Source organism: Mammaliicoccus sp. A-M4, assembly GCF_022386955.1.
GTDB classification, from domain to species: Bacteria; Bacillota; Bacilli; order Staphylococcales; family Staphylococcaceae; genus Mammaliicoccus; species Mammaliicoccus lentus.
Genome location: NZ_JAJNHH010000002.1, coordinates 173,015 through 288,357, shown reverse-complemented (window position 1 = coordinate 288,357; position 115,343 = coordinate 173,015). Strand labels below are relative to the sequence as shown.

Annotated in this window: 107 protein-coding genes, 5 pseudogenes and 2 riboswitches (2 of these 114 running past the window's edge); of the genes and pseudogenes, 46 read left to right on the top strand and 66 right to left on the bottom strand. The window is 31.6% G+C overall.

Going from position 1 to position 115,343, the window contains the following annotated elements; translation table 11 throughout:
• The 4 genes from LQ682_RS03310 to LQ682_RS03295 form a co-directional block, all read right to left on the bottom strand.
• Window positions 1-114, bottom strand: partial view of a PTS sugar transporter subunit IIB gene (locus tag LQ682_RS03310; RefSeq protein ID WP_182094095.1) — the 5' end (the start) only. Its footprint begins 192 nt before the window's first position; only the first 114 of its 306 coding nucleotides appear in the window; the start codon lies at window positions 112-114; its stop codon lies off the left edge, out of view.
• Window positions 111-2,195: a BglG family transcription antiterminator gene (locus tag LQ682_RS03305; RefSeq protein ID WP_239723853.1), complete on the bottom strand. Its 2,085-nt coding sequence runs from the start codon at window positions 2,193-2,195 to the stop codon at window positions 111-113. Before LQ682_RS03305 ends, LQ682_RS03310 begins: the two co-directional genes overlap by 4 nt.
• A 238-nt stretch (window positions 2,196-2,433) precedes the next feature.
• On the bottom strand, window positions 2,434-3,693 hold the full coding sequence (locus LQ682_RS03300) for an oligosaccharide MFS transporter (protein ID WP_103269288.1): 1,260 nt from the start codon (window positions 3,691-3,693) through the stop codon (window positions 2,434-2,436).
• Window positions 3,686-4,681, bottom strand: coding sequence for a glycoside hydrolase family 43 protein (locus LQ682_RS03295; RefSeq protein WP_182094098.1), 996 nt, complete (start codon window positions 4,679-4,681; stop codon window positions 3,686-3,688). Before LQ682_RS03295 ends, LQ682_RS03300 begins: the two co-directional genes overlap by 8 nt.
• Before the next feature lie 289 nt (window positions 4,682-4,970).
• Here LQ682_RS03295 and LQ682_RS03290 point away from each other — a divergent pair, with 289 nt between their 5' ends.
• The 3 genes and pseudogenes from LQ682_RS03290 (at window position 4,971) to LQ682_RS03280 (ending at window position 7,833) form a co-directional block, all read left to right on the top strand.
• Window positions 4,971-5,474 carry a GNAT family N-acetyltransferase gene (locus tag LQ682_RS03290; RefSeq protein ID WP_239723852.1) on the top strand — a complete coding sequence of 168 codons (504 nt, stop codon included), beginning with the start codon at window positions 4,971-4,973 and terminating at the stop codon, window positions 5,472-5,474.
• Between the two features lie 31 nt (window positions 5,475-5,505).
• Window positions 5,506-6,501, top strand: coding sequence for an LLM class flavin-dependent oxidoreductase (locus LQ682_RS03285; RefSeq protein ID WP_103269291.1), 996 nt, complete (start codon window positions 5,506-5,508; stop codon window positions 6,499-6,501).
• Between the two features lie 118 nt (window positions 6,502-6,619).
• Window positions 6,620-7,833, top strand: a pseudogene (locus tag LQ682_RS03280) (pyridoxal-phosphate-dependent aminotransferase family protein).
• Between the two features lie 422 nt (window positions 7,834-8,255).
• On the opposite strand, the gene LQ682_RS03275 reads toward LQ682_RS03280, so the two are convergent.
• From LQ682_RS03275 to fdrA, 5 genes and pseudogenes are all read right to left on the bottom strand, one after another.
• Window positions 8,256-9,470 (bottom strand): CynX/NimT family MFS transporter, encoded by a 1,215-nt coding sequence (locus LQ682_RS03275; RefSeq protein ID WP_239705424.1) that lies wholly within the window; start codon window positions 9,468-9,470, stop codon window positions 8,256-8,258.
• 82 nt (window positions 9,471-9,552) lie between these two features.
• A complete protein-coding gene (gene arcC, locus LQ682_RS03270) occupies window positions 9,553-10,488 on the bottom strand; it encodes a carbamate kinase (RefSeq protein ID WP_016999009.1) in 936 nt (311 codons plus the stop codon).
• Window positions 10,488-11,264, bottom strand: coding sequence for an oxamate carbamoyltransferase subunit AllH family protein (locus LQ682_RS03265; RefSeq protein ID WP_103269292.1), 777 nt, complete (start codon window positions 11,262-11,264; stop codon window positions 10,488-10,490). The genes arcC and LQ682_RS03265 overlap by 1 nt, the downstream gene beginning before the upstream one ends.
• A gap of 1 nt (window position 11,265) precedes the next feature.
• Complete coding sequence (locus tag LQ682_RS03260; RefSeq protein ID WP_016999007.1) at window positions 11,266-12,525, bottom strand: YlbE family protein; 1,260 nt, start codon at window positions 12,523-12,525, stop codon at window positions 11,266-11,268.
• Window positions 12,525-13,733: pseudogene (fdrA, locus tag LQ682_RS03255) on the bottom strand (acyl-CoA synthetase FdrA); the annotation flags it as partial. The pseudogene fdrA and the gene LQ682_RS03260, both read right to left, overlap by 1 nt.
• Here fdrA and LQ682_RS03250 point away from each other — a divergent pair.
• A complete protein-coding gene (locus LQ682_RS03250; protein ID WP_103269293.1) occupies window positions 13,727-15,229 on the top strand; it encodes a PucR family transcriptional regulator in 1,503 nt (500 codons plus the stop codon). The pseudogene fdrA and the gene LQ682_RS03250 overlap by 7 nt on opposite strands.
• Window positions 15,230-15,315: 86 nt before the next feature.
• On the opposite strand, the gene pruA is transcribed toward LQ682_RS03250, so the two are convergent.
• The 4 genes and pseudogenes from pruA to LQ682_RS03230 all read right to left on the bottom strand — a co-directional run bounded on the left by pruA (window position 15,316) and on the right by LQ682_RS03230 (window position 18,873).
• Window positions 15,316-16,866: an L-glutamate gamma-semialdehyde dehydrogenase gene (pruA, locus tag LQ682_RS03245; RefSeq protein WP_103269294.1), complete on the bottom strand. Its 1,551-nt coding sequence runs from the start codon at window positions 16,864-16,866 to the stop codon at window positions 15,316-15,318.
• A gap of 241 nt (window positions 16,867-17,107) precedes the next feature.
• Complete coding sequence (locus LQ682_RS03240) at window positions 17,108-17,617, bottom strand: thioredoxin domain-containing protein (protein WP_103269295.1); 510 nt, start codon at window positions 17,615-17,617, stop codon at window positions 17,108-17,110.
• A 175-nt stretch (window positions 17,618-17,792) separates the two neighbouring features.
• Window positions 17,793-17,993: a cold-shock protein gene (locus LQ682_RS03235; RefSeq protein ID WP_016998994.1), complete on the bottom strand. Its 201-nt coding sequence runs from the start codon at window positions 17,991-17,993 to the stop codon at window positions 17,793-17,795.
• A 193-nt stretch (window positions 17,994-18,186) separates the two neighbouring features.
• Window positions 18,187-18,873, bottom strand: a pseudogene (locus LQ682_RS03230) (2,3-diphosphoglycerate-dependent phosphoglycerate mutase).
• A gap of 189 nt (window positions 18,874-19,062) precedes the next feature.
• On the opposite strand from LQ682_RS03230, the gene LQ682_RS03225 reads away from it, so the two are divergent.
• A complete protein-coding gene (locus LQ682_RS03225) occupies window positions 19,063-19,449 on the top strand; it encodes a CidA/LrgA family holin-like protein (RefSeq protein WP_182093557.1) in 387 nt (128 codons plus the stop codon).
• A complete protein-coding gene (locus LQ682_RS03220; protein WP_064205325.1) occupies window positions 19,446-20,129 on the top strand; it encodes an LrgB family protein in 684 nt (227 codons plus the stop codon). Before LQ682_RS03225 ends, LQ682_RS03220 begins: the two co-directional genes overlap by 4 nt.
• 227 nt (window positions 20,130-20,356) lie before the next feature.
• Here the strand turns inward: LQ682_RS03220 and hxlB are convergent, their stop codons facing one another.
• Entirely contained in the window at window positions 20,357-20,896 is a 540-nt protein-coding gene (gene hxlB / locus LQ682_RS03215; protein WP_239703907.1) for a 6-phospho-3-hexuloisomerase, read from the bottom strand.
• Complete coding sequence (gene hxlA, locus LQ682_RS03210) at window positions 20,883-21,530, bottom strand: 3-hexulose-6-phosphate synthase (RefSeq protein ID WP_064205327.1); 648 nt, start codon at window positions 21,528-21,530, stop codon at window positions 20,883-20,885. Before hxlA ends, hxlB begins: the two co-directional genes overlap by 14 nt.
• 112 nt (window positions 21,531-21,642) lie before the next feature.
• Between hxlA and LQ682_RS03205 the strand changes: the two genes are divergently transcribed.
• Both LQ682_RS03205 and LQ682_RS03200 read left to right on the top strand, forming a co-directional pair.
• Window positions 21,643-21,999 carry a winged helix-turn-helix transcriptional regulator gene (locus tag LQ682_RS03205; RefSeq protein ID WP_016998988.1) on the top strand — a complete coding sequence of 119 codons (357 nt, stop codon included), beginning with the start codon at window positions 21,643-21,645 and terminating at the stop codon, window positions 21,997-21,999.
• A 58-nt stretch (window positions 22,000-22,057) separates the two neighbouring features.
• Window positions 22,058-22,612 carry a DUF4256 domain-containing protein gene (locus tag LQ682_RS03200; protein WP_174700873.1) on the top strand — a complete coding sequence of 185 codons (555 nt, stop codon included), beginning with the start codon at window positions 22,058-22,060 and terminating at the stop codon, window positions 22,610-22,612.
• Window positions 22,613-22,677: 65 nt separating this feature from the next.
• Here LQ682_RS03200 and LQ682_RS03195 read toward each other — a convergent pair whose 3' ends face one another.
• From LQ682_RS03195 to LQ682_RS03175, 6 genes are all read right to left on the bottom strand, one after another.
• Window positions 22,678-23,496, bottom strand: a complete 819-nt coding sequence (locus LQ682_RS03195) for an alpha/beta hydrolase (protein WP_103269298.1) — start codon at window positions 23,494-23,496, stop codon at window positions 22,678-22,680.
• A 98-nt stretch (window positions 23,497-23,594) separates the two neighbouring features.
• Window positions 23,595-23,909, bottom strand: a complete 315-nt coding sequence (locus LQ682_RS03190) for a hypothetical protein (protein WP_064211764.1) — start codon at window positions 23,907-23,909, stop codon at window positions 23,595-23,597.
• Between the two features lie 1,152 nt (window positions 23,910-25,061).
• Window positions 25,062-25,907, bottom strand: a complete 846-nt coding sequence (locus LQ682_RS03185) for an AIPR family protein (protein ID WP_182094112.1) — start codon at window positions 25,905-25,907, stop codon at window positions 25,062-25,064.
• Window positions 25,904-26,530 (bottom strand): AIPR family protein, encoded by a 627-nt coding sequence (locus tag LQ682_RS14125; protein ID WP_275591496.1) that lies wholly within the window; start codon window positions 26,528-26,530, stop codon window positions 25,904-25,906. The genes LQ682_RS03185 and LQ682_RS14125 overlap by 4 nt, the downstream gene beginning before the upstream one ends.
• 522 nt (window positions 26,531-27,052) lie before the next feature.
• A complete protein-coding gene (locus tag LQ682_RS03180; RefSeq protein WP_103269026.1) occupies window positions 27,053-27,433 on the bottom strand; it encodes a (deoxy)nucleoside triphosphate pyrophosphohydrolase in 381 nt (126 codons plus the stop codon).
• Between the two features lie 60 nt (window positions 27,434-27,493).
• The gene (locus tag LQ682_RS03175; RefSeq protein WP_103269027.1) at window positions 27,494-28,528 is read right to left on the bottom strand and encodes an HNH endonuclease; all 1,035 of its coding nucleotides are present in this window, start codon (window positions 28,526-28,528) and stop codon (window positions 27,494-27,496) included.
• Between the two features lie 178 nt (window positions 28,529-28,706).
• On the opposite strand from LQ682_RS03175, the gene LQ682_RS03170 reads away from it, so the two are divergent.
• On the top strand, window positions 28,707-29,234 hold the full coding sequence (locus LQ682_RS03170; RefSeq protein WP_064211766.1) for an HdeD family acid-resistance protein: 528 nt from the start codon (window positions 28,707-28,709) through the stop codon (window positions 29,232-29,234).
• Window positions 29,235-29,749: 515 nt separating this feature from the next.
• Here the strand turns inward: LQ682_RS03170 and LQ682_RS03165 are convergent.
• Entirely contained in the window at window positions 29,750-30,085 is a 336-nt protein-coding gene (locus LQ682_RS03165; RefSeq protein WP_103269028.1) for an antibiotic biosynthesis monooxygenase, read from the bottom strand.
• Between the two features lie 17 nt (window positions 30,086-30,102).
• Between LQ682_RS03165 and LQ682_RS03160 the strand changes: the two are divergent.
• The 6 genes and pseudogenes from LQ682_RS03160 to LQ682_RS03135 all read left to right on the top strand — a co-directional run bounded on the left by LQ682_RS03160 (window position 30,103) and on the right by LQ682_RS03135 (window position 35,127).
• Window positions 30,103-31,245, top strand: a pseudogene (locus LQ682_RS03160) (AbgT family transporter).
• Window positions 31,246-31,308: 63 nt separating this feature from the next.
• Window positions 31,309-31,418, top strand: a riboswitch (TPP riboswitch).
• Window positions 31,419-31,479: 61 nt separating this feature from the next.
• A complete protein-coding gene (locus LQ682_RS03155) occupies window positions 31,480-32,064 on the top strand; it encodes a thiamine phosphate synthase (RefSeq protein WP_275584014.1) in 585 nt (194 codons plus the stop codon).
• Window positions 32,057-33,163, top strand: a complete 1,107-nt coding sequence (gene thiO, locus LQ682_RS03150; RefSeq protein WP_103269031.1) for a glycine oxidase ThiO — start codon at window positions 32,057-32,059, stop codon at window positions 33,161-33,163. Before LQ682_RS03155 ends, thiO begins: the two co-directional genes overlap by 8 nt.
• On the top strand, window positions 33,160-33,360 hold the full coding sequence (gene thiS, locus LQ682_RS03145; RefSeq protein ID WP_016999530.1) for a sulfur carrier protein ThiS: 201 nt from the start codon (window positions 33,160-33,162) through the stop codon (window positions 33,358-33,360). Before thiO ends, thiS begins: the two co-directional genes overlap by 4 nt.
• A 1-nt stretch (window position 33,361) precedes the next feature.
• Window positions 33,362-34,129, top strand: coding sequence for a thiazole synthase (locus LQ682_RS03140; protein ID WP_103269032.1), 768 nt, complete (start codon window positions 33,362-33,364; stop codon window positions 34,127-34,129).
• On the top strand, window positions 34,129-35,127 hold the full coding sequence (locus tag LQ682_RS03135; protein ID WP_103269033.1) for a ThiF family adenylyltransferase: 999 nt from the start codon (window positions 34,129-34,131) through the stop codon (window positions 35,125-35,127). Before LQ682_RS03140 ends, LQ682_RS03135 begins: the two co-directional genes overlap by 1 nt.
• Before the next feature lie 54 nt (window positions 35,128-35,181).
• Here the strand turns inward: LQ682_RS03135 and LQ682_RS03130 are convergent, their stop codons facing one another.
• Window positions 35,182-35,538, bottom strand: a complete 357-nt coding sequence (locus tag LQ682_RS03130; RefSeq protein ID WP_064211615.1) for a DUF488 domain-containing protein — start codon at window positions 35,536-35,538, stop codon at window positions 35,182-35,184.
• A gap of 150 nt (window positions 35,539-35,688) precedes the next feature.
• On the opposite strand from LQ682_RS03130, the gene LQ682_RS03125 reads away from it, so the two are divergent.
• Complete coding sequence (locus LQ682_RS03125; RefSeq protein WP_103269034.1) at window positions 35,689-37,644, top strand: fructose-1,6-bisphosphatase; 1,956 nt, start codon at window positions 35,689-35,691, stop codon at window positions 37,642-37,644.
• 109 nt (window positions 37,645-37,753) lie between these two features.
• Here the strand turns inward: LQ682_RS03125 and LQ682_RS03120 are convergent, their stop codons facing one another.
• The 5 genes from LQ682_RS03120 to LQ682_RS03100 form a co-directional block, all read right to left on the bottom strand.
• Window positions 37,754-39,754, bottom strand: a complete 2,001-nt coding sequence (locus LQ682_RS03120; protein WP_218729577.1) for a CocE/NonD family hydrolase — start codon at window positions 39,752-39,754, stop codon at window positions 37,754-37,756.
• 160 nt (window positions 39,755-39,914) lie between these two features.
• A complete protein-coding gene (locus tag LQ682_RS03115; protein ID WP_103269036.1) occupies window positions 39,915-41,678 on the bottom strand; it encodes an ABC transporter ATP-binding protein in 1,764 nt (587 codons plus the stop codon).
• The gene (locus LQ682_RS03110; RefSeq protein WP_239723849.1) at window positions 41,662-43,452 is read right to left on the bottom strand and encodes an ABC transporter transmembrane domain-containing protein; all 1,791 of its coding nucleotides are present in this window, start codon (window positions 43,450-43,452) and stop codon (window positions 41,662-41,664) included. The genes LQ682_RS03115 and LQ682_RS03110 overlap by 17 nt, the downstream gene beginning before the upstream one ends.
• 182 nt (window positions 43,453-43,634) lie before the next feature.
• Complete coding sequence (locus tag LQ682_RS03105; protein WP_103269038.1) at window positions 43,635-44,444, bottom strand: glutamate racemase; 810 nt, start codon at window positions 44,442-44,444, stop codon at window positions 43,635-43,637.
• Window positions 44,445-44,455: 11 nt separating this feature from the next.
• Window positions 44,456-44,851: an acyl-CoA thioesterase gene (locus LQ682_RS03100; protein WP_103269039.1), complete on the bottom strand. Its 396-nt coding sequence runs from the start codon at window positions 44,849-44,851 to the stop codon at window positions 44,456-44,458.
• Between the two features lie 183 nt (window positions 44,852-45,034).
• Here LQ682_RS03100 and pcp point away from each other — a divergent pair, with 183 nt between their 5' ends.
• The gene (pcp, locus tag LQ682_RS03095) at window positions 45,035-45,676 is read left to right on the top strand and encodes a pyroglutamyl-peptidase I (RefSeq protein WP_103269040.1); all 642 of its coding nucleotides are present in this window, start codon (window positions 45,035-45,037) and stop codon (window positions 45,674-45,676) included.
• Window positions 45,677-45,882: 206 nt separating this feature from the next.
• Here pcp and LQ682_RS03090 read toward each other — a convergent pair whose 3' ends face one another.
• Both LQ682_RS03090 and LQ682_RS03085 read right to left on the bottom strand, forming a co-directional pair.
• On the bottom strand, window positions 45,883-47,322 hold the full coding sequence (locus tag LQ682_RS03090; RefSeq protein ID WP_103269041.1) for a 6-phospho-beta-glucosidase: 1,440 nt from the start codon (window positions 47,320-47,322) through the stop codon (window positions 45,883-45,885).
• A gap of 14 nt (window positions 47,323-47,336) precedes the next feature.
• A complete protein-coding gene (locus LQ682_RS03085; RefSeq protein ID WP_103269042.1) occupies window positions 47,337-49,220 on the bottom strand; it encodes a beta-glucoside-specific PTS transporter subunit IIABC in 1,884 nt (627 codons plus the stop codon).
• 153 nt (window positions 49,221-49,373) lie between these two features.
• Between LQ682_RS03085 and LQ682_RS03080 the strand changes: the two genes are divergently transcribed.
• Complete coding sequence (locus LQ682_RS03080; protein ID WP_064204645.1) at window positions 49,374-50,075, top strand: GntR family transcriptional regulator; 702 nt, start codon at window positions 49,374-49,376, stop codon at window positions 50,073-50,075.
• 66 nt (window positions 50,076-50,141) lie between these two features.
• On the opposite strand, the gene LQ682_RS03075 is transcribed toward LQ682_RS03080, so the two are convergent.
• Window positions 50,142-50,729 carry a histidine phosphatase family protein gene (locus LQ682_RS03075; protein ID WP_064211609.1) on the bottom strand — a complete coding sequence of 196 codons (588 nt, stop codon included), beginning with the start codon at window positions 50,727-50,729 and terminating at the stop codon, window positions 50,142-50,144.
• A 272-nt stretch (window positions 50,730-51,001) separates the two neighbouring features.
• Here LQ682_RS03075 and LQ682_RS03070 point away from each other — a divergent pair, with 272 nt between their 5' ends.
• From LQ682_RS03070 to LQ682_RS03060, 3 genes are all read left to right on the top strand, one after another.
• Window positions 51,002-51,637 (top strand): FMN-dependent NADH-azoreductase, encoded by a 636-nt coding sequence (locus tag LQ682_RS03070; RefSeq protein ID WP_103269185.1) that lies wholly within the window; start codon window positions 51,002-51,004, stop codon window positions 51,635-51,637.
• 145 nt (window positions 51,638-51,782) lie between these two features.
• Window positions 51,783-53,066 (top strand): kynureninase, encoded by a 1,284-nt coding sequence (kynU, locus tag LQ682_RS03065; protein WP_103269184.1) that lies wholly within the window; start codon window positions 51,783-51,785, stop codon window positions 53,064-53,066.
• A 31-nt stretch (window positions 53,067-53,097) separates the two neighbouring features.
• Window positions 53,098-53,478, top strand: coding sequence for a GtrA family protein (locus LQ682_RS03060; RefSeq protein ID WP_016999547.1), 381 nt, complete (start codon window positions 53,098-53,100; stop codon window positions 53,476-53,478).
• A 366-nt stretch (window positions 53,479-53,844) separates the two neighbouring features.
• On the opposite strand, the gene lrgB is transcribed toward LQ682_RS03060, so the two are convergent.
• The 4 genes from lrgB to LQ682_RS03040 all read right to left on the bottom strand — a co-directional run bounded on the left by lrgB (window position 53,845) and on the right by LQ682_RS03040 (window position 57,555).
• Window positions 53,845-54,546, bottom strand: coding sequence for an antiholin-like protein LrgB (lrgB, locus tag LQ682_RS03055; protein WP_017001191.1), 702 nt, complete (start codon window positions 54,544-54,546; stop codon window positions 53,845-53,847).
• Complete coding sequence (gene lrgA / locus LQ682_RS03050; RefSeq protein WP_017001192.1) at window positions 54,543-54,959, bottom strand: antiholin-like murein hydrolase modulator LrgA; 417 nt, start codon at window positions 54,957-54,959, stop codon at window positions 54,543-54,545. The genes lrgB and lrgA overlap by 4 nt, the downstream gene beginning before the upstream one ends.
• Before the next feature lie 119 nt (window positions 54,960-55,078).
• The gene (locus LQ682_RS03045) at window positions 55,079-55,801 is read right to left on the bottom strand and encodes a response regulator transcription factor LytR (RefSeq protein WP_103269183.1); all 723 of its coding nucleotides are present in this window, start codon (window positions 55,799-55,801) and stop codon (window positions 55,079-55,081) included.
• Window positions 55,801-57,555 carry a sensor histidine kinase gene (locus LQ682_RS03040; protein ID WP_239723848.1) on the bottom strand — a complete coding sequence of 585 codons (1,755 nt, stop codon included), beginning with the start codon at window positions 57,553-57,555 and terminating at the stop codon, window positions 55,801-55,803. Before LQ682_RS03040 ends, LQ682_RS03045 begins: the two co-directional genes overlap by 1 nt.
• A gap of 139 nt (window positions 57,556-57,694) precedes the next feature.
• On the opposite strand from LQ682_RS03040, the gene LQ682_RS03035 reads away from it, so the two are divergent.
• Window positions 57,695-58,483, top strand: coding sequence for a putative hydro-lyase (locus LQ682_RS03035; RefSeq protein ID WP_103269181.1), 789 nt, complete (start codon window positions 57,695-57,697; stop codon window positions 58,481-58,483).
• A 94-nt stretch (window positions 58,484-58,577) separates the two neighbouring features.
• On the opposite strand, the gene LQ682_RS03030 is transcribed toward LQ682_RS03035, so the two are convergent.
• Entirely contained in the window at window positions 58,578-59,420 is an 843-nt protein-coding gene (locus LQ682_RS03030; RefSeq protein ID WP_064204640.1) for a tryptophan 2,3-dioxygenase, read from the bottom strand.
• A 2-nt stretch (window positions 59,421-59,422) separates the two neighbouring features.
• Window positions 59,423-60,043, bottom strand: coding sequence for a cyclase family protein (locus LQ682_RS03025; RefSeq protein ID WP_103269180.1), 621 nt, complete (start codon window positions 60,041-60,043; stop codon window positions 59,423-59,425).
• Between the two features lie 123 nt (window positions 60,044-60,166).
• Between LQ682_RS03025 and LQ682_RS03020 the strand changes: the two genes are divergently transcribed.
• Entirely contained in the window at window positions 60,167-62,422 is a 2,256-nt protein-coding gene (locus tag LQ682_RS03020; RefSeq protein WP_239723846.1) for an ATP-binding cassette domain-containing protein, read from the top strand.
• 437 nt (window positions 62,423-62,859) lie between these two features.
• On the opposite strand, the gene LQ682_RS03015 is transcribed toward LQ682_RS03020, so the two are convergent.
• Both LQ682_RS03015 and LQ682_RS03010 read right to left on the bottom strand, forming a co-directional pair.
• Entirely contained in the window at window positions 62,860-63,354 is a 495-nt protein-coding gene (locus tag LQ682_RS03015; protein ID WP_306299592.1) for a DUF2798 domain-containing protein, read from the bottom strand.
• A 138-nt stretch (window positions 63,355-63,492) separates the two neighbouring features.
• Window positions 63,493-64,893, bottom strand: a complete 1,401-nt coding sequence (locus LQ682_RS03010) for a 6-phospho-beta-glucosidase (RefSeq protein WP_103269177.1) — start codon at window positions 64,891-64,893, stop codon at window positions 63,493-63,495.
• 152 nt (window positions 64,894-65,045) lie between these two features.
• Here LQ682_RS03010 and LQ682_RS03005 point away from each other — a divergent pair, with 152 nt between their 5' ends.
• A complete protein-coding gene (locus LQ682_RS03005) occupies window positions 65,046-65,921 on the top strand; it encodes a MurR/RpiR family transcriptional regulator (RefSeq protein ID WP_239723845.1) in 876 nt (291 codons plus the stop codon).
• An 83-nt stretch (window positions 65,922-66,004) separates the two neighbouring features.
• Here LQ682_RS03005 and LQ682_RS03000 read toward each other — a convergent pair whose 3' ends face one another.
• Complete coding sequence (locus tag LQ682_RS03000; RefSeq protein ID WP_103269175.1) at window positions 66,005-67,138, bottom strand: FAD-dependent oxidoreductase; 1,134 nt, start codon at window positions 67,136-67,138, stop codon at window positions 66,005-66,007.
• Window positions 67,139-67,162: 24 nt separating this feature from the next.
• Window positions 67,163-67,738 (bottom strand): annotated as a pseudogene (locus tag LQ682_RS02995) (PadR family transcriptional regulator).
• A 216-nt stretch (window positions 67,739-67,954) separates the two neighbouring features.
• Here LQ682_RS02995 and LQ682_RS02990 point away from each other — a divergent pair.
• On the top strand, window positions 67,955-69,160 hold the full coding sequence (locus tag LQ682_RS02990) for a S41 family peptidase (RefSeq protein ID WP_103269174.1): 1,206 nt from the start codon (window positions 67,955-67,957) through the stop codon (window positions 69,158-69,160).
• Window positions 69,161-69,259: 99 nt separating this feature from the next.
• Here the strand turns inward: LQ682_RS02990 and abc-f are convergent, their stop codons facing one another.
• Entirely contained in the window at window positions 69,260-70,885 is a 1,626-nt protein-coding gene (abc-f, locus tag LQ682_RS02985) for a ribosomal protection-like ABC-F family protein (RefSeq protein WP_103269173.1), read from the bottom strand.
• An 891-nt stretch (window positions 70,886-71,776) separates the two neighbouring features.
• Here abc-f and LQ682_RS02980 point away from each other — a divergent pair.
• Window positions 71,777-72,502 (top strand): transglycosylase family protein, encoded by a 726-nt coding sequence (locus LQ682_RS02980; protein ID WP_103269172.1) that lies wholly within the window; start codon window positions 71,777-71,779, stop codon window positions 72,500-72,502.
• Window positions 72,503-72,571: 69 nt separating this feature from the next.
• Here LQ682_RS02980 and LQ682_RS02975 read toward each other — a convergent pair whose 3' ends face one another.
• Window positions 72,572-73,135 (bottom strand): RBBP9/YdeN family alpha/beta hydrolase, encoded by a 564-nt coding sequence (locus LQ682_RS02975; protein WP_103269171.1) that lies wholly within the window; start codon window positions 73,133-73,135, stop codon window positions 72,572-72,574.
• Window positions 73,136-73,382: 247 nt separating this feature from the next.
• Between LQ682_RS02975 and LQ682_RS02970 the strand changes: the two genes are divergently transcribed.
• Complete coding sequence (locus tag LQ682_RS02970) at window positions 73,383-74,303, top strand: nucleoside hydrolase (RefSeq protein ID WP_103269170.1); 921 nt, start codon at window positions 73,383-73,385, stop codon at window positions 74,301-74,303.
• A 139-nt stretch (window positions 74,304-74,442) separates the two neighbouring features.
• On the opposite strand, the gene LQ682_RS02965 is transcribed toward LQ682_RS02970, so the two are convergent.
• On the bottom strand, window positions 74,443-75,825 hold the full coding sequence (locus tag LQ682_RS02965; protein ID WP_017000208.1) for an amino acid permease: 1,383 nt from the start codon (window positions 75,823-75,825) through the stop codon (window positions 74,443-74,445).
• 235 nt (window positions 75,826-76,060) lie between these two features.
• Window positions 76,061-77,254: a CynX/NimT family MFS transporter gene (locus LQ682_RS02960; protein WP_167543682.1), complete on the bottom strand. Its 1,194-nt coding sequence runs from the start codon at window positions 77,252-77,254 to the stop codon at window positions 76,061-76,063.
• A 113-nt stretch (window positions 77,255-77,367) separates the two neighbouring features.
• Here LQ682_RS02960 and LQ682_RS02955 point away from each other — a divergent pair, with 113 nt between their 5' ends.
• On the top strand, window positions 77,368-77,925 hold the full coding sequence (locus LQ682_RS02955; protein WP_103269169.1) for a helix-turn-helix domain-containing protein: 558 nt from the start codon (window positions 77,368-77,370) through the stop codon (window positions 77,923-77,925).
• Window positions 77,926-77,979: 54 nt separating this feature from the next.
• On the opposite strand, the gene LQ682_RS02950 is transcribed toward LQ682_RS02955, so the two are convergent.
• Entirely contained in the window at window positions 77,980-78,837 is an 858-nt protein-coding gene (locus LQ682_RS02950) for a fructosamine kinase family protein (RefSeq protein ID WP_017000205.1), read from the bottom strand.
• Between the two features lie 206 nt (window positions 78,838-79,043).
• Between LQ682_RS02950 and LQ682_RS02945 the strand changes: the two genes are divergently transcribed.
• On the top strand, window positions 79,044-79,676 hold the full coding sequence (locus LQ682_RS02945) for a phosphatase PAP2 family protein (protein ID WP_103269168.1): 633 nt from the start codon (window positions 79,044-79,046) through the stop codon (window positions 79,674-79,676).
• A 299-nt stretch (window positions 79,677-79,975) separates the two neighbouring features.
• Here LQ682_RS02945 and LQ682_RS02940 read toward each other — a convergent pair whose 3' ends face one another.
• The 3 genes from LQ682_RS02940 to LQ682_RS02930 form a co-directional block, all read right to left on the bottom strand.
• Window positions 79,976-81,211: an acetylornithine deacetylase gene (locus LQ682_RS02940; RefSeq protein WP_239723844.1), complete on the bottom strand. Its 1,236-nt coding sequence runs from the start codon at window positions 81,209-81,211 to the stop codon at window positions 79,976-79,978.
• Window positions 81,212-81,231: 20 nt separating this feature from the next.
• Window positions 81,232-81,909, bottom strand: coding sequence for a thiaminase II (gene tenA / locus LQ682_RS02935; RefSeq protein WP_064204625.1), 678 nt, complete (start codon window positions 81,907-81,909; stop codon window positions 81,232-81,234).
• A gap of 70 nt (window positions 81,910-81,979) precedes the next feature.
• Window positions 81,980-82,088: riboswitch (TPP riboswitch) on the bottom strand.
• A gap of 64 nt (window positions 82,089-82,152) precedes the next feature.
• Entirely contained in the window at window positions 82,153-82,872 is a 720-nt protein-coding gene (locus LQ682_RS02930; RefSeq protein ID WP_070045182.1) for an epoxyqueuosine reductase QueH, read from the bottom strand.
• A gap of 208 nt (window positions 82,873-83,080) precedes the next feature.
• On the opposite strand from LQ682_RS02930, the gene LQ682_RS02925 reads away from it, so the two are divergent.
• The gene (locus tag LQ682_RS02925) at window positions 83,081-83,935 is read left to right on the top strand and encodes a DMT family transporter (protein WP_218729590.1); all 855 of its coding nucleotides are present in this window, start codon (window positions 83,081-83,083) and stop codon (window positions 83,933-83,935) included.
• Between the two features lie 68 nt (window positions 83,936-84,003).
• Here the strand turns inward: LQ682_RS02925 and LQ682_RS02920 are convergent, their stop codons facing one another.
• The 4 genes from LQ682_RS02920 to LQ682_RS02905 all read right to left on the bottom strand — a co-directional run bounded on the left by LQ682_RS02920 (window position 84,004) and on the right by LQ682_RS02905 (window position 87,782).
• Window positions 84,004-84,552 carry an Nramp family divalent metal transporter gene (locus LQ682_RS02920; protein WP_103269165.1) on the bottom strand — a complete coding sequence of 183 codons (549 nt, stop codon included), beginning with the start codon at window positions 84,550-84,552 and terminating at the stop codon, window positions 84,004-84,006.
• A gap of 208 nt (window positions 84,553-84,760) precedes the next feature.
• Entirely contained in the window at window positions 84,761-86,029 is a 1,269-nt protein-coding gene (locus LQ682_RS02915) for a pyruvate MFS transporter (protein WP_064211778.1), read from the bottom strand.
• 247 nt (window positions 86,030-86,276) lie between these two features.
• Window positions 86,277-86,984 carry a MerR family transcriptional regulator gene (locus tag LQ682_RS02910; protein ID WP_070045188.1) on the bottom strand — a complete coding sequence of 236 codons (708 nt, stop codon included), beginning with the start codon at window positions 86,982-86,984 and terminating at the stop codon, window positions 86,277-86,279.
• A 114-nt stretch (window positions 86,985-87,098) separates the two neighbouring features.
• The gene (locus LQ682_RS02905) at window positions 87,099-87,782 is read right to left on the bottom strand and encodes an RluA family pseudouridine synthase (RefSeq protein ID WP_017000192.1); all 684 of its coding nucleotides are present in this window, start codon (window positions 87,780-87,782) and stop codon (window positions 87,099-87,101) included.
• Window positions 87,783-88,027: 245 nt separating this feature from the next.
• Here LQ682_RS02905 and LQ682_RS02900 point away from each other — a divergent pair, with 245 nt between their 5' ends.
• The 7 genes from LQ682_RS02900 (at window position 88,028) to LQ682_RS02870 (ending at window position 94,600) form a co-directional block, all read left to right on the top strand.
• Entirely contained in the window at window positions 88,028-90,118 is a 2,091-nt protein-coding gene (locus tag LQ682_RS02900; protein ID WP_308863787.1) for a BglG family transcription antiterminator, read from the top strand.
• Window positions 90,119-90,137: 19 nt separating this feature from the next.
• The gene (locus LQ682_RS02895; RefSeq protein ID WP_103269137.1) at window positions 90,138-90,605 is read left to right on the top strand and encodes a PTS sugar transporter subunit IIA; all 468 of its coding nucleotides are present in this window, start codon (window positions 90,138-90,140) and stop codon (window positions 90,603-90,605) included.
• Window positions 90,606-90,669: 64 nt separating this feature from the next.
• On the top strand, window positions 90,670-90,948 hold the full coding sequence (locus LQ682_RS02890) for a PTS sugar transporter subunit IIB (protein WP_017000189.1): 279 nt from the start codon (window positions 90,670-90,672) through the stop codon (window positions 90,946-90,948).
• Between the two features lie 94 nt (window positions 90,949-91,042).
• Window positions 91,043-92,302 carry a PTS galactitol transporter subunit IIC gene (locus LQ682_RS02885; protein ID WP_103269136.1) on the top strand — a complete coding sequence of 420 codons (1,260 nt, stop codon included), beginning with the start codon at window positions 91,043-91,045 and terminating at the stop codon, window positions 92,300-92,302.
• A 20-nt stretch (window positions 92,303-92,322) separates the two neighbouring features.
• Window positions 92,323-93,354, top strand: coding sequence for a zinc-binding dehydrogenase (locus LQ682_RS02880; RefSeq protein ID WP_103269135.1), 1,032 nt, complete (start codon window positions 92,323-92,325; stop codon window positions 93,352-93,354).
• 23 nt (window positions 93,355-93,377) lie between these two features.
• The gene (locus LQ682_RS02875; protein ID WP_017000186.1) at window positions 93,378-93,533 is read left to right on the top strand and encodes a hypothetical protein; all 156 of its coding nucleotides are present in this window, start codon (window positions 93,378-93,380) and stop codon (window positions 93,531-93,533) included.
• A 29-nt stretch (window positions 93,534-93,562) separates the two neighbouring features.
• Complete coding sequence (locus LQ682_RS02870) at window positions 93,563-94,600, top strand: galactitol-1-phosphate 5-dehydrogenase (protein ID WP_103269134.1); 1,038 nt, start codon at window positions 93,563-93,565, stop codon at window positions 94,598-94,600.
• A 265-nt stretch (window positions 94,601-94,865) separates the two neighbouring features.
• Here the strand turns inward: LQ682_RS02870 and LQ682_RS02865 are convergent, their stop codons facing one another.
• Entirely contained in the window at window positions 94,866-95,423 is a 558-nt protein-coding gene (locus LQ682_RS02865) for a helix-turn-helix domain-containing protein (protein WP_103269133.1), read from the bottom strand.
• A 107-nt stretch (window positions 95,424-95,530) separates the two neighbouring features.
• Here LQ682_RS02865 and LQ682_RS02860 point away from each other — a divergent pair, with 107 nt between their 5' ends.
• Window positions 95,531-96,115: a LysE family transporter gene (locus tag LQ682_RS02860; protein ID WP_103269132.1), complete on the top strand. Its 585-nt coding sequence runs from the start codon at window positions 95,531-95,533 to the stop codon at window positions 96,113-96,115.
• Between the two features lie 38 nt (window positions 96,116-96,153).
• Here LQ682_RS02860 and LQ682_RS02855 read toward each other — a convergent pair whose 3' ends face one another.
• On the bottom strand, window positions 96,154-97,797 hold the full coding sequence (locus LQ682_RS02855) for an alpha-keto acid decarboxylase family protein (protein WP_103269131.1): 1,644 nt from the start codon (window positions 97,795-97,797) through the stop codon (window positions 96,154-96,156).
• Window positions 97,798-98,010: 213 nt separating this feature from the next.
• Here LQ682_RS02855 and LQ682_RS02850 point away from each other — a divergent pair, with 213 nt between their 5' ends.
• The gene (locus tag LQ682_RS02850; protein WP_103269130.1) at window positions 98,011-98,460 is read left to right on the top strand and encodes a MarR family winged helix-turn-helix transcriptional regulator; all 450 of its coding nucleotides are present in this window, start codon (window positions 98,011-98,013) and stop codon (window positions 98,458-98,460) included.
• Window positions 98,461-98,559: 99 nt separating this feature from the next.
• Here LQ682_RS02850 and LQ682_RS02845 read toward each other — a convergent pair whose 3' ends face one another.
• Together LQ682_RS02845 and LQ682_RS02840 are read right to left on the bottom strand one after the other, a co-directional pair.
• Window positions 98,560-98,790, bottom strand: coding sequence for a hypothetical protein (locus tag LQ682_RS02845; protein WP_103269129.1), 231 nt, complete (start codon window positions 98,788-98,790; stop codon window positions 98,560-98,562).
• A gap of 7 nt (window positions 98,791-98,797) precedes the next feature.
• Entirely contained in the window at window positions 98,798-99,973 is a 1,176-nt protein-coding gene (locus tag LQ682_RS02840) for a DUF418 domain-containing protein (RefSeq protein WP_103269139.1), read from the bottom strand.
• 140 nt (window positions 99,974-100,113) lie between these two features.
• Here LQ682_RS02840 and LQ682_RS02835 point away from each other — a divergent pair, with 140 nt between their 5' ends.
• The 3 genes from LQ682_RS02835 to LQ682_RS02825 are packed head-to-tail and all read left to right on the top strand — an operon-like array spanning window position 100,114 to window position 102,600.
• Complete coding sequence (locus tag LQ682_RS02835; RefSeq protein WP_103269128.1) at window positions 100,114-100,785, top strand: response regulator transcription factor; 672 nt, start codon at window positions 100,114-100,116, stop codon at window positions 100,783-100,785.
• Window positions 100,778-102,241: a sensor histidine kinase gene (locus LQ682_RS02830; RefSeq protein ID WP_103269127.1), complete on the top strand. Its 1,464-nt coding sequence runs from the start codon at window positions 100,778-100,780 to the stop codon at window positions 102,239-102,241. The genes LQ682_RS02835 and LQ682_RS02830 overlap by 8 nt, the downstream gene beginning before the upstream one ends.
• An 11-nt stretch (window positions 102,242-102,252) precedes the next feature.
• Window positions 102,253-102,600, top strand: a complete 348-nt coding sequence (locus LQ682_RS02825) for a hypothetical protein (protein ID WP_103269126.1) — start codon at window positions 102,253-102,255, stop codon at window positions 102,598-102,600.
• 59 nt (window positions 102,601-102,659) lie between these two features.
• Here LQ682_RS02825 and yidC read toward each other — a convergent pair whose 3' ends face one another.
• Complete coding sequence (yidC, locus tag LQ682_RS02820; RefSeq protein ID WP_218729593.1) at window positions 102,660-103,427, bottom strand: membrane protein insertase YidC; 768 nt, start codon at window positions 103,425-103,427, stop codon at window positions 102,660-102,662.
• Window positions 103,428-103,462: 35 nt separating this feature from the next.
• Entirely contained in the window at window positions 103,463-103,732 is a 270-nt protein-coding gene (locus tag LQ682_RS02815) for a hypothetical protein (protein WP_103269124.1), read from the bottom strand.
• A gap of 164 nt (window positions 103,733-103,896) precedes the next feature.
• Between LQ682_RS02815 and LQ682_RS02810 the strand changes: the two genes are divergently transcribed.
• Window positions 103,897-104,820 (top strand): ABC transporter substrate-binding protein, encoded by a 924-nt coding sequence (locus tag LQ682_RS02810; protein WP_103269123.1) that lies wholly within the window; start codon window positions 103,897-103,899, stop codon window positions 104,818-104,820.
• Between the two features lie 125 nt (window positions 104,821-104,945).
• Here the strand turns inward: LQ682_RS02810 and LQ682_RS02805 are convergent, their stop codons facing one another.
• The 4 genes from LQ682_RS02805 to LQ682_RS02790 form a co-directional block, all read right to left on the bottom strand.
• Window positions 104,946-105,911 (bottom strand): FecCD family ABC transporter permease, encoded by a 966-nt coding sequence (locus LQ682_RS02805; protein WP_239723842.1) that lies wholly within the window; start codon window positions 105,909-105,911, stop codon window positions 104,946-104,948.
• Window positions 105,911-106,894: a FecCD family ABC transporter permease gene (locus LQ682_RS02800; RefSeq protein ID WP_239723875.1), complete on the bottom strand. Its 984-nt coding sequence runs from the start codon at window positions 106,892-106,894 to the stop codon at window positions 105,911-105,913. The genes LQ682_RS02805 and LQ682_RS02800 overlap by 1 nt, the downstream gene beginning before the upstream one ends.
• Window positions 106,895-106,966: 72 nt before the next feature.
• Entirely contained in the window at window positions 106,967-107,923 is a 957-nt protein-coding gene (locus LQ682_RS02795) for an ABC transporter substrate-binding protein (protein WP_103269120.1), read from the bottom strand.
• A 797-nt stretch (window positions 107,924-108,720) separates the two neighbouring features.
• A complete protein-coding gene (locus tag LQ682_RS02790; RefSeq protein WP_103269118.1) occupies window positions 108,721-109,356 on the bottom strand; it encodes an NDxxF motif lipoprotein in 636 nt (211 codons plus the stop codon).
• A 262-nt stretch (window positions 109,357-109,618) separates the two neighbouring features.
• Here LQ682_RS02790 and LQ682_RS02785 point away from each other — a divergent pair, with 262 nt between their 5' ends.
• The gene (locus LQ682_RS02785; RefSeq protein ID WP_103269117.1) at window positions 109,619-110,980 is read left to right on the top strand and encodes a CitMHS family transporter; all 1,362 of its coding nucleotides are present in this window, start codon (window positions 109,619-109,621) and stop codon (window positions 110,978-110,980) included.
• A 219-nt stretch (window positions 110,981-111,199) separates the two neighbouring features.
• Here LQ682_RS02785 and LQ682_RS02780 read toward each other — a convergent pair whose 3' ends face one another.
• The 3 genes from LQ682_RS02780 to LQ682_RS02770 form a co-directional block, all read right to left on the bottom strand.
• Window positions 111,200-112,135, bottom strand: a complete 936-nt coding sequence (locus LQ682_RS02780; protein ID WP_016999842.1) for a mechanosensitive ion channel — start codon at window positions 112,133-112,135, stop codon at window positions 111,200-111,202.
• 208 nt (window positions 112,136-112,343) lie between these two features.
• Window positions 112,344-112,829: a GNAT family N-acetyltransferase gene (locus LQ682_RS02775; protein ID WP_103269116.1), complete on the bottom strand. Its 486-nt coding sequence runs from the start codon at window positions 112,827-112,829 to the stop codon at window positions 112,344-112,346.
• Between the two features lie 19 nt (window positions 112,830-112,848).
• Complete coding sequence (locus tag LQ682_RS02770) at window positions 112,849-113,562, bottom strand: GntR family transcriptional regulator (protein WP_103269115.1); 714 nt, start codon at window positions 113,560-113,562, stop codon at window positions 112,849-112,851.
• 134 nt (window positions 113,563-113,696) lie between these two features.
• Here LQ682_RS02770 and LQ682_RS02765 point away from each other — a divergent pair, with 134 nt between their 5' ends.
• Both LQ682_RS02765 and chbG read left to right on the top strand, forming a co-directional pair.
• On the top strand, window positions 113,697-115,040 hold the full coding sequence (locus LQ682_RS02765; RefSeq protein ID WP_103269114.1) for a family 4 glycosyl hydrolase: 1,344 nt from the start codon (window positions 113,697-113,699) through the stop codon (window positions 115,038-115,040).
• Window positions 115,037-115,343: the 5' end (the start) of a chitin disaccharide deacetylase gene (gene chbG, locus LQ682_RS02760; RefSeq protein ID WP_016999838.1), read on the top strand. It continues 425 nt past the right edge of the window; only the first 307 of its 732 coding nucleotides appear in the window; it begins with the start codon at window positions 115,037-115,039; its stop codon lies off the right edge, out of view. Before LQ682_RS02765 ends, chbG begins: the two co-directional genes overlap by 4 nt.

Genomic DNA, 115,343 nt, shown 5'->3' with positions numbered 1-115,343 from the left:
GTCAAGGTTTGCTTCTACACCTAGTTTATTCAACACATCTTCAGCTGCCATCTGACACGCAAAACTACTCCCTAAACCTGCACCACATACAAACAAAATATCTAATTTTCTCATGATACTTCCTCCTCTAATAAATAATTTATAAACGCATTTTTATCAGTTAAACTCAATAATTTTTCTACTCTTTCTTCATCTCTTACTAAAGAAACAATGCTTTTCATAATATTTAAATGTGAAAATGAATCTGTTGCAGAAAGACAAAATATTAATTTCACCGGGTCATTCATTTCATTACCAAATTTAATACTAGGGTTTAATGTAGCTATGCTAACTCCTAATTTATTTGCTCCTTCTTCAGGTCTAGCATGAGCTAAAGCAATATGTTTACCTATCACTATATAAGGTCCATATTCTTTAACAGAATCTATCATTGCTTCTAAATATTTAGGCGATATAACTTCATCCTCGAGCAAAGGTTTAGAAACAGTTTCTATAGCATTTTTCCAATCAGTACAACATTTATTTAATTGTACGTGATGATTTTCTAAAACTTCTTTTAACATAGGCTGCACCTCTCTATCATTAAAATTCAAATTATTATCTATAAATAATTGCTTCAATTCTTTATAGTCTTGCTCGTTTAGTCTTATAGATTTATTTTCTAGCCATAAAGATAAATCCTTAAATAACGAAGCTTCATTTCTATTTAAAGAATCACTATTTCTAGCAAGATAAGCATGTTGTTCTAAAAATTGTTCTATCTTCTTAATGTCTATTTCATTTACGATCGCATTTACATAGCAAGTTGGTTTTTCAAACTGGGCATCAATCGTAGTAAATACAATATCTACATTGTCATCATCAATAAATTTTTCTTCTTCAGAAGAAAGAATTTTCAAGATGTTTACGTTGAAATGCGATTTTAGTATTTCAGCTAATAAATTACTTGTTGCTATTCCGAAACTACAAACTATTACTGCATTAAAATAATTTTTGTTTTCTTGTATATATTTGAAATAAGCAGTTGAAAAATACACAGTTATAAAAGCAATCTCGTCTTCAGTAAATTCTAATTTGGTATAATTATTCAAATATTCTTCTGAATATTTTTTAATTGTTTTAAATATTTTAAAATGACTATTTTTGATATTTTCTTTTAAAGGGTTATAAATTTGAATCCCTTTTTCTAGCCTACTAATTAGCCCTGAGATATGTTTATTTAGCCCTTCAAATAAATGACTTTGATATCCAGTAAAATCTATAGATAGTTCATGTTCTACATATTCAATTAGTTTTAAACTAACTAATTGTGATAATGCTTCATGTCTATCATCAACTATAATTTCGTTATCACCAATCAATACTTCTAATTTATTAATAATATAATGAAATTCATTACGTGAAATTTTAAAATCATATTGATTTATTAAATCGTTTATAAATATGTGTATAATGCTAAATTTCGCAGTTTTATCAACATGATTGATTTCGTAAATATGTCCTTTCCTAACCCTTGATAACCAAATAGAAGTTAAAATTATAGCTGATAGTTTGATATCACTTTGGTGAATTGCTATTAACTTATTGTAAGTATCATTTATAAAGTTTAAGTCTTTATTATCCAAATACTTAAGAATCGGACTATAACTCTCATATAACGTACTTATATTTACATTATCTTCAGTTATTTTATTAACTAAATAATCATACAGATAAGTTCTAATTTGACTCTCTTTTCCTTCAATATGAAGGCCAATTTCCAAATTAGATTCAATTTTCAAATCATATTTTTCTAGATCTATACGTATTTGCTTCATATCTTTATCCATTGTGCTTTTTGATATTTCAAGTTCTTCGCATAATTCATAAACTTTTTTAAAACAAGTTTTATCTAAAGCATTTGTTATAATATATTCTCTTCTAAATGCTGGATTATATACTTGTTCTTCTATGTCATCAGAAATCAAAAATTTTAACTTTTCCTCCTCTTTATCCGATAATTTCAAAATATATGAACCACGATTTTTCCCCATTTCGTTAAGCTGATTAAGTAACAAAAATTCATTAATATCTTTCAAATCATTTCGTATAGTTCTTTCAGTCTTTTTGAAAATAATACTTAATTCTTTTGTTGATATACTCTCATTTCTACTAAGAAAAATATTTAAAATATTGAGCGGCCGACTTTTTAACATTTTTAACATCTCCCTTGTTTATATTGTAGTTTTATAATTAAACATTTGTTAGTATTTTTAAATTCATAAGCAATTCGGAAATAATGTAAGCGCTTAAATAAATCTAATTTATACACTACCATTCAATTTGGTTTTCATTTCGAATTGTAAAAAAGCTGTCTCTTTCAATACAAAAACACTCCATTCAAAGATTTCGCTTTGAATGGAGTGTTTTATTATTATATAATGCTGCTTTATATCACGTCTTATGAATACTTTGTTCATTCAATGATAATGTTGTTAATGGTACTTTGTCTGTTTTCATAAGCATTGCTCCTAAACAAACTAAAACACCGATTATAACTGCCATTACTAAATACGTGTATTGGAATCCTATTTCTACATATAATCTACCGATTACAATTGAGAAGAAAGCGACTCCAAGTTGCTTCGCTACGTTAAAAGCTAACATATAAACTGTTGCTGATAATCTTACATCGAAAACGCTAATTATATATTTCATAATTGAAATAAGCATCAATGGCATTTCAATTGCTGCTAATAATCTAAAGAATGATAATAGCCACACTTCATCTGTAAATGCAGTTCCCACAACTCTAATGAATAATATAACGCCGTATAAAAACAGGCCATTTTTTGCACCTATTCTATTAATAATCCATGGCATAAATACCATCACAATTGCTTCAATGAATATTTGAGTAGATGTAAGTCTACTAAACAGTGTTTCACCTGATGAAGTATCATCAAAGAATCTGATAAAGTAATTAGGAAATTGTTGATCAAATACATCGTATAAACTTGCACTACCGATTATCAATAAACAAAGACCCCAAAAACTTTTGTTTTTAAATAATTTAAAGATACTTTCTTTGTTTACAAAATCTTTTTCATCTTGTACGTTATCGTCTTTTTGATAATTTAGTTTCTTAACTTTAATGCTCCAAAGTATAACACCTAGTAAAAGTGCTGATACTGAACAAACCCAAAAAATGCTGAATGGATTTTTTATAAACATAATTCCACCTATAAACGCAAATGAACCTCCTGCAAGTGAACCGAATAGTCTAGTATGTCCATATTCAAATTTATTGGCACGGCTTGATTTTTCACAATATGCTTCAACCACGCCTACACCACTATATAAACACAAACTTAGGAATGAACCTCCAATAATACTTCCCATTAGCACGTTCATATCTAATAAAGGTATAAATAAATATTCAAAAAACGGTCCAATTAATGCTAAACAAAAAATGACAAATGCAAACAGATACTTTTTCAATCCTAATTTATCTTGAATAATTCCATAAATCGGTTCTAATATAATCGCTACTACTGACATTGTAGCGAATACAATACCCGCTTGTGATGCATCTAAATTAGCTACTCTATTTAGCCAAAGTGGCAAAAAAGTTATTATTAAAGTCCAAATAGCAAAATAAAAGAAATTAATGCCCCCAAATCTCCAGAACACACTATCCTTAAATTTATTCATGGACTTCGCCTCCTAATACTTCCGGAGTTTCTGGTGTCCAACGATTATCTGGTAACGGTACCCCAAACTGAGGGTTATTATTTTCATCCCAATTAATTACCTGAGCTCTAGCATGACGATTAGGGTCAAATAAAGGGTCTCCTTTGATGTTTTGATAATTCCTTGCGTGATAAACGATAATATCATGTTTACCATCTTCAGATTTAGTGAATGAATTATGACCTGGACCATATTGTTTATTTTCAATACTACTTTCAAACACTGGTTTTTTATTTTTAGTCCAAGACTCAGCATTCAGCAAATCACTACTAATATCGGCACTTAACATCCCTACACAATAATCGATACCTGTTGCACTTGCTGAATATGTTAAAAATATTTTTTCATCTTTTATTAAAATAGCTGGTCCTTCATTCACCCAAAAACCTTTGATTTCCCACTCGAATTCAGGAACAGTTAGTAATGTGATTTTACCTTCTAAAGTCCAAGGATTTTTCATTTTAGAAATATAAATATTTGAATGTCCTTTAATGTTTAAATCTTGTTGAGACCAAACATAATAAAGTTCATTATTTAAAGTAAATACTGTTGCATCTAAAGCAAAAGTTTCCCATCCTGTATCAATTTGCCCTTTGTCTACCCATTCACCTTCTAAAATATTATCTGATTCATTTTCTAATACGTACATTCTATGGTTAAAAGTATCATCATCAATATTAGTATTAGGCGCAGCAGCATAATATATGTACCACTTGTTATTAACTCTATGTAATTCAGGAGCCCATATTAATTCGCTCTTAGGTCCTTTGGAATCTTTCAACCATACTGTGTATTCCTTTGCATCTTTCAAACCGTTTAACGAATTCGATATTCTTAAAATAATACGATCATATAAAGGATACGAACCTGTGAAATAATATTGGCCTTCCTGTTGTAATACAAATGGATCTGCCCTTTGTAACACTATAGGATTATTTATATCTTCCATAAAAAATGCCCCCTTTTTGTAAACGCTTTCTAAAATGATAATATTACATGTACGTACATATGTCAAATGTTATTTTATTGTACGTACATGTTAAAATTTTAATTGTATGGTTGAAATAATAAGAAGCTATATTGAATGTAAGACGTGTATTACAACATTCGGGGGGCTATGTAGCAGTGGACCTCGACTTACAACTTTCATAAGGTGTATCATCACATCATAAGCAGATTTTAAAACAATATTTATTTTTAAGTTATACTTTAGTTAAGAGTAAAAGGAGCGTGGTTGAATGAATTATAGATTAGCGACAGTAGAAGATGTTGAAGGTATTATTTACGTATGTTCTGAAGGTTATAAAGCCACATACAAAAACATTCTTCCTCAAAAATATATCGCTCAAATTATTAATGAGTTTTATAATAAAGTTCGTGTAACAAATGAAGTTTTAAATATTAATCATTATTGGAATGGTTGGTTTGTAGCAGCAGATAAAGGTAAAATTATTGGAGCTGGTGGTGGAGGTTTTCGTAATGATAGTAGTTCTGAACTGTACGTCCTTTATTTAGATCCTACTCGTAAAAGAGAAGGTATTGGAACAAAATTATTACATAAAATCACAAGCGATCAAATAGAACGTGGTACAAAAGAGCAATGGGTATCAGTATTAAAAGAAAACTACATGGGGATTCCTTTTTATGAAACAAACGGTTTTCAATTCCAATTTGAAAAACCAATGAACACACTCCCTAAAGAGGAAGGCTATCTTTCATTAAAATACAAACGTAAGTTATAAATAAGATTTATTCATAAAGGAGCGTGGTTGAATGAAACTCAGTGTACTGGATCAGGCACCCATTTCTAAAGGTGACACGCCTGAGGAAACATTAAGGAAGACTATTGAATTAGCTAAATGGACAGAGTCGTTAGGTTATCACCGTTATTGGGTTGCGGAACACCATAATACGAGTGGATTAGCGAGTTCTTCACCAGAGATATTAATGACAAATATAGCCGCTTCGACAAATCAAATTCGTGTTGGTTCTGGTGGTATTTTGTTACCTCAATACAGCCCTTATAAAATTGCAGAAAATGCTAAGACATTATCAGCATTTTTTCCTAATCGTATAGACATCGGATTTGGTAATTCACCTGGTGGTTCGCCTTCTACACAAAAGGCTTTAACGGATAATCACATTAAACCTATTGATGATTTCCCTAGACAAGTTAGTGATCTACAAGGTTTCTTATATAATTCACTTCCCCGAGATCATAAATTCAGACTTGTGAAAGCTGGACCTCGTATCGATAATCCTCCTCCAATGTGGTTATTAGGATTAACTGAAAATGGTGCAAAAAATGCTGCGAATTTAGGAATTGGTTTTGTATTTGGTCATTTTATCAATCCTAAGTATGGAAAAATAGCAATGGAGCGATATTATAATGACTTTAAACCTTCTGTTAGTCAGCAATCACCTTCTAGTATTGTATGTATTTTTGTAGTATGTGCTGAAACTGATGAAAAGGCTGAAGAACTTGCTCTAAGCCAAGATAAATGGTTAATTAATGTTAGCAAAGGTCGAGGGACTAAAGTATTGTCTTCTGAAGAAATCAACGTTGAAGATTTTACAGATGAAGAACAGGATTTAATTAAGAAAAATAGAAAACGTTGTATTATCGGGTCTCCAGAAACAGTCGTAGCAAAATTAAAAGAACTTGAAACATATTATCAAACTGATGAATTCATGATCATTACTAATATTTATAATTTTAAAGACAAGAAAAAGTCTTATAAATTACTTGCGGAAGCAATAACTGAATAATCACAATTTTTAGTCATTTTTAATAAAAGTTATATGCTTTTTTGTATAATTATACAAAGAACTTGAATTAATAATTTGATACAATTAAAAAGGAAAAGTGTAAAGGAGAGAACTTAATATGAGTGAATTGAAAATAGCAAAAAGATTAATTATGACACCAGGTCCTGTAAGTGTGGACCCACGTGTTTCACAAGCAATGAGCAACTCTATACTTAGTCAATTTGATCCGGACTTACAGCTATAATGGATGAAACAATGGAACTGATTAGAAAATCATTTTTAACAGAAAATACATGGTCATTCCCTGTTGATGGTACGAGCAGAGCGGGATTAGAAGCTGTTATTTCAAGTATCGTCGAGGCAGGAGATCGTGTTTTAGTTCCAATTATAGGTAGGTTTGGACATTTATTCGCAGAGCTAGTTCAACGTGCTGGAGGTATCGTACATACTATTGAATGTCCTGTAGGAGAAGTTCTACCACAAGAAGAAATTATTAAAGCATTAGATATCGTAAAACCTAAAGTATTAGCAATTGTTCACGGTGAAACATCTACCGGACGCCAGCAACCTATTGATAAGATTGGTAAAGCTTGTAAAGAACGAGGCGTTTATTCAGTAGTGGATGCCGTTGCTACATACTTAGGTACAACTATACCAGTTGACGAATGGGATTTGGACGCTGTTATTGGCGGTGCTCAAAAATGCTTATCTATACCGTCTGGCATCACACCAATTACTTTCAATGAGCGTTTTAGTGAAGCAATTAATACTAGAAAACGTGTTGAAGAAGGTATTAGAACAAACGAAGAAACAGAGAAAGAAGTTTTCATAAGAAGTAATTACTTTGATTTAACACAACTTCAAGATTACTGGAGTCCTAAACGTTTAAACCACCATACAGAAGCAACAGCTATGGTTTATGCATTAAATGCCGGCTTAAAAATTGCTGTAGGAGAAGGCGTTGAAAATAGAGCTGAACGTCATGCTTACCATCACGAAGGTTTAAAGCTCGCACTAGAAGCACTTGGATTAAAAATTTATGGAGATGCAAACCATGAAATGAAAATGGTCATTTGCGTTGAAATCCCTGAAGGTGTAGAGCCTAACGAATTTAGAAAATCATTATTAGAAAATTACGGTGTAGAAATCGCTGGATCATTTGGCGAACTACAAAATAAAATATGGAGAATTGGCTTAATGGGCTATGTAGTAGAAAAACAAAACATACTTACATTCTTATCTATTTTTTCTTTATTTTTACAACAACAAGGCGTACAAGGATTAAATCCTGTTAAAGCATTAGATACACTTGTTAAATATTATGAATCATAATTTTGATTAAAATAGGTAGTAGGACAGAAATCTCATTTTAATAAATAGATTTCGTAGTCCCACCCCGGCAAGGATGACTATGGTTGAAAAAAGCTTGATATAAGCGCATTTTCAATCCAGTCAGCTACTGCCATTATAATAAAAGAGTCTGAGACATGTATTTATGTCCCAGACTCTTCAACTCTTATTGGATTTTCTTTTTTATTAATCCAAGTACATGCTCTCTTATTGGATTTTCTACAACAATAATCCAAATAACCATACCTTTATTGGATTTTCTACAACAATAATCCAAATAACCACACCTTTATTGGATTTTCTATATCATTAATCCAAGTACAACAAAAAACTATTACAATCCCTAATTATAAACAAATACTCCTAATCCGTTAAATCGGATTAGGAGTATTATTTTATAACTTTTATTGATCTTCTACATATACATCTTGTGCTGCTTGTATAGCAAATATAAACGTTAAAACAGATATAACAAGTAATGCGATTATACCTACGTCCCATCCGCCGAAGTAATCATGTAAATATCCAACGAAGAACGGTCCAATTGCTGCAATAAAGTATCCGATAGATTGTCCGAATCCAGACAATGACATGCTACCTGCACTTGTTCTTGCTCTTATTGAGAAGAATGTCATACATATACTGAAACATGCACCCATTCCTAGACCCGCTATAACCATACTAATTGCTAGTAAAACAATTGATTGGCTAAATAGTAAACTGAAGCCAACTAAGAATAGCACCGTTATAATTGTTACGAGTATTTTTTGATTTTTCATTTTAGAAGCAATTATTGGAAATAGAAATGTCATAGGTACTTGTGAAAATTGGTTCAACATAAGGAAATATCCAGCTGTAGTTGGTGATAGTCCTTTATCTATTAGGATGGAAGGGACCCATGCAACTACTGTATAAAACACCATAGATTGAAAGCCCATTGTTAACGCAACAACCCATGCTAACTTTGAAGTTACCATTTTAGGTTTAGGTCCTTGTGCTTTAGCTTGCATTTCTTTAGTAGCTTTAATTTCCTCAGCTTTTCCACCTTTAACTTGAGGCATCCATAATATAAGCGCTAATACTGCTAATATAATCCAAAACGCTAATGACAAACGGAATCCTAATGGTGAGATTTGGGATAAGGGATAACTTAGTCCACCACCCAGACCAGCAGTAAAGTTCATCGTCGCACTATAAATACCGGTGAATAAACCTATTTGTAATGGGAATTTCCATTTCACATAACTAGGTAGACAAACGTTTCCGAATGCGATAGCCACACCAATTAAGATTGTACCGAAAATAAATAAATTAATACCGCCAGATACACGTAAGAATAAACCAATCATTAATAAAATTAGTGCATAAACAATTGCACCTGACATCGTTAACTTAGTAACAACTCTCGATACTAACGGAGATACAATCCCGAATATAAGTAAAGGTATTGTTGTTAAAAATCCAGCCAAACTATTATTGATTTCTAATGTAGATTTAATTGAGTCAACAACCGGACCAACAGAAGTTAATGGTGCCCTTAACGTAGAAGCTACAAATATCATACCTAATAAAACAATCCAAATATCTTTAAAATGATATTTTTTCATTTGTTCTTCCAAATCCTCACCTCCATATAAAATTTTTAGAGTCTAAGACATAAATAATTGTCTCAGACTCTTTCATAATATTGACAGTAGCTGATTATTTTACAATGCGTGTGCCAGCTTTGCCTTCTAAAGCATCTACTGCTTCGCCTAATGAACAAATAATAGCTTCATTACCTGTCTTAGCAAATTCAATAGCAGCTTCAATCTTAGGTAACATACTACCTGCTGGGAATTGTCCTTCGCTCACATATTGTTCAGCTTCTTCAACTGAAATTTGTTCTAATTTCTTCTCATTCTCTTTACCATAATTAATATAAACATTTGGTACATCTGTTAACATCATGAACACGTCTGCTTCTACTTGTTCAGAAAGTTTTAAGCCTGATCTATCTTTATCGATTACAGCTTCTACACCTTCAAGATTTCCTTCTTCATTACGATATACAGGGATACCGCCACCGCCTGAAGAAATAATAATTGATTTACTTAGTAAACTTTTAATTTCTTCAACGCCATGAATAACAAGTGGTTCTGGAGAAGGTACTAATCTGCGGTAACCTCTACCTGCATCTTCTCCCATTGTAAAGCCTTTATCTTGTTCTAGGCTTTTTGCTGTATCTTCATCAAAGAATACGCCTATTGGTTTAGATGGGTTGCTGAACGCTTTGTCATCTTTATCCACTTCTACCATAGTTAATAATGTACTAACGTTTGCATTAATTTTATCTTTATTCAAATGATTTTTCAATGCCATTTCCATCATATAACCAATCATACCTTGTGATTCTGCACTACAAACGTCTATTGGTAATGCTGGAACGTTATCTTTAGCATACTCATTTTGAGCAATAATATTTCCTACTTGAGGTCCGTTACCATGTGTAACAACAATTTCATGGCCTGCTTTTCTTATTTCTATCATTTTCTCTGTAGCTGTTATGACATTGTTGTATTGATTGTCATATGTTGCTTCTTGTTTAGGTTGTAAAATAGCATTTCCGCCTAAAGCAAGCACGACTCTTTTACCCATTAATTCCACTCCTTCTGTAAAGCTAGAGAAATACCATAAAGTGTATCCATTCCTGAGGATGAATCAACTGATATTAATTCTTTTATCGCTTTTTCCGATGCTTCATGTTGAAGCTTTGTAATTTTCGAACTAAACAACCCGTCTAAAGCACAATTTAAAAAGGCTTCACTAACGACTGTTGTAAGATGTTCATTCAATAATTGTTTTAATTTTAATAAATTTGATGTCTCTATAAATGGTGTTAATTTATTTGGAAAAAGTATTCCAGTTATAATATCATCACCTGTTGGCGTCAGACCTTGTCCTCTACCAATGTAATATCTTAAATAAGGTTCAATATCTACTTCTTTCGAGCTCAGTGCTACTAAAAATTCATCTATTTTTGAACTTGTAAATTCTGATTCTTCATAATCTGCAAAAGAAAATTTATCCAATTGTTCTTTTAATAACGGTACATTACATTGATCAAAATCTTGTTCTAAATCGAGCACATCAACTTTCCAGTTTAACTTTAAATGATTAATGTTTAAGGTATGATGTTGAACTTTCAGTTGTGCCCCAATCTCAATTTCAGAAATGAGCTGATCTCTCGTAAATGAATCGACAAGTATACCGAAAGGGAACCGACCATTTTCGTCAGTACCTATGAATATTAAATCTTGTTGATCCGTTATGATATTAAAGCCTTTTTTAAATATACTGTGCACATAAAAAGCATCATGCTTTCTTAATAAATCAAGTGCGACACTACCTGTCGCACTTGCATTTAAAATCATCTTAGAATCCTAATTTCTCAGCATAAGCTGTAATTGCTTTTTCGAAACATTCGATTGGAGGATGTACAGTACCCGCTCCAATTTGTCCAAAGCCTGCTACTTTATGTGCAATACCAGTATTAATAACTGGAGTAATGCCTGTTTCTACTACTTTTCTAGCATCAATTCCTAATACAGCTCCTTTGAAATTCCAAGTTGGAATAGCAAAGTTAGGATTTTCACCAATAGTGATTTCTGTCATTTCATTACTTGTTTGTAATGCATCATCAAAGCCACCTGTGCCTACAAAGCGTGTCACTGCAGGAGCAGCAATCATTGCCATGCCTCCTACACCTATTGTTTCTGTAATTGCAGAGTCTCCCATATCTGGGTTTGCATCGTCTGCTGAGTAACCAGTGAAATACAGTCCTTGTGGTGTGTTTACTGGCCCAGTGAACCATTCGTCTCCCATACCAGCGATACGGATACCGAATTGATTACCGTTACGTGTCATAGCTGTAACTACTGTACCAGATTGAATAGTTCTTGCTGCATCCATCATTGCTTTACCAGTTGCCATAGCAACGTTCAAGAAGAATTGGTCTGTATCAGATAAGAACTGTATTACTTCTGTACGTTTTTCGTTATCAATGTGGTCTAATGAAGATATAACTGGTGCTATATCACGTAAGAATGCGTATGAAGAAGCAATATTACGTTGGTGGAATTCGTCACCCATAGCGATAGCTTTTGCGATAAGCACGTTAACGTTCATACCATCTTCTAGTGAACGAATTGCTTCACCTAATACAGGACCAAGTACATCTTTCATCCAATGTAGACGATTAATAACTTGTTCATTGTATGCACCGAAACGCATAACCGCACCGATACCTTCGTTCATTTGGCAATATGCTTCGTTACCATTTTCTCTGTTTTCTACAACAAGTACTGGCATGTTCATTGAAGTAATACCGCCCATTGGACCCACCGCGTTTACGTGGTGACATGGTATCAATGTAATTTCATCATTTTCTAACATTTTTCTAGCAGTTGCTTCGTCATCAGCCCATTCTTCAAAAAGAATCGCACCGACACATGCACCTTGCATTGGATCTGTCATATCGTCATATGTCATTGGAGGCCCTGCATGTAAAAGAACATTCTCTTTTAATTCTGGAATTTTAGTTTTTGCTGGGACTACATCTACTAAGAACGGTGCAGCAGCAACCATTTTATCTATAACGGCTTGATTGGCTTCATCAATTGTTTTAAATCCCATTATACTGACTCTCCTTCATAATTATTTAAAAATTGTAAGACTTTCATTAATTTTTCATTTCCACCTGCTATTGGACGCCAGTTAAATTGAACAACTTCTGATCCACTGTTTTCAACCGCTTCAGCGAAACTTTTCAGTCCTATGTTAATAACACTTGGTTTCATATTGATAAGGTTCATAATTTTTTCATCAACTGTTAAATCAACTTTAGTTGCTTCAAATGTTTGAACTTGTAATTCAGGTTGTTCTACTTTTCCACCTACTAATTCAATAGCTGTACGAACCATTTGATCGTTTGTATCACAAATAATTGCACCAGCTTCACGTAATGTTTCTTGTTGTTGTTCATAACCTTGATGATCATGTTCAGTACCAACTACAGTAGCTAAGATTGCAATATCTCTACCTTCTGATTGATCTTTAGATTTAATACTTGAGATTGTTGGTGCTAATTCATTTGCCATATCATCATGGCTACCATATCCAATTACGTTATCAAGCATAATGACAGCAGTTGTTTCTTGATCAGCAGATTTTTCTAACATTTCGATACGTTTTCCAGGATCAATCATTGGGTGTGGTCTACCTTGAGTATACATATCATCACCTAAGTCTATTACTTCGTGATTATTTGCTTTCAAAGTAAATCCTTCAGCTTCTTCACTTTCAACGTTTAAAGCATCTTTAACTAACATTGCTGCTTCAGAAGCTAAAGTACCGCCTGAATAATAACCTTTAATACCAGTTTGATTATCTTTTAGTTCAACATTAATATCTTTAAGTGTAGAAGCTGCAAAGTTCGGTTCTTCGCCGTTAGATAACTGTACAGAAACACGAGCTGTTTCTTCTAATGTGTATGCATGATGAATATTTTTCTCAGTAAATTCTGGTTTATGACCTGAGAATAGTGTTACGACTGGTTTTTCAATATTACGTAAAAGATTTAATACTTTTTCTTCTACTTCTTTAGCTGGGGGCTTAGAAATTACAGTTATCACTTTTACTTTAGGATCTTGGTTTAAAGCTTTGATTGAATCTAACATTGTAACCGCACCAACTTCTGTTGATAAATCACGGCCACCTGTACCGATTGCGTTTGTAACACCTTTGCCTTCACGGTCAATAATTGTTGTAACTTCTTGGATACCAGTACCAGATGCTCCTACAACACCAATGTCGCCTTCGTTCACGATGTTTGTAAATGCTACAAGATATTAAACACTTCACTTCACCATATATGTTAATACTGACAACTGCTATGAATTATCAAGAAGACCAAGATGGATTAATACAACTCATCAGTGATTTAAATGAAATTCAAACAGCTGGTCTTGGAATTAAAGTGTCACGTTTCTTAAAATCTATAGATCAAAAAGTTATAGATTATGCAAATTCCATAGAATTCCCTCTGATTGAGATTCCAGAAGCGTGGAATTTAGGAGATATTACACATCATATTTCATCATATATTTCAGATGATGAATCGGAAAAAATGAACTATGCTTTAAATATACAACAAGAATTAAATCATATGTTAATAAAAGGGTACGATGCTAACTTAATGGTCGAAAGATTCAGCAAGTTACTAAAGGTACCAATCATGTTAATTAATCCTTTTGATGATGTTGAAGCGGTTAGTCATCACTATACTCATAACAGACAATTACTAAATGAAAACTTAAAGTATTTTAAGCTTTATATGTCGACTCAAGACATCAAACAAAATACTAAATCTTCTTTTAATGAAAAGCATGTCATATTTGAGGTACCAGCTTTTAATTACTTTCCATATTATTTAATGGTTTCAAACGTTGATACTTTAAGCTATCCATTTAGTTTATTAACAATAGAACAAGCTGTTACAACGATAAGCTTTGCTATATATAAAAACAGTCGTATTAAAGCTACCGAACAACAAGATGTAAATAGATTTTTTGAATCGCTTATGACTGAAAATACATTATCTATTAAACAGCATCCAGATTTGTTCAAACGTTATAACATCCATTTATCTGATTTCTATCAAATTTTAATTTGTGCAATTGATAGTGAAGATGGCGTAGAAAATAGTGTTTATCTTAATGAACGATATCAAATGACATCTGAATGGTTATCAAATATGTTGCATGATATCGACAACACTATTTCTGTATTTACATTACCAAGTAACTATAGATTTGCAGTATTACTACAAACAAAACATCAATATTACTTGGATTATTGTAAATTCATACAAAATGAATACACAAAGTATTTCCGCGGAAATATCTCTATAGGTGTAGGTAACGCAGTATCAGAGTTTTCACAACTGCCTTCTTCATTTTTCGAAGCTAATGAGGCATACGAAGATGAAGCTGAAAAAGGTGAAAAAGCTTTCTTAAAAGTTTATAAATCAAAAAGTGTCCAAGAACTATTACAACTTATTCCTGAAAGTAAATTAAAACCTTTCATTACTTATACTTTAGGTCCGTTGGCATATCCTAAAAAGACAAAAGATAAAGAATTAAAATATACATTAAAAGTTTATATGGATAATCAATGCGATATCACTAAAACAGCAGATGAAATTTTTATTCATAGAAACACTGTGAAATATAGAATTAAAAAATGTGAAGAAATCATTGGTTACCCGGTTGAAGATCCCGTAAGATCTTTAGATATACGAATCGCTTTATATGCATCAGAACGTATCAGTTTTCATTAATAAAAACCCCCGCTCGTTAAATTATTCATAACGAGCGGGGGTTTTAAAGTTACATTGGATATTTATAATCCACTTACTTTATTATATTAAAATTGTTCTGAAAGAATTTTTTGCTCTAAGAAGTTTAACATGTAGTCTGGGCTACCTGTCTTGGCATCAGTTCCTGACATTTTGAATCCACCGAATGGGTGGTATCCTACTACTGCTGCAGTACAACCTCTATTCAAGTATAAGTTACCTACATCAAAGTCTTCACAAGCTTGTCTCCAATGTTCACGATTATTTGTAATAACTGCGCCTGTTAGACCATAATCTGTATCATTAGCTACTTCTATCATTTCATCAAAGTTTTCACATTTAGTAAAGCCTACGACTGGACCAAAGATTTCTTCTTGCATAATTTGATCGCTAGATTTTAAGCCTGAGAAGATTGTAGGGTTTACGAAGTAACCTTTACTGTCATCAGTTTTACCACCTACTTCAAGCTTACCTTCTTTGCTACCAATTTCGATATAATTTTTAATTTTATCGAATTGTTTTTGGTTGATAACTGGTCCCATATAAACATCTGAACCTTTATCAGTATTACCTATTGATAATTCTTTAGTAAGGTTAACAGCTTTTTCTAGAACTTCATCATAAACTTCTTTATGCACAATTGCACGAGAACATGCTGAACATTTTTGTCCAGAAAAGCCGAACGCTGAGTCTACTATAGATTGTGCAGCTAAATCTGTATCTACATTATTATCTACAAGAATAGCATCTTTACCGCCCATTTCAGCGATAACACGTTTTAAGAAGTTTTGCCCTTCTTGTATTTTAGCAGCTCTTTCGAAGATTCTCGTACCAGTCGCTCTTGAGCCTGTGAACGTTACGAAATGAGTGTCTTTATGATCCACTAAATGGTCTCCGATTTCTTTCGGGTCACCAGGTACAAAGTTAACTACACCTTTAGGTAAGCCTGCTTCTTCTAACACTTCAATTAATTTATAAGCAATTAATGGTGTGTCCTCAGCTGGTTTAAGCAACACTGTATTACCTGCAATTATAGGTGCAACAGTTGTACCTGTCATTATAGCGAATGGGAAGTTCCAAGGTGGTATTGTAACGCCTGGCCCCATAGGTTTATAGATATACTGGTTATGTTCACCTTCTCTATCAAATACCGGTTTACCGTGAGCAAGTTCCATCATTGAACGTGCATAGTATTCAGTAAAATCAATGCCTTCATTTGTATCACCATCTGCTTCATTCCATGGTTTACCCGCTTCGTAAACCATCAGTGCAGAAAATTCATGTTTTCTTCTACGAATAATGGCAGAGACACGAAGCAATAATTCCGCTCTTTCATGAGGCGTCCATTTTCTCCAAGTCTTATATGCTTCTTTAGCCGCTTCCATCGCTTGATCAACTTGCTCTTTAGAAGCTTTTGAAACACGACCTAACACTTGTTGATGATCAGCTGGATTTACAGAATCGTACTTATCATCAGTGAAAATTTTCTCTCCGTTTATTACGAGAGGAATTTCTGTTCCAAATTCAGCTTGAACTTGAATTAATGCATCTTTAAATGCCTGTTGATTCTTTTGATTTGTAAAATCAGTTGCAGGTTCGTTACGAAATTCTACTACCATCCTTCATACCTCCTAAATATAATCAACCCTTTATAAGGTAATAAATACCTCTTATTACTATTGTACTTTCGCAAAGTTTTTATATTCATGTAAAGGGCTTACATTATTGATTCTACCCTATTTAGCACGATTTAAAAACCAATATACATCATTAAAATAAATTATCTTTTTCACCTTGTTAATAAGTGTAATAATACAAAAAATTCAATCGTAAATTAAGATATAAAGTTATAGAATTTGTTTAATTTAATAAGGATTTTTCTAATTTTTCTTGAATTGTTTCTTGATTATCTTCTACAGGATCAAAATCAAATCTTTCTCCATTAATGAATACTGTCGGTATACCCGTTATATCTTTTTCAAACGTTTCTCTATTAATGGCTAATGATCTATCATCTGCATGTTTTTGTGGCGCTAACCTTAATTCATCTTCCATTTTTCTTTCAATCGTTTCAAAGCTTACTGTCCATTCTTCTTGTGTTTCATATAAATCACGTATATATTTTATCGCTTCATCAGGGTCATCATAATCTAAATGGATGTTCGCTACCGTTCCTTTTAAAAGATGTTGCTTCGTCTTATCAAAATGTTTAACGATATATTTTACGTCTCCATTTTCTATATAAGGTGTTAACACTTCATCTGCAGCAAAAAAGTAATGTTTACAATATGGACACGCAAAATTAATAAAAGCTTCTACTGTAATATTTGCATCTTCTTTACCAAAAGTTAAATGTTGTAATTCTGTCATGATATAACCCCCTTTATGTCGTTAACTTTATTAAATCATTAAATATGTAATATTACCATTATAAAGGGTGATTAACTTTCTTATAAAAACAAAAAAGCATGAAACCATCATAATTGATGATTTCATGCTTTATATTTAGAACGATAACGTCCCAAACAGATCATTAACAGAAATATTAGTTTTTGTTAACGTTAACTGCTTGAGGTCCACGTTGACCTTCTTCGATATCGAAAGTAACTGATGCACCTTCGTCTAATGATTTGTATCCTTCAGTTTGGATTGAAGAGAAATGTACGAAAACGTCGCTTCCGTTTTCTCCTTCGATAAATCCGTAACCTTTTTCTGCGTTAAACCATTTTACTGTACCTTTATTCATATAAAAGTCCTCCTAGTGCTTATGCACAATATATTTGCAATAATCAATCTTCAAACTTAAATGGACTTTCATTAACAATGAATAAAACTACCAATTAATTTAATCTCGAAATATCACTTGTCTATTACTATACGCTACATATTATGAAAAGTAAAGCTTTTTGTTAAATTAAACTTTTATTTCCCTTTTATCTCTATAAATAGTATTTATCAATGACTTTCAATTCATCATCTAATTCATAGATAAGTGGCGCGCCAGTTTTAATTTCTAACTCTGATATTTCATCATCAGGTATATCTTCTAAATATTTAATCAATGCACGCAGTGAATTACCATGGGCTGAAACAAGTGTCGTTTGACCATTAACGAGACTCGTTGAAACGTGGTCAATCCAGAACGGAATCACTCTATCTAAAGTGTCTTTTAAACTCTCTGATAGTGGCATTACTCTACGATCTAACATTGCATACCTTCTATCGTTTAAATATTCTTCTTGCAACGCTTTATCAGCTTCAGGTGGTTTTGTATCATAAGAACGTCTCCATATATGTACTTGTTCTTCATCAAATTCTTCTCTTGCTTCGTCTTTATTTTTACCTTGCAAGCCACCATAGTGACGTTCATTTAAACGCCAAGTTTTATAAACGGGAATCCATAATTAATGAGAGTGTTTCAACAATAAATAAGTTGTTTCAATCGCTCTTGTTAACAATGAAGTATAGACAACATCTATTTCTATTTCTTGTTTTAATAATTTTTCCCCTGACAATTTCGCTTCGTTAAATCCTTGCTCAGATAATCCTACGTCAGCCCAACCAGTAAACAAGTTTTTCTTATTCCAATCACTTTGTCCATGTCGACATAATATTAATTTTGGCATTTCTCTCACTCCAATTTTTTCTATTAGTTTATTCTATTGAAACACTATTTCTTATTTTTTTAAAATAATAAGATAGACTTAATTTATAAAAATACCATTTTAAAAATAACCAATGCATTCTATAATTGAATGATATATGACAAACACAAAGTACTATATTAAATACTTTTTATAAGGATATGAATAAACATGATTTTAAAGTCCATTAAAGTAATACTTCAATTATGCTTAATATATTTGATTACCTTATGTGGAAATTGGATTCAAGAAACATTACACATACCAGTTGCAGGAAGCATTATAGGCCTAGCTCTCTTTTTCTTATTATTACAATTTAAAATCATCAAGACAGAGTGGATATCTAGTGGTGCCAATTTATTATTAGGTACGATGATTTTCTTTTTCATACCTTCTATAGTTGGTGCTATGGATTTAGCTGAACAATTCAATTCGAAATACATAGCATTAATCATATTAATTATTGCGAGTACATGTATTGTCGCTCTCACTTCAGGTTATGTGGCAGAAAAAATGTTAAAATCCGCTCATAAAAAGGACGGTGACAACATTCAATGATGATTAAAACAATATCAATGATTGTCTTAACTTTACTCATGTACTTACTGGCAATATTTATACAGAAAAAGTTGAAAATAGCGATATTACACCCAGCGCTAGTATCATCAATTGCTATTATTTGCGTACTGCTCATTCTTGGCTATGACTATGATGATTATATGGTTGGTGGACATTGGATTTATGACTTCTTAAACTGTACAGTCGTGTGTCTAGCCTACCCTTTATATTTATATCGAGATATGATTGTAAAACATTTCAGAGTAATATTAACGAGTGTACTTGTTGGTATATTAACTAATATTGTATTAGTTTTTACAACCCTTAAAATACTCGGTTATTCTAAAGAAATGATTGCATCATTATTGCCGAGATCAATCACAGCTGCAGTTGGTATCCAAGTTTCAGAACAAATTGGTGGCGTTGATACTTTAACAGTATTATTCATCATGTTAACTGGACTTATCGGCAGTATGCTTGGACATTACTTAGTTAGACTAGCAAATTTTCAAACTTCCATTGCAAAAGGTCTTACATTTGGAAATGCATCACACGCTATAGGGACAGCTAAAATATTAGAAACTGACATTGAATCAGCAGCATTCAGCTCTATCGGAATGATACTAACAGCGCTATTAAGTTCTGTTATATTACCATTATTCATATTGTTTATATATTAAGAAGTAATATAAGAAAAAGAACTTGGTATATAATCTACAATTTTGTTCGTGCATGCTTGCCTAAGGGCATGGTTCAAGCCTGTAGTCTCTCACTCCTACTACTCCCTCGGGCTTCAGCACTTTACAAAATCGTGGAACATACTCTCTTCTTATCTTTATAAATAATAAGCTACTCTCGCTTATATAACACAAAATCCGAGACAATTGTTATGTCTCGGATTTTTTACCTATTCTAAATTCGCATGATTATTTTGCATTGTTGTTTCGGATACGTTTATTTCTTTCATTATTTCCATAATGATACTATCTAAAAATATTTGACTGCTTTGTTCAAACAAACTTCCTAACGGTTGTTCAGAGCCTTTTTCGTCATATTTAGTACCTGCTGGTAGTGTAATAACTTCTTTTGATAATTCAGCGATTTTTGACTCGCTTTGAGTTGATATTAAGATAATGTTTGCTTTAGCTTGGTTTGCTATTTCAGATAAAAGTTGTAAATGCGCTGTTTTACCTGATCCAGAAACAATTAATAAGAGATCATCTTCTTGAATAGATGGTGTTGTTGTCTCTCCTACAACATAGCTACGTTTACCTAATTGGTTTAAACGCATTGCAAAACTATTCGCAACAAATGAAGAGCGTCCTTTTGCTGCAACAAAGATTGCATTCGCTTTTAAGATTTCGTCTAAAAACTTTATATTCTTTTGCTCATCCACTTTATTGAGTGTATGTTCAATTTCACTAAGAATCAGTTTATATTGTGACATCTTGTTTGCCATCCATAATATTTCTACACGTTTTAGCTGCTTCTACAGGATCTTCAGCATTAGCAATTCCGCCACCTACGATAACTAAATCTGGGCCTTCATCTACAACTGATTGAATCGTTTCTGGTTTTATACCACCTGCTACCGCAAGTTTAGAGTTTTTAATAACTGATTTAACAGTACGTAAACTCTCTAATGGAGATACACCTTCTGCTTGTAAATCGTAACCTGTATGAATAGCGATATAGTCAGCGCCTAATTCGTCTAGTTCTTTCGCACGTTTTTCTAGATCTTGGACAGCAATCATATCAACTAACAGTTCTTTGCCACTTTTATGAGCTTCTTCGATTGCAGCTTTAATAGAAGCATCTTCAGCAACTCCTAAAATCGTTACAATATCAGCACCATATTTGACTGCTTGGCTTACTTCATAACCAGCTGCGTCCATAATTTTTAAATCTGCTAATACTTGTGCTTTTTTAACAGATTGGCTCATTAATTCAACTGCACCTAACCCTTCATTAATAACAATTGGTGTACCGATTTCTACAACATCTACATATTCCTCGACTTGTTGAGCTAATTTAGCTGCTTCTTCTTTATTTAATAAATCTATCGCTAATTGTAATTTCATATTTTATTTATCTCCTTAATATATATTAACTTGCACTTACAATCATGATACAATGGTTAAAAATACGCAATACTGACAAATATGTCACTTAGTGAAGAAATGGGGTTATATCATGCTTTTAATTAACTATAAAGAAACAGAATATTATAATTCGAAAGACCTGGCACTATCGGTAATTGGAGGTCGTTGGAAGATACCTATCATTTGGCATTTACTTCAAGAATCACCACTTAGATTAAATCAATTAGAAAAAAGATTACCTGATATTAATCAACGAATGCTCATACGACAACTTAGAGAGCTAGAAAATGATTACATTATACATCGAGAAGTTTACCCGGTTGTACCACCTAAAGTAGAGTACAGTTTAACTTCAATAGGAAAAGACTTAGAAGCGGTTGTCAACGGTATTTGTGACTGGGGTGACGAGTATTTGGCGTTTTTAAAAGAAAATCATGAAAACGAATAACATATTACTTTAAATAACATTCGTTTCTGGTAAACTATTACAAAAAGGAGCTATGACTATGTCATCAAACAAACTATCGCAAGAAGAACAACAACAACTTATTACTACTTTAAAAGAAAGATTTGAAAAATTTACAGAAAGACACGAAGGTATTAACTGGTCAGATGTAGAAGAAAGACTACTTAATAATTCTGAGCTATTATGGTCACTTAATGAAATGGAAAGAACTGAAGGTGAACCTGATGTTATCGGAATAGAAGATGGAAAATATCTTTTTGTAGACTGTTCAAAAGAGAGCCCTAAAGGACGTAGAAGTGTTTGTTATGACAGAGAAGCATTAGAATCAAGAAAGAAGCATAAGCCCGAAACAAGCGCTATTGATTTAGTAAATGAAATGAAAGTATCTTTATTAACAGAATCACAATACCGTCATCTTCAAACGTTAGGAGAATTCGATAAGAAATCTTCTAGTTGGATTGAGACACCAGATAAAATTAGAAATTTGGGAGGCGCACTATTTTGTGACCGTCGCTATGATACAGTATTTACATATCATAATGGTGCAGAATCATACTATGGAGCAAGAGGATTCAGAAGCATGTTGAGAGTATAAATAAAGAGGTTGAGACATGTGTTTATGTCTCAACCTCTTTATTTATTGGATTCCATACATTTATTTTACTCATCTTCATCAGGTTCAAGTTCCATTATCCAACTACTTATTAAATGTGAGAAAGTGAAAAATTTTGTATTTTCATGAAATATCTCATGTTCGAACTTAGGGAAGATATGCAACGATTTATGTTCTGAGCCGATTTCTCTATATAAATCAATTGAATCTTCTGGTGATACTGCTCCATCATTTTTTCCGTGGAGTATCATGATAGGGTCAACAAAGTCTTTAGCGTGTTCTTTTAAGTATTCGACTCCTTCCAGTAAGCTGTGTACTAAGCCTCCTGAAATATGTTTTTTAATTAGTGCATCAATTTTATATTCTTCAACAACTGATGCTTTACTGCATAATCCTTCTCCCATTTCATTAGGGAAGTATTCTTCTGGTCCTAATGACTCAGCACCCTCAAATAATTTCGTATGGTACCTAGTTAGCGCACCACTTGTAATATATCCATCTACGGTCCCTGGATACTTAGTGCCATACAGTGTTACTGCAAATCCACCCATACTATGACCAATTAAATAAATTTTAGGTCCTATGTTTTCTTTCACATAGTCTACAACAGCTTTAACGTCCTCAATAATTTCTTCATAAGAACCATAGTAAGTATCTTTTCCTTCAGAATGCCCATGTCCTCTATGATCAAACCTTACAATGTTACTACCAAACATATTTAATTCATCTACAAACTCATCATAACGTTCAGCATATTCAGCTAAACCATGCACAATAATAATTGTTGAATCATGCTCCTCTGAACGATTTACCTTAGTATATAATTTTGTTCCATCCTTAGATTCTACATAAGTAATATATGACATAAAATCACTCCTTTCATTCATTGTATCTTATATATAACTTGAAGTTAATTTTTCACAAAAAAGTTTGAAACAAAAATCTATTACCCTGACAAAGATAATTAGAATTGAAAAAAATAATCTAGATATAAACAAATTTGATTCACTTTATATTCTCTAGCATTATCAGCAGTCGATGATTGTTTAAAAATAATTAATGATTCTAATTCCTTCCCTTTAAAAATCTTTATATACACATTATTAATAAACTGTTCAGGATAAAGATAGTCTTCGTAAAAACGATCATTTAAATTTGCTTTCAACACTGTTAAGTCATAACAATCAATCACATTATACATTCGTTTCCTAACAATCCCCTTTTTACCATTTGTACAAAAGCCTTCAATATCTGTAATTTCAAAAGATAATTTAACCACTATTAACATCCTCCAAATAAAAAAAGCGTGTCCTCTGTTAAAACAGAAAACACGCCCTCTTCCCATATACTACTAAGTCTCCTATCACGAAAAAATCGCGATGATATATGCTACAACATAATAAATTAATATATTTTTATTGATTAATAATAATTATCTTAATCATTTTTGTTCCATCAATTTCTAAGAACTTACCAACTTTAAATAATTTAAAATAAAAGTATCGACCATTTATACAAAAATAAAACATCACAAATTCAAAAGCGACAAAATAAAATAGTTTTAGTCAGACATGAATTTTTAAATTGTTCAGAAATCCAATAATATAGTTTTGTAACCACACAATTCTATAAAGAAGAAATGAACACGATAATCTTTAAATATTATATTTAATTAAAATTATAAGAACTATGGAAAGAAAATGAGAAGAACAAAATATGCAACCTAGTCAAAAGAGTATGGTTTAGAACTTGTATGTTTATTGCCTAAATATACAAGCTTCATAATTACTGTAAAGACTAGAATTTACAGTAGAAGCGAGAACTTAATATAACCTTTACTAATAAAGCAATTAAGAGCTGAACTTTGAACGATCATTTAAAAAATCATTAAAACTTACAGAAAAGATTTATAAGTATATTAACAACAATTAAACGATAAATTATATAATCATCATGATATCTTAGCAATCATTATATAAACAATTACAAAATTCAGTGTATAAATGTTTATTCATTCCCCTTAAATAGAGGTTCAGTGAGATTACACTTAATATTATATATAATCTTTTTTTGATGTCAATACATTTATTTAATTTTTTTATAGAATTTTTAATAAAATCTATATGCTCAAATATCGAAAAAATAACCATCTTTTTCTACAGAAATATCATACAATGAAATATATTTCAGTAAACAGAATACCAACAGCCTCCGGATAACTCTTAGATTACTGTTTACACTTATATTATATAACTCAAAATTCAATTTCAATTATTTTTTATAAAAATAACATAGAATATCTGTAAATATTTAAATTTTGATGTTACCCGTAAAAGTTTTTATTAGATAGAAAAAGACATCGTACACATTGTACGATGTCTTTTAATTTAAAACAATTTAAGTTGAGAATATAAATCTTCAGATAAAGCATCTATTTTTTATCAATATCCCGACTTGATACCCTTTTAAATAAAGGGCCATATGCTGAAATTAATTCATTATGTTTTCTACTAACTCTTTGGTCTTTAATAACTTTATCTGCTATTTTTTCAAGATATTTTTTATCTGTTTTAAAGAAGTTACTTGGGCTTGTTACATTTCCAAAGCTAAATTCACGTTCATAAGAAGTCGCTAATATCTCCACAAATTCAACAATTAAGTCTTTTAATTTATCATCTATATCATCATTTTCATAATTTGAAATAAAAGTTCCAAATTTAAAATCGTCACCATGTAAATCTTCAATACTTTTAGCACCTGGATCATTGTTAACTATTCTATAAATTACCCCCATAATCGCAATAAGTGAATATTTACCATTTACTAAAATAGTCATTTCTTCTGTTGATAAACCAACACTATTATGTTCTTTTATATTTTGAATAATATAATTAACTCTTTGATTTAAATTTATCAAATCTTTTATAAATTCAACCTTAACCTGATCATTGGAATAATTAAGTTTGAATATACTTTTGTAATGTGAATTATTAGAAAAAAGACTTTTTTTACTAGATCTAGCTGTTCCAGGTCTTTGATTTACAAATGAATAAAATAATTGAGCAAACTCTTCATTTTTTATTTTACTATTACTATGACTTCTTGGAGCAGTAATACCTCTCTTAATTTCCATGAAAATACCTTCATCATATAAAATCCTTTGTAATTGTATCATCTCTGGTGCATTAGCTTTTAAGTCTTTTGGCTGTATAGCTTTCTGTGAATTTGTTGCTTCAGCTATATTATTGAAAAAGTCTCTATCATCATTACTTTTTATGTCTTCTCTATTTTTTCAATTATTTTGCACATTAAATAAAAATCATCTTTATACGACTCTAAATTTTTTGCGATTAATGAAGTAGTCTGACCACCATTAACGATTGAAAAATCGTATACTTTCACATTATCCCCATCTAAACGAAAATGTTCACATGCTATAGTTATACCATTATTCATAAACCAGAAATCATCAGAATTTTTTCTCATACTTTCGATAATGGCATCATCAACCGTTTTCGATTTTATATATCTTTGTATATTCATATTAAATAAGCCTTCACTTTCAAATTTTTCGAAAGCGGCTTTTAAACTTTGAGCACTTATGTTAACAACAATTCCTTTATAATAATCAGATTCGTAATTTAAAGCATTCTTCGATTCATCAATTTGGAATTTATGTTCTTTAGCAGGCTTGAGTGTCTGCTGTATTTCAATTATTGCTTTTTTAATATCTCTTTCATAATGAATAATTACTTCTGTAAATTTACTTTGTTTAACGTTTTTTATCTTTTTATGAATTTGTTTTTCATCAAACTCGCTTGTAGAAGTGAATAAAATTTCTATATTCCCTTCATCTTCATCAGACAACCTATCTATTGCATTTCTATAACTTTTCTTCAATTTTTTATTGTATAAATTAGTTTGCCCCTTATCAAAATCTATAAGAGTATTATTAATTTTTGTAATTTCATTAAATACATCATTGATATCAACATTATTTGAATATTTATTTTGACCAATAATAACTTTTGAATTATCATCATCAAAAAATATAAAATCAATGCCACCATCACTTTTTCCATCAGTTATATTTTCATTCGTTAGATCAAACCAATTTTTTTGTAATTAAGAGATTTATAACAATATAGTGAACAAATAAGTATATTAAAAGCTTTTTCTGCATTGATTGGATAATTCTCTTCATTAGCTATTTTCATTATTTTATTCAGTTCTTTTTCTATCACAGATAACATCTCCTTTTATTTTCTCTAATCATATTTATTTTTACAATATATTAATTATTATATAATAATTAGAAAGTTAATAATAGTAATTATCCGAATATTTAGTATTTTTTATTGTTTATTACTTTATATAAAATCTTGTCTTTATTAAAACTCTCAATTTTTAATCTGATGCTTTCTATAACCAATTTAAAATTGGTATGTCTGCGGGAGCAAGTTTTAAATTAGTTAAGTTCTGTTTATTTAACCATTTACTGTCCTGGTGCTCTATTAAATTAAATTTCCCTTCCTCTAAATTACATAAATACACATTCAGAATGACTCTACCGAACTCGTACTCATACATTGTAGTTCCTAAGAATTTTTTTATATTGCAATTAGCATTTAATTCCTCTTTTATTTCTCTTTTTAATGCTAATTCTGCAGTTTCATTTATTTCTATTTTACCTCCTGGAAACTCCCAATAGCCGGCCAATGATTTATTTTCTGCTCTTTGACAGCATAGGTATTCCTTATGTTCATTTTGAATAACCGCTGCAACTACTTGAATTTCTTTCATGTTATATCTCCAAATCAAAAAAATTTGTAAATGAACTATTCAGCATTTTTCAATGTTGTATTAAATTTCTGTTCTATATTTTTGTGGCCTTTTGTTGACACTTTCTATTAATTTTTCTTTATCAATAGGGTCTTCTAGCATATGGATTTTTGCATGACAATTTGGGCATACCGCTACGCAATTATCTATTGTATCGCTACCGCCTTTTGCTAAATATTCTATGTGGTGAACATGCAAAAATGGCACATTATCAACATTGAAAGGTGCTTTTTCTTCACATAACGTGCATCTTCCATTTGCTAAATACTTTACGATATCTCTAATCTCTTTACTTCTATCGTAATAATTTATCCTAACTTGTCTATGAAATGGTTTTGAACTCCCTATTTTATTTGATTCTTCTTTATTTAATTCACTAGCATCTCTAGCTTTTTTTAACAAATCTTCTATATTGTTTTCTTTTTTATTTTTCCTTGACCTTTCCTCTTTATTATTCTCTATCGTTTCTAGTGGCGGTGCATAAGCTTTATTCTTTAATACAATTGGAAATTTAATAACTGACCTAGCTTCTTTATCAACGTCTCTTTCAAGTATATAAAAAGGTTCTATTTTTTCACTTAATTCAACAGGTCCAGCATATATGTAATGACCCGTTTTAAATGATTCAAATAAATATAGATTTACGTAATTAGACTTATAATTTTTCAAAACTCTATTTTGCCCTTTTTCTATATCTTGATCTCCTTCTCTACCTTCTCCTGTATAATAAAATATATCTCCTTCCCATTTATTATCATATATGTCCTCTCTCTTTATATTTCTTGAAACAATAACTAATGAGTTGGTTCTATGTGATCTATTTAATCCTTTTTGTAATGAACATTTAAATGCATCAGCAACATCTTCCCCTTTATATTCCTCTCCTATTTTCAAATTATTAATTTTATCTTGGTTTAAATTATTTCTAAATTCCACTACTTTTTCTAAATCAAATTCTTGATAATTATCATCTATAGATGGAATTCCATTATTTATCAGATAATTAAAATCCTGTGAACTCATCTCTAAAGTTTTAAGTAATTCACTTTTTTTCATTTTATATCGTCTCTCTTTGTAAGATATTTTAAGTAAATCTTATCATTTAATGTAATTATTTTCATTGTTATTATTAAATTATTTAAATAATCAAAAACTCACATTATTTCCCACTTCCTCTCCATCCTCTTTACAGTTAAAATATACTTACACTACTTTTTTCAAAGGAGGGTTCGGTTTGGCTAATCAAAATAGTAAGTTTAGATGGCCGAGTTTTGTGATTGGTGGGATTTTCTTAATCATTGGTATTGTTATTTTTAGTTATCCTGTTGAGAATTTCTACGCGATTACTTGGTTAATTGGTTTATTCTCTTTAATCAGCGGTATTTTAGAGATTGTGTTCAGACGTGCTAATAAGAAGGTTATGGGAGTTCCTAGTGGTTGGACATTCGTTTTGGGTATTATTAACATTGTTTTCGGACTTGTTGTGATGTTCAATTCTGCTGAGAGTTCTGTATTTTTAATTTATATTTTCGCGGTTTGGTTCATGATTAATAACGTGATTGCTATCTTTACAGTTACACCTGCTGAAAGATCTAATGGCATGTTCCATTTATTATCTATTATTTTAAATGTGCTTGGTATTTTAATAGCTATAGTATTGTTATTCAATCCTTTACTAGCTGCAGTGTTTATTTCATTCATGATTGGATTCATGTTTGCTCTGTTTGGTGTGTTTTACGTTATTGATGCTTTATCGTCTTAACTGTAAAAAAATTTAGATATATCTAACAAAAGAAGCGGCTTTTCGCCGCTTCTTTTAATTTATAGATTCTTTCTGTTTTCTGTCATATTTCATATACAACACTATGGCTAACAATAAAATAAACACGATATACAATGTAGTTGTATATATATTAGCCCACCCCAATGCTTTGATTAGCACATAAACTAGATTTCCTCCTATAAATAACATTACGCTTATATACAGCCCTTTACATCGCTTATAAAAAGGCACCTTTTCTCTATCTGAAAAGTAACGCACAATGAGCCCTATACTGAAAAATACCAAGGTAAAAATTCCAGTTATATCATTCTGTGATATCCATAATATTAACCCATAAATAATATTTAATCCTACAATTCCTGATATGACCCAAAAGTCTTTCATACTCATTCCTCGCTATTTTAGTTATTCTATATTATTCGGTATCTAATTTCTTTTTCACATTATCATATTTTTCAAACAAAAACAGCATGACTTTGATGTCATGCTGTTTTTTATTGTGCTACTTTATCGTTCGAATAATGGTATCCGATTTTATATGTTGTGACTGAGTTTTCTAATATAGGGCTTGTTTCGTCATCTGACTGGTGACGTACGTTTTTGTGTGCTTCTTTGAAAACATCTGATACTAGCCAGTTTTTAAAATTTTGTTCATCTTCCCATAGTGTTAAGATTTTAACTTCGTCGAATTCTTTTAAGTTATTTGTTTTTGTAACAAACATTTCTTTGAATCCTTCGATTGTTTCGATTCCTTGTCTCATATAAAATCTTTCAATTGACTCTTCTGCTGTGCCTTTGTCTAGTTTTAATTTATTTTCTGCCATAAACATAATAATTACCCCTTTATATTTGTATTTTTATATCTATTTTGGGAAATGCTGCTGGTGGTGTGGCACCAATGATTATGCCTGTCTTAACAGCAGTTATATTTATAAAGATGGGTTATCATCCTATTGCAGGTTTAGTGATTAGTTATGCTGCAGTAGAAGTTGGTTATGGAGCTAATTTATTAATCGGGTTAGATGATGCTCTAGCATTTTCATTTACTCAATCTGCATTATAATTATTCTCTGGGGAAGCTTCTATTAATATTGCAATGAACTGGTATTTCACAGCTATTTCAACATTTCTTTTAACCCCTATCATTTTCTATGTAGCTAAGAAGTTTACGATTCCTAGTTTTCAAAATAGCCAAATTGATAAATTGCATGCTGAGTCTGTAAAAACATTCAACCAACGTGCGAAAAAAGCATTAACATATGCGAATATTTCAGTCATTGTATTTTTATTATTTATTGTCGTTATACTTATACCTCAAAATAGTATTTTAAGAAATAATGATACTGGCAGTATTTTAGTTGAGTCTCCATTAATGGATGGCTTTGGAGTCATTCTTCTTCTAGTCTTTATTATTCCTGGTTTAGTATATGGATATATGAGTCGCAGTATTGTGTCTACAAAAGATATAGGCAGATTAATGACAAATAGCATGTCAGATATGGGTAGTTTTACTATAGTTATCTTCTTTGCAGCTCAATTATTAGCTTATTTTGATTGGATTAATATTGGCAAAGTGATGGCTATTAATGGGGCAGAATTGTTGAAAAACCAAAACGGCGTTATTTTGATTATTGGGTTGATTATATTAACGTCTGTTATTAATATCTTTATGGGTAGCGCTTCAGCAAAATGGGCTATATTAGCACCAATTTTTATACCAATGTTTGCTACATTAGGCTATCATCCGGCATTTACACAAATGGTTTATCGTATAGGCGATTCTATTACAAACCCTATTACGCCAATGATTCCGTATTTACCATTCTTATTAACCATTGCACAAAGGTATGATAAAAATATTAAACTCGGTACTTTAATCGCACACTTATTACCTTACAGTATTATTATCGGTGTCGTTTGGACCATAATCATGCTTATATGGTTCTTATTAGGCCTTCCAGTAGGACCTGGAGGACCAGTTAAATTATAATTTTTATTTATTCAATTTGAATAATTTCCATTTTAATTGTACAATGACATTAATAATTAAATAAATGACCACTGGAAGTGCCTTTATCAAAGGCTGAGACTGAAGTAGTGACTTTAGGATTCCCAGAACCTGATCCAGTTCGTACTGGCGTAGGAAAGTGGCGTACCTATTGAAGCTAATTTGCGCTATTTTTCTACTAAGAAAAATAGCGCTTTTTTATTTGGAGTGATTCAATTGTTTATCGCAATAACACCTTATCAAATTTTAACAAAAGAAGATTTAAATCATTACATCGAAATATCAGAACATATAGATTTACTGTTGTTAAGAACACCTATGAATCATCAAAAATTATTTGCAACCATCGACTATTTAATAACAATCGGTTTTCCAAAAAATAAAATAATGTTGCACACACATACTTCATTAGTAGCAACTTTTGATTTAAAGTATGTACATTTTAAAGAAAATGATGCAAAAGCTTTTTTATTTAAAAAACAACATCCAGACATTTCAGTAAGTATGTCTACTCACAACATTGAGACCGTGACAAAAGCCCAAAAGAACAATTTGGATTTTGTATTTTTTGGTCATGTCTTTGAATCTTCTTCAAAGCAAGGAGCAAAACCTAGGTCTTTAGAAGAGATTAAAAATGTACTTTCAATCGATATACCTATTTTCGCTATAGGCGGAATTGATGAGCATACAATACAAAAGCTGCCAAAAGGTTTTCAAGGTGTATGTGCGATTTCTTTCTTTAGAAATGCTGGAAATTCTGCCATTAAATCATTAAGAAAGGAGTGGGAATCTTATGTATGACGTTCTAATTGTAGGGTCTGGCGTCATCGGTATGTCTATTGCACGCGCTCTTTCCGACAAATCAAATAGTTCAATAGCAGTTGTTGATAGAGATGTACCAGGATTACATGCTTCTTATAAAGCTGGTGGCATGCTTGGCGCTCAAAACGAATTTGAAAATTATTCACCTTTATATGAACTCGCTATACATTCTCGACGTTACTTCAAAGATTTAGCTGAAGATTTATACGATGAGACTAATATCGATATCGAATTTGAATCACATGGATTAATTAAGATGGCTTCTAATATTAATGATATTGCTCATTTAAATAAACAGTATACTTTTTTAAGTCAGCATGATGAACATGTAAAAGCGCTCGATAAATCTTCATTGCAAAGCTTATCCAATGGTTATATAGATTTTCATAACCAAGCAATTTATATACCAGGTGATGGACAAATCAATGCTTCTAAATATACAAAGGCATTGCTTGAATCTATTACCAATAAAGGAGTTGATCGATTTTATAAAACAGAAGTTACAAACATAACTAAGAAACGTGATTATTATAATATCGAAACTTCCCATGATGTGCTTCAAGCTAAAAAAGTTGTAATAGCTGGAGGTGCTTGGAGTCATGAATTAATCCATGACTCCACTATCGCACCTCAAATAACTGGAGTTAAAGGAGAAGTTCTTCTATTAGAAAATAATCAAGTAGATTTAAAACAAACTTTATTTATGACCAATGGTTGTTACATCGTACCTAAAGCTAAAAATAGATTTCTTGTTGGTGCTACTAGTTATATGAATGACTTTTCTGTAGGCACTTCTAAAGAAGGTGAAAGCTGGTTATTTAATGAAGCAGCACAGTATGTTCCAGCATTAAAATTAAGCAATGTTATTCACAAGTGGTCTGGCGTCAGACCTTACACTGAAAATGAATGGCCAATCATGGACGAAGTTGATGACGGACTATTTCTTGTCACTGGACATTATCGGAATGGCATACTCCTCTCACCTATTATTGGTAAGTTAATGTCCGAATGGATTATCAATGATCATACACCATCTATATTAGAAAGATTTAAAGCAAAAAGGAGTGTTGAATTATGAAATGTATTATCAATGGAGATGAATTTAATTTTGAACAAGATTTACCTGTTACAGAGGTATTATCATCCCTTGAATTAGACCAAGAAAGAATCATCGTAGAATTCAATGGATCACTGATTAAAAAGGAAAATTTCAACGAAACAATTGTTAGAGAATCAGATCAACTAGAATTACTAGAATTTGTTGGAGGCGGATAAAATGTTAAAAATAGGACCATATGAATTAAACTCAAGATTATTATTAGGAACAGGGAAATTTGAAGATGAAAAAACACAATCAGAAGTGATTAAAGCGTCACAAACTGATGTATTAACGTTCGCTGTGAGAAGAATGAATTTATATGATAAATCATTGCCAAACCCATTAGCTAATGTTGATTTAAAACAGTTTGTTACATTCCCTAACACTGCCGGTGCACATACTGCAGAAGAAGCTGTGCGTATAGCTGAAATCGCACAACATGCAGGCCTTTGTAACATGATTAAAGTCGAAGTAATTGGAGATGACAAAACACTGCTACCTGACCCAATAGAAACTTATAAAGCTTGTGAAATTTTATTAGAGAAAGGTTATATCGTATGTCCATACATTTCATGTGATGTAGTACTAGCTAAACGTTTAGAAGAACTTGGCGTACACGCTATTATGCCTTTAGCTTCTCCTATCGGTACTGGTAGAGGCATAAATAATCCACTTAATTTGCGATATATTATTGAGCAATCTGAAGTGCCTGTCATTGTTGACGCTGGAATTGGTTCTCCAAAAGATGCTTGTTATGCGATGGAACTAGGTGCTGATGCAATCCTATTAAATACTGCTATTTCCAGTGCTAAAGACCCTGTAAAAATGGCTGAAGCAATGAGATTAGGCATTGATGCTGGGCGATTAAGTTATGAAGCGGGTAGAATTCCAGTAAAATATACTGCACAAGCATCTAGTCCTACTGAAGGTTTAGGTTTTCTATAATGGATCGCTATGATAGACAAACAAAGTTCCAACCATTTGGTGAAAATGGTCAGCATCAATTACAAACAGCTAAGATAATGATTATGGGTGCAGGTGCATTAGGTAGTCACGTTGCTGAACAACTTGCAAGAGCTGGTGCACATCATTTAACAGTTGTTGATATGGACATAGTAGAAATCTCTAACCTTCATAGACAAGCTTTATATGATGAATCAGATGCTTATGATATGCGACCTAAAGTTGTCGCTTTACGCGATAAAATCAATAAGATTGATCAACATGTAACGTTAAATGCTGTGAATAAAGAGCTGACACCATCTAACATTGAAGAAGTGATTAAACAATATCAACCAGACATCATAGTAGACGGCATGGATCATTTTGATATACGCTTTTTAATTAACGAAGTATGTCATAAACTACAAATCCCTTGGGTTTATGGTGCAGCTGTCGGGAGTAAAGGAACAGTATATGCAATTGATTTCGAAGGACCATGTTTAAAATGCATTTTAGAGAATGTTCCAGAAACAGGAGAAAGTTGTGCTATAAACGGTGTCTTACCACCAGTCGTTAATCAAGTAGCAAGCTTTGAAGTATCCGAAGTATTACGTTATATTGCTGGGAAAGGATTTTCTAAGAAACTTATAACATTAGATTGTTTCGAAATGAATACACGTAGTACTCAAATTGATATGCTGAAAAATCAACAATGTCCTGTTTGTGTAAATGGTCATTACAACATCTTAGATAAGCAACATATGTCATCAATAGAAGCGTTGTGCGGAGATGCATTTTTATTTAGATTTAAAGAAAAGACATTTAACTTAGCACATTATTTCCCAGGTGATGTTTTGAAAGAAAATGATTACGTCAAATTGATTTCATTCAAAGATTATAAGATGACATTTTTTGCAGATGGACGTATGAATGTACATGGCGTTTCACATTTAGAAGAAGCCGAAACGCTATATCATAACTTACGAAAATCAATACAATAAATATAACACCTCTAATGTATAGATTAATACAATACATTAGAGGGTGTTTATTGATTATTGATGATCTAGAAATTCTTTTAGAACTACTGCTTGATTATGTTTTTCATCCTTCGCACCATATAATAATACGACATTACCATTATTTTCTTTATAAATGTCTTTGAGTTGATCGAGTGCTTCTTTTTGTTCACCTGATTTAAGTTCTTCTTTATATTTTTTCTTAAATGAATCAAATTTTTCCGGGTCATGTCCGAACCATTTTCTCAGTGAATCAGATGGTGCGATTTCTTTTATCCAATGGTCTAGATTTGCCTTTTCTTTAGAGATGCCACGTGGCCATACTCTATCGACAAGCACTCTAACATTGTCTTTATCGTAATCTTCATAAATTCTATTGATATCACAACTCACCTTAATCAACCTCCATTTCATTATATTTATACCCTAAATATCGTGAGTATAAATCTTAATATCAAATTATTTAATGTGTTATACTATATCTCAAATGATGTCTATTATTTAAAGTTTTAACTCATCAATTATACGAACGGAGTGACTAGAATGACAGAGAACATCAATCAACATGTAAAAGAAAAATATTTAGACTTATTAGCAGAAAAATTTGATGCTGAAGAGAAAGTAGCAACTGAAATCATAAATTTAGAATCTATAATGGAATTACCAAAAGGTACAGAACACTTTGTTAGTGATTTACATGGTGAATACCACGCTTTCCAACATGTGCTCCGAAATGGATCTGGTAACGTAAGAGCTAAAATTAATGATATTTTTAAAAACAGACTTTCTGAAGATGAAATCAGCAGTCTGGCTGCCTTAGTTTATTATCCTGAAGAAAAACTTAAATTAATAAAAAATCAATTTTCATCTAAAGAAGCATTAAACGAATGGTACATTGAAACAATCCAACAAATGATTGAATTGATTTCTTACGCTTCAAGTAAGTATACACGTTCAAAAGTTCGTAAAGCTTTACCGAAACAGTTTGTATACATAATTGAAGAATTACTGTATAAAAGTAACGTTTATAATAATAAAACTACTTACTATGAAACAATTATTCAAAAAATCATCTCACTTGGACAATCAGATAAATTAATTATCGGTCTAGCATATACAACACAACGTTTAGTCGTGGATCACTTACATGTGGTCGGTGACATTTATGATCGTGGTCCAGACCCAGATAAAATTATGGAAACATTAATTAATTATCATTCAGTTGATATTCAATGGGGTAACCATGACGTACTTTGGATAGGCGCTTATGCAGGTTCAAAAGTATGTTTAGCAAATATTTTAAGAATTTGTGCGCGTTACGATAACTTGGACATTATAGAAGACGCATACGGTATTAATTTACGTCCATTAGTCAATTTAGCTGAAAAATATTATAAAGATAATTCTGCCTTTCATCCAAAAGAACATGCAGACAAAGCAATATCCGAAGAAGAAAAATTACAAATAACGAAGATACATCAAGCTATCGCAATTATACAATTCAAATTAGAAAGCCCTATTATTAAACGTAGACCTTCATTCGATATGGAAGAACGCCTTATATTAGAAAAAGTAGATTACGATAACAATGAAGTTACAATTTACGGCAAAACTTATCCACTTGAAAACACATGCTTTGAAACTGTAGATCGTAATAATCCTGCACAATTAAACAGAGAAGAAGAAGAAGTGATTAATAAACTTCTATTATCAGTGCAAGAGTCTGAAAAATTAAAACGTCATATGAACTTCTTAATGAAAAAAGGAAACTTATACTTAAGATATAATGGTAATTTATTAATACATGGATGCATACCAGTAGATGAAAATGGAAAAATGGAAGAAATGGAAATCGACGGTGAAATGTATAACGGTCGCGAATTACTCGATCAATTCGAACAACACATTAGAGTTTCATTCGCAAATAAAGAACAAACAGATGATTTATCAACAGACTTGATTTGGTACTTATGGACAGGTAAATATTCTTCATTATTTGGAAAGCGTGCCATGACTACTTTTGAAAGATATTTCATTAAAGATAAAGCTTCGCACAAGGAAGAAAAAAATCCTTACTATTACTTAAGAGAAGACAGTCAAATGTGTCGTAACATGTTGCAAGACTTTGGTTTAGACCCAGAACAAGGACGCATCATAAATGGTCATACACCAGTTAAAGAAATAGACGGTGAAAACCCAATCAAAGCAGATGGTAAGATGATTGTTATCGATGGTGGCTTTTCAAAAGCGTACCAATCAACGACAGGTATCGCTGGCTATACATTACTTTATAACTCATTTGGCATGCAACTAGTGGCGCATAAACACTTTGGCACAAAAGAAAACGTACTTCTGAACGGCGCAGATGAATTGTCTGTCAGACGTGTTGTAGACGAAGAACTCGAACGTAAAAAAGTACGCGACACTAACATCGGTGCCAAACTACAAGAAGAAATAAGAATGTTACAAGAACTTATGGCTTACCGATATATTAATTAATGATTAGCTGTACTCGTACAAACTGTCACTTTCGAAACCACATATAAAAAAATTCTCCTAATCCGTTAATTAAAAATCCAACGGGTTAGGAGAATTATTTTGTGTTTGTTTAAGTATAATTTCGTTTAATTTTATTTTCCCATGTCTTCGTAAAGCATTGTTCACCATCGTTATATGCAATTACCTCATTTCTCAAGTAATAGTATTCAGCGTCACATGACATGGTGCTGTATGTTTCAACTTCTGTATCAATGTCATCATCTTTCAATATTACTTTCCAGTCGCATTGTACTTTTGCTGAAAGTGGATCATCTTCTTTTATTGTATACACGTTCATATTTTCTGTACCGTAAGTGATATTACTATCTTTCAGTGTTCTCAAGCCTTCATCTGAATAGTCTGATAGTATCCATTCATTCGTTGTTAACCTTTTCGTTATATCTCTAGTTCTTGAACCATCTCTATGAATAATCTTTTCTAAAGGTTTGGCTGTTTCTGAAAATTCATGTTCTAGTTTAACTTCTGTGAACTCACGCACTAATGGTATATTTAGTTTAGAGTGTTCTAAATCAACATCTAATTTAACGATTTCTTTGCTCGGCCAAATTTGTGGCCAATATGTTGGTGCGATAGAAACTTCAATCATGTGACCTTCTGGTATTTGATAACCAATAACATCTAAAGGTACTTCTACATCTATATACTCGTCTACTGGTAAATCTTCAGGGAATTCATTACTCTTGTAATGGTTTAAATTGAATTGTCCCATAGTAACAAGTGTTTTTGAACCATCTGGATGCACATCTGTTAAGCGAATATGTATATTTGCTTCTTTACAATCTGACTTAACGCGTAATTTTGCTACTGGTTGACCCATAATATTTAAAGTATCGCCATACATGTCCAACATTAATGAATTAGCTAAAGCATTATCAATTGTTTGGTCGTCTGGTAAGTCACCGTCTTGACCGAATGGGCAAAATACTCCTGAATATAACCCATGTTGTTGTTTATTCTTTAGTTGAATTTCTCTCGTCGTACCAGCGAATAAATTTTTCGTTGTAATTTCTTCATTTAGTAAATTTAACCACTTACCTTCTCGATAATCATAAGTTGTTTTAGGTTCAACACTATCTTGTAAATATACTAAAAATTCATCACGATGATTTTCAGTTTGTTTATCACCCATCCACTTATCTAACCAAGAAACGACTTCTTGTAAATAGCCAAATTGAGGTCCTGGAATGGCTACGTCTGGGAACTCATGTGCCCAAGGTCCGATAACCGCCTTTTTAGGAACATCTAAATGTTTCATCAAACGGAATACAGCATTCGTATAACCATCAGCCCAACCACTCATTGTTAAGACTGGAATTTGAATTTGTGTATAATCTTCATTAATAGAACCATGTTTCCAATATTCATCTCTTGTTTGATGTTTGACCCACTCATCTACAAAAGGTGGTGTTTGTTCTAATCTTTCTATCCAATTGTCATACCAGTTCTCTCCAAAATATTTAGGGAAAGCTGGTCTTGCATTGTAAGCAAACATAGTTGATGCCCACCAAAGCATATCTGATGCCATCATTGTACCGCCTTTATAATGAACATCATCAGCATATCGATCATCTGTTGAACATAAAGATATGATTGTCTTTAAAGCTTCCGGTTGTCTAGCGGCTACTTGTAAACCATTGAAGCCACCCCAAGACTTACCGATCATTGCGACTGAACCGTTAGACCAGTCTTGAGATTCAATCCATTTAATAATATCAATTGCATCATCTTGTTCTTGTTTAGGATATTCATCTTCAATAATACCTTCAGAGTCACCTGTTCCTCTTATATCCACTCTGATTGCCGTATATCCGAATCCAGCAAAATATTTATGTCTTATTTCATCTCGTAAAGCAGTGAACTCATCTTTTCTATAAGGTAAGTACTCTAGCACAGCACCTTTAGTTGTTCCTGACTTTTTTGGTTGCCATATTTTTGCTGACAATCGAACACCATCAGTCATTTCAATCCATGTATGATGTGTAACCTCTATTTCATAAGGAAACTCTGTTCGCTCAGTTATTTTATTATAGTCTACATCAAAAGCTCCCATGTTAAATCCTCCTTAAAAATATCTAATAGTTCTTATTATACATAAATTTATAAGAAAAGGTTGTCAGAGAGAAATATCATCTTCAAACAACACCCCCAATCCGTTTAATTTTAAATTGCCGGGTTGGGGGTATGTTTATATTTGATATGTGTTTTTACTTTCAACCATTTTGAAGTAAATACATTTTATGATAAATACCATCTTGTTTAATCAGTTCATCATGTGTGCCTCGTTCTACAATTTCACCTTTATTTAACACAAGAATTTGATCTGCGTCTTGAATTGTTGATAACCTATGCGCGATTGCTAAAGTTGTTCTACCTTTACGCATTTTTGCTAGTGATTTTTGAATTTGTGCTTCTGTTTCAGAATCAATATTAGCCGTTGCTTCGTCTAATATTAATATTTTAGGCTCACTCGCCATCGTTCTCGCAAATGCTAGTAGTTGTCTTTCACCACTTGAAAAGGCACTTCCTTTTTCAATCACTTCATGCTCATAATTATCAGGTAATAAATTAATAAATTGGTCTGCGTGTACAAAGTCTGCCGCTTCTTGTACTTTTTCGAAAGTCATTGTAGGATGATAAAGTTTAATATTTGATGCGACCGTTCCAAAGAATATAAATGCATCTTGTAACACAAGACCGATATTACCTTTCAATTCAGATTTCGGCATTTCTTTTATAGATTGGTTGTCGATTAAAATTTCACCTTGATTGAATTCATAAAATCTCATAAACAAGTTTATAATCGAACTTTTACCAGATCCAGTATGACCGACTAACGCGACCGTTTCTCCTGGATTAGCTGTAAATGTAATGTCTTTTAGAACATCTGTCTTACCATCATAACTAAAAGTAACATGCTTAAATTCAACTTTACCATCCGTTATATGATAATTAGGTTTTTCATGTTGCTCTGGTTCCAGCATATCGTTATCAATAAGCTTAAATACACGACTTGCTGACACTAACGCTTGCTGTAATACGTTTAAGTTTTGGCTGACTTGGTTAATAGGTTCAAAGAAGCGTTCCATATATTGTACAAAAGCAAATACAACACCAGCTGTAACGCCTCCAGAGAAACTTAATACTCCGAAATATCCAAGTATCATTACAACGGCAAATATTGAAATCATGCTTATAGCTGGTCTCAATAATAAACCGTCAATTTTAACTGTTCGCATATTAAAATCATAATGCTTATCGTTAATCTCATTAAATTCATTTTGTAATCTTTTCTCTTGGTTAAATACTTGTATAATGCGCATACCTTCTATAGATTCTGCTAATTTTGCATTCAAATCTGACAAGAGCTGTCGTGCCTGTGAAAAATAAATAGCTGAATATTTTCTATATAATGCTAATACAAGTATGATGACTGGCAAGAATATTAAAGCCATTAATGCAAGTTTAAAATCAAGTATAAACATCATGACATAACTAGAAATGACCATAAATATTGCCATTAAGAATGATGAGAATACACCAATAAACATTTCTACTATAGCTTCAGTATCATTAGTAAGTCTTGATACAATACTTCCGCCTGGTTCCTTATCAAAGTAACGCATCCCTAATTTCCCAATTTTATTAAATGCGTCTATTCTTAATTGTTGTATTACTTTAAATGCAAGATATTGAAATAAATATACGTTCCAATAAGTTGTTATAGCGCCAACAATTTGAATGACGAAAAATATAACAATCAGTAACGTAATATCACTTTTAGGGAACACTTGTGGTGTTAAGTAATCATCAATAAATACTTTAACCATATACGGTGTTGCAATGCTCGCTATTGTCGAAATCGTCAACATGATAAATGCTAATAAAATAATACCTTTGAAAGGGAATGTATATTTGATCAAACGTTTTAAAACTTGAAATTGATCTTTAGCTGTCAAATTATGATTTTGAGCCATCTTCTTCATCCCCTTTCGCTATTTCATCTAAGCTACTCGCAAGCTCTTCATGTAATGCTTGTGCTTGATATGTTTCGTAATACCATCCTTTGTTTGCCATCAATTCTGAATGCTTACCTCTTTCGATAATCGTACCTTTATCCATAACGATAATCATGTCAGCATGGCTCACCGCACTCATTCTGTGTGCAGTAATAATATTTGTTTTACCTTGACGGACATTTTGCATATTTTCTAAAATATGTTCTTCCGTTTCAGCATCAACTGCCGACAATGAATCATCTAAAATAAGCACAGGTGGATTCATGATTAAAGCACGTGCTATCGAAATTCTTTGTTTCTGTCCTCCTGATAAAGAAACACCACGTTCTCCAACTACTGTGTCATACCCTTCCGGAAACGCTAAAATATCATTATGAATATAACTCAATCGACTCGCTTCATAGATGTATTGATTATCAATTTCAGGGTTACTGAAAGCAATATTGTTTCTAATTGAAGTAGAGAATAAGAAAAGATCTTGAGGTACATATCCAAATTGAGCTCTTAAATGACTGATGTCATAATAACGAATTGGTTTACTACCGTATTTAATTTCGATAGATTGTGCAGTATCAAACTCTCTTAATAACAAACGGATGATAGCACTTTTTCCTGAGCCAGTACGACCTACAATACCGATAGTAGAACCTTTTGAAATTGTGAATTTTATATCGCGTAGTGCTAAACTATCATCATCCGGAAAGTGAAATGTATCAATATCAAATTGAATATCTCCTTCAGGAATTGTTTCTGTTTCTACATTTGTATCAACATCATTTTTCACATTTGTTATTTCATTAATACGTTCATATGATGCGTGTCCTCTTTGTACAATATTAAAGAACAGGCCAAGAGCTAATAATGGCCAGACCATCATGCCTAAATAAGTTGTGAATGTAACAAGTTGTCCAATTGTAATATCTTCTTGAATCACCATTCTAGCTCCGAAGAAAATCGCTAAAAAGTAACTCACACCTATTACTGACATTATTGTCGGATCAAATAACGCATCAATTTTAGAAACTTTTAAGTTTTTATAAACAACATCGTCACTTAATTTTTTAAAATCTGCTTGGTCATCTTTTTCATAACCGAAAGTTTTTGTTACTTTAATCCCGGCTATACTTTCTTGTGTCTTATCATTCAGCTGACTGAAGGCTGCTTGGGCCTTCTTAAAACCTCTGTTCAGCAATTTACCATAATAACTAGTTAATACAATCATAATTGGCAAAGGTATCATAACGATAAGTGTTAATCGCCAATCAACTGTAATTGCCATTGTTATGAGCACAGACCCACCTGTTATAAGAGAATCAGCTATCGTCAACACACCAGAACCAGCTGTGTTTTGTACTGCTCTAATGTCATTTGTTGCATGCGCCATTAAATCCCCTGTACGTCTCTTTTGGAAAAATGACGGGCTCATCGAAGTATATTTATGATAAAGATTAGATCTTAATATTTTCCCCAACCTCATACTCGCCCCAAATATCATAATTCTCCAATAGTACCGGAAAATATATGTAAGGATCGCCGCAACTACTAATATGACGAGGTAAATTATAAGCGTTTTTCCCGTTAATGTTTGAAGTGTAATCCCATCAATTACTCGTCCAATTATTTGTGGTGGTAATAAATCAATTAAAGCAACTAATAAAAGAATAAATATACCTAAAATATAATTTTTTAGTTCAGCTTTAATAAACCAACCTAATTTAATAAATACTTTCAAAACTACCACCCTCCCCTTTTATATACACCTTAAAATTTTATCACAAAAAATTAATTTAAAAATAAAAATGTCTGAATTTTGTCACTTTTCCATTAAATTCATACTATCGGAGTATATATGGCTTCCGGTTAGCTACTGCCAATATAATAAAAACAGACTAGGAAGTTATTTTTCCCAGCCTGTTATATTTCAATTTCTTCTAAATTTAATTGTACATTGAAGTTTTGTAGCATCTTTTTAAATTCTTGTAGTGTATATTTTTCGTTTGTTGTGACAAGTGCTTTAATCGTTCCTGTACCTTTAGATGTATATATATTAGCTTTATTTATAATTTCATTTGCTGAATCAATAAATTGAATATGTGGATACAGTTCTTTTAAATAACTATATAACCATGACAGATGTGTTGATGACAACGTGAATACATCTATTGTTTCATCTTGTTCAATTATATTATCCATAAAACGTTTAACTGTCATTAATGTTCGATATTTATCTGATAAAAATGCACCCGATTCTACAAGTTCAACTAGAGTTGATGCATTATATGTTTGAACTGTCGCATCGCTTGTCGCTTCTTGTTCAATATATTGAAGCATTTCATCACTTTCTATTAGTGATTGAACACCTAAAACACCAATATTCTTTGATGCTGATTTTTCTATCGCTTCTTTTATAGGTGGATAAACACCTAAAATTTCAGTTTCGTATTCATCTTTAATATCATCTAGAACTGTAATAGAAGGTGCATTAGAAGCAACAACGATTAAACTGGGACTCCAATTTTCTAAGTACGTCAATGTACTTCTTATTACCTTTTTTAAATCATCTTTTGATTTATATCCGTATGGAAATTGATTACGGTCTGCTAAATATATAATATCTTGTTCAGGAAATTCTTTTTTTAGTAATGTTACTATTGAGTAACTTCCAATACCAGCATCAAAAACAGCAATCGGTTTGTTTAAATCATTTATACTCGATTTCATCATTTAGACCTCACTTAGATATTTAAAAAGATTTCTGGCGATTTCACAACTTTCTCGGTAACAACATTATAGAAACCACCTTTTTGATAACCAGTACAATGCACTTGTTCAGAAGTAGCAATTTCAAATTCTAATTCCCATTTCATTTTGCTAACTTTTACTAACCAACAACGACCTACTGGTTTATCATGAATCGTTAACGGCGCTTTGTAATCCGCTTCTGTATGCATAAGTATAGGCGAGATATCAGATTTCATCATCTCTGAAATCGTCATATATTGATCAATAAATGCATTACGTAAATCTTCAAACCATTTTATATATACTATATTGCTCACAATACCCATAGCGTCGACATCATAGACGTTTACATCGATTGATTTTTCAGCGACTAATTTTCTTTCTGTCATATTAAGTACTCCTTTATTTAAAACATTATTCTAAAATAACATTTAACTTCTATAGCTTAATTATGAATTAACACTGTTTAATAATTCAACCTTTTGAGCATATTAAAATGAATGTCGTTTTGAAATTAACATGAGTCCATCTATAATGAAATAAAATATCGATTTATAAAGAGGCGAATAATCATGAAAATTTTAATCACAGCATTTGATCCATTTGGTGGCGAAAATATTAATCCAGCATTAGAAGCCGTCAATTTATTACCTACAAAAATTAATGGCAATGAAATTATAAAACTAGAAATACCAACAGTATTCCATAAATCAAAATCAATAATATTAGAGCAATTAAAACAAGATCATTTTGATGCTGTATTAGCAGTTGGACAAGCAGGCGGAAGATTTGAATTAACACCAGAACGAGTTGGTATCAATTTAGACGATGCTAGAATTCCAGATAACGAAGGCAATCAACCTATCGATGAACCTATACAAACAGACGGACAAACTGCTTACTTTTCAACACTACCCGTAAAACGAATGACCATCGCTATTAAAAATAGTGGTATTCCTTCAAGGTTGTCTAATACAGCAGGTACATTTGTATGTAACCATATTTTGTACCAATTAGGCTATATAGCAGATAAATACTACAATGATTTAAAATTCGGATTTATCCATGTACCATACACACCAGAACAAGTCGTCAACAAACCAGAACAACCATCAATGTCCATCGAAAATATTGCGAAAGGATTAGAAGCCGCTATCAGTGCTATTAATGAAAATGACGAAGATATCAAAATAGCATTAGGTGAAACACATTAATTGGATTTATGCCCTGCTTAATCCAACAAAAGGGCCCTTATTGGATTTTCGTCCTAATTAATCCAACAAAACGGATCTTATTGGATTTTCGGCTTAATTAATCCAATAACAGAATTAACACTCGCTTTTTAATGTTCCATACCAAAGAAGAGCTAGGAGATACCCTTAGCTCTTCTTTAACTTCATATTTAATTTACACGTTTTAATTATAGTTCTTCACCGTTTGTCTTAATCACATTATTAAACCAGTAGAATGAATTTTTCTTAGTACGTTTTAATGTACCGTTACCTTCGTTATCACGATCAACATGAATTAGACCGTAACGTTTTTTCATTTCTCCAGTTGTGAATGATACGATATCGATAATACCCCAAGGTGTATAACCCATTAAGTCTACGCCATCTTCATCTACTGCTTGTATAGAAGCTTTGATATGCTCTCTTAAGTAGTCGATACGTTCTTGATCATCAATCGTTCCATCTTCTTTAAATTCATCAGTTGTTCCAAAGCCATTTTCAACAATAAATAATGGTAATTGATAGCGGTTATATAACACGTTTAATGTGTATCTTAAACCAACTGGGTCGATAGCCCAACCCCATTGGCTTTCTTTAATATATGGGTTTTTCACTGAATTTGGTAGTCCGCCATTAACCACATTATCTTCAACACTTGTTACTTCATCGTGTTTTACAACTGTAGACATATAGTAACTAAATGCGATGTATTCTACAGTACCATTTTTCAAGATTTCGTCGTCGCCTTCTTGCCACTTAATGTCGTAACCATTTTTCTCGAACATTTTCAAAGCATAACCTGGGTAATAACCTCTTACTTGCACATCTGGGAAGAAGAATCTTAAACGATTTGCGATTTCAGCTTCCATAATATCGTTCGGGTTACATGAATATGGATAAATTGGAACGTGTGAAATCATGTTACCAATTATAAAGTCTGGGTTGATTTCTTTACCTTTTGATACTGCTAAAGCACTTGCTATTAATTCATTATGTGCAACTTGGTATAATACTTCTTCTGGATCTTCATCTTCTGCTAATGTTACACCAGAGTTCGTCCATAAGAATATTGGATTACTAGTATCCATTTGGTTATTAATCTCGTTGAATGTCATCCAATATTTCACTTTATCTTTGTAACGGTTAAACACTGTTTCAGCAAAACGTACAAAGTAATCTACAACTTTACGGTTTCTGAAACCTCCGTATTCACGTGCTAAATGTAAAGGCATTTCAAAGTGTGATAATGTTAATACTGGTTCAATATTGTATTTTAACAACTCATCGATGATATTATCATAGAACTGCAAGCCTTCTTCATTTGGTTCTGCTTCATCACCATTTGGAAAAATTCTCGTCCATGCTATTGATGTACGTAAACATTTTAATCCCATTTCACCGAATAAAGCGATATCTTCTTTATATCTATTGTAAAAATCTATACCATCATGGTTTGGATAAAATTTATCATCTTCAATTGTTTCAGTAATTTCTCTTGCTTTACCGTGTTCACCCGCTGTCATGACATCATGCACACTCAAACCTTTACCGCCTTGATCATATCCACCTTCAAATTGGTTTGCAGCTAATGCGCCACCCCATAAAAAGTTTTTATCTAATTTAGCCATAATGAATTTCTCCTTTATTTTTTAATAATATTTAAAATTGTTTGCCCTTCTTCTACATCTGTAGCATCGACAGGCATAATTTCACTAAATTCTGCACTATTCGTTACAATCACAGGTGTAATTGTGTTATAGCCTTTCTCTACTATTGCTTCTTTATCAAATTTTACTAGTGGTGTTCCTATTTTTATTGAATCTCCTTCTGAGACTTGTACTTCAAAGCCTTCACCTTTCAATTCAACTGTTTCTAAACCGATATGAATTAATATCTCTGCACCGTCTAAAGTATCAATACCAATCGCATGTTTTGTAGGTGCAATCATAGTGACTTTACCTTCTACAGGACTATTAATTGTAGAATGTGATGGTTCTATTGCGACACCATATCCCATCATACCACCTGAAAATACTGGATCTGGCACATCTACTAATTTAACAAGCTTTCCTGAAACTGGCGCAGACAGTGAAACCTCTAACTGTTCATTATTAGCTACTTTATTTGAATTATTAACATCAGCATCTTCAACTTGCTCAGTTGTATCTTCTCCATATCCAAATACTTGTATCAAGATAATTGGTAATATAACTGCTATAGCTGAACCAATTAAGATACCCCAAATGGAACCAGCATTATCCGCGTTGTAACCATTCACAATAGTTATCGGTCCTGGTAACCCTGCATAAGCATAATATTTAGGATTAAAGAAACTAGCTACAAATGCACCTACTGCACCACTAATACAAGCGATAATAAATGGTTTCTTAAATCTTAAGTTCACTCCGTAAATAGATGGTTCTGTAATACCGAATATACCTGTAATACCAGCCGAAGAGGATATTCGTTTAATTTCTTGGCTCTTCGCTTTAATAAGGACGCCAACTACAGCACCTACTTGAGCAATTACAGCTATAGTTTGATACGCTTGGAATGAATCACTACCGTATTGTTCAAAGTTAGCAAGAACAACCGGTGTAATACCCCAATGCACACCGAAAATTACAAAGACTTGCCATACACCACCGATAATAGCTCCAGCTAACCAAGGAGCCACTTCAACAAGTGAGTTATAACCGTTTGCGATTCCATGTGCGACAACTGTTGAAATCGGTCCAATTACTAATAATGTTAAAGGTACCATGATGATAATAGCTAAAAATGGTACAAATAATGGTTTTATAACATCATTTATCACTTTATTTAAGTATTTTTCTAAATAAGATAAAATCCATACTAATAGTAATGGTGGTAATACAGATGACGTATATGATGTTTCAGTCAAAGGCATTCCGAAAAATCTAACTGTTTCTCCGTCACCAATTCTATCAATAATACCTGTTAATTCTGGTGTAACTAATGCTGCTGAACAAGCAACAGCAATATATGTATTTACGTTAAAATGTTTAGACGCCGTAATGGCAATAAATATAGGCAAGAACGTAAATGGTGCCCATGAGATAAAGTTAAATACTTCGTACGTTCCAGTCTTTTCAAATGCTGGAATAATTAAATTAATTAAAATAAGTAAACCTTGAAGAATACCTGCTGCTGCGAGTATATAAATAAACGGTGCAAACACGGCCGACATCGTTGCAATAACTCTGTTTAAAACACTACCCTTATTTTCTGTTTCTTTTTCTTCGTTACTTGATTTCCCTGTTAAAGCTTCAAAATATTTATAAACTTCTCCGACATTATTCCCGATTACTATTTGAAACTGTCCATTATTTTCAACAACAGTAACAACACCGTCTATTTTTTTAACTTTTTCTTTAGCCGACGGATCAGAACGTTGTAATACTATTCTTAAGCGTGTGGCACAGTGCGTGCTCTTTACAATATTACCTTCGCCACCTATAGCATCTAAGATTTCTTGAGCGATTTTTTCATTTTTATTAGCCATGATTGACACCTCGATTATTTTTTAATCAACTCTGTATACACTTACATTATAATTATACCGGTACAATTTGTAAAGTACCATACAAATTTAGTTGGTGTATTTACTTATACAAATGCTATAATTATAGGTAATATAATAAAAGTGGGGATTAATATGCTTAAATACGAACAGATTGCTTCTCGCATCTCATCGCTTATTGAAGATGGACATTACGAAGCTGGGGATAAATTACCGAGCGTCGAAATATTAAAAACAGAATATGATGTAAGTAAAAGTACAATCATTAATGCACTGAAAAATCTAGAAAAAGAAGGCATGATTTATCAAGCTAGAGGAAGCGGCATTTATGTAAGAAATCCAAAGAGAGACGGGTATTTAAACCTGTTTACAGCTGACGGCTTTTCTGATGATTTAAAAGAACATGATGTTACAAGTAAAATCTTAAAAGTCACTGAAGTAAAGCCAGAATCTTATATACAAAATCAGCTAAAAATACCCGAAAATGAAACGGTATATTACGTAGAACGTATAAGATACGTGGATGGAAAAGTATTCTGTATAGAAACTTCATATTTCAATAAAAATGTAGTGCTATATATGAATGAGGAAATTGCAACTGGGTCTATTTTTCATTACATCGAAAATAATCTTAAAGTAAAAGTAGGATTTACAGATATTTATTTTAAAGTAGACAAACTCTCTAAAGACCAAGCAGAAAAATTAGAATTAAGCGAAGGAGAACCATCATTAGAATACACTCAAATATTCTACACAAGCACAGGTGTACCATTCGACTATTCTGACATCACATTCCACTACGAAAACTCAAGATTCTATATACCATCAATAAAATAAAAGTATATTTGCATGAAAAAAGGCTGTGACATAAATAAATGTCTCAGCCTTTTCTCTGATCTTGAATTATTTTTCTGTTGGATTAATGACATCTAGAAATTTGAATTGTCCATCTTCATATTCAAACTCTAATATGCAACAATTACTAAATTTTATTCTTTGTACTGATTTTATTGGCAACCAGTCTTGTATGAACATAAACATCGCACCACCATGACTTACTGCTAGGATTGTTTCTGCGTCATCAGTGTTCATAACGTTTAATAATGTTTTGCTCATTCTTTTTTGTACATCTACACTTGATTCTCCACCGTATGCTACGAAAAAGTCTCCATATGATGTTTCTCCTTCTTTATGTGGTGGGTTTAACATTTCATTTTCCGCTTCGAATAAGCCGAAGTTCCATTCTTTAAGACCTTTCAATCTCGTGTATGGTCTATTTGGACAAATAATTTCTAGTGTATCTGAAGCTCTTTCTTGAGTAGATGAATATAACGATTGAAATTGAATGTTCTCTTTATCAAAATACTCTTTCGCCATCGTTGCTTGTTCTATTCCTAATTCAGTTAATGGCGAATCACTAGCACCTTGAATTTTATGTTTTTCGTTAAAAAGCGTTTGTCCATGTCGCATTATGTATAATTTTTTTCTCATTTACTACCATCCCTTTGTTTTGTGTTATTTATACCATATGTTAATTAAATTATAACTAAAGTCAAAAGTTTTACATAATTTTATTAATATAATATCGGACGAATCATATTAACCTCCTATAAATAAGTAATTAAAATCAACTTTCATGAAATAATATTTAAATAAGTGTAATATCACTGTTTTTCATAAATTAATTCTATTGCTAAAAAAATCTTTTCGAGTATACTATTTATAGTTAGTTTAATTTTTATTACGGGAAGGAAAGATTTTATATGTCACAAGTATTATTTATAACAGCTCATCCACACGATGACACAGTGTCATTCTCAATGGCTACAGCTAAAGCTTTTATTGAGAGTTACAAAGTATCAAATCCAAATGATGAAGTTGTTCACATTGATTTATATAATGAATATATTCCTCAAATTGATGCGGATGTATTTGCTGGTTGGGGGAAACTACAATCGGGTCAAGAATTTGAAGCTTTATCAGAAGGCGAACAAGGGAAAGTTAAACGTCTAGAAGAATTAAGTAACCAGTTCGTGAATGCAGATAAATATGTATTCGTAACACCATTCTGGAACTTCTCATTCCCTCCAGTAATGAAAGCATATTTAGATTCTGTTTCAGTAGCAGGTAAAACATTTAAATATACTGCTGAAGGTCCTGTTGGTTTATTACCAGATAAAAAAGCATTACATATCCAAGCACGTGGAGGATATTATTCAGAAGGTCCTGCAGCACAGTTAGAAATGGGTGATCGTTATATCAAACAAATGATGGGCTTCTATGGTATTACTGACGTTGATAGCCTAATCGTTGAAGGACATAATGCTGAACCTAACAAAGCTGAAGAAATTAAAGCTGATGGTATCAAACGTGCTAAAGCTTTAGGTGAAACATTCTAATATAAACAAAATCTCTCTATCCGTCAGTCTTCTAACTTTCAGATTGGGAGATTTTATTTATATTGTCATTATCTTTGTACGTTTTATAATGAAAGTATACAATTGATGTAAAGTATCATGAATCATATATAAGGGGATGAATGAAATGGATACATCATTTAATACAACTAAGGAATTTGCTAAAGCATTAGACACTGCAGATGTGTTGCATTACTTACGCGATCGTTTTTACATACAACCTAACGAAATTTATATGGATGGAAACTCCTTAGGTTTAGCTTCTAAAGATGCGGAAGAAGCCTTGCTCAATGTTCTAGAAGTATGGAAAAAGGAAGGTATCAAAATTTGGAATACAGATGATAGCAAATACTATCATTATTCTAAACATATCGCTTCTTATATGGCACCTTTAATCGGTGTCGACGCTAATGAAGTTGTTATTGTTGGTAGTACAACTTCTAATATTCACCAAGCGATTAGCACTTTTTATAAACCAACTAAAGATAAATATAAAATATTAGTAGATGACTTAAATTTCCCTACTGACCGTTATGCAGTTGATAGCCAAGTGAAGTTAAAAGGACTTAATCCTGAAGACGCAGTTAAAGTTGTGGAAAGCAGTGATGGTTCTTATATCGACGAAAATGCTTTAATCGACGCTATGACTGACGATGTTGCTCTCATTTTATTACCTACTGTACTTTATCGTAGTGCTCAAGTTTTAGACATGGAAAAAATCACGATGGCAGCAAAAGAACGTAATATTATTATCGGATGGGATTTATGTCATGCAATTGGTGCAATTGATATGGATTTAACACGAGTAGATGCCGACTTTGGTGTTTGGTGTACATACAAATACTTATCAGCTGGTCCAGGCTCAACAGCAGCTTTATATATTAATAAAAAGCATTTCTCAAAAATACCTGGTCTTGCAGGTTGGTTTGGAAATAAAGATGAAACTCAATTCCAGCTTAAACATGAATTTGAACATCAACAAGATGCTTCAGGTTGGCAAATAGGTACACCAAACTTATTCTCCATGGCACCTATTGAGGGTGTTTTGAAAATATTCAATGAAGTTGGCATGCATGCTATTCGAACTAAATCGCTACATATCACTTCATATCTTATGTATTTAATAGATGAGAAGTTAACTAAATATGGATATGCAGTTGGAAATTTAAGAGAAGATTATTTACGTGGCGGTCATGTATGCCTTGTACATGATGAAGCTTATCGTATTAGTTTAGCTTTAAAAGACAAAGGCGTGATTCCTGATTTTAGAGAACCTAATGTCATTCGCCTAGCGCCTACTGCACTATATACAAGTTACGAAGAAGTATTAACAGTCGTTGATATTCTAGAAGAAATAGCACAGAAGCAATTATATGAACAATATAGTAATAAGCGCGGGTTAGTCGTATAACAATTTCTGTTAATATAAGGAGCAACTGTTTATGTACAAAAAATACGGCGAGATCGTCCGATTTATCATAGTTGGCGGCATTAATACAGTTAACTATTATTGGATTTATTTATTGTTATTAAAAATACTACAATTCAATTATTTATTGAGTCATATTACAGCATTTATATTAAGCTTTATAATTTCATTTTATTTAAATTGTTATTTCGTATATCATGTTGAGCCAACAGTTAAGAAATTTTTACAATTCCCTTTAACTCAAATAGTAAATATGGGATTACAAACTTTATTGTTATACATTTTTGTACAATGGCTACATGTAAGTGAAATATTCGCACCATTCATAGGTCTCGTCATAACTGTTCCTGTAACTTTTATCATTTCAAAATGGATACTAGTAGAAAGAACGTAAAATAATTCTTGCATGAGCAAATAAACTAAGAATCGTACTACTTATTGGATTCACTAACAATTTTGTGAAGTGCTGACGCTCATGGGAATAGTATGCGTGAGAGACTACAGGCTCGAGCCATACCCCAGGCATGCACGAATAAAATCTTTAACTTTCATAAAAATAAGGCTGGGACATAAATACATGTCTCAGCCTCATTTATGATAATGGCAGTAGCTGACTGGATTGAAAATGCGCTTATATCAAGCTTTTTCCAACCCTAGTCATCCTTGCCGGGGTGGGACTACGAAATCTATTTATTAAAATGAGATTTCTGTCCCACTCCCATTTATTTTGAGTTAGGATTTATAATCCAAACTTGTTAACTTATAGCAACAGCAGTACAAATATTGGTACAACTGCTACGACCACTACACCAACTAATACGAGAGAAATACTGGCCATTGATTCTTCTACTTCTCCTAGTTCTTTCGCAGCAGCAACACCTAATGTATGTCCACTTGTTCCTAATGCTAAACCACGTGCAATTGGATTTGTTATGTTGAATAGTTTCAGCAATTTATTACCTAATGCCATAATAATAACTGCATTTAAAATAACTGCAAGTGATGTTAATTCTTTAATGCCTGAAATACCTTCAGATACTGGTAAAGCAATCGCTGTTGTTGCAGCTTGTGGTAACATTGAAGCGATAATATCATCACCGAATTGGAAAGCTTTCGCAACAATATAGATGATAACTAATGCTGAGACTGTACCTACTGCTATACCTCCCATAATATGATGCCAATGTTTCTTTAATACTTCACGCTTTTTATATAAAGGAATCGCAAAGCAAATTGTAGCAGGTTCAAGGAAGAAGTTAATAATATCTCCCCCGATTTTATAATTTTCGTATGGTATGCCTGTAACTTTTAAAAATAGAATACCTACTACCATACTGAAGAATAAAGGTGCGAATAGGAAAAATCCATTTGTTTTTTTAAATAATAGTGTCCCTAATAAAAATACGACAACTGATAAACCTATTCCGAAATATGGTGTATTTACGCCTAAATGTTCCATCATGCGTAATCACCTGCCACTCTTTTACGTTTAATATTTTTAGTTTGTTTAGCAGTTTTTTCACTTGGTTTCATAATAAGTTGTGAAAATATTCCTGTACAAACAAGTAATAAAATCGTGGAAATGATTATTAATAAAATAATTAAAATTGGACTTGAACTTAAAACACCCAGTGAATTAATAACTGAAATACCTGCTGGTACGAATAAAAACCCTATATTATTCGTTAACGCTGTACCAACCGCTTCTACTTGTTCTAATTTCACAATTCCCGTAGTAAGTGCAACAAACATCAATACTAACCCGATTACTGATGCTGGCATTGGTATAGGCATAAAGCTTTCTATAATATGTGATATCAATAATATGATTGATATCGTTAATACTTGTTGAAAGAAGTTATTAACTTGTTTCATAACGACAACCTCCTGTATTTATCTCTTAAGGTTATCTTAATATGAAAACTATTAAATAAAGCGTTTTCATCCTGAGATGCAATATTTAATGTGTGAGTTACAATAAGTTGATGTCCAAATTACACCAACCCTATTTCCGCTTTAAACAACTTCATATATGATCGGCTTACTTGTAATTTTATACCATGTGTTAACGTCACTTGATATGTGGAATTAAACCAATGTTCTACTGACTGAATATGCTTTTTATTGATGATACTAGCACGGTGGATACGGATAAATTTGGCATGGCTCAGTTTCTTTTCATAATAACTGAGCGGTTCGTTTGTTTCATATTTTGTTTCTGTCGTGTTAATTGTTGTAACACCTTGATTGACGGATATCGCTATAATATCTTCTATATTTAAAATGTAAATACGATCATCAATTTCAATAGGTAACACTTCAGTTCCGTCATGATTGGATTGTTCAACTACTGATTGTTGTCCACTACTAGTTAATTTATTTACAGCTTGTTCAATACGTACTTTTTCAAAAGGCTTTAATATATAATCAGTTGCTTCTAATTCAAATGCCTGTACAGCAAAAGTATCATGAGCTGTTGCAAATATAATATGTGGAATATGTTTCATTTTATTAATTTTTTTAGCTAAATCTAGTCCGCTTTCTTCCATTAAATTAATATCTAAAAATATCACATCAAAATCATTTGATAATAAATGTTCTAATGTTTCTTCAACATTTTCTGCTTCTTTAATATCACTAAATGACCCAATTTGATTAAGTAAATATTTTAATTCATTACGTGCTAATGGTTCATCATCTACAATTAATGCTTGCATTACATATCCTCCTCTATATGTTTATACGGTATTTCAGTTTGGACTTCGGTGCCTAAATGACTAGTATGAATGCTAAGTTCTGCAGTTGGACCAAATAAACCGATTAGCCTTCTGTTTAAATTTTCAAGTGCACTCCCTGTTCCCGACTGTGATTCTACAATTACTTTACCAATTGTCCCCAACTTTTCTTCAGGGATACCTTGACCATTATCTTTCACTGATAATTTAATTTTATGTTGTTCACCCGTAACTTTCACCCATATTCGATTGTCATCTTTTCTATTTGTAAAAGCATGCTTAATTGCATTCTCTACAAGTATTTGAATTACGAATGGTGATACAAGTGCTGATTCATATTGCTCAGGAATATCACATTCAATAATAAAATGGTCAGGATACCTTGCTTGTTCTAACGCAATATATGCTCTAACTTGCTCAAGTTCTTTAGAAATTGTAATTGTGTTATTTCTAGCACCTTGCAAATTAGAACGGAAAAACTGACTCATTTGTAATAATAATTGGCGCGCTTTTTCATGATCAATTCTAACTAATGCAGAAATTGTATTCATAGCATTAAAGAAGAAATGTGGATTGACTTGTGCTTGTAATGATTTTATTTCAGCGTCTTGAAGTAATTGTCTTTGTGTTTCAACAGCACCAAGTTCTAATTGGCTCGAGAATATTTTCGCTAATCCTTCAGCTAAACGTTTCTCAACGAATGTTAAATCATGATAATCAGTAAAATAAAGTTTAAGTGTTCCTACGATATCTCCTTGTATATATAGAGGTATTACGATTGCCGCTTCCAGTGGACAGTTAGGATGTTGGCACCCTATCTCTTTACTAGAATACACTTCTTTTTGTTGACCGGTGTCAATTACAGCTTTAGACAAATCTGTAATGATTGTTTTATCTGGAGTGTGGTGATCACTGGCAACCCCTACATGCGCTAAAATATGTGTTTTATTTGTAATAGCTACAGCTGAAACTTTCATTAAATCTTTAATCACTTTAGCAGATTCGTTTGCTGAAGACTCTGTTAACCCCTCTTTAAAGTAAGGCAAGGTTTGATTGACGAGTTTCAATACATCTTGCGTTTGAATAGCTCTCATTTGCTCTTCTTGTTTAACAGTTGAAACAATAATGGACATAAATATTGCTGTTCCCAGTCCATTAATAATGATCATAGGTAATGCTATCAATTGAACAAGCTCTAGTGCATCTGCTTTTTGTGAGGAAAACACAAGAATACATATCATTTGAATAACTTCTGTAGATGCACCGATTAAAGCACTTTGTTTCACAGATAAATACCCTTTAGATTTCATCGCTCTTTGGCCGAAATAACCAGCCACTAAACCAATAACTATAGATGAAATTAAATAAGTATATGCATCTGCTCCGCCAATGTAAACTCTAAATATACCTGATAATACACCTACAAATAAACCGACGAATGGTCCGCCGATCATACCTGCCACACCTATCGTTAATACACGTGTATTCGCCAGTGAAACTTCTGGTCCTAGATGAAGGTAAATCATGCTTGAAACCACTTCACCATTATTAATAGCTACACCTGTAAAGTTAGATAACAAAGCAAATGAAGAAAATACTATGATAAGTCTCCATTTAACGTACCATTGTTCACGCTCTCCCATCATATTTTTAAAATATGATGTATTCATTAAGATGTAAGCGACAAGTATAATGAGCCCTACTCTTTCTAGTAATAATACAAATAAATTTAACATAATAGCACCCTATATTTTTATTTTTAATTTAGTTTCTCATCCTCAAACATTTTACCATATGTCATTCATCTCAATCATATAAAGAGAAAATGTTATAATATGATATACAAGACATTTAAGATTCAAGGGGGATTTAGTGATGGATTTACAAAATGCTTTACCGAATGAAATAAGAGGTTTAATAAGACGTGGTGAATTAGAAATGCCTACTAGCGGGATGGCTAAAGGTTATGTACAAGCAAATGTCGTCATTTTACCATCAAAGTACGCCTATGACTTTTTGAAGTTTTGTTTTAGAAATCCTAAGACATGTCCGTTATTAGATGTTTCAGAAGAAGGTTCAACTTCATTTAAAAAATATGGTAAAGATGCTGATATTAGAACTGATGTAGGGTTATATAGAATGTATAAAGATGGTGTGTTAGTTGATACATATCAAGATATTAGTAACTTATATACAGAAGATATGGTGAGTTTCTTAATAGGATGTAGCTTTACGTTCGAACACGCTTTAATAGAAGCAGGCATTCCAATGAGACACATCGAAGAAAAACATAATGTACCCATGTATATTACAAATATTCCGGCGTCAACAAGCGGTGTTTTCAAAGGTAATATAACTGTGAGTATGCGACCAATGACAATGGCAGATGCGATTAAATCAACAGAAATCACAACGCAATTTAAAGATGTTCACGGCACACCTATTCACATAGGAAACCCTAGTGAAATTGGGATACAAGATATCAACACCCCAGACTTTGGTGACCCTGTAACAATTAAAAATAATGAGGTCCCTGTATTTTGGGGATGTGGCGTTACACCTCAATCTGTCGCACTTCAAGCTAAACCAGAAATTATGATTACACATGCCCCAGGACATATGTTTATAACTGATATTAAAGACAGCGAAATGAGCAATTCATAAATTTTTTTGAAATAAGAAGGGAGCGGAACTACCAGCCTGAGACATTTATTTATGCCCCAGATTGGTAGTACCACTCCGGCAATTGTTATTGTTTTTACAATTCTGTTCTAAGTTCCCAAAGTTCTGGAAAGAAGCTATGATCTATAACACGTTTTAAATAATTTACACCAGAGCTGCCACCAGTTCCTACTTTAAATCCTATAATTCTCTGCACAGTTTTCATATGACGGAATCGCCATTGACTATATCTATCCTCAACATCCGTTAATTTCTCTAGTAATTCATATAACTCAAAATATGTTTCTGCATTTAAATATATTTCTTTAAACGCTTCTTTCACTGATTCATTAGAAACATGATTGTCTGTCACTTTCCTATTTAATACTGATTCATCAATCTTAAAACCAGCCCTGTTTATAGCTTTAATCGTTTCATCGTATATACTTGGTTTTTCAAGCTGTGTTTTTAACAAATTATATATGTTAGCATCTTTTTCATATATTTTAAGCGCATGTGTCGTTTTATACCCGAGGCTATATTCAAGCATTCTATTTTGGTAAGATTGGAATCCTGAAGAACTACCTAAATCATCTCTAAACGTTAAATAATCACTCGGTGTCATCGTAGATAATACTTCCCATACTTGAATGAGTTGTTTTTGTATATTTCCTACTCGTGCTAACTTTTTAAACGCTTGTTTAAATTGATCATTCTTAACGTCATCACATGCAGAATTAATTTCATGAATTATGAGATTCATCCATAATTCTGAAACTTGATGAACGATAATAAACAATTTTTCGTCATGACTATCTGTTAATGTATGTTGTGCTGATAAAACTTTATCTAAACCTAAATATTCACTATAAGTCATATCTTCTGTAAAATCTGTCTTTACACTTTCCCCTTTGATCGAATCATCTTGAAAATTATTCATCCCTATTCCCCTTTCTTTTCAATAACTGCTCTAATCGGCGAACCATCTGCTCCTATTAAATTAAGTGGTAAACCTATAAAATGATAATAGCCAGCTGATACTTCTTCTAATAATAAATTTTCAATATTGATAATATCGTATTTATTAAAAGCGTGATGATTATCTAATGTTTTAGAATCTATATCATCTACTGAAGGGACGTCTATACCAAACACTTTAATACCAATACTTGATAAATAAGCAATTGCATCTTCCGTTAGTACAGGTACATTTTCAGGAAAAATATTTGATTTCGCTTCATGTTTTGTTTTAATCATGATAATAGTCCCTTTAATGTCAAACTGTTCAAGTATTTCCCGAGAAATTAAATTCTCTTCAAAAACTTCTATCAATGTTGCCTCGCCTATTAATCGATTTACATCAATTTGATCTATCGTTATACCTTCATCATCAAAATGAAATGGTGCATCCATATGTGTTCCAATATGAGTACTTGTAGAAATACTCCCTATATTTACCGAGCCCGTTTCTGATTTAGTAGCAGACAACTCAAAATTAAAAGGCTCATCCCCCGGCCAGTGTGCAATTTCGTTTGATAGTTTTTGCGTAATATCAATCCACATACATATACTCCTTTACTTTGTAATCGCTAACATTATTTTATGATATAACTTCATTGTACATCAATTTAAGCAGAAGTTTTTGTTTTAAACATAAAAGGGTACAATTATATTGAGGTGAAATTTATGTCTTATATTCGTGTGCATGGTGCAAAACAAAATAATTTAAAAAACATAAATGTCGATATTCCTAAACATAAATTAACAGTGTTTACTGGTCGTTCAGGTTCAGGTAAGTCTTCTCTAGTCTTTAGCACATTAGCTGCTGAGTCTGAAAGGCTATTAAATGAAACATATTCAAGTTATATACAAAATCAATTAACACAATATGAAAAACCTGATGTTGATCAAATAGAACACTTGCCAGTAGCAATGGTCATTAATCAAAAAAGATTAGGCGGTAATTCTCGTTCAACAGTCGGTACTATATCAGATATTTATGCTTCTGTTAGATTGTTATGGTCAAGAATTGGTGAGCCATTTGTTGGCTATTCAAGTGTATTTTCATTCAATAACCCGAGTGGTATGTGTCCCACTTGCCAAGGACTAGGATATGTTGAAGATATAGATTTAAATGAACTACTGGATTATGACAAGTCATTAAATGAAGACGCTATTAAGTTCCCATCATTTCGTCCGGATAGCTGGAGAGGTAAACGTTATTTATACAGTGGTCTATTCGATAACGATAAAAAGCTAAAAGATTATACAAAAGAAGAAATGGATACATTTTTATATACAAAACCTAAAAAATTAAAAAATCCACCTGATAATTGGCCAAAAACTGCCAAATTCGAAGGTTTAATACACCGTTTTAGACGTTCATTTTTATTAAATGATAATTTTGAGAAAAAACGCTTTTTAGAAGATGTGAACAGGGTTGTTACAACACATAAATGCCCTACTTGTGATGGTAAACGTCTTAATAAAAAAGTGTTAAGCTGTAAAATTAACAACTTAGGCATTACAGACTTCACAGCATTACCGATAGATGAAGCTATTACATTCCTTGAAAATATTCAAGATAAAAAAGCTAACTACATCATTAAACCATTGTGTGAACAGTTACAAGCTTTGTCATACGTTGGACTTAATTATTTAACACTAGACCGTCAAACACCTTCTCTTTCAGGAGGAGAGTCACAAAGAATTAAATTAATCCGTCATCTAAACAGTCCTTTAACTGATTTAGTATATATTATCGACGAACCAAGTGTAGGACTTCACCCTGAAGATATTGAAAAAATTAACGACATTATGAAATCAATTAGAGATAAAGGCAATACTGTATTAGTAGTCGAGCATGATCCAGATGTCATTCGTATCGCTGATCATGTAATTGATATCGGTCCAGAAGCTGGAAAGCACGGTGGCGAAATTACATTCACCGGTACATATCAAGAACTGCTTGATACACATACTGCAACAGGTAAAGCTCTGAACCGATCTCATCATATTAAAAAGAACATTCGACAACCAGAAAACTTTCTCCATCTAAAAAACATTAATAACAATAACTTAAAAAATGTATCTATAGATATTCCTAAAAACATTTTATCTGTATTAGCAGGTGTTGCAGGTTCAGGTAAAAGTTCTTTGCTAAAAGCTGGACTTTATAATCGTAGCGATACAACTTTTATAGATCAAAAACCTGTTCATGCATCAAACCGTTCTAATTTATTAACTTACATGGATTTATTTGATGAAGTCCGTGAGTTTTATAGTAATGAAACTGGATTGAAAAAGAGCATGTTTAGCTATAATTCAGAAGGTGCATGTCCCGAATGTAATGGTAAAGGCGTCATCAAGACAGAACTAGCTTTTATGCCTGACTTTTCACAAATTTGCGAAGTATGTAAAGGTACACGATATAGACCTGAAGTGTTAGCAGCAAAAGTAAATGGATATTCAATAGCCGATGTATTAGCTTTAACAGTTGAAGAAGGTATTGATATGTTCAGTCATAATCACAAGATTTATAGTCGCTTAAACCATTTACAGGCAACAGGACTACATTATATGACTTTAGGACAATCACTCGATACACTATCAGGTGGTGAAATACAAAGAGTTAAGTTAAGTAGATACCTTGATCAATCAGCAACTGATGAAATATTCGTATTCGATGAACCAACAACAGGATTGCATGAAGACGATATACCAACACTGTTGTCATGCTTCGAACAATTGATAGAACAAGGTAATACAGTTATCATCATAGAACATAACTTAACTATGATGACCCATGCGGACTGGATTATCGATGTAGGACCAGGAGCCGGCATGAACGGAGGACATATATTATATAGTGGACCACCACAAGGTATATTAGATGTAGACAATTCATTTACAACAAAACATTTAAAACGATATATAGATTAAAGAAGGTTAAAAAGCTGAGACATTTATTGATGTCTCAGCTTTTGTTGTTTTGAGCGCGAAGAAAAAGGTACTCTATTTGGATTATTGTCTTAGTTAATCCAACTAAATGGCTTTTATTGGATTTTCGGCTTAGTTAATCCAACTAAATTGGCTCTTATTGGATTTTTGGCTTAGTTAATCCAACTAAATGGCTCTTATTGGATTTTCGGCTTAGTTAATCCAACTAAATTGGCTCTTATTGGATTTTTGGCTTAGTTAATCCAATAAAATGGCTCTTATTGGATTATTGGCTTAGTTAATCCAACTAAATGGCTCTTATTGGATTCTTGGCTTAGTTAATCCAATAAAAGTATAATCTCTAGCTTTTATATATTCTTGCCAAAAAGGAGTCGACAGAAATCTCATTTTCCTAATAAAATTTCTGTCTCTCTTCCTTCTTAATTTTCCATAGTCATTCTATTCACTTGAATATACCTAGTAAATATATAACGAACTAGTGGGCCCATAACAATAATTTGTAATGGTAATGCTACGATTAAATTTTTACCAAATATCGAAAGATAGTCTATAATCATTGAATTCGAAGTATATCCAATATGAATGTAAGTAGAAACTAAGCCGTAAATAGACATTAAAAATGCCATTCCTAATACCATACATATGGATATTGCTAAGACTGTATAGATTTTCTTGTTTGTATTTGCTGTTAATTTAAATGCTATCTTTTTAGCGTTAGGTCCTACAATAAACATATCTAATATAAAGGCAATAACAAATCCTATTGCAAAATCAGATATGCCTTCTATAAAAGTAATTTCCCCTATTGTTCCATTAATATAAAGATTATATATACTCATTACTAATACCATACCAAAACACATTATCAAGCCGAATTGTATATTTTCTTTTCTAGTTGTTGGCAATTTTATCATCCTTTTCTATTTATATCTTTATAGTATAGAGAGAATAAAATTTGCTCGTAAGTGAACTTTTTGTGAACATTTTTTAAAACTTAAACCCCCTCACTAGTTATATTAGTGAGGGGGTTAAGATTTCAATAGATTTAATTTTTATAAAGGTAACGATTGGTTATTTAATTCTAATACAACTTCATCTTTAATTGTGCATCCTTCTTCTAAAAGTTGTGTAATTTTATTGTCAAACTGTGGTAAGTACTCTTTATGTGCTATTAATAGTTCGTCTAGAACGCGCTTAGCTGTTTCTCCACTTGGTATAAGTGGATTTATAGTAAATGCTTGTAGCGCTAAGCCATAATCTCCTGTTACTGCCGCTTCTTCTACAGTTAACTCCATATTCTTCATTAACTGTAACCAACCTTTTTCTGCTGGTTTGAATGTTCCAAATGCTATAGGACGTGCACCTTCTGCTCCAATATAAGCTGAAACTTCTACCACGTCTTCTGGTGATAAATCTGGTACAGATCCTTGGTTTTTAGTAGAAACAACAATATGTGTATTTTTATTAGCATAGATAGATGCAATCGTTTCACACGCTGCTTCTGAATAATAAGCGCCACCACGTTGTTCTAACTGTTCTGGTTTGTGATCTAAGTTAACATCTTTATATAATTCGAATAATTCTTTTTCACTCTTTTTAACTTGCTGTGCTCGCGTTCCTACATTCTCATCATTGTATTCTTCTAGCATATTCTCAAGCATTTCTTCAGTTCTATAATAGTAGCGATGGTACCCACAAGGAATCATATTCATTTGTTTAAGTTGCTCTTTGAAGAATGGTATATCATGAATATTTGCTGGAATTCCTGAATCATTACTAAACATTTTATCAATAATTTCAGAAGTTACATCAACACCTTTAGTATCTTTTACGCGGTGCCAATGAAAATGATTTAAACCGGCAAACGAATAAATTAGTTCATTTATATCTTTTCCTAATAATTCAGGTTCAGCCATCATAGCACCTACTGGAACGTTACATAAGCCAATAACTTTTTCCCAGCCACCGTAACGAATAATTGAGTCAGTTACCATACCGCTTGGGTTCGCAAAATTAATTAACCATGCATTAGGACAAAGTGTTTTCATGTCCTCTACAACATCTAAAATAATTGGAATTGTACGGAATGCTTTAAAAATACCACCAGCACCATTCGTTTCTTGACCTACCATGCCGTAAGATAATGGTATTCTTTCATCTTTCACACGAGCGTCTAATCCACCCACTCTAAATTGTGTCGTTACAAAATCAGCATCTTTCAAAGCTTCTTTACGGTCGACTGTTAAATGAACTTTAACATCGTAAGGAGATGCATCCCACATTCTTTGAGCCATTTTACCTACAATTTCTAATTTTTCTTTACCTGATTCTATATCTACTAGCCAAATTTCTCTTATTGGAAGCTCTTCGTACCTTTTAATAAAACCTTCCATCAATTCTGGAGTATAACTACTTCCTCCACCTATTGTTACAATTTTTACACCTTTAACCATTGGAAAATCCCCCTTTACCTCAATAATAGATTCCTTTTAAAAATGTACAAGGCCTTAGCACGAATCAACTTTATGATTTACAATATTTTAAGAATTTTTAATTATTTTTGTAAATGTTGTTTACAAAAGCTATAATTAATTTGGTGATAAATATGCTATTAAGCGAGAAAATGAAAGAACAAAAACGTTTTTCTATTTCCGAAAGAACAGTTATTAGTTACATATTTAAAAATTGGGATGAAATACAAGATCAAACAGCAAAGCAAATTGCAGAAGAAGCCTATACTCACCCTTCCATATTAACGAGAATTGCTAAGAAACTAGGATATTCAGGTTGGGTTGATTTAAAAGAAGCTTTTGTTAAAGAAATGTATTACTTAAATAATAATTTTCACAATGTCGATGCTAACTTTCCATTTGATGAAACAGATAACTTCATGACAATTTCAAACAAGTTAGCCACTTTAAATGAAATGACAATAGAAGACACGTTGTCGTTAATCGACTATAATGCATTAAAAAAAGCAGTTGAATATTTAAATACAGCATCAGAAATTAAGATATTTTCATTAGAAAATAACCTTCAACTTTGTTATGCTTTCAAATCTCATATGATGAGAATCGGTAAAAAAGTTACGCTATGCACCTTTGACCAAGGTTACGAAGCATCAACCTGTTCGGAAGATACTTGCGTTATTATCATTTCTTACACAGGTGAAACTACAAATATTCTTAAACTGTTACCAATGATAAGAAAAAAGAAAGCAACTATCATATCGCTAACAAGTATAGGCGATAATACATTGGTCAAACAATCCGACTATCTATTCAGAATAACAACACGAGAAAAACTATATTCGAAAATTGGTAACTTCACATTAAATAACTCTATTACTTTCCTATTAGACATCTTTTACAGTTGTATCTTTTCAGAAGCATACAAAGATAATATTGAGTTCAAAGTAAATATATCTAAATATTATGATAGTAGAAAAAGTTCAAATAAAGTAATGAGAGAAGAAGAATGAATATGAGAATACGAAAAAAGTGGAACAGAAATCTTATTTTTTCTAATAAGGTTTCTGTTCCACTTCTTTCTAGTTTATAAAAATTATTTTTCCACATCTAAAAAGAATTGTGTCATTTTTTCCGCACCATTTTCCGAGAAAAATATTTCTAAGTTATCTTGTGACTCTTTCGCATGAATTTTTGTAATTTCGAACATTTGTTGTTCATAAACTTTTAATACTTCAGTAAGATTATTAAAGTTTTTAAATGTTTCTGCTAAAAGGTAAGCATCATACAAAGCCATATTTACACCTTCACCAGCGGATGGACTCATAAGATGCGCAGCATCACCAATGATTGTAATATTTGGTTGTGTTGCCCAAGTTAAACCAATAGGAAGTTTATAAATTCTACAGAATTTAATATCATCATAACTATATGCAATATAATTTTTAAGCTCTGAATCCCAGTCACTATATTCAGCTAACAATCTTTCTTTTAATGTGTCCAATGAAAGATTACGATATTCATCAAGTTTTTCATATTTGGTTTTGAAGCTGATGTATGCCATTATACGTCCGTCTCCATTACGTTGACCTAATATAGCTTGATCGCCACCTAAGCCAATTAGCTTACCATTTTTATTGAACTTAAGAAGATCTGGGTGTTCATTCTCATCAGAATTCATATCAATCATAGAAATACCAGTATACTCAGGTTTAGCATTTGTTAAATGAGAGCGTATCTGAGAAAATGCACCATCTGCACCAATTACTAAATCTGTCATAACAGTTGTACCATTTTCAAATACTAGCTCAACTTCCCCATTATCTCGCTGTATCAGCTTTTCAAACTTAAAACCATATTTAATATTTTCCGGATGAATTTGTTCCATTATAATATCACATAATTTCCCACGATCGATTTCAGGCCTATTACCCTCACCTTCTGCATCTTCATCGTATAAAATTTCTCCGTCTTTATTTACAATACGTGTATCTTCACCTTCGTAACGCGCGTGCTTACGAAAATTCTCGAAAATACCAGCCTCTTTCAAAGGTAACTGTCCACTGTCATCATGAATATCTAGTGAACCACCTCCGTCACTATGCATATTTTGATAGCCACGTTCGTAAATAGTGAAAGAGAAACCTTGCCGCTGTAATAGTAGCCCTAGCATTAATCCACCTGGACCACCACCTACAATTGCTATATGTTTTAAATCTTGTTTCTTCATTATTAGTCATTCTTCTTTCAAGTTTTATTTTTCTTCCCTGAATTGTTGAAGTTTTTCTTTAGTTTCCTTAATTAATTGTTGAAACTGTTCATATTTTTTATCATCTTACATTGAGATTTTACCTGCCAACATAAATGATTTGAAAAGTTCTTGTAATTCACTTCTAGATTCTTTCATTTTTCCCATATCCATACTTTGGAATTGTTCCATACGTTTTGTAAATTCATCATTGTTTCCGTTCTCTTCTAAAAACTGCTTTCCTTCATCAGTAATCGTATAAACTTTTTTCTTGCCATCTTTAGAAATTGACACAAACTCACGATCTTCTAACATTTGTAAAATCGGATAAACACTGCCAGGACTCGCCGAATAGAAACCTTTAAATTTCGCTTCGAGGTCCTTAATAATTTGGTAGCCATGTTTCGGTTCTTCTAATAACAGATTTAATATAATGAACTGTAAATTGCCTTTTTTGAAAAATCTTTCATTACCTCTTGCAGCAGCGAACATTTTTTCAAAACCATCAAAGCCACGAGAGAAACCTCCGTCATCATGTTGCATCATTGCAAGTCTTCTACTGTGAAATTGTCTGTTGAACATTATTATCACCTTTCCCTTTTCGATATATCGTTATATTAACCGATATATCGTAATTTGATTAAAATAATTGGATTTTTATAATTGCACTTAACAAAAACATCAATAACTAGCTGATATAGCTATAAACAGATGTAATAAGATAATATTTTGGTATAATTGAACCAACTACTTTATAAACTGTTATGAAGTTTATATCTATGAGATGAGGTTTTCTATATGTACAATCAAGAAATGACAACAATTAAAAATCAACTTTTGAATGAATATGCTGGTTATTTAGACAAAACTAAACTTATTCAAAACTTCCCTATTTTTTCTTCCTTTAAAGATAACGAAGATTTTTATTTTTCAATGACTTCTTATTTAAATGAATTTTATGATCCTCATTTGAAAATTATCGATAAAAAAGGACCGTATCCAAATATTCGTGTTCAACTATACGAAGATAAACTATATGTTATTGAATCTAAAAATAGTGATTTAAAAAAGGGTGCTATTATTGAGCGTATTGGAGACTTAAGCATAAAAGAAATTTTATTCTCTAATTCTGATCTGTTAAAGTCTGATAATCCTGAGAGGATGGAATGGACTGATGTTTTAAAAAAGTATAAATACATTAAACATAATTCTAAAGAAATTAATATTCTTTCTGAAGAACGTATTAATTTTTTTGAATCTTACTATACTATAGAAAAAAGTAGGAATTACTTATATATAAGACTCACAGATTTTATGGATACATATACAATAACGAATCTTATAAACTCACATAAACAAGTCATATTAGATTCTAATAATATCATAATAGATTTAAGAGGTAATAGAGGTGGCTCTGATTTTGCTCAATTTGCATTATTGCCATTATTAACAAATAATAACATCTCCACTCAGTATGATTATCCTTATTACCATAGATTTACTAAATCATATTGTGACAATAGATTATTTGAATTAAATAAAATGTTAGAACAACAACCATCATTAAAAGATAATGATGAATTTAATCAATTTTTAAACTTATTTACAGATTACTACGACAAAGGCTTAGTAAATATTAATATTCATAATGACAACGATTATATACATGGATTACGTGATGACTTACCTTCATTAAAAATATTATGCGACTTTGAATGTGCTAGTTCAGGTGAAGGTTTTGTATTAAGGCTTAAAGATTTTAAAAATGCTGAAATAATTGGTAGACCTACAAAAGGTATGAATGACTATAGTAATGTGATGATAGTCGATATTAATAACGACTATCAATTAATGGTTCCACATTCTAAGGATGGTGCAGTAGATGTGAATAAAGGTATGTCCAACAAAGGTGTAGAAGTAGATTATTATATTCCATGGACTCCTGAAGAACTGCACAAAGATATAATATTAGAAACAGCAATTGAAAGATTTAAATCCAGTTAATCTTTCTTTTAATTGGATTACCTTAAACCCACTAATTTTTCATACTAAAAAGACGTTAACAACCAGAACTGATTCAGTTAGGTCGTCAACGTCTTTTCTTTATATTTCATATTGCTTTATTTTTTCTTTTACGTAATCATAGTTGCCTTCGTATTTTGTTAATATTTGTTCTTTCAATAAGTACGTTATATTAAACAATTTATTCAAAAAGTACCTATCGTGAGAAACTGCTATAATCGTTCCATTATATTTTTCTAACGCATCTTCTATTGTTTCTTTAGAGTCTATATCTAAATGGTTTGTCGGTTCATCTAATATGAGCACATTAAAGTTTTGATTAACGATTTGCGCCCATCTTAATCTCATTTTTTCTCCACCACTAAGATATTTAATAGGTTTAAACACATCTTCACCATAAAATAAAAACTGTGCTAATATATGTCTTGCTTGACCTTCTGTCACATTCACAACTTCCCTAAATACTTCGATAACTGTTTCAGAATTTAAGTTTTCAAAAGTATGTTGTGATAAGTAACCAATTCTTAAATTAGGTGCAAGCTTTATTTTACCTTCATATTGTTCTTCGTTTCCTAATATTAATTTTAAGATTGTACTTTTACCTGTACCATTATCACCAATAATAGCTACGTGCTCTTTTCTTCTTATTAATAGGTTAATATTCTCAAATAAAATATCATCATACATTTTTGATATATTAACAAATTCAACAACATCGTTTGAAACACGTTGCCCTTCAGATAAATTCACATTCATTTTTTTATTTTCTAATATAGGCTTTTCAACTCTTTTTATTCTGTCCAATGCTTTTTCCATACTTTTCGCTCGTTTATACATCGCTGCATTTGGTGGCTTCGCTTGGCTCGCCCATAATCTCAATTGCTTAATAGATTCTTCCATTTTTTTAATCCGCTTTTGTTGAGTCTGATAAGCTTCAAATTCTCTAATTATACGAGCTTCTTTTTCTTTAACGAAGTAACTATAATTTCCGTTGTAGATATGAAGCGTTCCTTGATCAATTTCTATAATTTGATTGACTGTTTCATCTAAAAAGTATCTATCATGAGAGACAATTACAATTGCTCCAGAGTATTGTTTAATAAAATCTGTTAACCAATCTATTGCTGAGATATCCAAATGATTTGTAGGTTCATCTAATAGAAGCAACTTAGGTTGTTTAAGTAGAATTTGTGCCAAGCCTACTTTCGTTCTCTCACCACCAGATAATTTACTCCATGTTGACTCCAATAAGTTACTTATCTTTAGTCCATGGCTAACTCTTCGGATTTGTGCATCTTTCTCGTAGCCACCATGTTCTTCATATAATTCTTGTAATTGACCATATTGTTTTAACAATTTATTTAAATCGTCTGGATTATTTGCCATTTTTAATTCTATATCACTCATTCGCCCAGCAATATTATTCAACTCTTCAAATACTTCTGACAAACATTCGTATATATTTTTATCGTCTTGATATTTCGGTAATTGATTTAAATAACCTATTGATAAATTTTTCTGCCAGCTGATTTGCCCCTCTGTCGGCGCTTCTACACCAGCCATCAATTTTAACAGCGTACTCTTACCTTCACCATTTCTTCCAACTAATCCTACGCAATCACCATCATTTAAATCATATTTTATATCGTCAAAAATAATATCTCCCATATAAGATTGCGTAACTTTCGATATATTTATAATATTCATATTTGCTTCCTCCAAATTGTACTATAAGGAAGCTAGTGCTAGATGTTCCTTATAGCGATTTTTTTCTTCAAAAAAGACACACTCCACCAATTTTGGAGAAAAATCCGCAAATTTGTTGCGAACGATTACTATAAATCTGCAACTATTAGCTAAAAGAAACATCTAAAACACCTCCGTTCAAAAATAAGTTACTTCTATTATATATTCTATAACGTGTTTCTTCTATATATAGAGATAAATTAAAAAGTTTATTTTTATAAATACTTGCAATGCTATTGATTTCTATTTCAAACTCAATTATTCCTTCATATTTATTACAATAAGATTACAAAGATTACTGACTGATTACTGACTGATGACTAATGCTATAAGTCGATAAACCACCAGTAATAAAACTGATAATTCTGTATTTTGTAGTCAACTTCGCTTAAAACATACTCGCAGTAGTTCTCAACTTGTATGTAAATATTTCAGATTATTTATTAAAATAAAAATATAACATCATTTTAAAATTAATATTTCAGAGTAATGCTTAATTTTTTGTTCTTACTTTTTACCTTTAATTAATAAATTCAAATATCTTAATTTTTTATAATAAACTGTCACAACAGTTCTCAGAGAGTTTTTAGTCATAAAAAATACCATATATACAGTTAAATAAGAAAGAGTGAAATAAAGTGTATTATTACAAGGTGTGACATGAAGCAATTTTTATTACAGAATCAATTTGACATTGTAACCTTTTGTTATTTGACTGTAATTTACAAAGGGCTCATATATGTTATTGTTGTCTTGTCCCATTTTCACAGGGAAGAATTTTTTAACTAACAAAGAAATTATCAGCTAACATTAATAATAAAATTATAAAATATTACGGAGGGTTTTTAAATTATGAAAAAAGCAATTTTATCTTCATCATTAGCAGTAGCAATCGGTGCAACAGGAGTAGCTTCAACTAACGTAGCAGACGCTTCAGAACAAAATGTAAACAAGGAAGAACTAGCTCAGTTAGCTCAAGCTAATGCACCACAACTTAACCAAGAAGCTATCCAAGAAGGCGCTTATGACATCAACTTTACTTTAGATGGTTTCGAATATAACTTCGAATCAGATGGTCATAACTTCACTTGGGGTTACCATGCAACTAATGCAGCAGACACTGAAGCTCAAGCTCCAGAAGCTACACAAGAGCCAGTTGCTGAACAACCTGCAGCTGAACAAACTCAAGCTCCAGCTGAAGAAACACAAGCTCCAGCTGCAACAGAACAAGAATCAAACAATGTTGAGGCTCCTCAAGTAGAAGCACCTAAACAAGAAGCTCAACAAACTCAAGAAACTAAAACTACACAAACTTCTTCAGCATCTGAAGGTTCAAATGTAGAAGTTAATGATCACTTAAAAGCAATCGCTGAACGTGAATCAGGCGGAGACCTAAAAGCTGTTAACCCATCTTCAGGTGCAGCAGGTAAATACCAATTCTTACAAAGTACTTGGGATTCAGTAGCTCCTGCAGAGTATAAAGGTGTATCACCAACAGAAGCTCCTGAAAGCGTACAAGACGCAGCTGCTGTTAAATTATACAATGAAGTTGGCGCTTCACAATGGGTTACTGCATAATATATAAGCAGTTATAAACTTTATTCAACAAAATAATCCAACGCCCTCGGCAATAGCTGAGGGCGTTTTTTATGCTTTATTAAATATTTCTTCTACATAATACTTAACTTCAGGAAATGAATCGTAACCATCTTCTTCACAAAAATGACCGTCATGATGCTTTTTAAATACTTTTGCATCTAATCTTTCTGCCAATGATTTACTTAATGGATAAGACACAGTAGGATCTTTCGTTGCACCTATAACGACTCTATACGGTACTACATCTTTAATTTTCTCATAATCTACATTTGTTGATTCTATAAACCCATCTAATTCAGGAAATTTTATTATCTTTTCATCAAATCCTGCAACTAGTACAAGACCTTTTATGTTAATATCACTTGTTACATTAGATATCATATCTAATACAGTGATTACTCCTAAACTATGAGCTACTATAATATTTTCACCACTAGATAAATCTATATTTTCTTTTAAAGTTTGTGACCATTCTTCTAGCTTAGGTTCTGTAGAATTAGGAAAATCAATTAAATGGCCATCTACCTCTGGAAATTGATTTTTTAACCAATCAAACCAATTTTTTTGGCTATTGGCGTTATACCCGTGTGCTATATATAAATGTTTACTCAATTAAATCACCTTCCAATGAATAATTCTTGCATATCAAACCTAGTATCGCCATTAGCATACCACCTACAGGAAATATGAGCCACCAAAAACTCGATAAAAACTCCCAACCATTCATTACTCTCTCATTTGTAGTATTAATAGTAGCTAATGTTAAAACAATCATATTTTGGTGAAATCGCTTTATACATATAAAATTATATGGTTTGTTATAATTATTAGTATAGATATTTTACAAAGGAGTGGGATTATGACAACACCAATTATAATTGATACTGATCCCGGTATTGATGATATTATCGCAATTTCAGCAGCTTTAAATTCACCAGAACTAGATGTTCGGTTAATCACATCTATTGGAGGAAACGTTGGAATTGAACATACGACTAGAAACGCAATTGACATTGTAGATTACTTTAAGAAGGAAGTACCTGTAGCTAAAGGTGTCAATAAACCTTTATTAAACGCTTTATCTACGGCTGAATATGTACATGGACACAATGGTATTGGTAATTATGAATTTAATACTTCACAACGTTCAAATATTTTAGAAGACAACGCTGTAATTGCTATGAGAAATGTGATTATGCAGTCTGATGAACCTATTACATTAATTCCAATAGGACCATTAACAAATATTTCTCTTTTATTTTCACTTTTCCCAGAAACGATTGAAAATGTAGAAAAAATAGTGTTAATGGGTGGCGCAGCTGTCGGTGGAAATGCTACGCCCGTAGCGGAATTTAATATATTCGCTGATCCTCATGCTGCTCACATTGTATTTAATCAAGATTTACCTATTGTGATGTGTGGATTAGATGTCACAAGAGAAACGATGATTAACCAAGATGATGTTGAACGTCTTGCTCAATTAGGTGATTTTGGAAAAATGATTACGACGATGCTCGATGTATACAACGATTCAAACTCTGGGGGTGCAAACCAACACATTATTCATGATCTTAGCACAATATTCTACTTATTGTATCCAGAAATTTACGAAACTAAAAAAGCAAATATTTCTGTTATAACAGAAGGACAAGCAGAAGGTTGTACATATACTGAATTTAATGAAGATGGTTTAGTAGATGTATGTATACATGCAGATAACGAAAAATTCAGATCATATTTTGTTGATTTTGTAGAAGATATTTATAAAGAATTTGGATAAATAAAAATGGACACTACAAATCTCACATATTAAATAAATGCTCCTAATCCTCGAGTAAAATATACACTGGATTAGGAGCATTATGTTGAGTAAGGAATTTCTACCTTATTCTCTTTTTTATTTTAAATATATATGAATTTTAGTATTCTCCTCTATCGACTCTATGATGGCCTCTTAAGAAATAAATAACTGTCATCAGTGATAAGAAGACAATACCTATAATAACTGATACTCTTGTTTCTGCATTAAATAACATACCTATCAATACTAATACAAAGAAAGCTAATGTTATATAATTTGTGAAAGGAGCGCCAGGCATTTTGAATGGATGTCCATCTAATTCTTCTGGATGATTTTTTCTAAATCTAATATGACTAAGTAAAATCATAAACCATGGCACCATACCTGGTAGTATAGACGCACTATATACATAAACGAATATATTTTCTGAGCCATCAATAATTAATGGTAATACGATGTTTAAAATAACACCTACAAAAATACCAACTGAAATTGCTAATACTGCAAAGAATGGTACACCTGTTCTCATAACTTTTGTAAATATGCGAGGCATTTGTCCTTTTTGAGCAAGTGTATAAACCATACGACTTGAACTGAAAATACCTGAGTTACAACCTGACATCGCTGCAGTAATAACAACAAAGTTAATTAATCCTGCTGCTATTGTAATACCTACTTTAGCGAATGTTGCAACGAAAGGACTACCTACATTTCCTAATTGGTCCCAAGGATAAACAGTTACGATTACAAAAATTGCACCTATGTAAAAGATTAAAATACGCCAAATTACGCCGTTTACTGCACTTTTAATATTTTTCTTAGGATCTTTTGTTTCTCCTGCTGTAATCCCTATTAATTCCACACCTTGATAGGATCCGACAACCATGGATAATGCAAAGAAGAAGCCTACTATACCTTTAGGGAAAAATCCACCGTGTTCTGTTAAATTACTTAAACCAATTGCATTTCCGCCATTACCAAATCCAAAGAATATAAGCCCGAAACCTGCAACTATCATTAAGATAATTGTGACTACTTTAATCATCGCAAACCAGAATTCAAACTCTCCAAAAGCTTTAACTGACACTAAGTTTGCAGTTGCTAAAGTTAGTACAACGATAACCCCTGGTATCCATGTTGGTAAGTCTGGCCACCAATACTGCATATATTGACCTACAGCTATTACTTCACTCATACCTACTACAATCCACTGGAATATATTACTCCATGCAGTTACATATCCTGCTACTGGATGTAAATAATCACTTGCATAGTTTGCAAATGAACCTGTTGTTGGGTATAAATAAACCATTTCTCCCATAGCTCTCATGACTAAATATAAGAATAGCCCTGCTACTAAATATGCAAGTATTGCTGATGGTCCAGTCCATAAAATAGTGCTTGAAGCACCCATAAACAGACCTACACCAATTGTTCCACCAAGCGCTATCATCTGCACTTGACGAGAACTAAGACCCCTTTTTAAATGATTGTCTTCCATCTTTTCGTGTCACTCCCATACCTATTTACCAATTTTAAGTTTATTTTTTAAACTGCATGAGACAATTATACTATAAAGAGTGAGAAATAAAAGTATAACCAGAAAGCGTTTTCCGATTTATGTAAAAAATGTGGTGCAATGTTCATTAAATTGTAATATTTACCATAATTATTTTATTTATGTAAACAAAAAGATTACTCATACTATCTGTTGAGCAATCTTTTAAATTCATATTTTATTTAGTTTGTAAAGTTTGTTCTATTGTTCTATTACGTCCTGCTTGTGAACCAAAGAACATAATTAACAATGCGGTAAATAGTAAAACGCCAAATGATGTATTCCAACTGCCTGTAGCGTCATGTAATATTCCGAAGAACAATGGACCTATAGCGGCGAATAAATAACCAACAGCTTGAGACATACCTGATAGCTTAGCAGCTGTGTATCCATGTTCTGTTCTTAAACCAAAGAACGTGTTTACTAGACCAAAAGCTAAACCGCTCGCTATACCAAGTAAGACGATGCCTATAATCGCCCACTCAGGTTTAATCATTAACGATAAAATTCCTAGTACAAACAATAACCCTGTAATAAATGTGATTAAAAATTGTGATTTCATTTTTTCAGCAAATATTGGTGTTATAAATGTTAATGGTATAATTGCAAGCTGTAAAATTGATAGATATATACCAGCCGCATTTATTGAGATACCATTACTTAATAAAAACTCTGGAAGCCAGTTTATCAATGAATAAAATATTAATGATTGTCCACCCATTAATAACGTTATTTGCCATGATAATGGAGATTTCCAAACATTTATATTAGCATTGTTTTGTTGAGTAGAAATTTTTTCATGTTTTTTTAGTTGAAATGACCAAATAATAATACCGAGTAGTGTAACGACTCCTATTAAACTAATCGCAAAATTATAATTAAAACTTTTCACTAATGGAGCAGTTACATATGAAGAAACACTACCAAATATATTCATCGTAACAGTATAATAACCAGTCATTATACCTATACGTAATGGGAAATTCATTTTAATAATACCTGGTGTGAGTACATTTCCAAAAGCAATACCTACACCTATAAGTAGTGTACCTATGTATACCCAAGATACGCCTGTAATTGCTCTTAATACAATACCTAGAAAAATTAATATTAAAGCACCAAATACTGTACGCTCTAAACCAAATCTATGACTGATCTTAGCCGCAAATAGTGAAACTACTGAGAAAGATAATAACGGTAATATTGTAATAACACTTACAGTAGTATTAGATAAATCTAAACTCTCTTTAATAGAAGGTAATGCAATACCTACAGAAGTAATAGGCGCTCTTAAACTTGCTCCTATAAGCAAGATTCCTATAAACAGCATCCAATTCGTTTTTTTATTATGTTGCCTTAAATCTTCTGACATAAAACATTCTCCTATTTTATATTTTCTGTTATAATGTACAAAACGTTCGTTATAAAGAACAAATCATATTGTACAGTACGTTCATTACATTGTAAACAGGAGTTGTTTAATTAATGCAAAATAACATCCATACGATTGTTGCACATAACCTTTCACAGTATCGAAACAATCAACAACTAAGTTTAAGTACCGTTTCAAAATTAACAGGCGTTAGTAAGACGATGCTTAACCAAATAGAAAATGGTCAATCCAATCCAACGATTACAACACTATGGAAAATAGCCAATGGTCTACACATACCTATATCAGATTTAATCTCTAATAAAAACGAAAATATTCATTGTATTTCAAAGTCAGACACCATACCTATTTATAATGAACATCAAACTGTTATTATTTATCCTTACTTTCCTTTTAATGTTGATAAACAATTTGAAATGTTCAACATGGAATTAGAAGAAAATGCTGAAATGGATTCAGAAGGCCATCATGTAGGTTCAGAAGAATATATCATCATACATAATGGTACGTTAGAACTTGATATTAATGGGATGACCAATACTATAACAAAAGATGATGCTATACATTTTTATTCTGATGTACCCCATACGTATCGTAATGTTGGTAGTGAACGCATCCACTTAACAGCTAGTATTCAATATAAAAAATAAACTTTATACATAAAACCCCTTCACTACTTTATTAGCGAAGGGGTTTTAATTTACTTAATCATTTAATATATCTTTCATTGTACGGTTCACACTACCAGCATATAGGCTACCAAATTTAACAAGGTGTACCATTAATAAATATAGCTCATAAAACTTTATACGTTCATTAGCGCCTTTACTTAGAGGTAATGCTTCATTATAAGCATCATAAAAGTCTTGTGTGAAACCTCCGAATACTCGTGTTGCGCCTAAATCAAATTCTCTGTCCCCATATAAAGGAGATGGGTCGAATAAAGCTGGTTTTCCGTCCGTTAAGAACATGTAATTGCCTGCCCATAAATCCCCATGTAATAACGAAGGTTTACTAGTGTGGTGTTCTAATTCTTCTAATATCGTTTCACGTACATTTTCGTAAGTGTCTAATTCGTCTTGTGACCAAAGTCCTCTATTCATAATTTCATCGCGAAGTTGATCAAGTCTTTGATGAACAAATAGTTCTGCCCATGTATCTTTCCAACCATTTTCGAATGTTATATCACTGCCTTCATAAGGCGTATCAAATCCAAATTTACCATTAGGTTCATAGTTACTATGCAATTTCGCTACTAATTGTCCTAATTCTTTCTGACTTCCAGACCGACCTTCTTCTAAGAAGTTCAGTAGTAAATACGCATCACCATTAATTTCACCATGCGCTTCTACTATAGGTGCTCTGACACCAGCCGCTTCAAAAGCTTCTAATCCCGCTATTTCGGCTGCATAAAAATCTTCTGAACGATTTTGTTGAACAAGTAAGAAATAGTCACCCTCTTTACTTTCAATTTTATAAGCGTCGTTCACATCACCACCACTTACTGGTGTTATTTTTTGTATATTCTCTATCGGTAATTGAGATTGCCAATCTTTATTCATGAAAATGCCTCACTTTCTTAAATTTATCATCATATATTATTAACTACCCTTTTTGTTTAAGACAAATCTAGGTCGTCATGTGCAATGCTAATTAGTATCTAAAGAGACTAGATTATTAGGTCGTCCTAAAGTTGTATTGTGCTAAATGTCTATCTCATTTAAAATAGTATTAATGTACAAAATACACAGAAGGAGCTTTATGCATCTTGAAGAAGGATACAAAGTTAATCATATCTTACTCTATTATTTTCATTATATTACTTGCTAGTGTACTAACACGATACATATATCCTCTTGATTATGCTGTTCACGATTTTATTGAATCAACAGCAACGATATTTAGATTAAACACTTATCTAACTGTTATTTCTTTTTTATTTTCACCTTCTCATGTTGTTATTATGATAGCAATAATGTTGATTGGCATTTATTTTTATAAACGAACAGTATTTTCAACCTATACCATATTTGCTATAACATCACTTGTAGTTGGCACAGCCTTAAAATATATTATCCAAAGGCCAAGACCTTCAGAATTTATAGATGGCTTTAGCTTTCCTAGTTTACATACATTAACTTTATTCGTAGCTATCTTTATTGCTACATGCTTCTACGATAAAGCAATTGTAAAATGGATATTTGGTATATTAATTGTTTCTATGATGTGTTCAAGAATGTATTTAAACGCTCATTTCTTCTCAGACACATTCGCAAGTTTAATCATTGTCCATTCAATTTATATAATCATAGTTAACATGCAAAATAAAATTAAAGATAAACGTTTATTGGAAGAAAATAAGAGCAATAGTAAAATTCAAAACAACCAACAACAAAGCTAGTGTATAAACCCATAGCTCTAAAAAAGTCTACTAGTCCGTTAATTATAATTTAATGGATTAGTAGACTTTTTATGTATATACGATTTTGAAAGTGCATGTAAGCTTAAGGTGTTGCTCGACCCAGTAGTCTCTCACTCATACTATTCCTCCGATCGTCAGCACTTTGCAAAATCGTTCAAGGTGAAATATATAGAGCTAACGTGCTTGTTTATAGTCACTAGCTAGTTAGAATATGTAACGGGCTAGTCTTTTATTTCTTGCACGTTAGAGCACCCACTCTCTTCTAGTTTATTTCACTTTTATAATTTTTCAGGGTTTGAATACCATTCTTTTAAAAATTGGTATAATACGTCGCTAAAGTTTTCTAAGTCTTTTATTTTTATCTTTTCGTTTACTGAGTGTGCTTCTTTTAGCTCTCCAGGTCCATACAATATTGTTGGAATGTCAAAATAATTCAACCATCCTCCGTCTGTCACGGTCGTACTGATTCCCTGTTGTAGCTGACTTTCCATAACTTTCTCATGTGCTTTTGCTAACATTTTGAGTCCTGGGTGTTCTGTCGGTAACGTGAAACTAGGAAAAATCTCACCTTTGTCTTCGATCATGGAAGATCCGCCCCATTCAAATTGTAACGGGTTATCTCTCAACCAAATGTCCGCTTCTGCTACTTTATTTAAATATGATTCGATTTCTTCAACAACTTCTTGGTAATTTTCATTCGGTAAATAATGCACCGTAATCCATAATCGACATTGGTCTGCTATAAATGCAGGGTGACGCCCTCCTTCAATAACGGCTGGGTTAATTGTTGTTGTTCCACTTGGCATATTTGGATATTGTTTCATAACAGACCAATGTTGTTCTAATTCTTGCAATACTTGTATTATTTTGCTCATTTTTTCTATTGCACTTGCTCCAAATAATCCTCCACCAGAATGTATCATCTGTTGTCTAGCACCATCATGTATGGTTTCTTTACTTTGTACAGTTATCCATCCAGTTATTACGCCACCTTGACCTTGTGCTATTTGATTACTAGTATCTAATACTATAGCTAAATCGGCTGCTTCAATTTGTTCGCAAGCATTCTTTGTACCTGCTTCTCCTACTTCTTCACCTACTACAGATTGAATGATAATATCGCCTTTCGGTTGAATATCTTCTTTACAAAGTTTTTCAATCACATATAATAACGTTCCAAATCCACCTTTCATGTCGCTTACACCACGACCATATAAATATTCATCTGCTTTCGTTAACTGAAATGGAGGATGCAACCATTCTGAAGTATCTCCAACTTCTGCTACATCTACATGACCATTTAAAATCAATTTAGGTGCATCTTTGTCCGTTCCTCTCAACACCGCATTAATGACACTATCATTTTCATATAATGGTATGCGTTCTATTTCAAAATTAAGTTCTTTAAGTAAATCTTCAATGTCATCTTGTAATGGATCAGTGTTGCGAGCAGGAGGACTTTCAGTATTAAACTTGATGAGCATATCGATTAAATCAAAATGTCTTTGGTTCATTTCTACTACCTGCCTTTAGTTTATTTTACTGGCACTGACCACGTTTCTAAATTCTCAGCCATCTCCCAGAACATATATTCATAGTAGCTCGTCTTTACGACTATATTTTCTAATCGCGCTAATTCTTCTTCAGTCTTACCTTCAGCTACTTTATCCATTAATTCAATACAATCTTCTTTAAATAAAGTAAATTCGTCAGATGAATACATTTTCACCCATTCTCCGTAAAGTGGATGATCTGTTGCTCCTTCAATATTTGCTAGTTTCAAACCAATATAATTATAGCTCCATGTACAAGTTAAAATAGCTGCAATCACATTTTCAATTCCACCTTGTTGAGCTAAATTCAGCATATAGCTTGTATATGCTACAGTAGTTTCTGCTGGTTCTGTTTCTTGTAGCTCCTCTTCAGAAATGTCGAATTGCTTAGCATATCCGCGGTGTAAATCCATTTCGGTATGCAACGTTCCATTTGCCAAATCTGCGTACGTTGTCATCATATTTAAGTCTGTAGATTTAGATGCTCCTATTAAAAATAATCTCGTATACTCAATTAAGTAAATATAATCTTGCCTTAACCAATGTTTAAACTTTTCTTGTTCCAACGTGCCTTTACCTAACTTTTCAATAAATGGATGTTCTAAATAAGATGCCCAAATTGGTTCGACACGCTCAAATAATCTTTCTGTAAATTTCATGATATTTTCCTCCTTAAGAATATAAAAAAAACGCTATTTTCCATTAGAAAATAGCGTGTACTCACATACAGATAAAGTTACGCCACTTTCCTACGCTAGTATCATCTAGATCAGGTTCAAGGAATTTTAAAGTTAATCTTTAATCTCAGCCTAAAAATAAGGCACTTCCAGTGGTTTCTTCGTATATTTAATTAGTTCGTAACACCAACATACATTCTTTTTATATTTTTTGCAAATTTCAATTTATTCACATGACTTTAAAAATGCTTTAGCACTTTTATTCACTTCTTTAAAATCAATACCTTGTTGCATAGCCGCAAATACACAACCACAATAGCATTGTCTAAAAATATCATATTCCTTACACATCGTAATTGATCTTTCATATCCTTTATTCTTCTTAAAATCACTCGGTAAATAATGAACATTATAAATACTTTGTACTTCCATACCTAATTCATTAATCAATTGAGCGTTCTTCTTAGGTGACAGTGTTAAAGCACTCGCAAAATAGTCATAGCCTAAGTTTACAGCCGCTTCAGCAACAAGTTCTAGACGCATTTCAAAACAAGCAGTACACCTTAGACCACCTTCATTCTCATCAGCAAGTTCTTTATCCTTTACCATTTTCATAAATTTATGTGGCTCATATGGCGCCTCTATATATTTGACATTCGTATTCATTTTCTCATTAAAAGCTGTAACAAAATCTTCTTGAACCTTAGCTCTTCTTTGATACTCAGCTTTAGGATGAATATTAGGATTCGCAAAATAAATCGCAACATCAGCATATTCCGTTAACAACTCTAACGTATAAGTACTACAAGGTGCACAACAACTATGAATTAAAATACTAGGTCTTTCCTCTTGACGCTCCCAATCACTTATCATTTTTCTCATTACTCTATCGTAATTAATCTTTTGATTTTTCATCTTATCAATAATGTTATTCGCAGCAATCAACCTCAACACTCCTTATGTTAAAAATTGTAAAATATATTTTATTTTATAACAATCAGTGATGAGAGGCAATTGTGTTAAGGTTGGATTAAGTATGAAGTTCGTTAATTATATAAAAACTAAATTCACTTTGTTTAAATTCTTATATTTCTTCTGTAACATCATAATTGGAGTTTAATTTTAGTATAACTTTTAAGTAAGGAGGTTAATTATGAGAAAGTACACTTTATTATTTACTTTAAGTTTAATTTGGGGTTCTCAATTTTTATTCATTGCTCTGATTACACATGATGCTTCTGCTATTACGATTTCTTTTTATAAAGCATTACTTGCTACTTTATTTTTATTTATAATGACATTATTCATGCGCAAAACGCCCTATAAAAAACAATGGAGTCTTTACATATTAATTGCTATTTTTGAAGTTGTTATTCCATTTATATTTATTGTGCAAGGTCAGCGTTATATTTCTAGTGGTATGGCTTCTATTATTATTGCATTAACACCTGTGTTCACATTGTTTATTTTAATTTTAATTAGACAACGTAAATTTAATTTAGTTGAGATTTTCGCTTTAATATTAGGTATTTTTGGTATTGTAATACTTTCTTGGAATCCTGAAAAGTTAGGTTTAGTAGAATATGTTTCACTAGGTCTATTATTAATTGCTTCATTAAGTTTTGCTATATCTTTAGTTCTTATGCAAAATTTACAAGATGACGTTCCAATCCATCATATGAGAAACGTTTTATCGATTGCGACCATTATTTTAATACCAATTACTATATTTTCTTCTAATACATTTACTTTACACTTTGATTCTTTACAGTGGTCTTCCTTGATCATACTTGGTTTAGTCCATTCTGCTTTAGCTTATGTTATTTATAACATTCTCGTTAGACAATACGATGCTGTGTTTGCTTCGTTATCAAATTATATTGTACCTGTCGTTGGAGTATTATTAGGCGTTTTAATATTACATGAGCATTTAACGCTTAACATTATAATTGGTAGCGCAGTTGTTTTATTATCATTGATTATTTCTCAACAAGTTAAAAGCGGCTAAAATATTTAAATTTCATAATAAAAAGTCTTGTTCTTAAATCAGAACAAGACTTTTTATACGTTATAATGTTATTGTTTTTCTTTTCTATATATATTCTCTTTCTTTTTTCCTTTTGCTAGTTCATCTATAAGCTTATCTAAGTATCTAATCTCTTGCATGATTGGTTCTTCTATATCTTCAACACGAATACCACAAATGACACCTTTAATTAATCTTCTATTTGGATTTAAATTTGGTGCTTCGTTAAAGAATGTACCGATTACTTCGGCGATATCTGTTGCCATAATAGCTAATTCTGCTAACACCCATGAAAAAATACCAAGTGGTTTATTCGACATATACTTTGTAACTTGTGCTAAATCCATACCACTCGCAACGCCTAAACGAGCACTCATACTTTGTAATAACATCGCTGCTAAACTTGATAATAAAATAATAAATAATAATATATATCCAAATTGTGCCCCGCCAGCCATAGATGTAATCCAGTTACCTGGATCCATGTATCCGACTGCTACTAGTAAGCCGGGTCCTAAATACATGAGAAATTTTCTAAAAGCATTTGCCTCAGAGTCAAAGGACACTGTACTATTAATTTCTTCTAAACTTCTGCCCATATCTAACACCTCTATATGAAGAGGATAAACCTATTAACTTGTTTTATAAATATTTTTGTTAGGTGTACCTAAACTTTTATACTAGTTTGAAATTGCATATATAATTAAAAACTCCTAATCCATTAGTTAAATATACTAGGATTAGGAGCTTTATTTTGATCTTGGGGTTTACATCCCAAGATCACCTTTATAAATCATTAAACTAAACTTAAACGTTAGAATCTTTTACTAAAGGATTATCTGGTTTAATAAAGAACCACATAATGATTGCAAATACTACTGGTACCATCATTAATTGTAATGTCATTGTCCAACCAATTCTATCAGCTAGGAAACCTGCTAATAATGGACTGAGTAATGCACCGATGTTACCCCACAAGTTCATCCAACCTGAAACTGTACCTGCAAAGTTACGACCTAAATCAGTAGCTGTAGCCCAACTCATACCCATTGATAAACCTACACCACCTAAACAAAGTGATAACCAGAATATGTTCATAGCTAAACTATCTGTCGATAATGCAAAGTAAAGTGAGATACAGAATACAACAAATCCAGATATTGCGATTACGCCACGTGCCATAAATTTAGATTTACCGCTTGATAAAATTTTATCTGAAATAGTACCACCTAGCATAATCAATATAAACATTGCTAACCAAGGTGCACCTGCAATGAATCCCATTTTATTAAATTCTACATGATGTGTTTCGTGTATGTATGTAGGTAACCAAATTAAGAATAACGTGATAACAAACTGTACAACAAAGTATTGTGCTGCAATTGCGTAAAAACTGAATCTACTGAAAAATACTTTCCATGGAGCAGTAGTCTTATCAGTTTCTACTACATCACGCGTTTCCATAATATATCTTTGTTCAGCTTCGTTAACCATTTTATGTTGTTCAGGTAAGTCTTTCGCAATAATTGCCCAAAGTATAGCAATTACGATACCAACTAGACCGAATATATAAAACACTGCTTGCCAGCCAAAAGCGTTCATAATAGCAATTGTCACTATTGGTGCAATAACAGGTCCGAAATACGACCCTGCTAATAATGCAGAAGATGCTCTACCTTTTTCATTTTTATTAAACCAATAACTGTTAAATACTGCGTTAGAAGGGTACATTGGCGCTTCACCGACACCGAATAAGAAACGTACAAGATATAATAATCCGTGATTCTTAATAATACCTGTTAAAATTGTGAAAGCACTCCACCAAAGTAGTGCAATTGTTAACATTTTCTTAGGACCAAATTTCTCCGCTAAAACCCCTGAAGGTACTTGCATTAAAGCGTAACCTAATGAGAAGAATGACGCTAATAAACCAAATTGCGTCTTGTTCATATTTAAATCTTCCATCATTGGTCCTGCAATTATAGAAATATTTGAACGGTCCATATATGCGATTATACCGATAATGAAAAATGCAATTGCAAAAAACCATCTAATATTAGTTCTTTTTTCCTTCATATTTATCCAACTTTCATAATTAATTTATCCATAAATTCATGTGGTCATATGATGACTTATTTAATAAATTGAATATAGCATAATAAGGAAACGCTTACAACATAAATTTTTATAGTTTAAATTAAATATAGTTTGTGATTAATTGCACATAAATTAGATTAACTAAAAATTCCTTTTATTTTTAATACTAAAAAAGCCACCCCATTAAATTTATTATTAATGGCTCGGCTTTTTATAATCTATTATTTTATTTATATGTCTCAAGACAATAACTCTCTACACCACATTTTGGACACTTTAATTTTCTAGTTTGATACGTATGATTTGAAGTAAACCACTCTGAAAATTTTGGTTTGAAATCCCTTTGACAATTTGGGCACACATATTGAACGACCTCATAATAACGCTTTGAAGCTATTACTGCATATAATATGATAAATGGATAAACAATAATAATTGGTTTCCATTTCTTTTTTAATATAGCCATCAATATACTACTGTATTGTATAACTCCTACGCCTATTGATATTCCCATAAACTTTTTTCGAAAGTTTTGCATCTTTTGATGTTCTTCAGACTTATTTCTTAAATTTAAAATATTAGATACAGGATAATTACTTTCTTTACTAATACTCTCTTTTACAAACTTAATTTGTTTATGCTTTTGCTTATTATGCTCTATATTATCGTCAAGTTGCAGTAACTTTTCATCTAACAACATATTGAGCGTTTTAATAGATTGCGTTGAATAAAGTAATTCTTTAATTTCTTTCAATGAAAAATTCATATCTTTCAATGTTGTAACAATTCGTAATTGATTGAGTTCTTCTTCAGTATAAAATCTTCTATTATTTAAAATCACACTCGGCTTAACTAAACCTTTCTTATCATAATACTGTACAGTTCTAACTGTGATATCACATAATTCTGCTACTTCACCTGTAGTCCACTTCATATTTTGCCTCCTCATTTTTATAACGATCACTATATTAGTGTTAGTTTAATTGTATCTTGTGACCTTACGTTATAAGCAAGAAGAAAATACTTTTCCCTTAATATTATGTACAGGTTAGACTGACGTATGTGTAAATTCAGCCCATGGATATTCTTTTGGTGGTTCTGATTCAACCGTAATCATTTCATCTTTAGTCGGGTGCTTAACACTTAAGCTAGATGCCCAAAGCGCAATTTGTTGCCCATGTTTATTTACGTGCTCCCCATATTTTTGATCACCATAAAGGGGTGTACCTTGATTAGCTAATTGAACTCTAATTTGATGAGATCTACCAGTTTTTAATTCTACTTCTAACATACTCAAATTATCTTTTTTACTTAACACTTTATATTCAAGTATCGCTTTTTTACCATCTTTATTCTTAGAACTGACGACACTTACAAGATTCTTCTTACGATCTTTGTATAAGTAATCCACTAGTTCCCCTTGTTTATTAGGTAATGTTCCACGAATAATCGCTTTATATTTTCGATAAATTTGTTGTTTCCTCAATTCATTAGACAAACGAGACGCTGCTTTAGATGTACGCGCAAATACCATCACGCCTCCTACTGGTCTATCAAGTCTATGTACAAGTCCTAGGTATACATCACCAGGCTTATTATATTTTTCTTTAATATAACTTTTTAGCATGTTCAATAAATCCATATCTTTTGATGCATCTTCTTGAACTGCAATATTGACTGGCTTCTCCACTATGAGTAAATGATTATCCTCATATAGTACATTAATATGCATTAAAATCACTCCTATATAAATAATTAAAAATTCTTATCAGCTTTAAAGTTTTTGGGTTTATAAAAATTTAATAACATTCAATATAACATTGAAATATAAAAAATCAATAATAGATAAATGGAATAAAAATACATCATTTATAAAAAATAAATACGCTTATTATGTACATAATCACAATGGTGTACATAAATATAAATAACATTTGTGATTAAAGGTTGTACAACTCTTTGATGTGCTGTGATAAATTGGATATAACAACAAAGGAGGGAATCAATATACAGAAGGAAAACTTTAATATCATAACTGAAATGATCAAAAATCCAAAAATAAAAGGTAAAGATTTAGAATCGATGTTTAACATATCTCGCAGACAACTAGGATACAGAATTCAAAAGTTAAATGATTGGTTGAAAGAACAAGACTATCCACAAATAGAAAGAACTAGTCAAGGTTTCTTTATAGTTGATGATTCAATTAAAGATTTTCTTAATATTCCTAGTGAAACTCTCCATCAAGAAAGTGAGCAGGTTTATACAGCCTATCAGCGCGCGCACCTCATTTTGTTGATGTTGTTTAGAGAAGATGAAGTACTATCTTTAAATCACTTCTCAATCGATTTAGAAGTAAGTAAGAATACTGTGCTCAATGACATTAAACAATTAAAGGAATTAATAAGCTCATACAATGTATCAATTAATTATTCACGCCAACAAGGATATTACTTATCTGGTAATGAGTTTGAAATAAGACGCTTATTGATGAGATTAATTGATAAAGTATTCACTTTAAATATTTCAGAAAATGACGTAATCAATAGTTTAAATATAGAAGAAGACAAAATAATATTGATTAACAAACACATTAATAAAGTGGAACAATATTTAAATAATATGTTCATTGACGAAAGTACACTTACATTACCTTATAAACTTTACTTGATATTAAGGCGAATTAATCACGATAAGATAGTCGCACCATTTTCTATTGGTTATGATGATCTTTCAGATACTCAAGAATATCAAGCAACTGAAATTTTAACTTCAAATTATCAAGAAATACCTATGCAAGAAAAGTTATTTATAACTTTACAATTATTATCAACGAGTGTTCAATGGTCAGAATTACATGATGTTCAACATCTGCCAGAACTTCAATACGCACTTGAAGAAATGATTGAGCAATTTGAAAAACTAACATTTATTACTTTTAAAGATAAAGAATCGCTAATTCATCAGCTTATGCATCATATGAAGCCTGCATTTTATCGTATTCGTTATCAATTATCTGATGTTGATAGCTTAACAAATTCACTAAAAGAAGATTATAAAGAGCTCTTTCACTTAGTTAAATTATCTTCTAAACCTTTAGAAAAGTTTCTTAACCAAGAATTACCGGATAAAGAAACAGTTTATTTAACAATGTTAATAGGCGGAAGTTTACGGAGGCAAGATGAAGATATCGATCAGAAAGTAAAAGCCGTTGTTGTTTGTACACAAGGAACTTCTATTTCGAAATTAATGTTGCAAGAATTAAGAAGTGTATTTCCAGAATTTATTTTTCTAGATGCTTTGTCACTTCGCGAATTTAATCAATACGATTTAGATTTTGATATCGTATTTTCGCCAATGCACATTATGACGAATAAAAAATTGTACATTACAAAAACGATTTTGACTGCTCAAGAGAAACACGAGCTAAGGCAACATGTTTTTGGTCAATTAAATAACACTTTAGAAACAGATATCCAAGCCGAAAAAATGCTTTCAATTATACGTGAACATGCGACGGTTCATAACGAAGCTGAACTGTTCAATCAAATTAAAGATCAATTTGAAGATACGTATGCATATTCATCCATTAAAGCATCTACTTTGTCTATAAATAGCAATTTAGATTTACAAGATTTATTGCCTGTAAACCATATTCATTTCACAAAAAATGTTATGAATATCGAGGAAGCTATTCAATTAGCAGCTGAACCCCTTGTCAAAATCCGGTATATCGATAATCAGTATATAGACTTGATGAACAATGCTTTTGACGATACTTATATGGTAATCAATCAAAATATAGCGATACCTCATGCTGATGGCGAGGACACTGTTAACCGTACTTCAATGAGTATGTTGGTACTAGAAGAACCTCTTAAATTAAGTACAGGGTTAGACGTTTATATCTTTGTAGTCATTGCTGCAGCTGATAAATTTAAACATTTACGTCCCCTACTACAATTAAGAGATTTGTCTCAAGATACTCAAAATATTCAACGTATTTCACAAACTCAATCTAAAAGAGAAGTTTATGAAATTATTAAGCATTACTCAAAAATAGATTAAAACAAAGGGGTTGCGTTATATGCAAGATTTGAAAATCGATATCTCGAATGTCCTTATAGATTTAGAGGCATCGACAAATGAAGAAGCATTAAGTAAGTTATCTGACCAAATGTATCAAAACGGATATGTTAAAGAATCTTATAAAGATGCTGTAATAGAAAGAGAACGTTCATTTGCAACAGGTTTACCAACTGTGTATTGTTCTGTGGCAATCCCGCATACCGACATTCAGCACGTACAATCTAAAGCAATCGGTATCGCTACGCTCAAAGAAACAGTTCCATTTATCATTATGGGAGAAGAAAAAGAAACAACAGATGTGAAGTTAATTTTTATGCTAGCAATGGATAAAGAGGATGCTCAACTTTCATTACTTCAAAAATTAATGGGCATATTCCAAAATGATGAAATTTTAGAAACTATTGCAAACGCAACTGACAAAGAAACAATCGTAGAAACGATAGATAAAGAATTAAACGAAGTTTAAAAAATTAAAATATAACAGGAAAAGAATTTAAATATTAAATTCTTAAAATTAGGAGGAAATAATTATGAAACAAGTATTAGTAGCATGTGGAGCAGGTATCGCAACATCAACAGTGGTAAATAACGCAATCGAGGAAATGGCTAAAGAACACAATATTAAAGTAGATTTAAAACAAATTAAAATTTCAGAAGTTGGCGCATATGCGGATACAGCAGACCTTCTCGTTACAACAGCTATGACTCAAAAAGAATATGACTTCCCAGTAATTAATGCACGTAACTTCTTAACTGGTATTGGTGTAGAAGATACTAAACAAGAAATCTTAGACGCTTTACAAAAATAATAAGTTTTTAAAATCAAAATAACTAGCATGTGGTTGAAATTCACAACTTTGATATTTCAACCTCATTCTTCTAAAAAAGAGGATGGTGTAGGGTATGAGTGGTTTCGTAGATTTTATTCAAGCTTTTCTAGACTTAGGTGCAACGGTTATTCTACCGATTGTTATATTTTTACTAGGTTTATTCTTTAGACAAAAAGTCGGTGCAGCATTCCGTTCAGGTTTAACAATCGGTGTTGCATTCGTAGGTATATTTTTAGTTATTGATTTACTTGTAAATAACTTAGGACCAGCAGCACAAGCAATGGTTAAAAACTTAGGTGTAAGTTTAAATGTTATTGATGTAGGTTGGCCAGCAACTTCTTCAATCGCTTGGGCTTCAGTTATTGCAGCTTTTATCATTCCATTAGGTATCGTTATTAACGTCATTATGTTATTAACAAAGACTTCAAAAACAATGAACGTAGATATATGGAACTTCTGGCATTACACATTCATGGGTGCCATGGTTTATGCAATTTCAGGTAGTATTTGGCAAGCTTTAGTCGCTGCTGCACTATTCCAAATTGTTTGTCTGAAAGTAGCAGACTGGACAGCTCCAATGATGAGCGAGTTCTATGATCTACCAGGTGTTTCAATTGCAACTGGTAGTACAATTTCATATGTTCCTGGGATTTTCTTAGTAAAAGGACTTCAAAAAATTCCTGGCATTAACAAATTAAACGCTGATCCAGAAACAATTCAAAAACGTTTCGGCGCATTTGGTGAATCTATATTTGTTGGTTTAGTTCTAGGTTTGATTATCGGTATATTAGCAGGTTATAACGCTGGAGATGTTATTAATTTAGGTATGTCGATGGCAGCAGTAATGGTATTAATGCCTCGTATGGTTAAGATTTTAATGGAAGGTTTAATGCCAGTTTCTGAATCTGCACGTACTTGGTTAAATAAACGATTCGGTGATCGTGAAATTTACATTGGTCTAGACGCAGCAGTTGCACTTGGCCACCCAGCAGTTATTTCAACTGCATTAATTTTAGTACCAATTACAGTTTTATTAGCAGTTATTTTACCTGGTAACCAAGTCTTACCATTTGGTGACTTAGCAACAATACCATTTATCGTTGCATTTATAGTAGGTGCCGCACGTGGTAACATCATACATTCTGTAATTGTCGGTACAATTATGGTTGCTATTTCTTTATACATCGCAACAGATGTAGCACCTATCTTTACTAGTATGGCAGATGGAACAAACGTCAAAATGCCATCAGGCTCATCACAAATCTCAAGTCTTGACCAAGGTGGTAACATCTTAAACTATATTATCTTCAAGTTCTTTAGTTTGTTTAATTAATAATAAGGGGATGAAAGTTCATGAAAGCATTAGTAAAAACTGAACCTGGATTTGGTAATTTAGAAATATTAGAAAAGGAAATTCCCACACCTTCTGAAAATGAAGTGAAAATAAAAGTTCATTATGCTGGTATTTGCGGTACTGATGTACACACGTATGAGGGTCACTATAAAGTAAACTACCCTGTTACATTAGGTCATGAATTTTCAGGAGAAATTGTCGAAGTAGGCTCAAATGTTAATGATTTTAAAGTTGGCGATCGTGTGACTTCAGAAACAACTTATTATATATGTGGTGAATGTGAATATTGTAAAACTGGTGACTACAACCTTTGTAACCATAGAAAAGGTCTAGGAACACAGCAAAATGGTGGATTTACTAATTATTTAGTTGCTCGTGCTGCAAGCGTTCATAAATTACCTGATAACGTATCTTATAAAGCCGCTTCTATGACAGAACCATTAGCTTGTGCTTACCATGCTGTTTCTAAAACCGATATTTATCAAGACGACACTGTTGTAGTTATGGGGCCAGGTCCTATAGGATTATTAGTCGCTCAAGTTGTGAAAAGTAAAGGCGGAAAAGTCATTATTACTGGCTTAGACAACGATAAAGCACGTTTAAAAAAAGCAGAAGAACTGAACTTAGATCACGTTGTTAACATCCAACATACTGATTTGAAAGAATACGTTAATGGTTTAACAGATGGTTATGGCGCTGATGTAGTATTAGAATGTTCAGGTGCTGTACCAGCTGCAAAACAAGGTCTTGATTTATTACGTAAAAAAGGCCGATATGTTCAAGTTGGTATTTTTAAAGACCCTGAAATTCCTTTTGATTTAGAAAAAATCGTACAAAAAGAAATTAGAGTTGTTGGTAGTAGAAGTCAAAAACCTGCAGATTGGGAACCTTCATTACAACTATTAAGCACTGGAGAAGTTAACGCTGAAGCGCTCGTTACTACTGAATTAGATATAACACAATGGGACGAAGGATATAACCACATTAAAGGTGGAGAAGGTATTAAAGTATTACTCCGCCCTATCCAATAAATTATTAAAGGAGATTATTGAATATGGTAGAACCAATGTTAGATTTTATGCTTGGACCAATGAGAGGTATTACTGATTTTTACATGAATAACTTACTCGTTTGTAATAGTGCTGTTTTCTTAAGTTACTTTGGAGCAAAGTTATTCAAGAAGAAAGAAGTTTCTGCTGACCAGTCATAACAATTTATAATCAAGGGAGGGTGAAACATTTGAAATCATTAAATTTATACGGTGTTGAAGATTTGAAATTTGAAGATACATTAAATCCTACTATCCAAACACCTACTGATGTCATTATTAAAGTAAAAGCAACTGGCATATGTGGATCAGACACTTCACGCTATAAGAAACTTGGTCCTTACCGAGAAGGGATGACTTTCGGTCATGAATTCTCTGGTATAGTTGAAGAAATCGGAGATGAAGTTACACATGTTAAAGTCGGGGACTCGGTAACGGGTTGCCCTGCAATTGCATGTCACACTTGTCAGTATTGTGAAAAAGGTGAATACTCAAGATGTGAAAAACTCTATGTTATAGGTTCATATGTACCAGGTTGCTTTGCTGAATATGTCAAATTACCCTCACATAATGTATTAAAATTACCTGATAACGTCGACTTTGATACAGCAGCTATGGTTGAGCCATCTGCTGTTGTATCACACGGTTTTTATCGTACCAATATGAAACCCGGTGCTACTGTAGCAGTGATGGGATGTGGTAGTATTGGCTTACTAGCTATCCAATGGGCAAAAATATTTGGTGCTACAACAATTATTGCTATCGATATAGATAGTCATAAATTAGATATAGCTAAAGAACTCGGTGCAGACTATATCATTAACTCAAAAGATAAATCACTCGAAGACGCAATATCAGAAATCAATTGTAAAATAGATGTCGCTGTAGAATCTGCTGGATCACCTTTTACTATCGGACAAGTACTTACACTCCCTACTAAAGGTGGAGAGGTATTACTATTAGGCATACCTTATGCAGATATCGAATTAGAACGCACACATTTTGAAAAAATATTACGGAACGAATTAAACGTTTTAGGTTCATGGAATGGTCTGTCTGCCCCATTTCCTGGGAAAGAATGGACTGCAACATTACATTATATGGCTACTGGAGAAATCCAAGTTGAACCTATCATTTCAGATAAGTTACCATTAAGTGAAGGTCCAGATACATTTTATAACCTAGTTAATAAGAAGAAACATTACGACAAAGTTATATTCCATCCATAATTTCAACATTGCCGTATATCAATAATAAGCAAAGGTAGCGGGATTGGGATTGAAAAAAGTTTGATAAATAAACCCCAACTCAAAATAAATAACATCTCATTTCACTGATTTATTCAGTTAGAAATGAGATGTTATTTTTATATAATCTACTACGATTTTGTTCGTGCATGCTTGTCTTATATTTCTTGCACGTTAGAAGCTACTCACGCTGACACAACAAAAGTCCAAGACAATTGTTATACCCCGGACCCGGTTTCGTTGTTGTTTACAATGAAGCGTAATGTATTGTCATATTTATTTTAGTTGTATCATTACCTTTATTGCGGTAACTGTGCTGACAGTTTGCTTTGAATTTAATTGAATCATTCTTTTCTAGATAATAAATTTGATTATTAACTACTAGTTCTAGTTCTCCTTCATATACAGTTAAATATTCTGTTGCACCGTTTGTATGTCGTTCACTTTCTAAAAATCCACCCGGTTCAATTTCAACCATATAGATTTCAAATTGTTTATCTTGTTCAAATGAGAAATATGGATAAACTTTATATTTATCATTATCCATCGTTATTTCGTGTAACTCTGATTTTTTAATGACTTCAATATCTTCAGTTTGCTCTTCTATTAAAGAAGTAAATGACAATTTTAATCCGTTAGATATTTTCCAAATAGTTGAGATGGATGGTATTGAATCCAATCTTTCAATTTGTCCAAGCATTGTTTTGCTAACGCCTGTCATTGTTGCTACTTTATCTAAAGTTAGCCCTTCATTTTTTCGATATTTTTTAAGATTTTCTGCTATTATTTCATGAATCTCTCTCATACAATTTCACCTTCTTATTTACAATATAACGCACTAAAGTTATAATATAAAGCACAACAATTATAACGAATATAAAAACGTTATAGCATATTTAGGGAGGTTTTTAAATGCTCGTTCTGTCTATGACCATTTACGCTGTAGTTTCTAGTTTCACGCCTGGCCCTAACAATATTATGTCTCTTTTTTATTCCAAACATAACGGCATGATTGGTTCTTTAAGATTTTGTATCGGTGTCAGTTTAGGTTTCTTTTTATTATTACTTATTTCGAACTTTTTTAGTTCATTTTTATATCAAGTATTCCCTAAAGTTCAATTATTTATGAAGATTTTTGGTGCTGTGTATTTATTATATTTAGCTTATAAAATTGCTACAAGTAAAAGTACAGATGAAAATGGTTTTAGCGAAAAATATAATAACATTAAATTTGGAATGGCTCTTCAATTCATCAATCCTAAAGGTACAATTTATGCATTGAGTGTTGTCGCAGCTTTTGTTACACCTAATTTTGAAGATCCATTATTGCAATTTATACTGCTTATTTATTTAGCTTTAATTGGTTTCTTAGGAACATTTAGTTGGAGCGTTTTTGGTAGCATCTTCAAAAAATTTATAAACCAATATGAATTAATGTTTAATCTTATAATGGCATTACTACTCGTTTATACTGCTATAAGCATCCTATATGTATAAAAAGAGGCATTATTTAAAACAATGCCTCTTTTTTAATATTAACTATTTTGTTTAGAAAATGCTTTACCAATTGCGTCTAATTTTACTGGTGCGTCTGAAGCTGCCATTTTCACTTCGACAAAATGCATTTGATTTGGTTTTGAATTAATGTTTAATAATGTTTTTTCTAAGTCTTCAGATGTTTCTACATCATGTATAGCGACTTTATCTTTCCCACCGAACACTGCTGGTAGTAGTTTATAATCCCACATTTGAATGTCATTATATGGTTGGTTTTCACCATGAATTTTACGTTCAACAGTATAACCATCATTATTTATCACGAATATAACAGGTTTTAAATCTTCTCTAATCATCGTTGAAAGATCTTGTGCTGTTAATTGTAATGAACCATCACCTATTAATAAAATATTTCTTCTATATAAATCAGCAAGTTGTGTACCTAAAGTTGCTGGTAAAGTATATCCGATTGAACCCCATAAAGGTTGTCCTATAAATGTATTATCTTTGTATAAATTTAAGTCATAAGCGCCGAAGAATGATGTTCCTTGTTCAGCTAACACAACATCATCAATACCTATAAACTCTTGCATCATTTTAAAGTATGTTTCTTGCGTTAACGGTTCGTTATTCACTGTATAGTTGCCTTTTGCTGCACATTTAAGCTTTGGATATGATGCTTTATTTTCATAATTCACATCAAGTAAACCATTTATAAGATTTGGCAACGTGATATCAAATATTTTTGTTTCATTTAATTTGAAATTGTAATGATTAATCATTACGACATCATCAATATCAAAACCAAATGAATACCCTGCCGTAGCTGAGTCTGTTAATTTTGCACCGATATTTAATATTGCATCACTATTATCTACATAATTTCTAATGTTTTCTTCAGCGATACTACCATCATAAATTCCCATATATAACGGACTTTCTTCATTAAATGCACCTTTACCTAAAGATAATTGTGCTACTGGTATTTGCGTTAATTGTGCAAATTCGTTTAATTGTTCATGCAGTTTAAAACTATTTATTTCATGTCCTGCGATAATAACAGGTTGTTTAGCAGATTGAAGTTTTTCTTGAACCATCTTAACAATATTAGAAACATCTTGTTGTTCCGGTTCAGCTAATTTAAATCCTTCTGTAATTTCAATTTCAGATTGTGCTACATCAATAGGTAAATGTATGTGTACTGGTCTCTTTTCAGATAGTGCAGCATTAATCAAGCGTGGAATTTCTTGTTGCGCATTCTCTGTTGTAATATACCCTTGAGCTGTTGTAATTTCTTCATACATTTTTCTATAGTTGTCGAATTGTCCTTCTCCTAAAGAATGGTGTACATATTTTCCTGCATTTTCAACTACAGTACTAGGTGCTCCAGTAATTTGAATGACAGGTACACGTTCAGCATATGAGCCTGCAATCCCGTTTACAGCACTTAATTCACCTACTCCAAAAGTCGTTACCATTGCAGCAATTCCATTCAATCTTGCATAACCGTCAGCTGCATAGCTTGCATTCAATTCATTCGTATTACCAACCCAATCTAAATTTTCATGGCTTATAATATCATCTAAAAATGCTAAGTTAAAATCACCAGGAACACCAAAAACTTTGTTTACCCCAGCTTCACTTAAACAATCCATTAAATATTCCCCAACACGTTTTTTCATGTCCATTCCACCTTTATATATATTGAATAACTATTTAGGTCAATTGTATTGACCTATTAGTGTAAAAAAATATCTTTGGATATTTCTTATAGTTTCTTTAATCTATCTAACAATTACTATTGTATGCCTTTATACTAATTAAGTCAATTAACTTGACCTATAAATGCGTTTTATTCTTTTTTCTATTATAATGAACAAAAAGGAGACGACACTATGGATAATAAAAATAATTATGATCATATGCTTTTTTACTTCGCATACAAAACATTTATAAATACAGCAGACGACATCATTAAAGATCACGGAATGAGTAGACAACATCATAGATTTTTATTCTTTATTGATCAGCTACCTGGCATTACGATTAAAGACTTACTCGAAACATTAGAAATATCTAAACAAGCTTCGCATGCATCATTGAAAATGCTTAAAGAAAAAGGACTTATAAGAGATGCCGACTCACCAAACGATAAACGTGTAAAATGTCTATACCCAACTGAAGAAGGCAGTGCACTAGTAAACAAATTAAACCGTGCCCAAAATGAATTACTACAAGAAACATTTGGAGAAGCAGGAACAGACTGGCATGAAGCAATGGAGCAACTTGCGGACCATCGTTCAGGATTCAAAAATATAAAGTCACTTAAACCAAAAGATAAATAATCAATATAGGAATGTTGTATGTGGGCCCCATCTTGTAACATTCGGAAAAATATTAAAACAGGTTGGACAAGGAATTGTCTCAACCTGTTTTTATGTGAATTATCTATTCTTTTCTTTTTGTACATTTTCTTCTATAACACTATGAAAAACTGTACATATTATAAAAAGTACCGTTACAACTACAAAGCTATATGGGAGTTTTTCTAAATAAAACCAACTTATATGTGTATTGAATAAATTATTAGATGTATAAATAATAAATCTCGATAATAATAGTAGTAACAGTATGGAAGCTGTAGATTGTAGGACGTTGTCTATTAGTTTGATCATATTATAATCATCCTTTTGCCCTCACTTTAAATTTAAAGTAAGTAAACATTCTTAATATATATTCTAAAGGTCCGTATCTCAAATTTTTTTGATACCAAGTTGCAAGTAACATTTGGCAGATATACACAATAATAAAAATTATTATAGTAAAAATTAAGATATCCTTCCCAAATAACCCTAAACCATAACTATAAAAAATTAATGTTCCAATTACACTCTGTAATATATACATTGTCAAAGACATTTTTCCTAAATTTTTAAAACCTTGAAGTACAATATTTTCAGATTTTTTCTGATATAAATATTTAAATAAACACATCATACCAAACGCTAATGTCATACTAAATATACCGTGTAAACTTTCTGAGATATTCTCATTATCTATCCATAAATATGAACTTTTACCTAAAATAGATATAGGTATTAAATATATAAATAGTTTAGATGACCAGAAAAGCCGAGCATCTTTTTCAAACCATTTCGCTTTCGACAAATAAATTCCGAATACAAAAAATATTGCTTCCATTATAAAAGCAAATAAAAATATTAATCCTACCGCATCACCGAGCTCATCTTTCATATATGCTAACGATGGATCTTTAATTGTCGAATCACTATTATGTATTTCTGTATACGTACCGTTACTAAATACATGTTGAACTTTTTCTACATAAGTCTCTTTCTCTTTATCACTAATATTTACCTCTTCATCATCTAATAGTCCTAAAACATTCATTGAAAATAATAGCATTAAACCAATAATTGCTATCCACTTAAAAAATCTTTTCCCTAATGATATAAATGGAATAATAATTAGCATTGATAATGAATAACCAAATAAGATATCGCCTTCCCAAATATATATTGAATGCACTAAACCAATAATCAATAAAAATATAGCTCGTCTAAATAATTTTAGTCTTGGCCTTTTTAATTCTTTTAATTTCATTGATTGATATAGTTTATCTAGTGAAAAACCAAACAATATTGCAAATATCGGCATAAAACTGTTTTCAAATATTGTTTTTATAAAATCATATACACCTTGATTTACTGAATTTAAGTGATAAAATTCTATAAATGTTTGTCCAGTTAAACCAAACTGGAATATTAATAAGTTTGCTATAAATATTCCAAATAAACTAAAACCTCTTAAGGCATCTGCCACTTCTATTCTCTTCATTTCTTTCACCTCAGTTATCATCCTAACAACTAAAGCTAAATTCTATCTTATCCTTTCCTTAAAAGTAACTTAATTTTACAATAATAGGTAGATGTATCTAGCAGAGACCTTTAAAATTAAAGATATCGAGGTGTATAGAAATGGCTGCAAAGATATTAATAGTGGAAGATGATATTGATATTCAATCTTTAATCAGAATTACGCTCTCCAACAAGCAATTAGGAGACCTTTATACAGCAAATGATATAAATGAAGCAACTAACTTACTTAAAAGTCATGTATTTGATGTCATGTTATTGGATTTAAACTTAAAGTCTGAAAACGGCTATGAACTTCTAAAATACATAAAAAATCAAAACACTAAATTATTAATTGTTACTGCCAAAGATTCTGAGATAGATACATATAGAGGATTTGAACTTGGTGCAGTTGATTACATTAAAAAACCGTTTGATCCAATTGAACTTGCTTATCGCGTTGGCGTGCATATAGACAAATCAAACGTTCATACAAATAATAGACTTGAAGTAAATTTAGACACGGCAGATGTTTCTTTTAAAAATAAGATTATTAACTTAACAACTAGAGAATACGATTTATTAATATATTTTATAAAAAATCAAAACCGAATTTTAACGAAGGATCAAATTTATGATAATGTATGGGGCTATTCAATAAGCGTAGATGATAATACTTTGATGGTTCATATTAGAACGTTACGCAAGAAAATAGAAGAAAATCCTAATAAACCTGAGCTAATACAAACAGTTAGAGGCAAAGGATATATCTATAGGAGCAATAATAATGAATAAACGCTTTACTTTAAAATTTATAAAATATATCTCAATATTCTTTATAGTCACAATGATACTAACGTGTATAGGTTTATATGTATTTTTTTCAAAAGCGATTAATTTAATGTATACAGACTTAGAAAACATTGATGAAACTTATATAGATTCTGCTATTTCAAAAAGTAAAAATACCTATGAGCTGAATAAAGATTTAACTCAAAAATTAAAAGAAAATAATGCTAAGCTGTATATTATCGATGATAAGGCAAATGTTTCTTATCCTAAAAATCATGGGAATTTAAAAAAGAAACTTATCGGAAATATAAATAATACTATGACTGTCCCTTATAGGAAACATTTACATGTCGCAATTGTATTCCCATCTAACTCAAATTTAACGATTAAAAACCAAGGCGACATTAATACAAAAAAACTAATCAATAGTAACTTTATAGAAGGATATAACCGTTATAATATAGGAATTGAAAATAATAATTTAAAGTTTATCGAAAAACCATTTCATAAAAAAGTTAGTTATGTTTCAGAAATCGGGGAAGCAGATAAAAAATTACTTATAAGCTCCCTACTCGTTACCTTATTATTATTCGCAATAAACTTAATATTTGTTATACTACTTGCTTTAATAATTTCTAAACGAATATCAAATCCATTATTTTTCTACACAGAATGGATTGAAAATCTTTCAAAAGGAAAATTATTTAAACCAAGTTCTAAACATCACAACAAGAAAAATAAAAAGTTATTTAAAGAATTAAATGATTCTGTTGAAACTCTGTCTGACCAATTAATGCAAAACAAAATTTATCATAACCAAATCAATTACTACAAAGAAAAATGGCTTAGTCAAATTTCTCATGATTTAAAATCACCATTAACAACTATATATGGATACTCAAGACTCCTTTCAAACGAATCAAATGAGTCTACAAAGTATGCCATATTAATATCAGAAAAAGCAGCATATATGACAGAGTTAATTAACAGTTTAAATCAAAACTTCAAATATGAAACTGAACAAATGGGTATTAATAAAGAAGCTTTTGATGTTATTGAAACTACGAATCAACTCATCAATTCTTTCCAATATGATAAATTAACAATCATTAATAATCTTGAAAACCCGACGTTCTACGGGAACAAATTATACTTTGAAAGGATGATCATGAATTTAATCGATAACAGCATCGATCATAACAAAATTAATCCAAATATCGAGATTACAATTTCATATAAAAATGAAGTTCTCACCATTGATTATAGGGACGACGGAGTGGGAATAAGTAAGGCAATAGAAGAAAAAGCATTGCATTCAACACATACTAAGAAAGACAACGAAAAAGAACATGGTATAGGTTTTACCATTATTATGGACTCAATACACTTTCATAATGGAACATTCCAATCATTACCTATAGAAAAAGGTGTTCATTTCAGAATAAAACTGTACGAATAGGAGAACACACTATGTTAAGCAAAATCAAATATCTTATCTCATTAACACTTTTCATTATGTTTTGTGGCTGGGTAATATCAGATTCTATAGATTGGTTAGCTCTCATTTTTATAATATTCTTTATGACGATTTTCCTTTTTGTATTCCAAATACGGGATGAATCCTTTAGAACATTTAAAGTAAAAGATGCGTTAATTTATATACTTCCATTTATAATAGTATCTACAGTTATACACTTTTTAGTACCTATAGGCGCAACGAGGAATATCTTACTTGTTTCATTAGCGGTTATATTAGTAATAATACAACTGGTAATAAAAAAGCGTAAAAAGAATGCAACTTCAAAATCGACTAAATAAAAAGACCCCTTCAATCCTCTAGATTTAATCTCGGATTGGAAGGGTCTTTTTGTTTTATATTATGACGTACTTGTTTGTACTTCAATTTCTTCTTCGTGATAATTAAAGTATTTATTTGATATATACTGCTGAATAATTAAGACGATTGCACTAGCGCTCCAATATAATGGTAATGCTGCTGGCATATTCAAGCTCACAATAAATATCATAATTGGACTTATATACATAATATATTTCATTTGGTTATTAGATCCATCTGGTAAATAACGTGTTGATAAATATGCTTGTAATAAATATAATCCACCTGCAATCAGAGCCATGTATATATCTGGTGTGCCTAAATTAAACCAAGCAAAGTTATGACTTGCTAATGCATCATTATTATATATTGCAAAGTATAATGCCATTAATATTGGCATTTGTATCAACATCGGTAAACATCCCATATTTAAAGGATTTACATCATTATCTTTATATAAAGCCATCATTTCCTGACTGTATTGTGCTTTTTCAGTTTCATCTTTAGCTGATTTCATTTTCTTATTAATTTCGTCTATTTGTGGTTTAAGTTGTTTCATTTTAAATTGCATTTTCTTCTGCCCTTTAAAAGAACGTAACATGAAAGGCATTACAATCAATCGTACACATAGCGTTACAATGATGATACCTATTCCGTAACTATTACCGAAAAATGATGCAAAGAATTTAATAAGATGAACAAATGGTTCAACAAATGTTGAATGGAACATGCCACCTTCTTGTGGTGCACACCCTCCTAGTATTAATGATATTGCTAAAAATGCGATTACTGTGTATAGTTTTTTCAAAAAATTTTCCTCCAATATATTAAATAAAATATGATTTAATATATTGGCAACGCGTCTTCTTCATCGCCTGTTTTCGACAGGCATTTTATTCTCCATCTTAATATAGGTACCATCCATACAAAGATATACTGATCTTGTACTTCAGTAGATGGTTGTACATGCCATGTCTCGTTCAATTTGATACTTGCTTGCATTTCTAAGTATACAAATAGAAGCGTTAATAATATTGGAATGAAGTAATGTATACTAAACGTTAAATAATTAAATAATATATCTTCTCCTAGTAACCCTATGAGCCATTCCATTATTATCTCACTCCTTTCAAGTATCGATTCTTTTTTAATTCTACTTGTTTTTACCTAATTCTTCAAATGTTTCCTACTTTAATTTTCCAAAAATTCATTGTAATGGTTTTTCAATTTGGTATAATTGAGAAGAATTATCATTTACAAAAAATAGGAGGACGATGATGAAAAAATTATCCGTTTTTATGCTTGTTTTAGTTATGCTTTTAGCAGCTTGTGGGAATAGTAACACTGAAAAAAATAGTAAAGAATCAGAAGGCAGTAAATCTGATACCAAATCATTTACAAACGATTCTGGAGAAAAAGTTGAAGTTCCAAAAGACCCTAAACGTATCGTTGTATTACATCCAACATACGTGGGCGCATTAGTAAAATTTGGACATAAGCCAGTAGCTGTACCAGAATTTGTTAAGCAGAATAAAGTATTAAATGATGTTACAAAAGATGCTAAGAAGATTGATAACACAAACGTTGAACAAATTGCCAAAGCAAAACCGGATTTAATTATCGCAACATCTCAAGAAAAAAATTTAAAGAAACTTAAAAAAATAGCACCTACTGTTACTATCGATAACATGAAATCTACATATGAAGACAATACAAAACTGCTAGCTGAATTAGTTGGAGAACAAGACAAAGCAGATAAATGGCTTAAAGAATGGAAAGCACAACTATCTAAAGATAAAAAAGAACTGGAACCATTAATAAAAGAAAAAACAGCGACTATTTTACAGCAAACACCTAAAGGGCTCATTGCATTTAACGATAAGATGGGCAGAGGTGGAGAAATTATATTTGATGATTGGGGATTAAAGTTACCTGATGAATTAAAATCAGCAACTAAAAAGACAAGCACACTCACTATCACTCCAGAACAATTTGATAAATATTTAGGAGACTATGTTATTATAGCTGCCAATGGCGACCAAAAAGCGCAATTTGAAGAAACAAATGTATGGAAAAATACAGATGCTATGAAGAACAATCATGTGGTGAAATTTGACGTTACAGAAACACAATATAATGACCCAATCTCATTAGAAAAACAAAGAGAAATATTCTACAAAGCATTTAAAGAAATGAAATAACTTTATAAAAAGACCTTTCCATCATATTTAGATAATGGAAAGGTCTTTTTGTAACTTTCGATATATTTTTTAGACTTCCTTCTGTCTGAAGTAAGACAACCCTCACACTCACCTTCTGTACATACTCACTTCTCTTTTTTTAGTAAGAATAAAAAGTATGGTGCGCCAATTATTGCAGTAATAACCCCCGCTGGAATTTCTACAGGTGGTGCAATACCTTTACCAATAGCATCCGCTAAAAGTAAAAATATAGCCCCTATAATAGATGATACTGGTAAAAGTCTTATAGCTTTTCTTCCTACTAATAACCTTGCAATACGAGGAGATATTAGGCCGATAAAACCAATTGTACCTGTAACAGATACGACGGAACCAATACATATTGCTGACATGAATAAATAAGCACTTCTAATAATACTTACCTTTTCTCCTAAACTTATGGTCGCTTCGTCACCTAAACTTAAAATATCCAACTTATTTGCGAATATAAATACCAATGGTAATATACATACACTCGATATAAAATTCCACAAGTCATCAAAATCTCTACTCCATACACTACCCGACAGCCAAAGCAATGTAGTATTGATATTATCTGGATAGCGTATCATAAAGTACTGAATACCAGCTTGGCATATAGCACTTAAAGCTACACCAATTAAAGCTATCGTATAAGTTGTCGCTTGAAAAATCCTCCCCAAGAACATAATGATTATAATCATTACAACCGCACCAAGAAATGAAGAAATACCTAGATAATAGAATGGCAATGCTGGTAATAGTAATGACTGCGCAACGGCAAATAATCCTGCACCTTTAGTAACACCTATAATATCAGGTGAAGCCAATGGATTTCTAAGTAATATTTGTACAATAGCACCTGCTAATCCTAATAGTAAACCTGAAATTAAAGAAATGACCATTCTTGGTATTCTATATGTATATAATACAAATGCATAATCATCAGTTGTTCCAGCAACCATGTTTAATGTTTCTTTAAATGAAATGAATTGTGATCCGACTTGTACATGTAGCAAGATACTTATAATCAGAACAACTATCACAATGATAAACTTCCATTTATACTTCATTATTTAAGACCACTCCTTCCATTTTTACAAAGATATAAGAAGAATGGTCCCCCGATTAGTGCTGTTACAATTCCAACTGGAGATTCATATGGATAAGCAATGATATGTGATAACGTATCTGCATATACGAGAATAACTGCGCCTGTTAATGCGGTGAAGTATAAGTTCTTCTCATACCCTCCACCTATTAATCTTCTTGAAATATGAGGTGCAATTAGACCTATAAATGCAATTGGTCCTGCTACAGCTACAGACGAACCAGCTAATATAATCACAATAAAACTAAAAATTAAATATTTTAGTTTCTTATGAAGACCTAAGCTCGTTACAAACATATCCCCTAATGATAAAACGGTTAAGTCTTTAGCTAAAAATAAAGCAACAGATACACCTATTACAAACCAGGGTAATAAGATTTGTACACCATCCCAAACCTTACCATTTAATGAACCCGTTAACCAATACAAGACATCAGTAGAATTCTCATTAAGTATTATCAACACTTCAGTTATGGAAGATAATAGTAAATGGATTGTCATACCTGCTAATGCTAATCGTACATGATTATTCTCGTGTCCATATATAAACGTATATACTATCAACCCACCTACAATTGCACCTAAAAAAGCAATATAAGGATTAATTGTATCTGAATGGCCTGGTAAATATACAATTGAAGCAACAAGTAACAATGCTGCTCCTGCATTAATTCCAAATGTTTGAGGCGATGCCAAAGCATTTTTAGTTAAAGCTTGCATAATAGCACCACCTACAGCTAAATTTATTCCTACCATTATAGCAACGAATAATCTTGGCAAACGAATCGTATTAATAATCAGCGCATCTTTAGAGTGATCATCTGCTACAATGGCATTAAATATCGTCTTTAAACTCATAAACGTTGAACCTATGCTCAAATTCAATATCATACCTATCACTAATATGATAATCATGACCATTGTTATTATAGACTTTCTCTGCATCATTTCACCAACTAAATATTGAAATGATGGAACAATGAATGCATAAAACTACACACTCATTGTTCCATTCAATTATTTATTATTTTTCTCTACATCTTTCATGATGTATTCATTTGCTTTGAAACCTCTAAATCTAGTCCAATAATCTCTATCCACTTCTTGAATTTGACCCTTTTTATAAGCACTTAACTCTTTCCAAAGTTCTTTGTTTTTCCATTCATCAGTAATCGGTTTATCTTTATCAGAAGTAATAATTAATTTATCCGAATTTACTTTAGATAATGTTTCTAAGTTTACTTCTTCATACGCTTTATTAGATTCGATCGCATTTTTCATGCCCATTTTCTCTAATAGTTGGCCTACATAAGAATGCGAGGTATGTGCTTGGAATGCATCTTCACGCGCAACAGCAATCATAACTTTTTCATCTTTATTAGAAGCTTTTTCATTTTTTGATTTAGCTTCTTTTAATTTATCTTCTAAATCATCCAACATCTTTTTGCCTTCATCTTCTTTGCCCATTGCAGTTGCTACTTTTTCAAATGAAGCATTTACATCGTCAAAGCTTGCTTCTCTACTCTTTAAAATCATCGTTGGTGCGATTTTCTTAAGATCTTCATAAATGCCTTTATGTCTTTGAACATCTGCAATAATTAAATCTGGTTTTAATGAACTAATCGATTCTAAGTTAGGTTGTTTACGTGTACCTACAGAAGTATATTTCACTTCTTCTCCATATAACTTCTTAATAATTTCTTTTTTATTGTCATCAGCGATACCAACTGGTGTCGAACCTAAATTTTTAACAGCATCAGCAAATGAATATTCTAATACAACTATATTTTTAGGTTTATCTTTAAGTTTAACCGTACCCAATTCATCTTTAATTTCTATTGATTTTTCTTGTTTAGGTTCCTCACCTTTCGCCTCTTTATCTTTATCATTTGATTTATTACTATCACTACAAGCTGTTAAAAATAACGCACTAGCAACAAGTAACATAACTAATAATCTCTTATAATTATTCATATTTTTCCTCCTTTTATAATTGATAACCGTTATCAATTATAAAATATATGGAAATAAATGTCTATATGTTTTGATATAAAATTCTGAAAATACTATCGTTTCAATTAAATATCAATATTTTTATTCAACAACATTACAAGAAGTTTATTTTTTCTATATAAAAATAAATAAAAAATACGCCTGCGTATGTATTACAAGCGTATTTTTATACAATTTATCTCTTATGAATTTGTTTCATTATTAGTGTTTTTAATTAAATATTTCTTTTCAATATAACTGTGAACGAATCCAATGATAGTGTAAATAATAATATAAAAAATACTCAAATTACTATTAGACTTCCAAAATAGAATAAAATATGATAATGCGATACACATTATTATGATAGCTAGTCCCATTTTAAATAACATACTCAAAACCTTGTATTTTATATATTTTTTTATTGAACATTATAAATATAACTAGTGCTACAATCCCATATATGAGAACACCAATAAAACTTTCCCAATAATTACTATAGTATACAGTCACACCTAGTAATAAGAATATTATTGATTGAAATATTCTATATTTTACGGATACCAATGGTTTACGTTGATATCTGGCCATCCTAAAATCAGAGGCGATAAAAAACAATGAATATAAACAAGTCGATAACGTGATCACAATTGAATAAGCAAATTGTATATCCAACTTCGAACTTAATATAAAATAAACTAATAGAATGGCGAACCCTAATATATGTCTACAGTCATCTATAAAAATTGCTAACTTCATTTTATTCATTGGTAATTCAATCACCTTTCAAATGCTTTTGTTTTAATATCAATGCTTTTAAGAAACTTTTCTATTTTCTGTTGTTGTTTACCACTAACTTTATTGCTATCTGGTATTATATCTTTCACTTCTTTAAATGGGATTTCACCGTCATTAGCCTTTTTTTCCATTTGTTGAATACTATTGTCAAGTTTACTTAAAGTATCATTATAGGCTGTAAAGTACTCACTTATTCTATATGTATCTTTTTTGTATTCGCTTGGTAATTCATTATTTTTTAAATAATTAGAGAAGTTTTGATCATTCTCGTCTAACAATTTACGAGCTTGTTCTAATTGCTTAGTTTCTTCATTTGTTAAATTTTGTTCATCCCATACTTTTTCTTCAATTTTTGAAGTCACATTATATACTGATTCATTTGTATTAAGGTATTTTTGAATACTTTTCTTCACATCATCTTTAGTTAATGATTGATTGTTTTCATCTGATTGAAATACATCTTTAGGCAATTTTGCTTTTTCTTCTTGTTTTGATTTTACAATTTTACCTGAATCACTTTTCTCTGATGAATCCGTCTCTTTGTTGCTATCATTTGAGCATCCTATAAGCGTTAGAGTAATCATGATGCTAAATAGTGCTATTATGTATTTATTCATTTTATATACCTCCACAATATATGATTATGCAATTAAAAACTTTATATATTTCTTTAATTACTTAAATTATAACATAATATGTAAAATCTCAAACCTTGATTAAAAATTTTATAATATCAAAAACTAAAAATTCTTAAAATTCAGTACATTTTTACTTTCTATAATGATATACTAATTAAAGCTTTCTATAAGAGTTCATTTTGCATAGAAAGTTTTTGTTTAACATTATTTGTAAGCGCTTAATTAAAGAGGGGGATCATTCATGGAAGAAGCAAATACAATGTTAACAATTGTGGGGCTTATTATTATAATATCCATTGTCACAATGTTAATTTTTAAAAAGGTCAGTCCAGTAGTCGGTATGACAATAATACCTATTATTGGCGCATTAGTTCTTGGACATGGTTTCGGAGATATACGAAAATATGTAGATTCTGGTTTTGATCAAGTATTTAATGTAGCAGTAATGTTTATTTTCGCGATTATATACTTTGGAATTATTTCAGATAGCGGCTTATTTAGGCCGTTAGTTAAAGGCATGATTAAATTAACACGTGGAAATATTATTATCGTAGCAATTGTCACAACCATTATTGGTACTTTTGCACAACTTGATGGTGCTGGTGCCACTACTTTCTTATTAGCGATTCCTGCTTTATTACCTTTATATAGAACACTTAAAATGAGTCCTTATTTATTAGTGTTACTACTTGCGCTAAGTGCCGCTATTATTAACATGGTGCCTTGGGGCGGACCAATGGCTCGTACTGCTTCAGTTCTAAAAGTAGATAATATTAATCAACTTTGGTACAACATCATACCTATACAATTAATAGGCATCGTCTTAGCAATTCTATTTGCTATTTATTTAGGCTTAAGAGAAAAGAAACGTATTGCAAGAGAATTTCCTGATGAAGAAACAATTAAAGTAGACATGAATGAAATTATTAAAAATTATCAAAAAGATCAAGAAGAAAATGCTTCAATTAAAGGTGAAGCTAAAAAACATACTTATATTCTTTGGCTCAATCTTATACTTACAATTATTATAGTTGCAATGATGTTATTAGACATCGTTCCACCAGAATTAGCATTTATGATTGGTGTCGGTATTGCATTACCATTAAACTTCAGAGATGTTGACGAACAAATGGATCGCTTACGTGCACACGCACCTAATGCTTTAATGATGGCCGCGGTTATTTTAGCTGCTGGTGTATTTTTAGGTATTTTAAATGAAACAGGCATGTTAGAATCAATCGCGTTATCATTAATTGATATAATACCAACAGCAGTTGGACCTTATCTACATATTATAATTGGTATGCTAGGTGTTCCATTAGATTTATTAACTAGTACAGATGCATATTACTTTGCTGTGTTACCAATTGTAGAATCAACTGCAAGTCAATTTGGTGTACCTTCACTTTCAACAGCCTATTCATTAATGATAGGAAACATAATCGGTACATTCGTTAGTCCATTTTCACCTGCTCTTTGGTTAGCAGTCGGGCTAGCTGAAATTAATATGGGTAAATATATTAAATACGCATTCTTCTGGATTTGGGGATTTTCAATCGTTATGCTATTTATCGCAATTTTACTAGGTATCGTAACAATTTAAATATAAAACTCGTATTTAATAAATAATAACCACCTTGGGATATAAGTCCCTAAATCAAAATAATGCTCCTAACCCTTTAGTTTAATCTACTAAGGATTAGGAGCATTTATTTTGATATGTGATTTGTTTTATATTATGGATTTACTACGTTGTTAATTACATAATATAAGAGGCTGAGCAATTATTTTAGCCCAGCCTCTTTATTTGGATTCTTCAATATTATTTATCAGAGTCTGCTTTGTCTTCAACTTTTCTTAAAGTTTTTTCTGCGAATGACTTACCACCGATACCGAATGAAATAGCAAATGCTACTGCAACAGCACCTAAGATAAGTAAGAATGCTACGTTAACAATACTTTGAGCAAAGTTTAATTGATCTAGTGTCATAAATACTGAAACAACAATTACTAAATACTTAACAATTTCTGCTACAAGACCATTGCCTGTAGATTTTTTGATAAGTTTAGATAATAAGTTACCACCAACAAAACCGATTACTAAGATAATAGCTGCTGAGATAACTAATGGTAAGTAACCAATAATTGCTTCACCAATTGTATTTAACACTTGTAAGTTTACAGTGTGTAAAGCTTCAACAACAAAGAATAAACCAATTATTGTTGTAAGAATCCAGCCTGTAGCTGAAGGAATATCTATACTTTCTTTGTTTTCACCAAAATTAACATAATGGTTATAACGACTAACATTTAAATTAGTTAATAAGTTTTTAACTAATGTACCTAATACTTTAGCAATAAATAAACCAACTATTAGTATTATTACTGCTACTATAACTCTAGGTAAGAAGTTTAAAATACTATCCATCATATTTTTAATAGGTGTTGATACTGATGTCATATTTAATGCATCAAACACTGATGGCAAGAATAATAGGAAAATAATGAAGTAAGCTAGTTTGCCGAATGTTTGAATTAAACCTTCTGATTCAGATTTACCACTACCTGCTTCAGTTAATCCTTTTTTCTCTAACCATTTTTCAAATCCAATAGCTCTTAAGCCTTTTACAATAATCGTTTTAACAATTACTGCAATAATCCAAGCTACGATTAATAAAATAATCGCACTAATTAAATTTGGAATAAATCCAATAATGCTATCTAATGCATTCATAAATGAATCTGTAATTTTACTCATATATATATCCTCCTTTTTTAGTATGTTACCCTAGTATTATATTAATAATCATATTTTTATTAATAATTCTAAAAAAACTTTAAAAAAATTTAATCTCGTTGTTTATTCTTAAATTCCAAAGAATTAATATCCTAATATATTAAAGTGTATGTAATCGATATATAAAATAAAAACCATATTGCGATATTCATTTATCGCAATATGGTTTTTATAAATCTTTTATCATACGGGTTTCACGTAAAACAACACCATGTTCACTTAATTCTACTTTTCCATCTTTTTTAAACCCACACTTCTCATAAAAATTCACTGCTTGTAAATTATCTTCAATTACCCACAGACTTAATTGATCATATTCCTGTTTCATTTTCTTCTCAGCTTCTATCATTAATTGAGTACCTACACCTTGATTTTGATATGCTTCAAGTAAATAAATGACGAGTATTTCTCCACAATTTTCACTAGTATCATCATCTTTATCTTTAGCATACATTAAAAAACCTACTATTTTATTATCTATTTCAGCAACAATACAAGGTGCATTAAATTTATAATGATTTTCTATGTAAGACTCCAAAGTAATTTCATCTAAATAACTCTCAGGAATAATTCCTTTATACGTTGAAAGCCATGACTCATAATGCACTTTAGCTAATTCTTCAACATCAGATTCTTTCTTCTCTCGTAATAACATAATAATATCCCCCTTTTTGTTATCTTGATAATTCTAATTTAAATTTATATTTTTTAGGATGATACAATACCTCAGAATATTCAAATATTTCATCATTACTTAATATAGAATGTGCTCTTAATTCTAATAAAGGAGTATTAGATTTTATATTAAAAATTTCCATTGTATCTTCACTTGGTAACCTAGGTATAAACTCTTCTACCCTTTTTTTTATAACATATCCCTTTTCTTTTAAATAACCATATTTTGATTTAGTCATGGCTTCAACAGAAAGATCAGGAAATAGTTCAAACGGTATATAAGCATTTTCTATAATTAAAACTTCACCGTTCAATTTTCTAATCCTTTTTATGTTATATACTTTTTCTTCTTTGTTGAGATTGAGTATTTCTTGTATTTCATCATTTGGTTTTATAAGTCTAAATTCTATCACTTTGTTTTTAATAGAATCATGATAAGGTTGCATTTCTTCAGTAAATCCTTGTAACTTAAATAAATTATGTTCAAATTTTGGGAAAGCTACATAAGTTCCGCTCCCTTTAATACTGTATAATATTTCTTTTTCTATTAGTCTTGAAATAGCTTTTCTAATAGTTACCCTACTTACTTGATATTTTTCTGATAAAGCCTTTTCAGTAGGTATAACATCTCCATGCTCTAGCCCTTGATTTTTAATATAATCTTGAATATTTTTCATGATTTTTTGATATAAAGGCATTTTCTTATCGCTCATAAAAACCCCTCACCTTCATAGTTTATTTTAACACTTCAAACTCAAAAAGCATACACATTTAAAATATGTATTATATTTGTATTGATTTTTACAATACATATTATATAATGTTACTTGAAAGGGGTTACAAAATAATGAGAAAGAGTAAATTAACAATAGTTGGTGGCGGAAGTACATATACGCTAGGTATATTAATGAGTTTAATTGAAGAATCGAAACATTTACCACTAAGTCATATTACGCTATACGATACAGATACTTCGCGACAAGAAAAGATAGGACGTGCTGCTTCTATATTATTGAAAGAACATTACCCTTCATTAGAAAATTTTAAATACACTTCTAATAAAAAAGAAGCCTTTAAAGATACTGATATTATATTCGTCCAAATTCGTACTGGCGGTCTAACTATGAGAGAAAAAGATGAACAAATACCTATTAAACACGGATTAGTAGGACAAGAAACATGCGGCGCTGGAGGCATGGCTTATGGGTTACGATCAATACCTGATATGATTCAACTTGTCGATGATATTCGTTCATTAAATTCAGATGCTTGGATTTTGAACTATACAAATCCTGCTGCAATTGTTGGCCTAGCATTAGATAAAATCTTCCCTGACGATAAACGATTATTAAATATATGTGATATGCCTATAGCAATTATGAAAAGCTATTCAGACATATTGGAAGAAGATATATGGAATTTAGAAGCTGATTATTTTGGTTTAAACCATTTTGGATGGTTTACGAGTATACGAAATAAGCAGGGTTATGATTATACATCTCAGCTCAAACAACTTATTCTGGATAATGATTTTAAACCTACAGATAAATTAATTGCCAATGACCCTTCCTGGCAAGCTACTTTTAAACAAGCTAAACAAATGATACAAGACTTTAATGAATATCTACCTAACACGTATTTACAATATTATCTTTATCCTAATGAATTATCTAAAAAGGAACCTATGGACAATACTCGAGCTAGACAAGTTATAAATGGACGAGAAAAAGAGGTTTTCACTGACTGCGACGTTATCATTAATCAAAATAGTACTCAGAATATTGATATTTCTGGTGATATACATGGTATATACATGATTCGTATTGCCGCTTCGCTTGTTCATCACTTAAAAGAACGCTTTATTATAATGACAAGGAATGAAGGAATTATTTCTAATCTACCTTATGACGCCCTTGTAGAAGTTCCCGCTTTACTTGGTAACGAAGGTGTAGAGCCTTTTAAAATAGGTGAAATATCTACATTTTATAAAGGATTACTAGAAAATCAATACGCGTATGAAAAATTAATAATCGAAGCTTACTTTGATAATGATTATGAAAAGTTATTGCAAGCCCTTATTTTAAATAGAACTGTCATAGACACGAATAAAGCGAAAGAAGTCTTAAAAGATTTATTTGAAGCGAATAAAGACCATTGGCCCGTTTTAAATAAAAGGGAGGAAACATTATGAAGCTTATCATAAATGCAGATGATTTCGGTTATTCAAATGGGGTAAATTACGGAATTATCGATGCTTTTAAAAATGGCATACTTACTTCAACGACTTGCTTAACAAATATGCCAGGTTTTAACCATGCAATCCAACTTGCGAAAGAAAACCCGAATCTAGGCATTGGCATTCACCTAACTTTAACTTGTGGGAAACCATTAACACATAATTTATATACTTTAGTAGATAGTGATGGAAATTTTAGAGATTTATCTCATTACGAACAAAAATTTTATATAGACACAAATGAACTATACAACGAAT

Excerpts from the sequence above, each read along its gene's own strand:
- lrgA (WP_017001192.1), bottom strand. The coding sequence starts at position 54,959 with ATGAAACAAGTTAATAACTTCTTTCAACAAGTATTAACGATATCAATC.
- LQ682_RS03240 (WP_103269295.1), bottom strand. The coding sequence starts at position 17,617 with ATGACAGAATTACAACATTTAACTTTTGGTAAAGAAGATGCAAATATT.
- LQ682_RS02880 (WP_103269135.1), top strand. The coding sequence starts at position 92,323 with ATGAAAGCATTAGTAAAAACTGAACCTGGATTTGGTAATTTAGAAATA.
- LQ682_RS03105 (WP_103269038.1), bottom strand. The coding sequence starts at position 44,444 with ATGATGAAATCGAGTATAAATGATTTAAACAAACCGATTGCTGTTTTT.
- LQ682_RS02810 (WP_103269123.1), top strand. The coding sequence starts at position 103,897 with ATGAAAAAATTATCCGTTTTTATGCTTGTTTTAGTTATGCTTTTAGCA.
- LQ682_RS03075 (WP_064211609.1), bottom strand. The coding sequence starts at position 50,729 with ATGAGAAAAAAATTATACATAATGCGACATGGACAAACGCTTTTTAAC.
- LQ682_RS02905 (WP_017000192.1), bottom strand. The coding sequence starts at position 87,782 with ATGCATATTAATGTACTATATGAGGATAATCATTTACTCATAGTGGAG.
- LQ682_RS02890 (WP_017000189.1), top strand. The coding sequence starts at position 90,670 with ATGAAACAAGTATTAGTAGCATGTGGAGCAGGTATCGCAACATCAACA.
- LQ682_RS02795 (WP_103269120.1), bottom strand. The coding sequence starts at position 107,923 with ATGAATAATTATAAGAGATTATTAGTTATGTTACTTGTTGCTAGTGCG.
- LQ682_RS03120 (WP_218729577.1), bottom strand. The coding sequence starts at position 39,754 with ATGGGAGCTTTTGATGTAGACTATAATAAAATAACTGAGCGAACAGAG.
- LQ682_RS03260 (WP_016999007.1), bottom strand. The coding sequence starts at position 12,525 with ATGGGATTTAAAACAATTGATGAAGCCAATCAAGCCGTTATAGATAAA.
- LQ682_RS03305 (WP_239723853.1), bottom strand. The coding sequence starts at position 2,195 with ATGTTAAAAAGTCGGCCGCTCAATATTTTAAATATTTTTCTTAGTAGA.
- LQ682_RS03290 (WP_239723852.1), top strand. The coding sequence starts at position 4,971 with ATGAATTATAGATTAGCGACAGTAGAAGATGTTGAAGGTATTATTTAC.
- LQ682_RS03300 (WP_103269288.1), bottom strand. The coding sequence starts at position 3,693 with ATGAATAAATTTAAGGATAGTGTGTTCTGGAGATTTGGGGGCATTAAT.
- LQ682_RS02785 (WP_103269117.1), top strand. The coding sequence starts at position 109,619 with ATGGAAGAAGCAAATACAATGTTAACAATTGTGGGGCTTATTATTATA.
- LQ682_RS03135 (WP_103269033.1), top strand. The coding sequence starts at position 34,129 with ATGGATCGCTATGATAGACAAACAAAGTTCCAACCATTTGGTGAAAAT.
- LQ682_RS02855 (WP_103269131.1), bottom strand. The coding sequence starts at position 97,797 with ATGAAAAAACGTGTTGGGGAATATTTAATGGATTGTTTAAGTGAAGCT.
- LQ682_RS02835 (WP_103269128.1), top strand. The coding sequence starts at position 100,114 with ATGGCTGCAAAGATATTAATAGTGGAAGATGATATTGATATTCAATCT.
- LQ682_RS03195 (WP_103269298.1), bottom strand. The coding sequence starts at position 23,496 with ATGTCATATATTACTTATGTAGAATCTAAGGATGGAACAAAATTATAT.
- LQ682_RS02885 (WP_103269136.1), top strand. The coding sequence starts at position 91,043 with ATGAGTGGTTTCGTAGATTTTATTCAAGCTTTTCTAGACTTAGGTGCA.
- LQ682_RS03220 (WP_064205325.1), top strand. The coding sequence starts at position 19,446 with ATGATGATTAAAACAATATCAATGATTGTCTTAACTTTACTCATGTAC.
- thiS (WP_016999530.1), top strand. The coding sequence starts at position 33,160 with ATGAAATGTATTATCAATGGAGATGAATTTAATTTTGAACAAGATTTA.
- LQ682_RS02925 (WP_218729590.1), top strand. The coding sequence starts at position 83,081 with ATGAGAAAGTACACTTTATTATTTACTTTAAGTTTAATTTGGGGTTCT.
- LQ682_RS03225 (WP_182093557.1), top strand. The coding sequence starts at position 19,063 with ATGATTTTAAAGTCCATTAAAGTAATACTTCAATTATGCTTAATATAT.
- LQ682_RS03010 (WP_103269177.1), bottom strand. The coding sequence starts at position 64,893 with ATGGTTAAAGGTGTAAAAATTGTAACAATAGGTGGAGGAAGTAGTTAT.
- LQ682_RS03265 (WP_103269292.1), bottom strand. The coding sequence starts at position 11,264 with ATGATTTTAAATGCAAGTGCGACAGGTAGTGTCGCACTTGATTTATTA.
- LQ682_RS03165 (WP_103269028.1), bottom strand. The coding sequence starts at position 30,085 with ATGTTTATGGCAGAAAATAAATTAAAACTAGACAAAGGCACAGCAGAA.
- LQ682_RS02850 (WP_103269130.1), top strand. The coding sequence starts at position 98,011 with ATGGATAATAAAAATAATTATGATCATATGCTTTTTTACTTCGCATAC.
- LQ682_RS03200 (WP_174700873.1), top strand. The coding sequence starts at position 22,058 with ATGTCATCAAACAAACTATCGCAAGAAGAACAACAACAACTTATTACT.
- LQ682_RS02915 (WP_064211778.1), bottom strand. The coding sequence starts at position 86,029 with ATGAAGGAAAAAAGAACTAATATTAGATGGTTTTTTGCAATTGCATTT.
- hxlA (WP_064205327.1), bottom strand. The coding sequence starts at position 21,530 with ATGAAATTACAATTAGCGATAGATTTATTAAATAAAGAAGAAGCAGCT.
- LQ682_RS02960 (WP_167543682.1), bottom strand. The coding sequence starts at position 77,254 with ATGTCAGAAGATTTAAGGCAACATAATAAAAAAACGAATTGGATGCTG.
- abc-f (WP_103269173.1), bottom strand. The coding sequence starts at position 70,885 with ATGAATATTATAAATATATCGAAAGTTACGCAATCTTATATGGGAGAT.
- LQ682_RS02770 (WP_103269115.1), bottom strand. The coding sequence starts at position 113,562 with ATGAGCGATAAGAAAATGCCTTTATATCAAAAAATCATGAAAAATATT.
- LQ682_RS02990 (WP_103269174.1), top strand. The coding sequence starts at position 67,955 with ATGTACAATCAAGAAATGACAACAATTAAAAATCAACTTTTGAATGAA.
- LQ682_RS03295 (WP_182094098.1), bottom strand. The coding sequence starts at position 4,681 with ATGGAAGATATAAATAATCCTATAGTGTTACAAAGGGCAGATCCATTT.
- LQ682_RS03140 (WP_103269032.1), top strand. The coding sequence starts at position 33,362 with ATGTTAAAAATAGGACCATATGAATTAAACTCAAGATTATTATTAGGA.
- LQ682_RS02980 (WP_103269172.1), top strand. The coding sequence starts at position 71,777 with ATGAAAAAAGCAATTTTATCTTCATCATTAGCAGTAGCAATCGGTGCA.
- LQ682_RS02775 (WP_103269116.1), bottom strand. The coding sequence starts at position 112,829 with ATGTTATTACGAGAGAAGAAAGAATCTGATGTTGAAGAATTAGCTAAA.
- LQ682_RS03070 (WP_103269185.1), top strand. The coding sequence starts at position 51,002 with ATGTCACAAGTATTATTTATAACAGCTCATCCACACGATGACACAGTG.
- LQ682_RS03020 (WP_239723846.1), top strand. The coding sequence starts at position 60,167 with ATGTCTTATATTCGTGTGCATGGTGCAAAACAAAATAATTTAAAAAAC.
- LQ682_RS02805 (WP_239723842.1), bottom strand. The coding sequence starts at position 105,911 with ATGAAGTATAAATGGAAGTTTATCATTGTGATAGTTGTTCTGATTATA.
- LQ682_RS02840 (WP_103269139.1), bottom strand. The coding sequence starts at position 99,973 with ATGAAGAGAATAGAAGTGGCAGATGCCTTAAGAGGTTTTAGTTTATTT.
- LQ682_RS02825 (WP_103269126.1), top strand. The coding sequence starts at position 102,253 with ATGTTAAGCAAAATCAAATATCTTATCTCATTAACACTTTTCATTATG.
- LQ682_RS02780 (WP_016999842.1), bottom strand. The coding sequence starts at position 112,135 with ATGAGTAAAATTACAGATTCATTTATGAATGCATTAGATAGCATTATT.
- arcC (WP_016999009.1), bottom strand. The coding sequence starts at position 10,488 with ATGGGTAAAAGAGTCGTGCTTGCTTTAGGCGGAAATGCTATTTTACAA.
- LQ682_RS02790 (WP_103269118.1), bottom strand. The coding sequence starts at position 109,356 with ATGAATAAATACATAATAGCACTATTTAGCATCATGATTACTCTAACG.
- LQ682_RS03045 (WP_103269183.1), bottom strand. The coding sequence starts at position 55,801 with ATGCAAGCATTAATTGTAGATGATGAACCATTAGCACGTAATGAATTA.
- LQ682_RS03080 (WP_064204645.1), top strand. The coding sequence starts at position 49,374 with ATGCTTAAATACGAACAGATTGCTTCTCGCATCTCATCGCTTATTGAA.
- LQ682_RS03060 (WP_016999547.1), top strand. The coding sequence starts at position 53,098 with ATGTACAAAAAATACGGCGAGATCGTCCGATTTATCATAGTTGGCGGC.
- LQ682_RS03030 (WP_064204640.1), bottom strand. The coding sequence starts at position 59,420 with ATGAATAATTTTCAAGATGATTCGATCAAAGGGGAAAGTGTAAAGACA.
- thiO (WP_103269031.1), top strand. The coding sequence starts at position 32,057 with ATGTATGACGTTCTAATTGTAGGGTCTGGCGTCATCGGTATGTCTATT.
- LQ682_RS02860 (WP_103269132.1), top strand. The coding sequence starts at position 95,531 with ATGCTCGTTCTGTCTATGACCATTTACGCTGTAGTTTCTAGTTTCACG.
- LQ682_RS03285 (WP_103269291.1), top strand. The coding sequence starts at position 5,506 with ATGAAACTCAGTGTACTGGATCAGGCACCCATTTCTAAAGGTGACACG.
- tenA (WP_064204625.1), bottom strand. The coding sequence starts at position 81,909 with ATGAAATTTACAGAAAGATTATTTGAGCGTGTCGAACCAATTTGGGCA.
- LQ682_RS03035 (WP_103269181.1), top strand. The coding sequence starts at position 57,695 with ATGGATTTACAAAATGCTTTACCGAATGAAATAAGAGGTTTAATAAGA.
- LQ682_RS02800 (WP_239723875.1), bottom strand. The coding sequence starts at position 106,894 with ATGCAGAGAAAGTCTATAATAACAATGGTCATGATTATCATATTAGTG.
- lrgB (WP_017001191.1), bottom strand. The coding sequence starts at position 54,546 with ATGATGGAACATTTAGGCGTAAATACACCATATTTCGGAATAGGTTTA.
- LQ682_RS02940 (WP_239723844.1), bottom strand. The coding sequence starts at position 81,211 with ATGAACCAAAGACATTTTGATTTAATCGATATGCTCATCAAGTTTAAT.
- LQ682_RS03205 (WP_016998988.1), top strand. The coding sequence starts at position 21,643 with ATGCTTTTAATTAACTATAAAGAAACAGAATATTATAATTCGAAAGAC.
- LQ682_RS02955 (WP_103269169.1), top strand. The coding sequence starts at position 77,368 with ATGCAAAATAACATCCATACGATTGTTGCACATAACCTTTCACAGTAT.
- LQ682_RS03000 (WP_103269175.1), bottom strand. The coding sequence starts at position 67,138 with ATGAAGAAACAAGATTTAAAACATATAGCAATTGTAGGTGGTGGTCCA.
- LQ682_RS03175 (WP_103269027.1), bottom strand. The coding sequence starts at position 28,528 with ATGAAAAAAAGTGAATTACTTAAAACTTTAGAGATGAGTTCACAGGAT.
- LQ682_RS03015 (WP_306299592.1), bottom strand. The coding sequence starts at position 63,354 with ATGATAAAATTGCCAACAACTAGAAAAGAAAATATACAATTCGGCTTG.
- LQ682_RS03025 (WP_103269180.1), bottom strand. The coding sequence starts at position 60,043 with ATGTGGATTGATATTACGCAAAAACTATCAAACGAAATTGCACACTGG.
- LQ682_RS02970 (WP_103269170.1), top strand. The coding sequence starts at position 73,383 with ATGACAACACCAATTATAATTGATACTGATCCCGGTATTGATGATATT.
- LQ682_RS03040 (WP_239723848.1), bottom strand. The coding sequence starts at position 57,555 with ATGTTAAATTTATTTGTATTATTACTAGAAAGAGTAGGGCTCATTATA.
- LQ682_RS02865 (WP_103269133.1), bottom strand. The coding sequence starts at position 95,423 with ATGAGAGAGATTCATGAAATAATAGCAGAAAATCTTAAAAAATATCGA.
- LQ682_RS03085 (WP_103269042.1), bottom strand. The coding sequence starts at position 49,220 with ATGGCTAATAAAAATGAAAAAATCGCTCAAGAAATCTTAGATGCTATA.
- LQ682_RS03180 (WP_103269026.1), bottom strand. The coding sequence starts at position 27,433 with ATGAAAGAAATTCAAGTAGTTGCAGCGGTTATTCAAAATGAACATAAG.
- pcp (WP_103269040.1), top strand. The coding sequence starts at position 45,035 with ATGAAAATTTTAATCACAGCATTTGATCCATTTGGTGGCGAAAATATT.
- kynU (WP_103269184.1), top strand. The coding sequence starts at position 51,783 with ATGGATACATCATTTAATACAACTAAGGAATTTGCTAAAGCATTAGAC.
- LQ682_RS03005 (WP_239723845.1), top strand. The coding sequence starts at position 65,046 with ATGCTATTAAGCGAGAAAATGAAAGAACAAAAACGTTTTTCTATTTCC.
- LQ682_RS03235 (WP_016998994.1), bottom strand. The coding sequence starts at position 17,993 with ATGAATAAAGGTACAGTAAAATGGTTTAACGCAGAAAAAGGTTACGGA.
- LQ682_RS02920 (WP_103269165.1), bottom strand. The coding sequence starts at position 84,552 with ATGGGCAGAAGTTTAGAAGAAATTAATAGTACAGTGTCCTTTGACTCT.
- LQ682_RS02815 (WP_103269124.1), bottom strand. The coding sequence starts at position 103,732 with ATGGAATGGCTCATAGGGTTACTAGGAGAAGATATATTATTTAATTAT.
- LQ682_RS02910 (WP_070045188.1), bottom strand. The coding sequence starts at position 86,984 with ATGAAGTGGACTACAGGTGAAGTAGCAGAATTATGTGATATCACAGTT.
- LQ682_RS03100 (WP_103269039.1), bottom strand. The coding sequence starts at position 44,851 with ATGACAGAAAGAAAATTAGTCGCTGAAAAATCAATCGATGTAAACGTC.
- LQ682_RS03115 (WP_103269036.1), bottom strand. The coding sequence starts at position 41,678 with ATGGCTCAAAATCATAATTTGACAGCTAAAGATCAATTTCAAGTTTTA.
- LQ682_RS02895 (WP_103269137.1), top strand. The coding sequence starts at position 90,138 with ATGCAAGATTTGAAAATCGATATCTCGAATGTCCTTATAGATTTAGAG.
- LQ682_RS03125 (WP_103269034.1), top strand. The coding sequence starts at position 35,689 with ATGACAGAGAACATCAATCAACATGTAAAAGAAAAATATTTAGACTTA.
- LQ682_RS02830 (WP_103269127.1), top strand. The coding sequence starts at position 100,778 with ATGAATAAACGCTTTACTTTAAAATTTATAAAATATATCTCAATATTC.
- LQ682_RS02965 (WP_017000208.1), bottom strand. The coding sequence starts at position 75,825 with ATGGAAGACAATCATTTAAAAAGGGGTCTTAGTTCTCGTCAAGTGCAG.
- LQ682_RS02765 (WP_103269114.1), top strand. The coding sequence starts at position 113,697 with ATGAGAAAGAGTAAATTAACAATAGTTGGTGGCGGAAGTACATATACG.
- pruA (WP_103269294.1), bottom strand. The coding sequence starts at position 16,866 with ATGGTAGTAGAATTTCGTAACGAACCTGCAACTGATTTTACAAATCAA.
- hxlB (WP_239703907.1), bottom strand. The coding sequence starts at position 20,896 with ATGTCACAATATAAACTGATTCTTAGTGAAATTGAACATACACTCAAT.
- LQ682_RS02845 (WP_103269129.1), bottom strand. The coding sequence starts at position 98,790 with ATGATCAAACTAATAGACAACGTCCTACAATCTACAGCTTCCATACTG.
- LQ682_RS02950 (WP_017000205.1), bottom strand. The coding sequence starts at position 78,837 with ATGAATAAAGATTGGCAATCTCAATTACCGATAGAGAATATACAAAAA.
- LQ682_RS03090 (WP_103269041.1), bottom strand. The coding sequence starts at position 47,322 with ATGGCTAAATTAGATAAAAACTTTTTATGGGGTGGCGCATTAGCTGCA.
- LQ682_RS02875 (WP_017000186.1), top strand. The coding sequence starts at position 93,378 with ATGGTAGAACCAATGTTAGATTTTATGCTTGGACCAATGAGAGGTATT.
- LQ682_RS03250 (WP_103269293.1), top strand. The coding sequence starts at position 13,727 with ATGCTACAAGATATTAAACACTTCACTTCACCATATATGTTAATACTG.